Source organism: Candidatus Woesearchaeota archaeon (genome assembly GCA_030651135.1).
In the GTDB taxonomy this organism is placed as follows: Archaea; Nanobdellota; Nanobdellia; order Woesearchaeales; family JACPBO01; genus JACPBO01.
Window position 1 is genome coordinate 56628 of sequence record JAUSCS010000010.1, and the last position, 103757, is coordinate 160384.

At 37.4% G+C, this 103757-nt stretch carries 125 protein-coding genes and 3 tRNA genes (1 of these 128 only partly in view); 63 read left to right on the plus strand and 65 right to left on the minus strand.

The features are described 5' to 3' along the window. Both Q7J54_05750 and Q7J54_05755 read left to right on the plus strand, forming a co-directional pair. Positions 1-1191: the 3' end of a hypothetical protein gene (locus tag Q7J54_05750; GenBank protein MDO8741047.1), read on the plus strand. 2436 nt of this gene lie to the left of the window's left edge; only the last 1191 of its 3627 coding nucleotides appear in the window; its start codon lies beyond the left edge, outside the window; its stop codon occupies positions 1189-1191. 5 nt (positions 1192-1196) lie between these two features. Further along, complete coding sequence (locus Q7J54_05755; GenBank protein ID MDO8741048.1) at positions 1197-1679, plus strand: hypothetical protein; 483 nt, start codon at positions 1197-1199, stop codon at positions 1677-1679. A gap of 70 nt (positions 1680-1749) precedes the next feature. Here the strand turns inward: Q7J54_05755 and Q7J54_05760 are convergent, their stop codons facing one another. The 7 genes from Q7J54_05760 to Q7J54_05790 all read right to left on the minus strand — a co-directional run bounded on the left by Q7J54_05760 (position 1750) and on the right by Q7J54_05790 (position 7282). Next, a complete protein-coding gene (locus Q7J54_05760) occupies positions 1750-2337 on the minus strand; it encodes a hypothetical protein (GenBank protein MDO8741049.1) in 588 nt (195 codons plus the stop codon). Then, positions 2327-3715, minus strand: a complete 1389-nt coding sequence (locus Q7J54_05765) for a hypothetical protein (protein ID MDO8741050.1) — start codon at positions 3713-3715, stop codon at positions 2327-2329. The genes Q7J54_05760 and Q7J54_05765 overlap by 11 nt, the downstream gene beginning before the upstream one ends. Before the next feature lie 43 nt (positions 3716-3758). Further along, positions 3759-3980 carry a hypothetical protein gene (locus tag Q7J54_05770; protein MDO8741051.1) on the minus strand — a complete coding sequence of 74 codons (222 nt, stop codon included), beginning with the start codon at positions 3978-3980 and terminating at the stop codon, positions 3759-3761. Between the two features lie 7 nt (positions 3981-3987). Then, entirely contained in the window at positions 3988-4563 is a 576-nt protein-coding gene (locus Q7J54_05775; protein ID MDO8741052.1) for a hypothetical protein, read from the minus strand. A 91-nt stretch (positions 4564-4654) separates the two neighbouring features. Continuing rightward, positions 4655-5962, minus strand: a complete 1308-nt coding sequence (locus tag Q7J54_05780; GenBank protein ID MDO8741053.1) for a translation initiation factor IF-2 subunit gamma — start codon at positions 5960-5962, stop codon at positions 4655-4657. A 39-nt stretch (positions 5963-6001) separates the two neighbouring features. Continuing rightward, the gene (locus Q7J54_05785; GenBank protein MDO8741054.1) at positions 6002-6496 is read right to left on the minus strand and encodes a S6e family ribosomal protein; all 495 of its coding nucleotides are present in this window, start codon (positions 6494-6496) and stop codon (positions 6002-6004) included. Between the two features lie 72 nt (positions 6497-6568). Beyond that, complete coding sequence (locus Q7J54_05790) at positions 6569-7282, minus strand: hypothetical protein (protein ID MDO8741055.1); 714 nt, start codon at positions 7280-7282, stop codon at positions 6569-6571. Between the two features lie 80 nt (positions 7283-7362). Between Q7J54_05790 and Q7J54_05795 the strand changes: the two genes are divergently transcribed. Next, complete coding sequence (locus Q7J54_05795) at positions 7363-8265, plus strand: FAD-dependent oxidoreductase (protein MDO8741056.1); 903 nt, start codon at positions 7363-7365, stop codon at positions 8263-8265. Positions 8266-8298: 33 nt separating this feature from the next. Here Q7J54_05795 and Q7J54_05800 read toward each other — a convergent pair whose 3' ends face one another. The 3 genes from Q7J54_05800 to Q7J54_05810 form a co-directional block, all read right to left on the minus strand. Further along, a complete protein-coding gene (locus tag Q7J54_05800) occupies positions 8299-8925 on the minus strand; it encodes a hypothetical protein (protein MDO8741057.1) in 627 nt (208 codons plus the stop codon). A 30-nt stretch (positions 8926-8955) separates the two neighbouring features. Further along, positions 8956-9606 (minus strand): hypothetical protein, encoded by a 651-nt coding sequence (locus Q7J54_05805; protein ID MDO8741058.1) that lies wholly within the window; start codon positions 9604-9606, stop codon positions 8956-8958. 72 nt (positions 9607-9678) lie between these two features. After that, positions 9679-10338 carry a helix-turn-helix domain-containing protein gene (locus tag Q7J54_05810; GenBank protein MDO8741059.1) on the minus strand — a complete coding sequence of 220 codons (660 nt, stop codon included), beginning with the start codon at positions 10336-10338 and terminating at the stop codon, positions 9679-9681. Positions 10339-10442: 104 nt separating this feature from the next. On the opposite strand from Q7J54_05810, the gene Q7J54_05815 reads away from it, so the two are divergent. From Q7J54_05815 to Q7J54_05845, 7 genes are all read left to right on the plus strand, one after another. Further along, positions 10443-11000, plus strand: coding sequence for a 2-oxoacid:acceptor oxidoreductase family protein (locus Q7J54_05815; protein ID MDO8741060.1), 558 nt, complete (start codon positions 10443-10445; stop codon positions 10998-11000). Continuing rightward, the gene (locus Q7J54_05820) at positions 10984-11301 is read left to right on the plus strand and encodes a 4Fe-4S binding protein (GenBank protein ID MDO8741061.1); all 318 of its coding nucleotides are present in this window, start codon (positions 10984-10986) and stop codon (positions 11299-11301) included. The genes Q7J54_05815 and Q7J54_05820 overlap by 17 nt, the downstream gene beginning before the upstream one ends. Positions 11302-11303: 2 nt before the next feature. Then, on the plus strand, positions 11304-12476 hold the full coding sequence (gene porA, locus Q7J54_05825) for a pyruvate ferredoxin oxidoreductase (GenBank protein MDO8741062.1): 1173 nt from the start codon (positions 11304-11306) through the stop codon (positions 12474-12476). After that, the gene (locus Q7J54_05830) at positions 12473-13387 is read left to right on the plus strand and encodes a thiamine pyrophosphate-dependent enzyme (protein MDO8741063.1); all 915 of its coding nucleotides are present in this window, start codon (positions 12473-12475) and stop codon (positions 13385-13387) included. The genes porA and Q7J54_05830 overlap by 4 nt, the downstream gene beginning before the upstream one ends. Positions 13388-13482: 95 nt before the next feature. After that, entirely contained in the window at positions 13483-14145 is a 663-nt protein-coding gene (locus tag Q7J54_05835) for a CPBP family intramembrane metalloprotease (GenBank protein MDO8741064.1), read from the plus strand. Between the two features lie 2 nt (positions 14146-14147). After that, positions 14148-15305 carry a hypothetical protein gene (locus tag Q7J54_05840; GenBank protein ID MDO8741065.1) on the plus strand — a complete coding sequence of 386 codons (1158 nt, stop codon included), beginning with the start codon at positions 14148-14150 and terminating at the stop codon, positions 15303-15305. Between the two features lie 121 nt (positions 15306-15426). After that, on the plus strand, positions 15427-15600 hold the full coding sequence (locus tag Q7J54_05845; protein ID MDO8741066.1) for a hypothetical protein: 174 nt from the start codon (positions 15427-15429) through the stop codon (positions 15598-15600). 27 nt (positions 15601-15627) lie between these two features. Here Q7J54_05845 and Q7J54_05850 read toward each other — a convergent pair whose 3' ends face one another. The 10 genes from Q7J54_05850 to Q7J54_05895 all read right to left on the minus strand — a co-directional run bounded on the left by Q7J54_05850 (position 15628) and on the right by Q7J54_05895 (position 25674). Continuing rightward, a complete protein-coding gene (locus tag Q7J54_05850) occupies positions 15628-16689 on the minus strand; it encodes a hypothetical protein (protein MDO8741067.1) in 1062 nt (353 codons plus the stop codon). A gap of 18 nt (positions 16690-16707) precedes the next feature. Further along, positions 16708-20304: a hypothetical protein gene (locus Q7J54_05855; GenBank protein MDO8741068.1), complete on the minus strand. Its 3597-nt coding sequence runs from the start codon at positions 20302-20304 to the stop codon at positions 16708-16710. Positions 20305-20386: 82 nt separating this feature from the next. Further along, positions 20387-21331 carry a hypothetical protein gene (locus tag Q7J54_05860; protein ID MDO8741069.1) on the minus strand — a complete coding sequence of 315 codons (945 nt, stop codon included), beginning with the start codon at positions 21329-21331 and terminating at the stop codon, positions 20387-20389. A gap of 327 nt (positions 21332-21658) precedes the next feature. Next, complete coding sequence (locus tag Q7J54_05865; GenBank protein ID MDO8741070.1) at positions 21659-22591, minus strand: RsmB/NOP family class I SAM-dependent RNA methyltransferase; 933 nt, start codon at positions 22589-22591, stop codon at positions 21659-21661. A gap of 5 nt (positions 22592-22596) precedes the next feature. Further along, positions 22597-22836 (minus strand): hypothetical protein, encoded by a 240-nt coding sequence (locus Q7J54_05870; GenBank protein ID MDO8741071.1) that lies wholly within the window; start codon positions 22834-22836, stop codon positions 22597-22599. Further along, the gene (locus Q7J54_05875) at positions 22823-23155 is read right to left on the minus strand and encodes a Fic family protein (GenBank protein MDO8741072.1); all 333 of its coding nucleotides are present in this window, start codon (positions 23153-23155) and stop codon (positions 22823-22825) included. Before Q7J54_05875 ends, Q7J54_05870 begins: the two co-directional genes overlap by 14 nt. A 99-nt stretch (positions 23156-23254) precedes the next feature. Next, positions 23255-23758 (minus strand): hypothetical protein, encoded by a 504-nt coding sequence (locus Q7J54_05880; GenBank protein ID MDO8741073.1) that lies wholly within the window; start codon positions 23756-23758, stop codon positions 23255-23257. 5 nt (positions 23759-23763) lie between these two features. Then, positions 23764-24306: a hypothetical protein gene (locus tag Q7J54_05885; protein MDO8741074.1), complete on the minus strand. Its 543-nt coding sequence runs from the start codon at positions 24304-24306 to the stop codon at positions 23764-23766. Positions 24307-24347: 41 nt separating this feature from the next. After that, complete coding sequence (locus Q7J54_05890; GenBank protein ID MDO8741075.1) at positions 24348-24962, minus strand: hypothetical protein; 615 nt, start codon at positions 24960-24962, stop codon at positions 24348-24350. Between the two features lie 40 nt (positions 24963-25002). Next, positions 25003-25674 (minus strand): PHP domain-containing protein, encoded by a 672-nt coding sequence (locus Q7J54_05895; GenBank protein ID MDO8741076.1) that lies wholly within the window; start codon positions 25672-25674, stop codon positions 25003-25005. 49 nt (positions 25675-25723) lie between these two features. On the opposite strand from Q7J54_05895, the gene Q7J54_05900 reads away from it, so the two are divergent. Continuing rightward, positions 25724-26926, plus strand: a complete 1203-nt coding sequence (locus Q7J54_05900) for a redox-regulated ATPase YchF (protein ID MDO8741077.1) — start codon at positions 25724-25726, stop codon at positions 26924-26926. A 65-nt stretch (positions 26927-26991) separates the two neighbouring features. On the opposite strand, the gene Q7J54_05905 is transcribed toward Q7J54_05900, so the two are convergent. The 4 genes from Q7J54_05905 to Q7J54_05920 all read right to left on the minus strand — a co-directional run bounded on the left by Q7J54_05905 (position 26992) and on the right by Q7J54_05920 (position 29651). Then, positions 26992-27390, minus strand: a complete 399-nt coding sequence (locus Q7J54_05905) for a Zn-ribbon containing protein (protein ID MDO8741078.1) — start codon at positions 27388-27390, stop codon at positions 26992-26994. 2 nt (positions 27391-27392) lie between these two features. Continuing rightward, on the minus strand, positions 27393-27776 hold the full coding sequence (locus Q7J54_05910; GenBank protein MDO8741079.1) for a DUF2073 domain-containing protein: 384 nt from the start codon (positions 27774-27776) through the stop codon (positions 27393-27395). 12 nt (positions 27777-27788) lie between these two features. Beyond that, a complete protein-coding gene (locus Q7J54_05915) occupies positions 27789-28421 on the minus strand; it encodes an Era-like GTP-binding protein (GenBank protein ID MDO8741080.1) in 633 nt (210 codons plus the stop codon). 69 nt (positions 28422-28490) lie between these two features. Continuing rightward, positions 28491-29651, minus strand: coding sequence for a hypothetical protein (locus Q7J54_05920; GenBank protein MDO8741081.1), 1161 nt, complete (start codon positions 29649-29651; stop codon positions 28491-28493). Between the two features lie 103 nt (positions 29652-29754). On the opposite strand from Q7J54_05920, the gene Q7J54_05925 reads away from it, so the two are divergent. Then, positions 29755-29982 carry a hypothetical protein gene (locus tag Q7J54_05925; GenBank protein ID MDO8741082.1) on the plus strand — a complete coding sequence of 76 codons (228 nt, stop codon included), beginning with the start codon at positions 29755-29757 and terminating at the stop codon, positions 29980-29982. Positions 29983-29985: 3 nt separating this feature from the next. Here Q7J54_05925 and Q7J54_05930 read toward each other — a convergent pair whose 3' ends face one another. The 3 genes from Q7J54_05930 to Q7J54_05940 form a co-directional block, all read right to left on the minus strand. After that, on the minus strand, positions 29986-30387 hold the full coding sequence (locus Q7J54_05930; GenBank protein ID MDO8741083.1) for a putative toxin-antitoxin system toxin component, PIN family: 402 nt from the start codon (positions 30385-30387) through the stop codon (positions 29986-29988). After that, the gene (locus Q7J54_05935; GenBank protein MDO8741084.1) at positions 30384-30644 is read right to left on the minus strand and encodes an AbrB/MazE/SpoVT family DNA-binding domain-containing protein; all 261 of its coding nucleotides are present in this window, start codon (positions 30642-30644) and stop codon (positions 30384-30386) included. Before Q7J54_05935 ends, Q7J54_05930 begins: the two co-directional genes overlap by 4 nt. A 174-nt stretch (positions 30645-30818) precedes the next feature. After that, the gene (locus Q7J54_05940) at positions 30819-31184 is read right to left on the minus strand and encodes a hypothetical protein (protein ID MDO8741085.1); all 366 of its coding nucleotides are present in this window, start codon (positions 31182-31184) and stop codon (positions 30819-30821) included. Positions 31185-31538: 354 nt separating this feature from the next. Between Q7J54_05940 and fba the strand changes: the two genes are divergently transcribed. The 11 genes from fba to Q7J54_05995 all read left to right on the plus strand — a co-directional run bounded on the left by fba (position 31539) and on the right by Q7J54_05995 (position 38747). Next, a complete protein-coding gene (gene fba / locus Q7J54_05945; GenBank protein MDO8741086.1) occupies positions 31539-32435 on the plus strand; it encodes a class II fructose-1,6-bisphosphate aldolase in 897 nt (298 codons plus the stop codon). After that, a complete protein-coding gene (gene rpiB / locus Q7J54_05950) occupies positions 32435-32890 on the plus strand; it encodes a ribose 5-phosphate isomerase B (GenBank protein MDO8741087.1) in 456 nt (151 codons plus the stop codon). The genes fba and rpiB overlap by 1 nt, the downstream gene beginning before the upstream one ends. After that, positions 32883-33485 (plus strand): ribulose-phosphate 3-epimerase, encoded by a 603-nt coding sequence (locus Q7J54_05955; protein MDO8741088.1) that lies wholly within the window; start codon positions 32883-32885, stop codon positions 33483-33485. The genes rpiB and Q7J54_05955 overlap by 8 nt, the downstream gene beginning before the upstream one ends. A gap of 1 nt (position 33486) precedes the next feature. Continuing rightward, positions 33487-34341, plus strand: coding sequence for a DNA damage-inducible protein D (gene dinD / locus Q7J54_05960; GenBank protein MDO8741089.1), 855 nt, complete (start codon positions 33487-33489; stop codon positions 34339-34341). A gap of 84 nt (positions 34342-34425) precedes the next feature. Then, complete coding sequence (locus Q7J54_05965) at positions 34426-35262, plus strand: transketolase (protein ID MDO8741090.1); 837 nt, start codon at positions 34426-34428, stop codon at positions 35260-35262. Further along, positions 35249-35500, plus strand: coding sequence for a hypothetical protein (locus tag Q7J54_05970; GenBank protein MDO8741091.1), 252 nt, complete (start codon positions 35249-35251; stop codon positions 35498-35500). The genes Q7J54_05965 and Q7J54_05970 overlap by 14 nt, the downstream gene beginning before the upstream one ends. 18 nt (positions 35501-35518) lie before the next feature. Next, on the plus strand, positions 35519-36109 hold the full coding sequence (locus tag Q7J54_05975; GenBank protein ID MDO8741092.1) for an HD domain-containing protein: 591 nt from the start codon (positions 35519-35521) through the stop codon (positions 36107-36109). A gap of 9 nt (positions 36110-36118) precedes the next feature. After that, complete coding sequence (locus tag Q7J54_05980; protein ID MDO8741093.1) at positions 36119-36718, plus strand: hypothetical protein; 600 nt, start codon at positions 36119-36121, stop codon at positions 36716-36718. A gap of 1 nt (position 36719) precedes the next feature. Further along, on the plus strand, positions 36720-37682 hold the full coding sequence (locus Q7J54_05985) for a transketolase family protein (GenBank protein ID MDO8741094.1): 963 nt from the start codon (positions 36720-36722) through the stop codon (positions 37680-37682). A gap of 212 nt (positions 37683-37894) precedes the next feature. Next, positions 37895-38131, plus strand: coding sequence for a glutaredoxin domain-containing protein (locus Q7J54_05990; GenBank protein ID MDO8741095.1), 237 nt, complete (start codon positions 37895-37897; stop codon positions 38129-38131). A 10-nt stretch (positions 38132-38141) separates the two neighbouring features. Next, positions 38142-38747, plus strand: a complete 606-nt coding sequence (locus Q7J54_05995) for a Fe-Mn family superoxide dismutase (protein ID MDO8741096.1) — start codon at positions 38142-38144, stop codon at positions 38745-38747. A 42-nt stretch (positions 38748-38789) separates the two neighbouring features. On the opposite strand, the gene Q7J54_06000 is transcribed toward Q7J54_05995, so the two are convergent. Continuing rightward, positions 38790-39209 (minus strand): hypothetical protein, encoded by a 420-nt coding sequence (locus Q7J54_06000; protein MDO8741097.1) that lies wholly within the window; start codon positions 39207-39209, stop codon positions 38790-38792. 215 nt (positions 39210-39424) lie between these two features. Here Q7J54_06000 and Q7J54_06005 point away from each other — a divergent pair, with 215 nt between their 5' ends. From Q7J54_06005 to Q7J54_06015, 3 genes are read left to right on the plus strand one after another with little or no spacing between them, the layout of a single operon-like run. After that, positions 39425-39739, plus strand: coding sequence for an ArsR family transcriptional regulator (locus Q7J54_06005; protein ID MDO8741098.1), 315 nt, complete (start codon positions 39425-39427; stop codon positions 39737-39739). A gap of 11 nt (positions 39740-39750) precedes the next feature. After that, positions 39751-40743 (plus strand): DUF438 domain-containing protein, encoded by a 993-nt coding sequence (locus tag Q7J54_06010; GenBank protein MDO8741099.1) that lies wholly within the window; start codon positions 39751-39753, stop codon positions 40741-40743. A gap of 9 nt (positions 40744-40752) precedes the next feature. After that, positions 40753-41343: a hemerythrin domain-containing protein gene (locus Q7J54_06015; protein ID MDO8741100.1), complete on the plus strand. Its 591-nt coding sequence runs from the start codon at positions 40753-40755 to the stop codon at positions 41341-41343. Positions 41344-41397: 54 nt separating this feature from the next. Here the strand turns inward: Q7J54_06015 and Q7J54_06020 are convergent, their stop codons facing one another. Next, positions 41398-42381 carry a bifunctional phosphoglucose/phosphomannose isomerase gene (locus Q7J54_06020; GenBank protein MDO8741101.1) on the minus strand — a complete coding sequence of 328 codons (984 nt, stop codon included), beginning with the start codon at positions 42379-42381 and terminating at the stop codon, positions 41398-41400. Between the two features lie 327 nt (positions 42382-42708). Then, positions 42709-42864, minus strand: coding sequence for a hypothetical protein (locus Q7J54_06025; protein MDO8741102.1), 156 nt, complete (start codon positions 42862-42864; stop codon positions 42709-42711). A gap of 152 nt (positions 42865-43016) precedes the next feature. On the opposite strand from Q7J54_06025, the gene Q7J54_06030 reads away from it, so the two are divergent. Beyond that, positions 43017-43868, plus strand: coding sequence for a methyltransferase (locus tag Q7J54_06030; protein MDO8741103.1), 852 nt, complete (start codon positions 43017-43019; stop codon positions 43866-43868). Here Q7J54_06030 and Q7J54_06035 read toward each other — a convergent pair whose 3' ends face one another. After that, complete coding sequence (locus tag Q7J54_06035) at positions 43869-45770, minus strand: amino acid permease (GenBank protein ID MDO8741104.1); 1902 nt, start codon at positions 45768-45770, stop codon at positions 43869-43871. A gap of 107 nt (positions 45771-45877) precedes the next feature. On the opposite strand from Q7J54_06035, the gene Q7J54_06040 reads away from it, so the two are divergent. From Q7J54_06040 to Q7J54_06060, 5 genes are all read left to right on the plus strand, one after another. Beyond that, positions 45878-47296: a hypothetical protein gene (locus Q7J54_06040; protein MDO8741105.1), complete on the plus strand. Its 1419-nt coding sequence runs from the start codon at positions 45878-45880 to the stop codon at positions 47294-47296. Between the two features lie 53 nt (positions 47297-47349). Next, positions 47350-47934, plus strand: a complete 585-nt coding sequence (locus Q7J54_06045; GenBank protein MDO8741106.1) for a hypothetical protein — start codon at positions 47350-47352, stop codon at positions 47932-47934. Between the two features lie 143 nt (positions 47935-48077). Then, on the plus strand, positions 48078-48722 hold the full coding sequence (locus Q7J54_06050) for a diphthamide synthesis protein (GenBank protein ID MDO8741107.1): 645 nt from the start codon (positions 48078-48080) through the stop codon (positions 48720-48722). Next, a complete protein-coding gene (locus Q7J54_06055) occupies positions 48719-49423 on the plus strand; it encodes a hypothetical protein (GenBank protein ID MDO8741108.1) in 705 nt (234 codons plus the stop codon). Before Q7J54_06050 ends, Q7J54_06055 begins: the two co-directional genes overlap by 4 nt. Then, positions 49420-50637, plus strand: coding sequence for a peptidase U32 family protein (locus Q7J54_06060; GenBank protein MDO8741109.1), 1218 nt, complete (start codon positions 49420-49422; stop codon positions 50635-50637). The genes Q7J54_06055 and Q7J54_06060 overlap by 4 nt, the downstream gene beginning before the upstream one ends. Here the strand turns inward: Q7J54_06060 and Q7J54_06065 are convergent, their stop codons facing one another. From Q7J54_06065 to Q7J54_06075, 3 genes are read right to left on the minus strand one after another with little or no spacing between them, the layout of a single operon-like run. Further along, a complete protein-coding gene (locus Q7J54_06065) occupies positions 50638-54471 on the minus strand; it encodes a S8 family serine peptidase (protein ID MDO8741110.1) in 3834 nt (1277 codons plus the stop codon). 12 nt (positions 54472-54483) lie between these two features. Next, complete coding sequence (sppA, locus tag Q7J54_06070) at positions 54484-55398, minus strand: signal peptide peptidase SppA (GenBank protein ID MDO8741111.1); 915 nt, start codon at positions 55396-55398, stop codon at positions 54484-54486. Then, positions 55395-55883 (minus strand): RDD family protein, encoded by a 489-nt coding sequence (locus Q7J54_06075; GenBank protein MDO8741112.1) that lies wholly within the window; start codon positions 55881-55883, stop codon positions 55395-55397. Before Q7J54_06075 ends, sppA begins: the two co-directional genes overlap by 4 nt. A gap of 101 nt (positions 55884-55984) precedes the next feature. Here Q7J54_06075 and eif1A point away from each other — a divergent pair, with 101 nt between their 5' ends. The 5 genes from eif1A (at position 55985) to Q7J54_06100 (ending at position 59011) form a co-directional block, all read left to right on the plus strand. Beyond that, positions 55985-56338 (plus strand): translation initiation factor eIF-1A, encoded by a 354-nt coding sequence (gene eif1A / locus Q7J54_06080; protein ID MDO8741113.1) that lies wholly within the window; start codon positions 55985-55987, stop codon positions 56336-56338. Between the two features lie 69 nt (positions 56339-56407). Next, positions 56408-57208, plus strand: a complete 801-nt coding sequence (locus tag Q7J54_06085; protein MDO8741114.1) for a hypothetical protein — start codon at positions 56408-56410, stop codon at positions 57206-57208. A gap of 68 nt (positions 57209-57276) precedes the next feature. Further along, a complete protein-coding gene (locus Q7J54_06090; GenBank protein MDO8741115.1) occupies positions 57277-57849 on the plus strand; it encodes a hypothetical protein in 573 nt (190 codons plus the stop codon). 20 nt (positions 57850-57869) lie between these two features. Then, positions 57870-58292 carry a hypothetical protein gene (locus Q7J54_06095; protein MDO8741116.1) on the plus strand — a complete coding sequence of 141 codons (423 nt, stop codon included), beginning with the start codon at positions 57870-57872 and terminating at the stop codon, positions 58290-58292. Further along, positions 58289-59011 carry an HAD-IA family hydrolase gene (locus tag Q7J54_06100; GenBank protein MDO8741117.1) on the plus strand — a complete coding sequence of 241 codons (723 nt, stop codon included), beginning with the start codon at positions 58289-58291 and terminating at the stop codon, positions 59009-59011. Before Q7J54_06095 ends, Q7J54_06100 begins: the two co-directional genes overlap by 4 nt. Positions 59012-59020: 9 nt before the next feature. On the opposite strand, the gene lspA is transcribed toward Q7J54_06100, so the two are convergent. Beyond that, complete coding sequence (gene lspA / locus Q7J54_06105) at positions 59021-59491, minus strand: signal peptidase II (protein ID MDO8741118.1); 471 nt, start codon at positions 59489-59491, stop codon at positions 59021-59023. A 196-nt stretch (positions 59492-59687) separates the two neighbouring features. On the opposite strand from lspA, the gene Q7J54_06110 reads away from it, so the two are divergent. Continuing rightward, positions 59688-59903 carry a hypothetical protein gene (locus Q7J54_06110; protein ID MDO8741119.1) on the plus strand — a complete coding sequence of 72 codons (216 nt, stop codon included), beginning with the start codon at positions 59688-59690 and terminating at the stop codon, positions 59901-59903. 20 nt (positions 59904-59923) lie between these two features. Here the strand turns inward: Q7J54_06110 and Q7J54_06115 are convergent, their stop codons facing one another. The 6 genes from Q7J54_06115 to Q7J54_06140 form a co-directional block, all read right to left on the minus strand. Further along, positions 59924-60343: a hypothetical protein gene (locus Q7J54_06115; GenBank protein MDO8741120.1), complete on the minus strand. Its 420-nt coding sequence runs from the start codon at positions 60341-60343 to the stop codon at positions 59924-59926. Positions 60344-60381: 38 nt separating this feature from the next. Next, positions 60382-61068 (minus strand): endonuclease, encoded by a 687-nt coding sequence (locus Q7J54_06120; GenBank protein ID MDO8741121.1) that lies wholly within the window; start codon positions 61066-61068, stop codon positions 60382-60384. A gap of 6 nt (positions 61069-61074) precedes the next feature. Beyond that, a complete protein-coding gene (locus tag Q7J54_06125) occupies positions 61075-62373 on the minus strand; it encodes a hypothetical protein (protein ID MDO8741122.1) in 1299 nt (432 codons plus the stop codon). Between the two features lie 98 nt (positions 62374-62471). Beyond that, entirely contained in the window at positions 62472-63494 is a 1023-nt protein-coding gene (locus tag Q7J54_06130) for a hypothetical protein (GenBank protein ID MDO8741123.1), read from the minus strand. A 1-nt stretch (position 63495) separates the two neighbouring features. After that, positions 63496-64086: a hypothetical protein gene (locus Q7J54_06135; protein MDO8741124.1), complete on the minus strand. Its 591-nt coding sequence runs from the start codon at positions 64084-64086 to the stop codon at positions 63496-63498. Positions 64087-64147: 61 nt separating this feature from the next. Next, the gene (locus tag Q7J54_06140) at positions 64148-64528 is read right to left on the minus strand and encodes a 30S ribosomal protein S8e (protein ID MDO8741125.1); all 381 of its coding nucleotides are present in this window, start codon (positions 64526-64528) and stop codon (positions 64148-64150) included. 109 nt (positions 64529-64637) lie between these two features. On the opposite strand from Q7J54_06140, the gene Q7J54_06145 reads away from it, so the two are divergent. Together Q7J54_06145 and Q7J54_06150 are read left to right on the plus strand one after the other, a co-directional pair. Next, positions 64638-64994, plus strand: a complete 357-nt coding sequence (locus Q7J54_06145; GenBank protein MDO8741126.1) for a hypothetical protein — start codon at positions 64638-64640, stop codon at positions 64992-64994. 8 nt (positions 64995-65002) lie between these two features. Continuing rightward, entirely contained in the window at positions 65003-65545 is a 543-nt protein-coding gene (locus Q7J54_06150) for a hypothetical protein (GenBank protein ID MDO8741127.1), read from the plus strand. Here the strand turns inward: Q7J54_06150 and Q7J54_06155 are convergent. Then, positions 65542-66069, minus strand: a complete 528-nt coding sequence (locus Q7J54_06155) for a 50S ribosomal protein L16 (protein ID MDO8741128.1) — start codon at positions 66067-66069, stop codon at positions 65542-65544. The two genes, Q7J54_06150 and Q7J54_06155, sit on opposite strands and share 4 nt — an antisense overlap. Positions 66070-66219: 150 nt before the next feature. Here Q7J54_06155 and Q7J54_06160 point away from each other — a divergent pair, with 150 nt between their 5' ends. From Q7J54_06160 to Q7J54_06175, 4 genes are all read left to right on the plus strand, one after another. After that, complete coding sequence (locus Q7J54_06160) at positions 66220-66795, plus strand: 50S ribosomal protein L15e (protein MDO8741129.1); 576 nt, start codon at positions 66220-66222, stop codon at positions 66793-66795. Positions 66796-67032: 237 nt separating this feature from the next. Then, positions 67033-67215 carry a hypothetical protein gene (locus Q7J54_06165; protein MDO8741130.1) on the plus strand — a complete coding sequence of 61 codons (183 nt, stop codon included), beginning with the start codon at positions 67033-67035 and terminating at the stop codon, positions 67213-67215. A 31-nt stretch (positions 67216-67246) separates the two neighbouring features. Continuing rightward, on the plus strand, positions 67247-67648 hold the full coding sequence (locus Q7J54_06170; protein ID MDO8741131.1) for an NUDIX domain-containing protein: 402 nt from the start codon (positions 67247-67249) through the stop codon (positions 67646-67648). A gap of 38 nt (positions 67649-67686) precedes the next feature. Further along, complete coding sequence (locus Q7J54_06175) at positions 67687-68325, plus strand: HAD family hydrolase (GenBank protein MDO8741132.1); 639 nt, start codon at positions 67687-67689, stop codon at positions 68323-68325. Between the two features lie 3 nt (positions 68326-68328). Here Q7J54_06175 and Q7J54_06180 read toward each other — a convergent pair whose 3' ends face one another. After that, complete coding sequence (locus Q7J54_06180) at positions 68329-68913, minus strand: hypothetical protein (GenBank protein ID MDO8741133.1); 585 nt, start codon at positions 68911-68913, stop codon at positions 68329-68331. A gap of 82 nt (positions 68914-68995) precedes the next feature. Between Q7J54_06180 and Q7J54_06185 the strand changes: the two genes are divergently transcribed. The 7 genes from Q7J54_06185 to Q7J54_06215 all read left to right on the plus strand — a co-directional run bounded on the left by Q7J54_06185 (position 68996) and on the right by Q7J54_06215 (position 75178). Beyond that, positions 68996-69730, plus strand: coding sequence for a glycosyltransferase (locus Q7J54_06185; protein MDO8741134.1), 735 nt, complete (start codon positions 68996-68998; stop codon positions 69728-69730). A gap of 1 nt (position 69731) precedes the next feature. Next, positions 69732-70556 (plus strand): PHP domain-containing protein, encoded by an 825-nt coding sequence (locus Q7J54_06190; GenBank protein MDO8741135.1) that lies wholly within the window; start codon positions 69732-69734, stop codon positions 70554-70556. A gap of 20 nt (positions 70557-70576) precedes the next feature. Further along, complete coding sequence (locus tag Q7J54_06195) at positions 70577-71149, plus strand: non-canonical purine NTP pyrophosphatase (GenBank protein MDO8741136.1); 573 nt, start codon at positions 70577-70579, stop codon at positions 71147-71149. Further along, positions 71130-71552, plus strand: coding sequence for an HIT family protein (locus Q7J54_06200; GenBank protein ID MDO8741137.1), 423 nt, complete (start codon positions 71130-71132; stop codon positions 71550-71552). The genes Q7J54_06195 and Q7J54_06200 overlap by 20 nt, the downstream gene beginning before the upstream one ends. Further along, positions 71549-72298, plus strand: coding sequence for a phospholipase D-like domain-containing protein (locus tag Q7J54_06205; GenBank protein ID MDO8741138.1), 750 nt, complete (start codon positions 71549-71551; stop codon positions 72296-72298). Before Q7J54_06200 ends, Q7J54_06205 begins: the two co-directional genes overlap by 4 nt. Beyond that, positions 72273-74846 carry an AAA domain-containing protein gene (locus tag Q7J54_06210; GenBank protein ID MDO8741139.1) on the plus strand — a complete coding sequence of 858 codons (2574 nt, stop codon included), beginning with the start codon at positions 72273-72275 and terminating at the stop codon, positions 74844-74846. The genes Q7J54_06205 and Q7J54_06210 overlap by 26 nt, the downstream gene beginning before the upstream one ends. Positions 74847-75015: 169 nt before the next feature. Beyond that, positions 75016-75178 (plus strand) — tRNA-Met (locus Q7J54_06215). A 5-nt stretch (positions 75179-75183) separates the two neighbouring features. Here Q7J54_06215 and lysS read toward each other — a convergent pair. The 13 genes from lysS to Q7J54_06280 all read right to left on the minus strand — a co-directional run bounded on the left by lysS (position 75184) and on the right by Q7J54_06280 (position 85511). After that, positions 75184-76758 carry a lysine--tRNA ligase gene (gene lysS, locus Q7J54_06220; GenBank protein MDO8741140.1) on the minus strand — a complete coding sequence of 525 codons (1575 nt, stop codon included), beginning with the start codon at positions 76756-76758 and terminating at the stop codon, positions 75184-75186. A gap of 36 nt (positions 76759-76794) precedes the next feature. Then, on the minus strand, positions 76795-77970 hold the full coding sequence (locus Q7J54_06225; GenBank protein MDO8741141.1) for an aminotransferase class I/II-fold pyridoxal phosphate-dependent enzyme: 1176 nt from the start codon (positions 77968-77970) through the stop codon (positions 76795-76797). Positions 77971-77982: 12 nt separating this feature from the next. Continuing rightward, positions 77983-78189, minus strand: coding sequence for a hypothetical protein (locus Q7J54_06230; GenBank protein MDO8741142.1), 207 nt, complete (start codon positions 78187-78189; stop codon positions 77983-77985). Beyond that, positions 78190-79017, minus strand: a complete 828-nt coding sequence (gene dapF, locus Q7J54_06235; protein MDO8741143.1) for a diaminopimelate epimerase — start codon at positions 79015-79017, stop codon at positions 78190-78192. A 153-nt stretch (positions 79018-79170) separates the two neighbouring features. Next, entirely contained in the window at positions 79171-80412 is a 1242-nt protein-coding gene (gene lysA, locus Q7J54_06240; GenBank protein ID MDO8741144.1) for a diaminopimelate decarboxylase, read from the minus strand. A 47-nt stretch (positions 80413-80459) separates the two neighbouring features. Next, positions 80460-81536 (minus strand): aspartate-semialdehyde dehydrogenase, encoded by a 1077-nt coding sequence (gene asd, locus Q7J54_06245; protein ID MDO8741145.1) that lies wholly within the window; start codon positions 81534-81536, stop codon positions 80460-80462. Positions 81537-81554: 18 nt separating this feature from the next. Continuing rightward, positions 81555-82439: a 4-hydroxy-tetrahydrodipicolinate synthase gene (gene dapA, locus Q7J54_06250; protein MDO8741146.1), complete on the minus strand. Its 885-nt coding sequence runs from the start codon at positions 82437-82439 to the stop codon at positions 81555-81557. A gap of 5 nt (positions 82440-82444) precedes the next feature. After that, positions 82445-82804, minus strand: coding sequence for a hypothetical protein (locus Q7J54_06255; protein MDO8741147.1), 360 nt, complete (start codon positions 82802-82804; stop codon positions 82445-82447). An 8-nt stretch (positions 82805-82812) separates the two neighbouring features. Next, complete coding sequence (gene dapB, locus Q7J54_06260) at positions 82813-83562, minus strand: 4-hydroxy-tetrahydrodipicolinate reductase (GenBank protein ID MDO8741148.1); 750 nt, start codon at positions 83560-83562, stop codon at positions 82813-82815. An 80-nt stretch (positions 83563-83642) separates the two neighbouring features. Continuing rightward, the gene (locus Q7J54_06265; GenBank protein ID MDO8741149.1) at positions 83643-84044 is read right to left on the minus strand and encodes an Lrp/AsnC family transcriptional regulator; all 402 of its coding nucleotides are present in this window, start codon (positions 84042-84044) and stop codon (positions 83643-83645) included. Positions 84045-84147: 103 nt separating this feature from the next. Continuing rightward, positions 84148-84480, minus strand: coding sequence for a type II toxin-antitoxin system PemK/MazF family toxin (locus tag Q7J54_06270; GenBank protein MDO8741150.1), 333 nt, complete (start codon positions 84478-84480; stop codon positions 84148-84150). Continuing rightward, the gene (locus Q7J54_06275) at positions 84465-84722 is read right to left on the minus strand and encodes an AbrB/MazE/SpoVT family DNA-binding domain-containing protein (GenBank protein MDO8741151.1); all 258 of its coding nucleotides are present in this window, start codon (positions 84720-84722) and stop codon (positions 84465-84467) included. Before Q7J54_06275 ends, Q7J54_06270 begins: the two co-directional genes overlap by 16 nt. A 51-nt stretch (positions 84723-84773) precedes the next feature. Next, complete coding sequence (locus tag Q7J54_06280) at positions 84774-85511, minus strand: helix-turn-helix domain-containing protein (GenBank protein ID MDO8741152.1); 738 nt, start codon at positions 85509-85511, stop codon at positions 84774-84776. A 106-nt stretch (positions 85512-85617) separates the two neighbouring features. On the opposite strand from Q7J54_06280, the gene Q7J54_06285 reads away from it, so the two are divergent. The 4 genes from Q7J54_06285 to Q7J54_06300 all read left to right on the plus strand — a co-directional run bounded on the left by Q7J54_06285 (position 85618) and on the right by Q7J54_06300 (position 88368). After that, positions 85618-86130, plus strand: coding sequence for a hypothetical protein (locus Q7J54_06285; GenBank protein MDO8741153.1), 513 nt, complete (start codon positions 85618-85620; stop codon positions 86128-86130). A 48-nt stretch (positions 86131-86178) separates the two neighbouring features. Next, entirely contained in the window at positions 86179-87168 is a 990-nt protein-coding gene (locus Q7J54_06290) for a hypothetical protein (protein MDO8741154.1), read from the plus strand. 19 nt (positions 87169-87187) lie between these two features. Next, positions 87188-87718, plus strand: coding sequence for a response regulator (locus Q7J54_06295; GenBank protein ID MDO8741155.1), 531 nt, complete (start codon positions 87188-87190; stop codon positions 87716-87718). A gap of 143 nt (positions 87719-87861) precedes the next feature. After that, entirely contained in the window at positions 87862-88368 is a 507-nt protein-coding gene (locus Q7J54_06300) for a hypothetical protein (protein MDO8741156.1), read from the plus strand. Positions 88369-88522: 154 nt separating this feature from the next. Here the strand turns inward: Q7J54_06300 and lysC are convergent, their stop codons facing one another. The 8 genes from lysC to Q7J54_06340 form a co-directional block, all read right to left on the minus strand. Next, complete coding sequence (gene lysC, locus Q7J54_06305) at positions 88523-89845, minus strand: lysine-sensitive aspartokinase 3 (protein MDO8741157.1); 1323 nt, start codon at positions 89843-89845, stop codon at positions 88523-88525. 319 nt (positions 89846-90164) lie between these two features. After that, positions 90165-90285: transfer RNA gene (locus Q7J54_06310), tRNA-Lys, on the minus strand. A gap of 48 nt (positions 90286-90333) precedes the next feature. Next, a complete protein-coding gene (locus tag Q7J54_06315) occupies positions 90334-90813 on the minus strand; it encodes a TspO/MBR family protein (protein MDO8741158.1) in 480 nt (159 codons plus the stop codon). A gap of 40 nt (positions 90814-90853) precedes the next feature. Continuing rightward, complete coding sequence (gene gyrB / locus Q7J54_06320) at positions 90854-92752, minus strand: DNA topoisomerase (ATP-hydrolyzing) subunit B (GenBank protein MDO8741159.1); 1899 nt, start codon at positions 92750-92752, stop codon at positions 90854-90856. 2 nt (positions 92753-92754) lie between these two features. Next, entirely contained in the window at positions 92755-93333 is a 579-nt protein-coding gene (locus Q7J54_06325; GenBank protein ID MDO8741160.1) for a hypothetical protein, read from the minus strand. Between the two features lie 185 nt (positions 93334-93518). Next, positions 93519-94136: a nucleotidyltransferase domain-containing protein gene (locus Q7J54_06330; protein MDO8741161.1), complete on the minus strand. Its 618-nt coding sequence runs from the start codon at positions 94134-94136 to the stop codon at positions 93519-93521. A gap of 135 nt (positions 94137-94271) precedes the next feature. Next, positions 94272-94523: a hypothetical protein gene (locus Q7J54_06335; GenBank protein ID MDO8741162.1), complete on the minus strand. Its 252-nt coding sequence runs from the start codon at positions 94521-94523 to the stop codon at positions 94272-94274. A 21-nt stretch (positions 94524-94544) separates the two neighbouring features. Beyond that, positions 94545-94721 carry a hypothetical protein gene (locus Q7J54_06340; GenBank protein MDO8741163.1) on the minus strand — a complete coding sequence of 59 codons (177 nt, stop codon included), beginning with the start codon at positions 94719-94721 and terminating at the stop codon, positions 94545-94547. Positions 94722-94864: 143 nt separating this feature from the next. Between Q7J54_06340 and Q7J54_06345 the strand changes: the two genes are divergently transcribed. From Q7J54_06345 to Q7J54_06375, 7 genes are all read left to right on the plus strand, one after another. Further along, a complete protein-coding gene (locus Q7J54_06345; protein ID MDO8741164.1) occupies positions 94865-95809 on the plus strand; it encodes a PhoU domain-containing protein in 945 nt (314 codons plus the stop codon). Then, a complete protein-coding gene (locus Q7J54_06350) occupies positions 95806-96609 on the plus strand; it encodes a metallophosphoesterase family protein (GenBank protein ID MDO8741165.1) in 804 nt (267 codons plus the stop codon). The genes Q7J54_06345 and Q7J54_06350 overlap by 4 nt, the downstream gene beginning before the upstream one ends. A 99-nt stretch (positions 96610-96708) precedes the next feature. Continuing rightward, on the plus strand, positions 96709-97743 hold the full coding sequence (locus tag Q7J54_06355) for an ATP-grasp domain-containing protein (protein MDO8741166.1): 1035 nt from the start codon (positions 96709-96711) through the stop codon (positions 97741-97743). Further along, positions 97740-98798 carry a D-alanine--D-alanine ligase gene (locus Q7J54_06360; protein MDO8741167.1) on the plus strand — a complete coding sequence of 353 codons (1059 nt, stop codon included), beginning with the start codon at positions 97740-97742 and terminating at the stop codon, positions 98796-98798. The genes Q7J54_06355 and Q7J54_06360 overlap by 4 nt, the downstream gene beginning before the upstream one ends. After that, positions 98795-100129, plus strand: a complete 1335-nt coding sequence (locus tag Q7J54_06365; protein ID MDO8741168.1) for a hypothetical protein — start codon at positions 98795-98797, stop codon at positions 100127-100129. Before Q7J54_06360 ends, Q7J54_06365 begins: the two co-directional genes overlap by 4 nt. Then, the gene (locus Q7J54_06370; GenBank protein MDO8741169.1) at positions 100126-101508 is read left to right on the plus strand and encodes an alanine racemase; all 1383 of its coding nucleotides are present in this window, start codon (positions 100126-100128) and stop codon (positions 101506-101508) included. Before Q7J54_06365 ends, Q7J54_06370 begins: the two co-directional genes overlap by 4 nt. A 290-nt stretch (positions 101509-101798) precedes the next feature. Then, entirely contained in the window at positions 101799-102917 is a 1119-nt protein-coding gene (locus Q7J54_06375) for a KamA family radical SAM protein (GenBank protein ID MDO8741170.1), read from the plus strand. A 213-nt stretch (positions 102918-103130) separates the two neighbouring features. On the opposite strand, the gene Q7J54_06380 is transcribed toward Q7J54_06375, so the two are convergent. Further along, positions 103131-103230 (minus strand) — tRNA-Ser (locus tag Q7J54_06380). A gap of 229 nt (positions 103231-103459) precedes the next feature. Here Q7J54_06380 and Q7J54_06385 point away from each other — a divergent pair. Beyond that, positions 103460-103757 (plus strand): hypothetical protein (locus Q7J54_06385; protein ID MDO8741171.1); only part of this gene is annotated, 298 nt, incomplete at its 3' end.

A 103757-nucleotide genomic window follows, 5' to 3' on the forward strand; every position in this document is an offset into this window, starting at 1 on the left:
GTTAGTATGTCGCGTTCTTATCAGAACACTCCTATATTCTCGGAGTTTTTTGATAAAGCATATTTCGCAAGATGGGTTCTTGACTTATCTTATTATGCTGAACTTTATTCAAATGCTGATAGAGAAATTGGTGTTGTTCCAAATGGGATTCTTAATGGACTAGAAGGATTAAAAGTACCTGGCATAGATCGTGCAGTATTAATTGAAGAGGATTCTCTTGAGTATACAGCTGCACATGAAATTGGTCATACTTATGGTTTTTGTGATGAATATGAAACTGGGAATATATTATTTGGGTGGTTAGGAGAATGTGGTATTGACTGGAATGAGCAAGAATGGCCTTTGGGTTATATTGCTGCAAACGGTTGGGATGTTGTAAATAATATGCCAAAGATTAGCGTTAATCCTGTGGATCATAATGATCTTTCTAATAATTACTATTCTTTTATGGGCGATGGATTCGTATCCCCTTGGATTACCTATAAAAATTATGCTAGATTATTAAGCGCGCTTACAAATATTCCAGAAGATCCAAAGTTGCTTTTGGTAGGTGGAATCATAAGCGAAGAGGGTTTGTTTGAAATGTTGCCCTGGTATGAATTAGGTGATGGCTACCCAGATGAAATAGAGGTGGGAAATTATACCTTAGAATTGTTCTCTGCTGATAATGAAATTTTAGAGCGTATTAGCTTTAACCCCTCATTTGTTGGAGAAGATTCTATTTATTATTTATTCTTATTTTCAATTCCATATCCTGAAGGCGTTGAAAAAGCAAGAATCAAAAATAAAGAGATTACTTTGGTAGAGATAAGTAAAGGACAACCCCCGATTATTAATATTAAGCCAATAAAAAAGAATAATGGAATATATGAAGTGGAATGGGATGTAGCAGATAAAAATACATCCAATTTATACTACAGTCTTGGTTATTCCTGTGATAATGTCAACTGGAAACCATTAGCTATAAATATACAAAATACATCATTTTCATTTAGTAAGTTATTAATACCTCAGAATAGTATGTGTAATTTAAAATTAATTGCAACAGCTGGTTTAAATTCTGTTGCTGTAAATAAAACATTTTCAGGATGTGATGATAATGGAATACATTTAGGAAATGATAAATCAGATTGTCACACAGATCAAGGTCAGTATAAATCAGAAAATAAAGAAAAGATTCAAAACAAATAATGAAAATGGAAAAAAATAAAAAATCAAAATTTAGAAAGATTTACTTAATTCCTCTTATTTTAGCTGGAGTTCTCTATACATATTTGTTATCTACTCCACCACATCATCCACGGGCTCCACCAAGGAATCTATCAAACTACGAAAAGGCAAGGTGGCTATCTAATACAAGGCAAAAAGATAAATATGGCGAGGCAATTGAGCTTTGTAAATCTGCTGTAAAAGACAACAACCCGGCTGATGACATTGCCGCATATAAATTGTGGGTGGGGCTGGCCGGTTACGAACGAATGCATGAATTGGTTAAGGAAAAGAAAAGCCCATTAGAACGGCAGATAGGCGGGTTGGAGGCAGCATTGGGAGTGTATGAAGAGGCCGCTAAAGCATATCCTGAAAATAGCCATTTCAAAGATATGACTGGGTTTTATCAAGAAAGGATAAATTATCTGAAAACTAAAGAAACTGAAAAGGCAACTGAGACATACAAATAAAGGACAAAACTCTCTAACAGACGATGCCTATTCTGAAAGTTAAAAACCCAAAATAGAACCCATCATCACTTCAAGAAACATAAACATAAATCTTGTGGATCTGCTGGTCATAAGCCTGAGTTGGTGCATTTGATGGATCCGCTATGCAATTTCCAACAAGAACCTCTGGTTTGCAGACCATCACATCATAAATATAAGTCCCCGCTTTCGCTCCGCCAGGAATATTGAACGCAACCCCTACAGCATCCCTTTCAAATTTTTTAATTGTTTTAGTAGTTGGATAGATAAACCATTTAGTTGTGCCTTCTGTTGCAGTTGAAATTGTTTCACCTTGTTCATCAATAGCAGCACTCCATTTAACGCTTATGCTGAATGTATCCCCGGAATCCAGAATATTTCTTATGCCAATCCCAACAATATCGCTCTTTCCAGTCCTTATGTTAATGGACTCCGGAATAACAGCAACTTTAGCTCCTGTATCGAGCGCATCTAATATCTGCGCTCTTGTTTGCTGGTCAAGCTCTCTTTGCGTTGTATAAGCCTGCTGCATAAACTTATATGTCAATGTTACTGCAAGCCCGAACACAACAATAGCTAAGATAAGCATCACTATAAAATTTATGCTCAACTCCATTCCTTTCTTGTTTTTAGTTGACATCTGACTTTATCAAGGTTACTTTTTCTTTTAACGCCTGCTCAAATGAATCTGCATAAGCGGTTATTGCTCCATAGCTGGTTTTTCCAAATTCATAGTCTATTTTTATATTGAAGTAAATATCTTTCTGGTAGCCTTCAAATTCATAGCTGCTCACCGGGATCTCAATGCTGTCTGTCTGGCCTACAGTTGAAAAAACCAGCACATCTGTTTTTTGCCCAAGTACAACGGTCTTGTCATTTATCTGGACTTTCTTTATCATCAGCGGCAGAACAGCATTCTTTTCGTCGAATTTGTTCAGTGTGAAATCTATCTTGACTGTATTATTTTTTATATTCAGCGGTTGCTTAAGAAAAACATCAAAGTCTAATGTAAAATAAGATGCAGTTTTTGTGTTAGGATATGTCTTTGACAACTGGCTGCCTTCTTTTACAGCAACTTGGCATTCATCTTCAAAGCAGCCATACTGCATGTAGCTTCCAACATCTCCTTCGCAAGGCCCGCAGTCTGTTGGAGCATTGCATTTTGTCTCGCCAGTTTCGCAGATCCAGTTTCCATTGCAATCAGATAGCATATCATGCCTGCAGAAGTTATTTGTTTGTTCATTGCAATAATCATTTGTGCATCTGTTGCCGTCATCGCACGAATCTGGGCATAATGTTTCAGGCCCTCTGACAAAAGTTACAGGGGTTTTTATCTGCTCGGCATAGCTTCCGCTGCTGCTTATTCCCTTGTCTTTATACTCATAAAATATTCTTAGGGATATCTGCTTATCCGCTTTATCAGCGCCAAAATCATAATCAATCATTATATCATCGCTTATTACATCGCTGATTTTCCACAATGTCCTTTCGAGCGATTTTTCCCCCAACAAGACAGTCGAACTACTGATTGATGATTCAACCATCACCTTGTTTATCTTTACATCAGTTACGCCTGCATCAAGCTGAACAAGCATTATGCCCAATCCGAGAATGGAGCGCCTTGTATCAAATGGCTTATCCAGTGTTGTGCTCAACTGGAGCTTGAATTTCCCAACATCCTTTTCTGAAGAGAATGTTTGCGCAGTTGTTGTTGGAACGCATTCGTCCTTTTCATTGCAGGCGTAAGTTATTCCTTCTTTTGTTTTTGCTGCGCACTGGCCATAATCTGCAGGGCAGCTGCACTCAGTTTCTCCAGCTTCCTTTATCTTGTTTCCGCAGCAGTTCATTTCAGCAATATAGCTGCATTTTCCCTTAACGCAGCTTGAATCATAGCATGTTTTTGCTGCGCAGTCAGAATCAGATTTGCATTTTTCAGCAGTATCTTTTTTTCCGCAAGCGCTTATTAAAAAAACAAGAACAATTATTGATATTAAAAATAAATAATGACTTTTTTTCATTTATTCTCACTTTATGAAAGATTATGAAACTTAAAAAACAAAATCAAACCCTTTTTATTTCATATTCCTTGGCTATTATTATCATGAAGATTACAAGGATCACTGCTCCAATCAAAATAATGTAGATCGGGTTGATTGCCGCTTCCTGGAATAATTGATACAGGCCGAACAGCATAATAATTACGCCAACCCACAAAAACTTGTCAAATGTGATCTTCATAATCTCGAATTCTTCTGCCTGCGTTAAGCGTCTTTTGATTTTCATCTTGGCCTCATGTGACTGTTATGAAAAGATCAATTACAGCTGATTCCCCTGCACCTGTTGTTTGAGGTTCTGCAGCAACCTTAAATATAAAGGTTGTTCTTACAGCATTTGAATCCACTTTTACCAAAACAGGTATAACTGCTACTTCGCCATCTTCTATAAACATGTCTTTAACTGTTTCGATAGAAATAGAATCGCAAGTAGCACTATCATCTATATGCTGACAATCGAGAGTTTGTCCTGTAGGAAGAGTACAGCCAGTAGCAGCTCCATTATCCTCGGTGCATATATCAAACTTTTGGGCGCTATCGTAGTCGTTCTTCACAGCAAGATAAACTGTTTTTTGATCGCTTGTTTTCATATCAAATATGTTGGCATCAACATCTATCTTCTTTCCTGATTCTTTTAACCTCTCAGTCATATCTTTTCTCATCTGATCAGAAACCTCTCCGAACTGTTCTGTAACCCCTCCAAATGTCTTCTTCATGAATCCAAGCCCAAGGCCGAGCATTGTTATTGCAAGGATCAAGATCACGATCGCATTTATAGAAAGCTCCAAAGCGCCCTTTTTTCTCATCCTCATTTTCACACCTCTTTTTAACATATATGAACTAAAATATGCAATACAGCTATATTGAAATAACTAATTTATAAAGCTTTCTATGAATTTAAGCTTATTCTTTTATTATCCCGTAGCCGATAAGCCTAAATCTTGTCTTAATTAATCTGGAAATCGTAACCCTTGACCCTTTTTCAGCGCATACTGGGAGCTTCAGCCTGCACTCTGCCTTGTTTTTGCCTATCTTTGTGACAATGCCGACAGTTGCTGCTGAGTTTACATTGAGCATTAAGGATTCTCCTAATTTTATAGGCTCAACATTCAGCTCGTCTTTAGATCCTACAACCCTTTCAAGCAGATGCGTTTCCAAGTTAAGGTTATACCACACATTAGGCAGCTTTCCCGGAAGTCCAACTATGGCGCCGCCCAAGGAATCTGCTTTTATGATGGCAGGATCCAATAATGTAAGCACTCCAATCGAGCCGCCTGGCTTGACAGCATCTACTTTTTCAGAGCCAGTCATCAATCCTGCAATTTTTGTCTTTAATGGTTTCCATATCTTTTTATTTGCTTCTGTCACTTCATAACCCGGCCTTATTTCTATTTCATCATTTACTTTAAGCATGCCTTGCTTCAATGAGCCGCCCAAAACTCCTCCGATAAGCTTCTCAGGCAGATCACCTGGCTTGTTGATGTCAAATGACCTTGCGACAAACATAATAGGGTCCTTGGTTGAATCTCGCGCAGGAGTTGTTATAATTTTCTGTATTGCCTCTATCAATGCTCCGATATTGACCTTGTGCTGCGCGCTTATCGGGATTATCGGGGCATCTTTGAACTTTGTATTTTCCAAAAACTTCTTTATCTGATTATAATTCTGGAGCGCGCCTTCCCTTGAAACAGCATCCACCTTGTTCTGCACCACAACAACCTTATCGATGCCTATTATTTCCAGCGCCATCAAATGCTCTCTTGTCTGCGGCTGCGGGCATTCCTCATTTGCAGCAACAAGCAGCAAAGCTCCGTCCATTATAGTTGCTCCGGAAAGCATTGTCGCCATCAGGGATTCATGGCCAGGAGCATCAACAAAGCTGACATTTCTCAAAAATTCCGCCTTGCCGCCGCATTTCTTGCAGACCGGCTGCGTTGTATAAGCGTCTGTTCCTTCGCACTTATTGCATTTGTAGAACGATGCATCAGCATAGCCCAATCTTATTGTTATTCCTTTTTTGATCTCTTCAGAATGAGTGTCAGTCCACTTGCCTGTCATGGCCATTGTTAAAGTTGTTTTGCCGTGATCAACATGCCCGACCATCCCTATATTTATTTCCGGCTGTACTTTTTCTTCTTTGCTATTTTTTTTTATTGCAATTTCTTCTTTTTCTTCTATTTTTTCAGATTCTTCTGGTTTCTTCCTTGGCATGTTAAGTTTTTATTTTTTTATTCAGCTTTTTCTTCTTTCTTATGCTCGGCTTTCTTTTATATCTGCTGGCTTTTCTTCTTTTTTAGATTCTTCCTTAGGCTCTTCTTGTTTCTCTTTCTTTGTTTCAGCAGGTTTTTCTTCCTTTGCCGCTTCTTCGCCTTCTTTCTTTTCTTCAGCAAACTTTTCTTTCCCTTCTTTTGTAATCTTTAAATTCACCTGAGAAGTTTTTATTCCGATTGTGTTGCCGGCAACTGTTTTTCTCAGCTTAATGCCCTTTTCCGCAATCCTGATTCCTTTGCTTTTTACAGTGTAGATCTTTCTTTTGGTAATACCTTCAACATCTCTCCTCATCGGAAATCCGCAGTCATCTGAGCCGCCAGTCACCTGGAACTCATAGCCGCTAAAGCCCATATTGTCGCCCTTTACAATGTCGCCGATCTTCTTCCCAATCAGCACCTTAGAATCCTGTCCTTTCAGCTCTCTCTTGTAAGACTTTCCTGTCTTAGAGTCGCTTATTGTTAGTTTTATGTCCATTTTTCCTCCCGAGGACTTAAGCTTTGCAGCAAGCCTCAGCAATAGTGAGAAGTGGGTGTTTGTTTATAAAGATTATGGGAACAATCTCTCCCTCATGCTTGCTGGCTGTGTCGGATGCTGGAAATACGGGTTAGTGGGCATTAAAGGATTCATATTTGGCTTTTCCCTGCCCATCTGCGGCAATTCTTCTTTTTCAAAGCCCTCCATTTTTGCTTCCTCTTTAATTGATTCGGGGTTAGGGGTTATTTTATCTATCAGCTCAATCAAATAATAGAATGCCGGGAAAAATATAAATATTGCAAGAAAAACCTGCCATGTCGGCTTTACTTTATCGTAGAATATCGGCGTGAAAGCAAGCGCAAAATACGTTACAACACGGACCCTTCCGATAAAATGCACCATTTTCTTTGCCTTTATTCCTTCAATTATTATCCAGATTCCGTATGCAAACATGAGCGCTGCCAAAAATAATTTAAGGAAGAAATAAATTCCGAAAAGTATTTTTCCTGATTCAAGCATTACAAAAACAGTTCTTGCCCAGTCTATTCCCACCCATAAAGGTATGATTCCGTTGGAAATAGCATTTCCCAAAGATGTTCCCTTCTTCTCTTGAAAAAATTCTGCAAAAAACCAGCTCAAAAACACAGGGATGCCGATCCAGATCAGGCTGAAGCTTGTGAAATAGCTGCCGAATATGCCGAGCCATACCAGAAAGAAATGCCAGACCCATGTTAAAAAGATCAATGCTGCGTTCAAAACAGGTAAAATGAAGCTGTACCATGCCATATTGAAAATACTAAATAATTGACTTAATAAACATTTCGAATTCCACAACATTTAAAAACTTCAAAATTGTGAGGTGTGTAATGCATGACTTAATAATAATCGGCGCCGGGCCGGCAGGAATGAGTGCTGCTGTCTATGCAGCCCGAAACAAGCTGGATTTTCTTGTTATTTCAAAAGACATTGGAGGCCAGGCGGCATGGTCATCAGATGTTGAAAATTATATTGGCTACCAGTTCATAACAGGAGCAGAGCTTACGCAAAAGTTTGAAGAGCATGTTAAAAAGTATAATGTCAAGATTATTAATGATGAAATTGTTGAGCTAAGAAAGCCAAACAGCATTTTTGAAATTAAAACAAAAAATAACAAAACATACCTGACAAAAACAATAATCATCGCTTCAGGCAAAAAGCCCAAAATGCTCAATATTCCAGGTGAAAAGGAATTCAGGGGGAAAGGCGTAACTTATTGCGCAGTATGCGATGCCCCTTTATTTGCCGGAAAAGATGTTGCTGTCATTGGCGGAGGAAACTCTGCTCTTGATGCGGCATTGCAGCTTACAAAGTATGCAAATAAGATTTATGTGATCAATATAGCCGGCAAGCTTGGCGGAGAGAAAGTATTAATGCAAAAGGTTGAAAAAAATAGAAAAGTAATTGTTTTAAACAACTCAAAAATAGTTGAAATATCGGGAGATAAGTTTGTAACAGGAATCAAGGCAGAGCAGGATAAAAAAATAAAAACTCTGAATGTTCAGGGCATTTTCATTGAAATTGGCCTTGTTCCCGAAACAGATTTTGCGGATATTGCCAAAAAGAATGAATTCGGCGAAATAATAATAGATCAGTCAGCAAGGACAAATATTCCAGGGATCTTTGCAGCAGGCGACGTGACAAATACGCCGGAAAAGCAGATCGTTGTAGCAGCAGGAGAAGGAGCAAAGGCTGCATTGGGAGTTATAAAGTATTTGGGTGGGTTGAAATAGATTTTCTTTTCAAGTTTTTATTTTGATATAAGGTTAGTCTCTTGGGGGAAAATATTCAAAATCGGTAATATGACCTTTCAATTGATTAAATGATTCTTTTAATCCTTTTAATTTATAATATATTTTTTTTAATTGATTGTCAATTGGGAAGAATGTTAATTCTACTAATTCTCCTCCTAAGTTAATTCCTCGTTTTGCCATTACATCCTCTAAGTCTAATTTATAGCGAGGTTTGTAATTAGGTTTCTCTGGGTATAATTTATCGCGCGTATCCTCATCAAAGAGAGCAGTATGCCCAAAATCTTTTATTAATACATCCGACTCTGATTCCTTTGTGCTTATAGACCAACTTAAAAAGTTAAGATCGGCTAATTCAAGATAAATAGATTCAAGTTTTCCATTAACAATCATAAGCCTTTTTTTGTTACCTTTTGGTCTTCTAATATCATGCAGTTCTAATCTAGCATTCCCTATTAGACCAATCCCATCCAAAGCAATATCATAAACAATTCCTCTTAAAGCAAAACAATACCTGACCTCTCCATAATCAAAATGCCCTTGCTCAAAACCTATTTCGTTGACTATATAAGGTATTTCAACCTCTTTTTCAAGATTTTCAATTCTATTTTTTATTTCTTCAAGGTCAACTTTATTTTCCATTTGTTCTCATTATTTATCTCTTACAATTTGTTAATAAATCGAGTTTTCAATTACTAGATTGTCTTTAATTCTATGTGGTTTTATTTCATGTGTTCTTAAGACATAACGCATGCACTCTGAGAATTTCTCATCAATATCTGAAAATTTATCAGAGTGAATAGTTGATGTCCTTCTCAAGAATACAAATTCAAATCTTTCTCTTAAAATGGGATTGTGCTTATCTTTAGCATATATTTTAAGTTGTTCTTTGTATTCTTCCACTTCGACTTTTGAAAAATCAAGAGCGTCTACAAACACGTTAAAAGTCTTTATAATGCCATATAGAGGTGCGCCATCAACTGCCATGTTGCATTTGTGGGTATATACATGTGCATCTCCTCTTCCTTTCCAAATATTATTTTTAACAGGGGATCCGGCATGACAAATATACAGGTTTATCGTATAATCTTGTCCTGGCTTCAATTTAATGAGTTCGCCATGAGGAAGTCCAAGGGCTTTTGAAACTTCAATGTCATGGTTATAAATACTGTCTAATTCCACAATCTCCCCATAAAAGCCCATCTTTACACGATGCGTTTTATTAATTATGCTTTCCAGCTTTTCTAGAGCTGATTCTAGTTCCCCAATTGTTCCATGGAATTTGATTTGATTTAAAACATCATCCATCGTTTCATCTTCCATTTTAATCACCATAAAGTAGAATAACAGATCTTATATTTTTAATTTTACCCTAACCTGTGGGGTAGTTAGAAATCACATGTTTTCTGTCAAAAACGGAAGAATCTTTGATTCTGCCTTAGCTAAATGCTCAAAGAAAGTTTCCTTGGAGATCTTTACCTCTTTTGCTAAATTTCTCAAATCAATTTGTTTAGGAAACTTGTAATATCCACGCTTGATCGCCAACTTTATTGCTTGGAGTTGTTTGTCTGTGATATCCGGGGTTATGTGCGGCAGGAAGATTTTGTCTATTTTAGTCTCTTTTATTTCCAATAAGTCTGAACTTCCAAAATGTTTAGAGGCATTAAAGGCTTTTATCAACGTACTTCTATTCCAAGCAGCCAAACACCAGTATTCAAATCTATCCGGTTTTATCATTATTGGCCTTATATAAAAAAGCTCTTTTGAAAATAAAGAAGAAAAGATTTTATATCGTTTTAAATTTTCTTCTTCTATGGTTATTAAATAATTCTTATACGCCTCTACTTTTTTAACAATTTTATTCTTTCTTAGATCATCAATAAACTTCTCAATTGATTCTTTTGCCCCTTCTAGAATGTGCATATTGGTCCATTGGAATTTATTATGGGTTGAAACAAATCCTAACAAATAAACCAAATCAACAACATTGTGTTTTTTGCACAACGGGCTGAATGCGCAATCCTTATGAAAAACCTTGAATTTAATGACCCACATATGTTAGGCATTAAAAAACCATTACTATTTAAACCTAATGTTTACTTTTAAGTTTTTCGAATTCACAACATTTAAAAACTATAAAACTTCTTTTTTTACCCTGAATGATTGAAATAAGAATTCACTCCAGAGCAGGCCAGGGCGCAAAATCAGCTGCCCAGTTTATAGCAGAGGCTGCAATGGAAAAAGGAAAGTTTGTGCAGGCATTCCCTGAATACGGAGCAGAAAGAATGGGCGCCCCAATGAAAGTATATGTAAGAATATCCGATAAAAAAATAAGAAATTATTCCTCAATAGTTGCGCCTGATGTCGTCATGGTTATAGATCCTTACTTTATCGAGCAGATTGATGTTGCTGAAGGCTTGAAAGAAAGCGGCATTTTAATTGTGAACACAAATAAGGATCCTGCCGAAGTGAAAAAAATAACAAACTTTAACGGAAAAATATTTGCATTGGACGCAACAAAGATAGCTTTTGAAACAATAAAGGCAAACAAGCCAAATACGCCCTTATTGGGTGCGTTGATAAAGGCAACGAATGTGGTTGATTTAGAAGAGATCAACAAAAAAATAAAAGATTATTTTTTAAAAAAGCTTGGCGAAGAAAAAACTAATGCAAACATAAATGCTGTGGCAAGGGGCTTTAATGAAACCAAAAGCTAAATTAATGTCGAGCAAGGAAATGCCAATTGGCGGCGTAATCATAGAGCCAGGCTCAACTTCAAAGGAAGAAACTGGATCCTGGAGGGCAGAAAGGCCTGTTTATGATGCAACTAAATGCAACCAGGATATGATCTGCGTGCAGCACTGCCCTGACATGTGCATAATTGTTGTTAAGGATGAAAAACTAGGGGCAAAGCGCCTCGGCACAGATTTCAGATATTGCAAGGGATGCGGAATATGTGCGCAAGTATGCCCGGTAAAAGCAATCACAATGAAGCCAGAAGGGGAGTTTAAAAAATAAAAATGCCTAAAACAAATAAAAAAACAATTGCGCTAACAGGAGATGAAGCAGCTGCAGAGGCAATGCGGCAGATTGACCCGGATGTAATTCCCTCTTATCCCATAACGCCCCAAACATTCATCATTGAAACCTTTGCTCAGTTTTATGCAGATGGAAAAGTTTCAGGGGAAACAGTTGACGCTGAATCAGAGCACAGTGCAATGAGCATTGCTGTTGGCGCAAGCGCAGCTGGTGCAAGGGTTATGACTGCATCTTCGTCGCAGGGAATCGCATTGATGTTTGAGGTGCTTCCGGTTGCTTCCGGCTTAAGGCTTCCGATTGTCATGAATGTTGTCAACAGGGCATTGTCAGCTCCATTAAATATACATTGCGACCATTCAGATTCAATGGCGTGCAGAGACACAGGATGGATACAGATTTACAGCGAGGATGCGCAGGAAGCTTATGATAACAATTTGATTGCGATTAAACTGGCAGAATCAAAAAATGTTTTATTGCCAGTCATGGTCTGCCAGGATGGCTTTATAACTTCACACTGCGTTGCAAATGTTGAAATTTTAGACGATAATATCGTTAAAAATTTTGTCGGGGAATACAAGGCAAAGTACTCATTGCTTGATGTTGATCATCCAATAACTTATGGCCCGATACAATTGCAAAATTATTATTTTGAAACAAAAAGCCAGCTTGATGATGCGATGCAGAACGCAAAAAATGAATTTTTGAAAATAGGCAGTGAAGTCTCAAAATTAACAGGCAGGGAATATGGCTATTTTGAGGAATATAAATCAAAGGATGCGAAAGCAATTATTGTTGTGCTAAACTCAACTGCAGGAGTTGTGAAAGATGTTGTTGATGAATTAAGAAGCAAAGGAAAGAAAGTGGGATTGTTAAAAATAAGGCTGTTCAGGCCTTTCCCATATGAAGAAATAAAAGAAGCATTAAAGAATGCAGAAAAAATTGCTGTTCTGGACAGGGCAGAATCTTACGGCGCGAATGCCCCGCTTTATTCAGAGATCTTAAATTCATTATTTTCATTAGATAAAAAGCCGGATGTTTCAAGCATAGTATTCGGATTGGGCGGAAGGGAGATTTTCAAGAAAGATATTGAAAATATTTTTGAAAATTTGTTAGAAAATAAAAAACAGGAAAAATATGTTGGACTAAGAAAATGAACCTAAAAGAATTATCGCTGAAAGAGAACAGGTTTGCATCCGGACATAGGGCTTGTGCTGGATGTGGTTTTCCTCAGATAATAAATACTGTGTTAAAAGCAACAGACAATGTTGTTGCATCATGCGCAACTGGCTGCCTTGAAGTAACTTCAACAGTTTATCCTCATACAGCATGGAAAGTTCCCTGGATCCACTCTTTGTTTGAAAACGCTGCTGCAACAATTTCAGGAGTTGAAACAGCATATAATGTTCTGAAGAGAAAAGGCAAGGTAAAAAAAGACATCAAGTTTGTTGCATTCGGCGGAGATGGCGGTACTTATGATATTGGCTTGCAAAGCCTGTCTGGAGCATTGGAAAGAGGCCATAAATTTGTTTATGTTTTATATGATAATGAAGCATATGAAAATACAGGAGTTCAAAGAAGCTCTGCAACTCCATTAGGAGCAGCTACAACAACATCGCCAGAAGGAAAAGTGCATCATGGCAAGGAACAGTTTAAAAAAGACATTACAAAGATCATGGTTGCTCATAATATCCCTTATGTTGCGCAGACAACTGTTGCCCATTGGAATGACCTCTATGCAAAAACAGAGAAAGCGTTTAATGCAAACGGTCCTGCATTTCTGGCTGTTCTGCAGCCCTGCACTCTTGGCTGGAAGTTTCCAGGAAATATGACAATGGAGATCGCAAAGCTTGCAGTTGAAAGCAGGTTCTGGCCATTGTATGAAGTTGAGAATGGAGTTTACAAGCTAAATTATGATCCTGCAAAGCCAATTCCAGTAGCAGACTATTTGAAGACTCAGGGAAGATTTGCGCATTTATTCAAGCCCGAGAACAAGGAAATTCTTGAAAAGATCCAGAAGAATGTTGATGAAGAGTGGGAAAAGCTTTTGAAGCTGTGCGGGAAATAGATTCAAGTCGCCTCGTCTTATCTAAACGCAACATCTACGAGCCCCAAAAAATCTGTCGGAAGATTTATATACTTTTAATTCAAAATTATCTTTGTATGAAAAAAGACTCTACTACTTTACGTAACTGGATTCTATTCTTTGCTCTCATAACATTTATTCTTTCATTTTCTATCGGCTTTAGAGGGTTATTCTTTTTAAGTCTAACAATAGGCTTATTTTTTCTAGCAATATTCATGAAGAAAAGAGAAACTGATAATTGGAGTGATGGTTTTAACTGGTTCATTAATTTTTTTAAAGAAATTTCTGTTTATTTCTTTGGTACTTTTATAATTGCCATAGTAGTTGGATTATTTTTTGAAATGTTGGGTTTAAAATTGTCTGACCTTGAAACAGTTTTCAAATTTTTTCCTCCTACCTACTTGCTGTTTTTTGGACTTCTAGCAGGTCCACTCGAAGAATTAGTTTTTAGATGGGGAATTTTAAATTGGACTAAAAAGATTATCTCTAAGTGGACAGAACACGCTGAAGTAATCTCTTTGGTTTTTTCTTCTCTATTGTTTGGCTTATCCCATCTATATTTTGGAAGCGGACCAGCAATTTATACAATTTTATACCTTATTCCTACATTTATTATTGGCTTAATTTTTGGTAAAATATATTTAAGAAAAGGGTTAATCACGGTAATGTGGCTGCATTCGCTATACAATATGTTCGTTATTTTTTTAAATTATGCTTTGATTCATGGCTGGTGGTTTTGACAATGTTTAATAAATTCAATATTCGAAGATTTGGAACATTCTTCCTAGTGCTTCTTTTAGTCGTGTTCTTATATTGCTATATTTATCTTCAAATAGGATATCCTAAAGCTGTGGCTATTGAAGAATATGACAAGACAAACCCCATAATTAATGAAAAAACCGAAATTTTAGATTATAGAATTTTTAACTATCCCATTCAATATATTCATATCTATTTTACTCACGCCACAAAAGAAGGCTTACCACCAAAAGTTAAGTCTGTATATATTGAAACAAGTCAAGAAAAGTCCGAAATATTTTTCCTCAACAGTATTCGTTTGATACAAAAGGGATGGGATGACGAATTTCTTAAAGTGATGTACCCTTCAGATTATGAGGTTAAGAGTCGTGAAAGATATGAGAGATCTAATAGATTTATTCAACAATTTATGAATAAAAGAGACAAGATATGCTTATACGAGTTTGATAATTATTTAGTTTTTAATAAGACCATTAATTCAAGGTGTTATAGTCTCCAAGATAAAAATATACTGAATTCAATAACAAAAGAACAAAAGAATTTCTTGTATAGTTCATTTCCAACAGACAATTTAACAGAAATTTATAATTATATTACTCCTGAATTTAGGGATAATCTTCTTTCAGATATTGGTGATTTGACACCCATCGCCACTACTTTTTATATGTACTATTCAATCACAGACTATGCCAATCTCAAATTAAAACCAGAGGATAGAATAACTTATACAGTTTACAAAATGCCTTTACAAAAAAACTGGACAGTCTATACTTTGTTTAGCGATAGTAAAATCCCCGTACAAGGAAAAAATTTTTACTATTTTAATCTTAGTACGCATTTAGATGAATCAAAAATTAATGCTGATTTAAGACCCGAAATTAACAATTGGTTCGTTGAAAACAAATATACGCTAGTCATGGATAAAAGAAGATATGATTTTGTTAAAATCAAGGATAAAAATTGCTATCCTTTGATAGATGCAGAAAATGAAAGAATTGAGAGTATATATTGCATCACTGATAAAAATAATACTGTCGAAACAACACTGTTTATTGTGAGTTGTAAAAAGTTTATGTTCTGCGATAGATTAAATAATGACGAGTTAAAACAATCATACTACTCATTTATCGAACAATATTAAATTTTCTGGGGCTCTAACTAAATTTACTAATTCTAACTCGGTGACTTGAACTTTTCGGACGAAATTGCTAATTCCAAATAAAACGAAATCTTTTTATAATCCCCACTTTATTTATTAACATATGGCAAAACAAGTATGTCCGAGATGCGGTAGTAAAAAGATTGTAATTGCAGAAGGTTTCTCAAAACTAGGAAACCCTATATTAACTCAAGGTTTGGTTGGGTGGAAATGTCTTGATTGTGGATATGTTGGAAAAGATTTCTTTATAATTTCAAAAACAAAACCAAAAAAATAATATTTTGGAATTAGCTATTGACCTTTATTATATTGTAAATCTAATCGATTCTACTATTTTATCAAATAGTAATTTATATTCTTCAAAATGCTCTTCGTCTGTCTCCATAACAATTTGTATGGTCTGCTGGTTGTCATAGTATCCTGTTAATATCAAACCAAATCTCTGATATATAGACACATCATTAATTTTTACGATACGATTAGAAATCAACCATTTATGAGTATTTATTACTTTTATTTCCTCATCTAAGATTGTGAATTCTACATCGGGGTCTTCAGGAAACATCTGTAAAAGTTGGGAGTGGAACGTTTCTAAATTTATGATTTTATCATAAATATATACGCCAATATCAAACCCGGCTATTCTGTCTGGTGATGAAAAACTTGCTACCGCTCTATCTTCGCTAACTTCAAAACTCCAATCTTCCGGATAAATAATAGACTTTATGGCTATGTCGGTATTTTTATATTCCTTAAAACCACTTTCAGACTTTTCAATAGACGTATTATAGTTTGATAACTTAAAAGATTCTAGTACTTTAGATATTGTTTTAATAAACATTTTATCTGATGACGTAGCAATAGCAATACTATATATGCGATTATTAACGAGGTATCCTCTTTGCCTAATGCCCCCTCCTTTTACAGCAATAGTTATGTACCTTCCAGGGTTTCCATTGATAGATATTATCTCTTCTTTAACAAGGGTTCCAAAAGAATTTGCAACAGATCCATCACGAGCATTATCTAGTATTTGTTCAGCAGTTAAATTCGCAATTGCTTCTTCAGGATAATCCGTATACATTACAGCATACGCTACTCCATTAGCCTCAACAACATAAATATTTGTAGTTAAATAACCCGCTTCTGTGTTGATGGTTTTAGTTTCAAATTTAGGTTTTCCAGGTAACATAATTGAGAAACCGCCTTCTTCCGATACAAGTTCTTCAAGTTGAGGTGGTTCTTGTGTGGTACACCCGCTAATTAACAACATTACGAATACAAATAAAATTATATGTCTTTTCATAATCTCCTTTCTCGTTATTGAATTTATAATCCTACTATATAAATTTTTGTTCATTTTCATTTAATTCCCTTTAAAGAGTCATAAATTGATGAAAACTAAGCTTTTTAGCTGGTAAAACATGTAAACTCCCAGGCCAGCAACTATTGTGCTTAAGGTAGCTATTAGATTGGTTGTGTTTATTATTTGGTCTATGGGCGCATTGGCTTCTGCAATTGACCCGCTGACAGCTGCCGCAGTTATTCTGTTTACTTCATTATTTAAGTTATCAGGCATTTTAGCCTTTTCAAAGAGATTTACAACTTCTTCTTTTGTTTCTTCTTTTTTCGTTTCCTCTTTAGCTGGAGCAAGTTCTGCATAAGTGCATGATTCTGTTGTTGCGGGTTTAGTTCCAGTGCAGCTGTTTAAGTTCATGCAGCTTCTGCTTCTGGTGCCTTCTTTAGAGCAAGGCACCCAATCAGTACATTGCCAGTTCGGTTTGCATGGTATGACTATAGGAGGAGAGCCTCCGCTATTATCATCTGTGTTGGAGGTCGTTGGCTGCGCAGGCAATGCAATCTGGACTTCTATTGGCGTGCTGTTTAATAATCCAAATTCGCCTATTTTCTGAGTAGGAGGCGCCTCAACATAAATGCTGTAGTTTTTGTAATAGTTTGAATAATTGAACACTAATGTAATATTTATGTATCCTTCGTTTGTGTTTCCTTCATAGATCACGCTGTCGTTTTCATCTCTTATTTCTATTTTTTTGTTATTGACCGGGCTGCCATGTTGATCATATACATAGATTGGGAATACTCTGGTGATATTTGTACGGTCATGGAAATCCGTTATGTCTTTTGCGGTTATATTGATATGCCCCCTTATCGTTACAGTCGAATCTTTTGTATAAACATCAAACTCATTAGTTGTGCTTAGAGGCGCATCAAAATTAATGGTTGAATTCCCTCTTAAAATGATATAGCTGAACGTGGAGTTTTGGATGTAATTTACCGAATTAAGATGTGAGCTGAATTTTATCTCGCTTACATTTGTATTGCTGAAATTTATCTTGAATCGTTCTGTTGAGTTTATGTAATTATTGATCAGGCCGGGTTGCAAGCCATTTATAGTTAAAATTCCATAATATGGCTGGATAAATACAGAACTGATGTTCGAGTCTTCAATTGTGTTGTCTGAGCTGTCAGCCAGATATAGGGAAGAGTCGCCAAGATGGTGCGCTTCAAAATTTCTCAGCCTGTTTGTGCTGTTGCCTTCAAGCAGGGTTACATTTATTCTTGAATTTGTCAAATAATTTGTTGAATTGCCCCTTGCACCAAATCCCAGATAAGCTATATCAACATTGCTGAGATTTATGGCAAAGTTTGTTGTGGTTGATCTTATATCATTCGTTGCAATTCCTGTTTTCAAGCCATCTATTGTCAGGTTGTTTGTCGAGTCGGAATAAATTACTAAATAATCAATATGGCCGCCGTTGATTTTGTTATTTGATTTTTCGCTTATAGACGCTGTAGCATTTATTGTTGTATTCATAAATGTATTATTTGATTCGCCATTGATAATCACATTCCCGCCCATAATTGAATCATCAATGGAGTTTATTGAAGAGCCGTTAAAGCTGGTTTCACTATAGAATATAGTTGATTCGTTTATTCTGTTGTTGCTGTTTCCATCAAAGCTGGTTGTTGAGTAGAATGTTGTTCTGTTTATCTTGTTGGTTGTATTTCCCAAGAATCTGGCATAATCCTTGAATGTTGCATTCTTGATTGTGTTATTCGAGTAATTGTAAAATCTGGCTTCTAAATTAAATGTCGAATTTATTATCGTGTTATTCGAATAATCAAAGAACTCTGCCGTATCGTTAAAAATAGAATCGATTATCTCATTTGCTGAATTTCCAAAGAACTCAGTCTTTCCAAAGAAAGAATTTTCAATTCTGCCTCTTGCATTGAAATAAAATCTTACCGGTTGAGCACCTAATCTTATGAACGTTGCATTCTTTAATGTGGCATTCGCGTTATCCAATACATCAAGGCCTGTTTTATTTATTATAGAATTTTCAATATATATTGAAGAACTGCTAAATAGGTCAATAATCGATAACTCGGTAGCATGAATCTTTGAGCCTATAATTGTGAAATTAGCGCCATTGTAGAGATCTATGTTATTTAGCGTGAAACTTCCATTTAATGTAAGCTCGCTTTTATTCAAGAACAGGGTTGCTTTGTCTCTTATAATTATTTCTCCGCCAAATGTTATATTCTCATTTTCACATTTGACATACATTGTTCCGTTTATTGTCCAGTTTCCAGTAGCAGGCCATGTGCAGTTTATAGAGCCGCCTACACTTCCAGCGGCAACTCCGACAGTTGTAAAATTATAATCCGAGCTGTTTGCGCAATTGCCTGCAGTATCGCAGCTTTCAACCGCATAATGGTATAAAACGTTGCCAGTTGCCAAGCCCGTTAATAAAACAGAGTGGTTTACTGTAAGATTTGTATCATTTTTTGCTTTTGAGCCATATGCTGTTGTAAGACCGTAATAAACAGTGCTGTTTGAATTTTCATTTGTGTTCCAGATGATTGTTACGTTATTAGTTGGCGGTGTTGAATTTCCAACATTTGAGATTGCTGGCGGGGTTGTGTCTATGTATGTATATAGCTTTGCGTAATGAAACCCATCCCTTGTCTTGACAACATATGTGTGTCCAATTACAACAGATGTATTTTGAGAGTTATAACCTGCATCGGGAGCTGTAGTAACGCTATTCAGCAAGACAGCGCCCATATCTATTACGCCCCCATTTCCGTTGTTTGCCCAAAAAGACATTGGATTATCGTTACTATCGCTGAAGTATATATCGGCAACAGGATTTGTTATTGTGCTTGTGTTGAAGATAAAACCCTTTTTGTCATCTATTGCAGAAAATAAGGTCACACTGCCTGTTTGCAAACCACTAGTCAAATTTTTTGAAGCATTTACAGGCTGGTAAGCCCATTCAAAACTTATATTTTTATTCGAATTTAACCATAAATCCCCAAGGGTATATGTCTGTCCAGCTACTATCTCTGGAAGGTTTACCCCGCCATCTGAATATGTTGTTTTATGCGCCCAAGTAAAATAATAATTAGCTGCTGCAGGAGTAACATTATACAATGTGTAAGAGCCGTTAGTTGCTGTTGTTCCATAGTTGCCTGTTGGACCCGCCCCATTTATGCCAAGATCTACAGTTATCCCGCTATGGTCTGTTTGGCCCTCTAAAAATGCATATCCTCTTATTGTTGCTGTTGCATCTGTTATGTTAGCTGTAGCATTGACACTAAATGTATGGTGCACGCCAACATCATTTATGCCGCTGGATGAATTGCATTTATAATAGAAGTTATAAGTATTGCCGCTGGCTACATTCCATGTCAAATTATGCACACTTAAGTTTAGAAGGGTTTCCAATATCCGAGTAGAACTATTTTCGTAACTGAAATTTGCAGTTGTGGTGTTATATCTGCATTCCAATGCTGACTCATTTGTGTAAATCCTTAAATCAACAGATGTTGTTGAATTAGGGAGTATTGTGTTGTTCACCGGGCTAACTATTGTTATAGAGGGGCCTAATGCAAAAGCCAAGCTGATCAAAGCTAAAAGCAGCAAAGGCATTATCAACAGCATTTTTTTATTCATATTTTATCACCTTTGTCAGTATTCAAAGTTAGTGTAAATATCTTACTGCGGGAACAATCGCTTGTTTTTGTCAAAATAGGCATCATATTTCTGCACCTTTCTCATTATTGTTCATAAAATGCTCTCTTAGGCTAACGATGTTTTTTTTGCCGCTTTTTTCTTTATGCACCACTTTTCTGGCTTCTAATTCCGAAAGAAGCTTGCTTAGGCTCGCTTTTGGCATCCCGGTAATAACCCTCAATGTGCCCTGTGTTGTTCTGCCTTCTTTCATTCTTAATATATTGATGATCTGGCTTTCATCCTCCTTGAGATGCTCATCAATGCTGAATTTTTTGCTGAGTTTCCTTTCAAGCTTTTTCATCCTTGTTTTCTTGTAAACTATTAAAAATGTGATTTGGGCCATTATGATTGCAACCAATACAGAAAGCACTATGTTCATTTTTTTGTCAGAAAAGATGCCTGATCTTTCTCCAATATTAAATACGGCCAGGCCAGTCATTTTAGAATTTTTTGAAACATTGAAATTTTCCCAGACAAGCATTGAGCTTTGACCATTGCTTTCAATCCGTGTTGGCTTTGCATTTGCTTCTTCTACTGGATCCATCAAGATAGAGTGCTGCGGCAGCGTTAAAGTGGCCTTGAATAACTTAGAATCAAAAGGAGCGATGAATTCTGTGAAAAAAACAGCCATTGGCGAATTATAGTTCAGCATTTCCCTTGTGTAAAAGCTCAATCTTACTTTTTTTGTAGAAGTTTGCAGGGGTATTGTTGTTTTGTTGTTTGAAGCATTAAGAATTAAATTCACACCATCAATGGTGAGCGAAACGTTCCACGCATCAGGTGGCAAAACAACTGCGAGGTTCTTATTGGAAGAATAATTAAAATTATATTCGATCGCTGATAAAATATAGTATCTGCTATTGATGTCTTTGACTTGCAGGTCTATATTGTAGGCTTCGAGTGTTTCTGCCATTACAATCGAGGGCAGTAAAAACAACAGCAATAACAAGGCTGTTTTATTGTGCATGTTTCACCTGGTTCAGTATTGGATTCAGTATTGTATGGTTCAATTTGCCAGCTAACATATATTTTTTACTGATGGCCGATCTGCTCTTTTTTATCTTTAAAGCTTTATGCTACCTACCTCTTATCTGTAATTGTTCCTAAAGCCCCCTCTTTTTTTAAATGAACTTTTTTATGCTTATTCTGACATTATTGGGTTAATTTAACCTTATTTTAACCAAAACACGATTTTTCAATCTTTTGATTAAAACTACCTTGGTTCTATTTTTATGAAGAAAATGCTTCTCACTATTTAAATATTTCCATTAATTAACCATTTATTAGTAATAACTTATAATTTAGAAATCTTAGCAACAAAGAACCCCTCTGTATCATTATCCTGCGGCCAGATCCTCAGGCATTTTTTGATTTCTTCATTGTATTTTTTATTTTCAAATTTTAAAATCGGCTCGCTTCTTTTGATGTTTAATTCTATTTCTTCCAAATTGGCATTATCGTATTTATTTAATAAGAAATCAACAACCTCTTCATTTTCCTCAGGCTCCAGCGAACAAGTTGAATAAACTAAAGTTCCGCCATCTTTTAAATTATTGAATGCAGTCTCGATCAGGTTCTTCTGCGTTGTTGACAGCCTTTTCACCATGTTCGGATTCCACATCAACAGTGTTTTGAAACTCTTCCGTATTGTTCCTGTTCCTGAGCAGGGGGCATCAACAAGGATCCTGTCAAATTTCATTTCCTTGAGCCACTCTCCGTGCATCCTTGTTATGATGCAGTTTGCTGCCCCGCATCTCTGCATATTTATCTCAAGCGGCACAATCCTCTCTCCCTTGTAATCATTCGCAACCAATATTCCTTTGTTATCCATATACTGCGCTATCTGCGTTGTCTTTGATCCGGGAGAAGCGCACATGTCCAATACAATTTCGCCGGGCTTAGGATCCAAAACTATGGGCGGGATCATTGAAGCAGCTTCCTGAACATAAATATAGCCGAGAAAATGCTCAATCGCATTTCCAATATCCCTTCTTCCCTGCTTATGCTCAACCCAGAATCCTTCCTTGCACCAGGGAACAGAAGTCAATATCCAGTCTTTCTCCATTCTTTTTTTTATTTCTTCAATTGCAGCCTTCAAGGTGTTTATTCTGATTGATCGTCTTAAAAATTTCAGGGAATATTCTTTGAATTCACTGAAATCTGTTAATCCAGAATATCTTTTTATGAATTCAGGCTTGAATTTGATGCTTTCAATGTTTTTTACCATTTTATTCAACCGCCTTTTATTTCTTCAATCATCTTCTTCTCAATAAGCCTGGACATGTTTATGTTCCTTTTTTCACAGTATGATCTGAAATTTCTTAATGTATTTTCATCTATTGTGATGTTGAGCCGTTTTCTCCTATAAAGCTTCGGCAGCTTTTTAGTCCTCTCAAATTCAACTAAGCTCTCAAACACTTCAGGATATTCTGCGATTATCTGCTTCGCCCTTAGCACATTACTTGATTGCATCTTTTATGCACCTCTCAATTTCTGTTAAGCTTGTTATGTTCTTTTTCAGTATTTTAACTACAACTTTTGGGATCTCTTCTGGATTAAACTGGATATCATTCAGATCCATCAAAAGCATTATTGCCGCTGCTGCTGTCCTTTTATTGCCGTCTTCAAAAGCATGATCAATTAAAATTGACCTTGCAAGCAGTGCTGCAGACCGCAGCCAGTTCCTGCTCCTTGCAGTGGTCTTTACTGCATAGTCAAGGCTGCTTTCATTCATCAGCTTGCCTGTTGAAAATCCCTTATTTATCTCGACAACATCCTTTTTGCTTAACATTTTTATACGTATAAATACGTATGATTATTTAAATGTTTCGGTTTACCAATACACATTATATAAAGGAGTGCCTGCAATGTATTTAGTATTAGCTAAGAATCAAGTTCTGTACCTATACAGGTTCAAAAACCCATCTATCTGGTTTCTTATAAGGCTGACATCGCCGAGAAGGTTCTTTTTGAATTCATCAACATACTGCTTTAAAAAAAACTTGTCAAACAATGTCCTTATGAAGAAGAACATGGGCTTCTGCTCCCACCTGTTCTCATAGTCTGTTGTAAGATAGCCGTAGAAAACGATCTTTAAGGATCCTTGGTTTAATTTGACCTTAACTCCGTTCTTCTCAACTTCAACTTCCTTCAGGTTTTCAATTATGATGCGCATCCATATTTCATTCTTTGCATAATCAGTTACTTTCTTCCAGGGCATCATCTCAACTTCAATGAATTTGCCTTCAGGTGTAACCTTTTCAGAATTTTTTATTTCCCTCTTGTCATAGCCTTTTTCCCTGAAAAAAGCGTCAATAAGCCTGTAAAGCTCCTTAACGCTGAACAGCCCTTCATAGCCAACCTTGTTCTCAACCAGCAGTTCTCTTTCAGCCATCTATCTCACCACATATCAGCATAAGTATCGCTTAATGTTTCCATCTCCAAATGCTCTTTTATTTCACTATGCAGCTTCATAGCAACATACATCAGCCTGTCACCCCATACTGAGCTTCCTATCTTGTCCCTTGTCATGAAAAAATATTGGTCCATAAATTTTCTTACATTTTCTAAAAACTTTGAGCCCTGCCATCTCTTCTGCCAATCCCATTCCATCGTGCCCCACACTTCAATATAGACCCTTGCCCGGATCATTTTCTTCTTCTTGCCGTCTTTGATAATCTCCACTTCTTTCATCTCATAGAAATGCATATAAGCCAAAATCCAATATTTCACATAATCATTCATCTTTCTCCAGCCAAACCATTCAAACTCCTCTTCTGCGCCTGCTGGGCTGGGTACTTTATGCTTGTATGTGGGCTCTTCAAAATAATAATTTCTGTCAACATACCACCTGTGCATGAGCCTGTAAAGGCCGTCCAGATCAACGATTCCGACCTTTTTAATTTTATAATGCGGAGTTTCCCATTGCGTATCTTCAGACATATTATAAATCTACAATTCCTTAGTTTATATAATTTATGTTTTTACACATCGCCGAGCCCGCCAGTTGGGAAATACACGCCCATTTCCTCAGGCTCCGGATACCATCTCTTTAATTTAAGATAAGTCTTTACAGCATCCTGCAGCCTATATGCTTCCCTGTAAAGCTCTAATTTCAGCTTATCAGCTTCTTCTTTAAGCAGCCTTCCCCTGAAAATATTTATCCAGTTTTTCAAAAAAGGATGCTTATCCCATTCTCCTTCCGGGTCAAGATACTGGTCTGCCCATATCTTCATCTCAACTTCGCCTGAATTTGTCTTGAATTTCTGGCCTTGGTGCATTACTTCTATGTCTTTCAAAAGAATGATGTGGAAGTCTATTCTTATCCGCCATTCCCAAAATTTACTCTCGCCATGCGGAGCTCTTCCGCGAAAAGGATCTTTCTTGAACCTCCAGAAAATCCATAACTCTGTCCCGCCCTGCGCAGCCTCATTCTGCAGATATGTCTTTTCAGGAAAATCCTCATCTCTCTTTGCCCACTCCTGCTCCACAAGCCACTCATACATCATGATGTAAAGGCTCTTCATATGAAAGACATCTTTGTGCTTTATTCGCCAGTAGGCGGCATTCATTCTCTTGTTTGCTTCCAGAGCAGCCATGAATTTATGATGGCGTATTTAGTTTATTAATCTTTCTTTTTTAAAACGCAGTCCTTATGACAAACCATATCACCCTTAAAAAAACAAGAACAGGCAAAGGCCTTGATTTAACAATGATCTTCCCTTTCTTTATCGCTGCAATAACAGAGTTAATGTCTTTTTTGGAATCAATCATGGAATAAGTGTAATTCATCTGCCACAGCCTGTGAAGATCAGAATTGCCGACTAAAGGCAGCTTAAACTTATGCGCGAATCTTACTGCTCTCTTGTTTGAATTGAAAAACTTAGCGTAAAAATGGCAGAATTCAATGCCGTCAAAACATTTTCTGTTTTTTACAAGCTTTGAAAAGAGCGAGATGAAATGATGGTGCGGCAGGAATGGATGCGGCGCAATCACAAGATTATTTTTTCTTTTTGATCTTTTCAGATCCTCAAACGTTTTTATTTTCCTGATTTCGCTGTCTTTAAAATTATACAGTAAAACCTCTTTTCCTTCAATTAAAATCTCTGCGCCAGGCATCAATAAAATCCCTTTTTTGGCAGCATAATCTGCGATTTCTTTGTTATAATAAAGCTGTCTGTGATGCGTTATAGCTAGAACATCAAATCCGAGTTTAGAAGCATAATCAATCAATTCTTTCGGAGAATATTTTATATAACAGCGGTCAATGGGATCCTTGTTTGTATGAAGATGCAAATCCGCTTTCAGCATTTAGGCAGAAAAAAAGAAAAAGTTATTAAATGTTGGCTTTTTTACATGCATCATGCTAGTCGGGGTAGTTGGAAAGGCCAACGTTGGAAAGAGCACTTTTTTCAAGGCTGCTACTTTGGCAGAGGTTGAAATAGCCAATTATCCTTTTGCAACAATAAAGCCGAACAGCGGAGTCGGCTATGTGAAAATAGACTGCGCAGATAAGTTTTTTAACACACAATGCAATCCAAGAGACGGGTTCTGCATCGAACATAATCGGTTCGTTCCTGTGCAGTTGATTGATGTTGCTGGATTAGTTCCAGGAGCGCATGAAGGCAAAGGCATGGGCAATCAGTTTTTGGATGATTTAAGGCAGGCAGATGTCTTAATACACGTTGTGGATATTGCCGGCACAACAAATGAAAAAGGAGAGCCAATAGAGCCTTTGTCATATGATCCTGCAAAAGACATAAGATTTCTTGAAGAAGAGCTGGATTTCTGGATTTTAAGATTAATAAAAAAAGGATGGGATAAATTTGCAAGGGCAACGCAGCAGACCCATGGAGAGCTTAACAAGGCAATAACAAGCCATCTTTCAGGGCTTAATGTCAAGGAAGAATTGGTTAAGGAAATAGTCAATGAATTTGGGTTAACTGATAAGAAATTAGTGGAATGGGGCGAGGAAGATTTGGTGAGAATCGCTTCTGAAATCAGAAGAAAGACAAAGCCGATGATCATTGCCTGCAACAAGATAGATATTCCTGGCGCAGAGGAGAATTTCAAGAGAATGCAGCAGGAATTCCCGGACAGGATGCTTGTGAGATGCAGCGCAGACTCTGAGCTTGCATTGAGGGAAGCTGCAAAGCATGGCCTGATCAATTACATTCCCGGAGAAAAAAAATTCGAAATGAAAGAAGGCGCAAATCTGTCTGAAAAGCAGAAAGCTGCCCTTAATTTTATAAAATCAAATGTCCTTGATAAATACGGCTCAACAGGAGTGCAGGATGTTCTGGATAAAGCCGTGTTTGATGTTCTGAAATATATCCCGATCTTCCCCGGAGGGATTAATAAGCTCGCAGACCAGAAAGGAAATATCATGCCGGACTGCTTTCTGCTCCCGGGAAATTCAACAGCGCTTGACTTCGCCTACAGGCTGCATACAGATTTCGGAAACAAGTTTATACGAGCAATAGATGTGAAGACAAAGCTGACTGTCGGCAAGGATCACAGGCTCAAGCCAGGAGATGTCATAGAGATTGTGGCGGATAAGTGAATTGGATTCGGTGCAAGATTTAGCCAGGTATACTAAATATACGTAGTATAACGATGCTAAAGACTTTATTTCTTCTTCTCAAACTTGCTTCTCAGTCTTTTAAAGCTTTCCATGACATCAATCATATACTTCCCTTCTTCAAGCTTGAAGATCAAAGGCTCGCCCTTGAACAAATGCACCAGATCCAGCTCGTATTTTCCGGGCTTTACAATCCTTATGCTTTCAAGGTCAAGGACAACAGGTTGGTCCTTGTCAATCTCGCTTCCGACAAGATCAAAGACATCTCTTTCGATCTGCATCTTCTCATCTGTGGACAAATGCACGCTGCTCGTCATCTTTTTAACTTCATCAAGCTTTTCTTTCTTGATGTAAAAGAATAATCTTCCGCCGCATTTGCAGCCTTTCAGGATCTCAGCAGCGCCGTCTTCATAGAATGTGTTGCATCTTACGCATTGATGGGGCATCTTTATCTTTTCTTTTTCTTCAGATCCTGTGTGAACAGCTGTATCTTGTCAGGATCTTTTTTAATCTCTTTTACAATATTCGCCGGGCCTATGACAGTCAATCCCTGCCTGTCGCCAAGCAAAACATTTGCCAGGCCAAGCTTAACCTTATCGAGCATTGCAGCTTTCTTTTCTTCCGGATTGATAACAGCAAGCTCTATTCCCTTGAAATCAGCGTTTATCTCCTCCATTGTGGCTTTGATTAGCTCGGCTTCCTCTTCTTTTTTTAATCTTCCCTGCAGCAGAACAATCTTGTTTTCTTTTGCAATATTCAACAGCTTCCTAATTCTGCCTAGTGAACTTAAGTTTGCTATTTCGCCGTAAGGCACAATTTGTAATGTTAGCATTCAACCTCTTTTTTATCCTGCTATTTTAAACAATGCTTCATAAAACTCATCTAAGTTGTTTCCATATTTTGCAGATATGCCCACAATGCCGTACTGCGGGAATGCCGCCTGTATCTTCTTGACATTTGCTTTCTTCAGATCAATCTTATTGGCAACAAGCAGCACAGGAATATCCCTTGCCTGCAAGTTTCCGATGATTGTGATATTCACTTGGCTGTAAGGGTCTATTGTTGAATCCAGAACAACAATCACAATATCCATTTCATCGAGCCATTTTATGGAGTCTATAACGCCTTTTGTAGCTTCTTTAGCCCTTTGCTTTGCCTCAGTTTCCTTTAACCCTGCTTTCATAAAATCTTCATAATCTATTTTGGTTGCAATTCCCGGCGTGTCAACAAGATTGAAGCTTAACTCCTTGCCTTTTGACTTAATGTTGATCTGCTCCTTTATCTGTATCTCTCTTGTTTCATGGGCGATGTTAGAAACAGTTCCCATATCTTCGCCAAGCCAGTCCTGGCAGATCTTGTTTGCTAAAGTTGTCTTGCCGCTGTTCGGCGGGCCATAAAGCCCAAGCTTTACATGCTTCTTTTTCTTGAACAAGCTATTAAGAACCCTGTTTATGAACCTCTTTATTGCACCTATCATTGAGCACCGCTTTTTATTATGATTTATTTTAATTTATTTGTTTAATTTATATACTTTTCGTTTGTTTTATTATTTTACTTTCAAACTATCAATCAAAATATCTCTCACTTTCTCAAGATCTTCCTCATTGACAGCCCTTCTGAGCTGCATTCTTGCCGATGCCTTTGCAAGCCTCATCAACCCGGCGATCAATCTTGGCGAAACATCCATTACAAAGCTTCTTTCCCGCTCTTTCATATCGCCTGCAAATTCAACAATCTTCTTCTGAAGCTCCATGGGAAATTCAACATCTATCTTCTTGCAATAGCTGATGTATTCCTTTATAAAAGAAATGTCTGATGAGCTTAATTCCTTTGTTTTCTGCTTTACCATTTTTTTAGCAATATCAATGAAGCGCCTTAATGACGGCTTTCTGATGATAAAGACAATATGAAACCTTGTCAGCAGCGCAGCATCAAGAGGAATCTGCTTTCTTAACAGTTCAATATCTGTGCTTGTAAACCTGTCTTTAAGGGGATTTGCAGTTGCCAAAACTTTTACATCAGCATTCAGCTGGATGCTTTTTCCGGCTTTGTCGTAGCTTATGAAGCCTTTTTCCATTGCATTGTAAAGATAGCCAAGATCATCTTTCCTTATAAGATTAAGCTCGTCTATGCAGCAGATGCCGCCATTGGATTTCGGCAATAATCCCATGATCAGTTCATCGCCTTTGAACATCAACCCTAATCCTGCTCCTGAAATGCCTGATCCCAATCCAAAGCTTGCAGCAGGGCTTAATTCTGCAGCTGCTCTTACTATGTCTGTTTTGCCAGTTGCCGGATCGCCTAAAAGAAGAATGTGCACTCTTTCATCAGCAAAGAGCTGCAAAGAAACAGCTTCCTTTATTCTGTGCAATCCGACAATATTTGGGGCAATAAGCTCAATCATCACATCCGGCGCATTCTCTGAAAATTCCTTGAATGCCTTCTTTTTGATCTGGCTGACGATTTTTTCATTTATTTCCTTGATAAATTCATCCTGGGAATCCTGCAGGATTGTAAAATGCCGGCGCTTTAATATCGAGTCAGAAACTCCCAGCGTGAGGCTGGAAAAAGCTGCTTTCTTTAATTTAACCAGTCTTTTCAGTTTCTTGGCCTCATTGGCATAAAGAAATTCTTCAAGCTCTTCTATCTTTTCTTTTTCCTTTTTTGATAAAGGCCTTAATAGTTTGAATAAGTCGATGAACCACATAAAGAGAGCAAACATATTGCTCATTATAAATATTTCTATTCTGGAGTGGCAATAAGTGTTTTTTTGAGAAAGATTTATATATTCAAGCATATAAGACGATAGTATGGACTTCAATAGACTATTGAAAAAGCTGATGTTCTGGAAGAAAGAGCCTGAAAAGATCATAATTCTTAAAGTGCCTGAAAAGCAGAAGCCAAAGCTGATTGATCCGAGAAAACTAAGGATCCATTACATCTGCGCAAGATGCAAGTACAAGTTCAGCAGGAATCCCAACATGGATGTTGATGTCTGCCCGTATTGCGGGAGAAAGGGCACGGTTGAAGAGCAATAAGCATTAAAAGATCAAAACTGCTTCTTCTGGATTTAAAATCCTGATTTTATTGTATTCTTTCAATTTCAGAAGATGTTTATCCTGGCTTACAATAAAATCTGCTTCTCCATAAATAGCTGCTTCTACAAACTTATCATCTTCAGGGTCGTCATTTACCGCTTTTATTGCTGTTGTTGGATCAACCATTACTGAATTTTCTATGATGAGATTTTTCCATTCTTCAATTAACTCTTCATCCATGGAAATCTTGAAGCTTCGGAGAGCTTTTACGAACTCTTCAACAAGTTTAGGGGAACTCACTAATTGAAATCTTCCCTTTCTCCATTTGTCTATGATTTGAGAGCAAAAATTGCCTTCCCAAAATATGCCTGAGATAAAGACATTTGTGTCTAAAACTACTCTCATTTTTTTCTAACTTCTCTTATGGCTTCTTCTACATCTGTTTCTTTTACGCCTTTCTTTTTTGCAAACTCTCTTGTTTTTTTAAGTAGTTTATCTATTCCGTTAAAAGAAGGCATCTCCAGCTTTTTGAGAACAATGGTGTTGTCTTCCCCGATTACTATAAACTTCTCTCCTTCGTGTATCTTAAGCTTATCCCTTAAACTTTGTGGGATGACTACCTGCCCTCTTGAGCTCACACTTGTTATTTCGATATTTTCCATTTTTAACCTCCTATAAGTTTATACTATTGGTAAGATTATCTTATTTATAAGCTTTTCGGTCGTTTTTTGTAGAGATGATAAATAATCTTAAAATCCGCAGATTTTCAGCTATATGTTGCATAAGCAATCAAGCATGCGTCCCCAATTATAGACTATGCAGGCAATTGGATAGAACTAGCTCTTTTCCAGAATAATTATCTTCCCATTATACGCGACATAAATAACTTCATCGCCTTCTGAAAGCTCAAGATCAGACGCAGAATCAAATGTTTCAAAGCTCACAGAGTCCATGATCTGCATTTTATTGTCCTGCTTTGATATTACCTGGGCTCTTTTCCTCGGTATGTCAACTTCCTCAAGATTCTCATGCGAAGCAAAAACAGCAACCTGGCTGTCCTTTTCTATAATGCCTTCCATCTCAACTTTGTTTTTGGTATGGCAGTGGGTGCCTACTGTAACGAGCTCCATTCTCTTGACCTTGTAGGGCTTGTTCCTGTAAAGAATGCACGTTCCAGGCCTTAATTCCTTGACATTGACCATAAAAAGTGGTAATCTTGGTTTGTTTAAAAAGATTTCTGAAAACAAAAATAAGAGTGCAGCAAAAGCGCCATTTGTGGCGGTGCGACGGACAAAATTTCTGTGAAATTTTGTCCTTGCTCGGCATCCCGTAGGGAGCGTCCCCAGCCTCGCCGCACGCCACCATGGCGCTGACGAGCCGGGGGTTGTCCCTTACGGGGTGGCTCGTAGCACAAGCGAACGAAGTGAGCTTGGGCGTCAGCCGCCAAAGTGGTGGCGTGCGAGAAAGAATATTTGACATACTTTAGACTAATCCGAAACATTTAATAACCTCTTATTTTAAAGATAACTTAAAAAGGTGATATTATGCTCGTCTCGATGAAAAGCCTTCTGGATAAGGCAAACAAGGGGAAATACGCAGTCGGAGCCTTCAATATAAACAATCTGGAGATAATACAGGCGATTGTAGCTGCTGCAGTAAAGCTGAATGCCCCGGTTATTCTCCAGACATCAGAATCAGCGATTGCATATGCCGGAGTGGAGAATCTTGTTGCCTTAGTTAGGACTTTTGCAAGCTTAAACAAAATCCCTATTGCATTACACTTAGATCACGGAAAGAATCCGGATGTCATAAAGAAAGCCATCAATTCAGGCTACACTTCTGTTATGATAGACGCTTCTGACAAAGACTTCGATGAAAATATTAAGCTCACAAAGCAGGTTGTAAGCTGGGCAAAGAAGAAAGTTACAGTTGAAGCTGAGCTTGGAACTTTGGGCGGCAAAGAAGACTATGTTTCTGGAAAAGTTCAGTTTACTGATCCTGATAAAGCTTTAGAATTCATAAAGAAAACAAAAATAGATGCGCTGGCAGTCGCAATCGGCACATCGCATGGAGCGTATAAGTTCAAAGGAAATGCAGAGCTTGATATTGCCAGATTAAAGGAAATAAAAAACAAAGTAAAGATTCCCCTTGTCCTTCACGGCGCTTCCGGCGTTCCGCAATGGATCGTTGACAAGGCAAACCAATACGGCGCAAAGATTGAAAATGCAGAAGGCGTTCCTGATGAGCAGATAAGACTTGCCATAAAGAACGGAATAAACAAGATAAACACAGATACTGATATTAGGCTGTCTTTTACAGCCGCGATAAGGGAATTTTTTGCTAAAAATCCCTCTGAATTCGATCCAAGAAAAATCCTTGCGCCTGCAAAGCAATTGATGCAGCAGGTTGTTGAGCAGAGAATAAAAACATTTGGAAGCGGGGGAAAGGCGTAATGCTGTTCATAGGAGCTGATCATGCCGGGTTTAAATTGAAGGAATTCATCAAAAACTATTTTATAAAAGAAGGAATCAGTTTTGCTGATGTTGGTGCTTTAAAAGAAGTTCCTGCTGATGATTATCCGGATTTTGCATTAAAGCTGTCAAAAGCTGTTGCCAAAAATAAGGGCAGCCAAGGTATCCTGATCTGCGGCACCGGAGTCGGGATGTGCATTGCAGCAAACAAAGTTAAGGGAATAAAGGCAGCCAATGTTTATGACGAATATACCGCGAAGTTTTCAAGGCTGCATAACGATGCAAATGTAATATGCTTAAGGGGATGGGAGGTTGATTTTAAAAGATCATTGGAATCATTGAAGATATGGCTGAATACAAAATTTGATGGCGACAAAAGGCTTGTGAGAAGAATAAATAAAATAAAACGAATTGAGAATACAAAACAAAATGGCTGAGATATACGCTTCAATATTGTCGTTAAGGAAACAGGATGTAGAGAGAAAGCTGAAAAAAGTACTTAAAAAAATAAAGGGCGTGCATGTCGATATAATGGACGGCAAGTTTGTTCCCAACACCACTTTATTTAATCCTGCTTTTGTAAATTCATTGCAATTGCCTTTATTCAAGGATGTCCATCTGATGGTAAAAAGCCCTGAAAAGCACATAAAGTATTATATTGCAGCTGGCGCAAATACAATTGACGTGCATGCCGAGTCAACAAGATATATTCTAAGGATAATAAAGGAAATAAAGGGCAGCAATGTCAAGGCAGCGATTGTGCTTAACCCGGAGACAAAGATTGAGAAGATCAAAAAATACATTCCAATGGTTGACGAAGTCCTTGTGATGACTGTGCATCCTGGATTTGCAGGCCAGAAGCTAATAACTTCAGTGATCCCAAAAATAAAGAAACTAAAGCAGATCAGGGAAAAGGAAAAACTGAATTTCAGAATAAAGGTTGACGGCGGCATTAAGAGCACTCATATAAAGATGCTTGAAAAAGCAGGTGCAGACATTCTTGTGATGGGAAGCGCATTGTTTGGGAAATAAAATGAAAAGAGAGATTATCCAAAAACTGCAAAAATCTTTCGAGGATTATGCTCAAAAAGCAGATGGCATCGAATTCTGGTTTGCGCGCGACTTGCAGATGTTGCTGGATTATGATGATTGGAGAAACTTTGTGAATGTGTTGGAAAAGGCAAAAATAGCCTGCAAAAACTCTGGTCAAGAAATCCCAGACCATTTCGTTGAGGTCACCAAAAAGGTCAAGATAGGCTCCGAAGCAGAAAGGGAAATAGACGATATCATGCTCACCAGATATGCCTGCTATCTTATTGCGCAGAACGGTGATCCCAGAAAAGAGCAGATTGCATTTGCGCAAAGCTATTTTGCAGTACAAACCAGAAAGCAGGAATTAATTGAAGAAAGAATCGCATTGGTTGAAAGGTTGACTGCAAGGCAAAAATTAGTCGCATCAGAAACCGAATTGTCAAAATTGATTTATGAAAGAGGAGTGGATGACGATGGTTTTGCAAGGATAAGAAGCAAAGGGGATGAGGCCTTATTTGGAGGGTTTACTACCTCTCAGATGAAAAATAAGCTTAAAATACATCCGAGCAGGCCATTAGCGGATTTCCTCCCCACTATCACTATAACTGCAAAAAATCTTGCTGCAGAGATTACTAATTTTAATGTTAAGAAAGATGACCTGAAAGGAGAAACAGATATAACTGTCGAGCACATAAAGAATAATGCTGATGTAAGGAACCTTCTTGCGAAGAGTGATATCAGTCCCGAAAAACTTCCGCCTGAAGAAGACATCAAAAAGCTAGAAAGGAAAGTTAAAAAAGATGAAAAATTGATTGGGAAATTATCAAAAAGGATGCCGAGAAGGGCAGAATCATAGAATCCAGGCGCTATCTGGAAAAACTAAAACAAAGAGAATTCCAACTCGTGACAATTCGTCATGGTTTGAAATTAGAAGCAAAAAATGCAAAAAACAACAGATATTGAAGAATTAAAAAAAATTTCAAATGAAATAAGAAGCGATGTGATTAAAATGGTCGCCAATGCTGCTTCAGGCCATGCTGGCGGCCCTCTCGGATTGGCAGATATATTTGCTGTTTTATATTTTAATGTTCTCAACCATGATCCAAAAAATCCGATGTGGAAAGACAGAGACAGATTAATCCTTTCAAACGGTCATGTCTGCGCTGTCAGATACGCTGCAATGGCAGAATCAGGTTATTTTAAAAAAGATGAATTGATGACTTTCAGAAAGCTTCATACAAGGCTGCAGGGTCATCCATCAAGGCTAGATTTCCCGGAAATGGAGTCAAGCACAGGCTCGCTCGCTCAAGGACTATCAGTTGCAATAGGAATGGCTTTGGCTGCAAAGCTTGACAAGAAAGAATACAGGATTTATTGCAGCTTAGGAGACGGCGAATGCGAGGAAGGCCAGATATGGGAAGCTGCAATGGCTGCATCGCATTACAAGCTTGACAATCTTATTGCTTTTGTTGACAGGAATTATCTGCAGATAAGCGGCGATACAGAAGATATTATTGGCTTGGATCCTCTGCATGAAAAATTCAAAGCATTTGGCTGGAATGTGCTGAATGCAAACGGCCATGAGCTTGAGCAGATAATGAATGCATTTGAAGAGGCGAAAAAAACAAAAGAAAAGCCAACTGTTATCATTTTCAGAACCATGATGGGCAAAGGCGTTTCTTTCATGGAAAACAAGCATGAATGGCACGGAAAGCCTCCGACAAAAGAGCAGGCTGAAATCGCATTAAAGGAATTGAGCAAAAATGAAAAAATATAAAGCATTTGAAAAAGAACTTGAATTGAAAATATGGAAAAAATTAGTATTTTATTTAGGTTGGGTTAATGTTTTAGGTTTAATTTTTTGGTTGAGTTTAGTCATTACATATTACAGAAATCAAAACGAGCCATTTTTCAATAAAAGAGTCATTTATGTTTGGGGTTGGATTTTCATCGTGATTTTTTTATTGACATTAGTTGGCCAATTTTTAACTGTGCTGAGAGCAATATATAAATAAAAACGAGGATTCAAAAAAATGAAGGACATTACAAAATTTTTCTTTGAATTAGGGCAGCTGAAAAAAGTAAAGAGAAGCGGATGGTGGCTTGCCGGGATCAAAGATCCGGAATCAGTTGCAGAGCATAGCTTTAGAGCAGCAATTATTGCAAGGATTCTGGCAGAAATGGAAAATGCAGATGCAAATAAAGTTACAGCAATGGTTTTGTTCCATGATGTTCCTGAAGCAAGGATCAATGATCTTCACAAAGTCGGCGCAAGGTACATAAACTTCGGAAAAGCAGAAGAAGCAGCATTGAAAGAGCAGGCTGAAAAGCTGCCGAAAAAGATTGCAGATGAAATGCTGAGCTTGTACTATGAAATGGAGCAGCAAAAGACAAAAGAAGCAATCATCGCGAAAGATGCTGATCTGCTTGAATGCGCAATACAGGCAAAAGAATATTTGGAGCAGAACTATAAGGACTGCGAAAACTGGATCCATAATGTTGGAAAACAGCTTAAGACAAGATCAGCTAAAAAAGTATTTGGGCTGATGAAGAAAACAAACGCCAACAGCTGGTGGTATGGGTTAAAGCATATAGGGCCGCTGATCAAGCACAAGCCAAAATAAAGGTGAAAAATGAAATTTAACTTTAAAAAACAAGAGGCGCATCCGCATCACCATCATATCAATCTGCTTTTGGTTATAACTGTTCTGTTATTGGTTGCGCTATTTGTTCTGATCAAGCCAGCATTAAACGGCTATAGTATTGCAAAGCAATTGAAAGATATCGGATTATCGCCGTCAGAGTTTATGAAGAGCATTGACACTGTCAAATCAAAGCTGCTCATTGCAGAAACTAACTTGGAAACATGCAAAAGCGTAAATAATGATTTAATGCTGGGCACAGCATCTGAAAAGAATTCAACCTTCAAATGCCTTCAGGACAAAAGCCTTCTTGAGCTGAAATTCAGCCTGCTGAAAAGCGATTATGATTTTAATCTGAGCAGAGTCAGGGCAGAATATGATCAAAGAAAAAGCGAAGTTGATTCTGAATTAAGCCAAAACAATCTTTTGGTCAATAAAACACTCGCTGATTATAATGATCTTGCCCAAAACTCTGCAAACAACATATGCTGCAAAACAAGGGTTGATGACAAGAGGATTGATTCATACATTATCTCAAACAATGTGATTGTCTGCGCATCTGGCGAGAAAAACAAGATAACCTGCACTTAAGATGAACCTTAACCTGGATTTTGAAAACTGCGAAAAGAAAGCAACAAGAGACGGCTATGGCGCTGGCATAATTGAGCTTGCAGAAAAAAACAAGAATGTTGTTGCACTTACTGCTGATCTCACAGAAAGCGTAAGATTGGAAAAATTCAAGGAAAAGTTTCCAGACAGGTTCTTCCAGATAGGAATTGCAGAGCAGAACATGGTCGGAATTGCAGCAGGTCTTGCTTTGTCAGGCAAGATCCCTTTTGCTTCGACCTTTGCAGTATTCTGCCCAGGAAGAAGCTATGACCAGGTAAGATTGAGTGTTGCTTACAGCAGAGCCAATGTGAAGATAGCATCAACGCATGCCGGCGTTACAGTCGGAGAAGATGGAGCTTCACATCAAATGCTTGAAGATATTGCTTTAACCAGAGTTCTGCCGAACATGACTGTTATTGTGCCCTGCGATGCAGAAGAAGCAAGAAAAGCAGTTCATGAAGCAGCAAAATTAAATGGCCCGGTTTATCTGAGATTTGGAAGGGAAAAATACCCTGTGATCACAACAAATAAAACTCCATTTAAAATAGGAAAAGCTGAAATCTTCAAAGACGGAAAAGATGTTGCAATTATCGCATGCGGTGTCTGTGTTATAGAAGCGATGAAAGCTGCTGTTGAGCTTGAAAAGGAAAAGATAAGCGCAATGGTTGTCAACTGCCACACAATAAAGCCATTGGATAAAAATACAATAATAAATGCCGCCAAAAAAACAAAAGCAGTTGTGACAGTTGAAGAGCATGAAGTTAATGGCGGATTGGGGAGCGCAGTAGCTGAATTATTGAGCCAGGAATGTCCTGTAAAAATGAAGATCATCGGAGTTCAGGACAAATTCGGGGAGAGCGGGAAAGCAGCTGAACTGATGGAATTCCATGGATTGACGAGCAAGAATATAATAAAAGGAGTTAAAGAAATAGTTAGGAAAAAATAAAACCAAAAATCCATAAACTTTATATAGTTTAAAGTTCTCTGTAAAATATCGGGGTGATTGGAATGTATAAATGCGGGAACTGCGGGAATACGTCTGAAGAGCCCAATATGTGCTGCGGCGATGAGATGATTGAAGGAGAATAACAAAAAGTTATTCTGTTTGTTATTAGTTTTATTATGGTTAAATATATGTTCAAACAAAGGTAATGAATAATGGCAACTGTAAAAGTTTATAGCACAAAGATGTGCCCCTGGTGCATTAAGGCAAAGCAATTTTTAGCTGAAAATAAGATCAAGTACGCAGACATTGATGTTTCTGGCGATCAAAAATCAGCTCAGGAGATGATCAACAAAAGCGGCCAGATGGGAGTTCCGGTTCTTGATATTGATGGGCAAATAATAGTGGGTTTTGATATTCAGGCAATAAAGAAGGCTTTGAAGCTGAAGTAATGAGGTCTAAATGGAAGTAAAACCGTTAAAATACAAGCAGCTGAATGGGATTTCAGAAAAGCAGTTATCTGAGCACCATGATGTTTTGTACGCAGGCTATGTAAAGAAAATTCAGGAAATAAGGCAGAAGCTTGAATCTGCTGACAAAGAAAGCGCAAATGCAACATTCTCTGATTTCAGGGCATTGAAAATTGAGGAAAGCTTTGCATTGAACGGCGTAAGGCTGCACGAATTGTATTTTGACAATTTAGGGGGAGACGGAAAAGCCAAAGGCGATATTTTGAAGCTGATAGAAGCAGATTTTGGAAGCTTTGAAAGCTGGCAGAAAGAATTTGCTGCATGCGGAATGTCAGCAAGAGGTTGGGTTGTCCTGACTTATGACTGGGAAGAAAGAAAGCTCAGGAATTATGTATGTGATCTCCACAACCAGGGCGGAATATGGGGAGCTTCTCCCTTGCTTGTTTTGGACATGTATGAGCATGCTTACTTTATTGACTTTGCAACTGCCAAGAAGAAATACATTGAAGCATTCATGAATAATGTTGACTGGGATGAAGTTGATAATAAGATCAAGCAGCATAGAATGATGGAGCATAGAAACAGAACGTCACCCTAGCCGTGTATTTTAATCATCCTATTTTTCTCTTTTAAGCGCTGTTTAAAGGTCAAATGGCAATTCAGGGTTTTGATAAATTAAATTGCCTTCTTTGTCATTAATTAATTTTACAGCATGTAGTTTTCCATTAGTATCTTTCATATGCCAGTAAGCTTTCCACTGACTTCCTTTCCCATCTCCCAGACCAAAAGAATATTCAGTTATATGATGCCTGGGCTTGAGAAATACTTTAGGAGTTCCACCAAATCCATACACTCTCTTCTCGCCACGACACAAATAACAAATCTGAATTTCTTTGTCTTTTTCTTCATCAGCATAAGCTCTTAGGGCATCTACAGGATATTCGCCATTGCCAGAACTCTCTTCTAAAACTTTATCAACAGAGATACTGCTCCCAGCCCTGTCTCTTTTATTTCTAATCAGATTAATAACTGAATTTACAACTGAAATGCCATTTGCCATATTGCCCCCAAATAGGCCATTATCTATGCCAATATATAAAATTATTGAAAAGTGTCATGATTTAATGCCTAGGGCTTTAGTCCGACAATTTTTAATCCCGAAAATCGCACGATTAAATACATCAGACTTTAGTCCGGGGATTAGTGCGATTTTCGTTATCTGTGCTTTTCAAAATTCACAATCTTTATATATAACATGTGAATTACAATTCACATATGACTGGCACTGCAATAAGCAAAAGCAAATGCTATCTGTTCTTTGAAACACTTGGAACAAAGTTGAAGCTGGATATAATTGAAAAGCTAAGAGACAGTCCGTTAAGCGTGAATGGCCTGTCAAAACAGCTTGCTCAGGAAAGGAGCAAAGTGTCCCACGCATTGCTATCTTTGTATGAATGCGGCTTTGTGGATGTGAAGAAAGAAGGCAAAAGCAGGATTTATTCTCTGAACAAGGAAACAATTCTTCCTCTTTTGAGTTTGATTGAAAAGCATGTTAAAAAATACTGCAAAGTCTGCAGGAAACTAAAATGAGTGGGGGTAAAATGAAAGAAACTATTAAAAATCTGGATCTGAGAAACATGCCGCCTTTTGAAAGGCATGAAAAGATATTTGAGATGTGGGATGCATTAAAAGAAGGCGAAACTCTTAAGATAACCAATGACCATGACCCTAAGCCGCTGCATTACCAGTTTGAAGCGGAATTCAATGGAAAATATGAATGGCAGTATGAAAAGCAGGGCCCAAAAGACTGGATTGTTAAGATTAAAAAAACAGAAAAGATCAGAAAAGAAAATTCAAAGAAAGATGAAATAAAAGCGCTATTAAAACAGCTTCATTCCGGAGCTGATCTCAAAACCTTGAGGAAAAAGGGAAAAGACATTTTCAAAAACATTTCTCCGACAGACCTTGCATTGATAGAGCAGGAGATAATTAAGGAAGGCACAACAAGAGATGAGATGAGAAAGCTCTGCGATGTCCATCTTGAAATAATGAAAGATGACCTTGAAAAAACCAATATGAAGCTGAAGCCAGGCCATCCAATACATACATTGACAGAAGAGCATAAAATAATCCTCGAATTCATCGATAAATTGGAGCACACAGTTGATTCTTTGAGTTCAGCAAAAGATTTCAGCAAGGTAAAAGAAGAGCTTGAAATGCTTAAGCACATTGCAGAGCATCTTGTTGAGGCTGACAAGCACCATCAGCGGGAGGAAGATGTTCTCTTTCCAATGCTTGAAAAATACGGCGTTACAGAGCCGCCTGCAATAATGAGAGAAGAGCATGTTGATCTGAAGGCAAGGAAAAAGGCATTGAATGAAATTGCAAAAAAGCACAAGATGCCATATTCTGATTTTGTAAAAAAGGTAAAAGAGCTTGCAGCTTTTATAACTGAAAACCTTCCAAATCACATATACAAAGAAGACAACATACTCTATCCGATGGCAATTAAGGTTATTCCTGAAAGCAAATGGCCAAAGATAAAGCAAGGGTGCGACAGAATAGGCTACTGCTGCTTTACGCCGGAGCATTAGGAGGAACATATGACAAACAAAAGCCCAACAGACATGTCAAAAACCACCCATCACAAAGGGTTGGCATGTCGCTATTGTCCGCCGCATCAGGTGGTTTTTGAGCACACCAAAATTCCACATATTGATGTGGTTTACAGAGTAAACCGCCATTCACAGAATGGTGGAATTTTCAGTGTTTTAAGAGCAGAGCATGATGTAGTTTTAGGCCTGCTGGACAAATTAGAGGAAAACTTTGGGAAGAAAGATTTAAAATCTTCTGAAAAGAACATTGCAATATTGGAAAAAGAGTTCAACAAGCACTCTTTAAACAAAGAGGAAAAGGCACTATTCCCTGAAATCGAGAAATTCATGCCAAGGGAAGGCGGGCCTACTGGGATGATGGTCATTGAGCATGAAGACCTGGTCAAGTCTATAAAAAACTGCAAAGATGCAGTAAAAGCCGGGGATTTTAATAAATTAGATTACAACGGAAGCCATATTATCAATCTTCTGCGGCAGCACATAGACAAGGAGAACAATATGCTCTTTATGATGGCCGACATGCATCTTGATGAAAAGCAGAAAAAGGCAATATCTGAGAAATTCAAGAAGTTTGATTAAATGTGCAGTATTCCTATAATAAAATTCTGAACACAAAACTATTTTTATGGTTGCCTATTCCCCTAATCTCTGCTTTAAATCTTGTATGACATTCACCGGAGTTGGATCAATCCCATATTCCAGAGCAAGATAATAAGAAGCCCAGTCTCCGATAATGACAGCAGTAAACATCTTGAGCAGCAGATTGTTGCCTTTCATGACCATCTCTGTTATGCCGACTTTCTTGCTTTTTATAAGCTCTTTTGTGATTCTTATCCTGTCCTTCACCCTTTTGTAGTCATCTTCATCCTCTATTATCACAACGTAATATTCTCCTTTAAGGTTTGCAAAGCCGACAAGCTCGTTATGGTCTAATTCAGGAAAAACATTTGCAAACGCATGAACTTTTGAGTTTTCATTGAAGTCCTGCTTCCATCTTATGCCTATTGCCCTGTATCTTTCAGAGCTGTAAATCAAGGGGATCTTGTCTTTTAGCTTTAATGCCAGTTCCTCGCCTTTTTCTTTCAATGCAGCCATGTTTATAGAATTGACGAGCTCTTGCACTTCTGAAAATCTGTTTGGTATCAGTTTTGAATTAGTCAATATAGTTAGCATTGCAAAGAAGCTGTAAGGCATTGCATTCCTTGGCTGCATCTTAGCCGGGATCTTTACAAAAGGAATGTTGCTTGTCCTGCATAATGTTTCGAGCTTTCCGCCGGATGTTATTGCAACGATCTTTGAGCCGATTCTCAATGCATTCCTGAATGCGCTTATTGTTTCTTCTGTGTTGCCTGAATAAGAAGAGGCAATAACCAAAGTCTTGTTGTTTGCGCTTGGCGGCAGAGAATAATCCCGGTTTACATTTATATTGACTTTTGTGTCAGCAAGATAACACTTCAATATGTCGCCTGCAATAGCAGAGCCGCCCATGCCGCATACTATAATATGATCAACCTCACCAACAACTCTTACATTACTGGCTAATCTGATGGCCTCTTTAACCTGCGCTACAAAGTCTTCTATCACACTCTTCATATCCTCTTTATCAATATCTTCCATAGAAAGCCAGAAAGAGAGCTATTATATAAATTTTATTAATATGTATACTCACGGACAAAATCTATTGAGTAATAGTTGTCCGTTCGTAATAAGTAAAAGGCATATTTATTGCTCAAATTTTTGTGCCTTTTACTATAATCACGTAAATCTTAGTGTTTGAGAAGTTCCCTTGCGAGTATTGGAGTGAACCACCCCCTCCAATATAACGATATAAAATTCCTATTGCCTTGTCTGAACTGTTTTCATTTATAAGCCTTTCTAAGTTTTTTGTAGTAAAACGTATACTGGATTTAGGGCATTAAAGTTAATGAAGAAAAAGCAAAACCCCTATTTTTCAATATCCTCCCAGTCTTCTTTTTTGTCAATCTCATCTGGCTTTTCGTCATCATCGTCATAGCCTTCCAAGTCCTGCGTATCAACCTCTTCATCAGAATCCTCTTCGTTATCTTCATCTAAAAACTTGGGTTTCTCTTTTTTCGCCATCGAATCACCTCTCAGAAACTAACTTGATTTTTTCTTTAGGCCAAAACTTATAAATATATTGCTGATTTAATATATATTTTGGAATAATATCTTTTTATTATATATGTCAAATAATATATAAATTTTAATATAAAAATCCGAATTTTTAATCTATGATAGTTTTATCGCATTACCAGGCAGCAGAGCTATTGAATGCATTAAATAAAGAATTAAGCGAAATTGATGTCTCTCTTGATTTAGGTATAACCGAAAGCAAGGTTAAAATTGACAAAAACAGTTTTATTTTAATTAAAAATGACGAAACAGAAAAAATAACTATTGATGATGTTAAAAAAATAATCAAGGACAACAAGGTCTGTTTTTTAATAAAAGAGAATAAAATCATAAAAATACAGTTCTTTTCAGAAAAAACCAATAGATTTTACAAGTTATTTCCGACCGGCATCGATATTCCGCCCACTGTTGAGATTTCTGGGATAAGGATGCATGTTACAAAGGAATATGATCCGTATAAAGACGCTATCAAGAAGATCGAAAACATAATGCCGACCAAGGGAAAAGTCCTTGATACATGCACCGGGCTAGGTTATACTGCGATAATGGCTGCAAAAAATGGAGCGGACTTAGTTGTCAGCTGTGAAAAGGATAAAAACATCCTTGAAATACAGAAATACAATCCATGGTCTAGCGAGTTATTTAGCTTGAAAAATATAAAAATTATAAATAATGACATGATGAAGCAAATTAAGAAGTTTTCAGAGCAGGAATTTGACAGGATTGTCCATGATCCGCCCAGCCTGAAGATTGCTGGAGAGCTTTATTCCTTGGAATTTTATAAAGAGCTTTACAGAGTGCTGAAGAACAGAGGAATTATTTATCATTATACAGGATCGCCAGGAGAAAAGAAAGGCATAGATGTTGTTTCCGGGGTTATGAAGAGAATGAAAGAAGCAGGGTTTAGAGAATTGAAAAGAGTGCATTACGGGGTTGCTGGAAAAAAATAGTCAGCTGACAACATTCCTCTCCTTCACGCCATAAATATAAACATATTCCCAGAACAATCCTCCCTTCCTGATCACAGCGACATTAAATCCGGAATCCCTGAAGACTTCTTTTATTTTCACATTATTCCTGATCCATTCCTTTGTCGGGATTATATAGAAGAACTTGTCATATTCTACAAAGCAGATTTTATCGCCTTTTTTCATCCTCTTGTTGAGCTGCATTAAGACGTTTTTCACTTTCTGGACATAAGAGAGCATGCCGACTGAAACAACAACATCAACTTTTGGAACATTTGGATGCACTCTTTCCGCATGATGCGGGTCATGAATCAATGTAACGTGCTTATGGCCTTTTTTTCTCAATCTGTTTCCTGTAATCCTCAGATCCCTTTCTGAGATGTCTGTTGCATAGATCCTTCCATCTTTTCCAACTTCTTCTGCAAGGTGCATTGTCAATGTTCCGACATTGCAGCCGAATTCAAGCATTGTTTTTCCTTTTGTGCTGCCAATAATGCTTATTATTTGTTTTCTTGCGCTGAGAGGAAGGGAAAGTTTTTCCGTCCATAATGTCAGATAAGCAAATGCATCTTCTATTTTTCTTATCATGCCTGGATCATAATAAAGCTCCAGAAGGAAGTAAAGCGGAATGCCTAGAGCAAGAAGCGACAATGCAGTGAACAAGGAATTCCAGGCGTCTTTTGATGAAAAGAGCCAGCTTAAAATAATCGCCAGGAAGAACAGGCTTATAATGGCCGTGCCTATTTTAGCAAATGGAACTTTAAATGTTCTCCTGAGATTGGCTTTTTTTATCCTTAATATCGGGATTGCCAGGATAATGAGTATATACATCAGGATAACAAGCGGGACAAGCAGCGAGAGTATCTTTTCGTACAAGCCGATTGCCAGAAAAACAACTATTATCGAAACAACTGTCTGGAATATGACTGCCTTGTACGGAGTTTTGTATTTCTCATGTATTTTTGCAAACCCCGAAGGAAAAAGCTTGTCTCGGGCAAGCGCAAGTATCAGCCTTGGGCCGGCTATTATGCCTGATGCTGCTGATCCGATAAGTATGAGATAAACCCCAATCCCGCTTATGTAATCCCCGAATCTGCCGAAAAGCAGAAGCGAGAGGTTGTTTATAGGAGCAGGGAATGTTGAAAGCTTTTCAGCTGAAAAAACACCGAGCAATGCAAATGCCGTCAATACGCCGACCACACCCATTATTGCAGTTGACCAGAGCAATGCCCTGGGAATTGCCTTTTCAGGGTTTTTTGTTTCTTCTGCCAGATAAGTTGCTGCTTCCCAGCCAAAGAATGTTTCTGCAATGAAAAATATTGTTATTAATATTGAAACTGGCGGCTTTGTAAAGAAAGGCGAGAAATTTCCAATGTTCAGATGGAAGAAAGACAATATGACAAATAATGAAACAAGGCCGACAGTTATCGCGGCAAAGAAGATCATTGTTGCAGAGCTTGCTTCCAGGCCGAGATAGGCTATTATGTTCAGGATGATTATGAAGATCAGGCTGATTATGATCTTGTAAATCAAAGGAAATTGCGTTGGCGTGAGATAATTTATTGCAGTAACAATAAGCAGTGTTGTTGTTATGTTCTCAGTGAGCCATGCTGTCCATCCGACCAGAAAAGAGGTAAATCTTCCATAAGTCTGTTTTGCAAATTCATAGACTCCGCCAGCTTTTGGGAATAATGAGACAAGCTCAGAGAAGCAGAGTGCAATATAGATCGAAACAACAGACATTATGATCCATGCAATCAAAGAGGCATTCCCTGCATAATAGGCTCCTAAAGCCGGACCGATAAACAAGCCAGTGCCCACCATGGAGCTGATCGATAAGGCCAGGATTGTGATGAATCCAAGGGATCGCTTTAATTCTGCCATGGCACTAGTTTAAATATTGCTATTTATAAAGTATTATGGTAAAATAATAATCATTATTTAGTAGTAAAAATAGAAAGATTTATAAATAAAATCAGCATTATCCCTATATGATGGATAGAAAAAGTCGAACAAGCGTAATAAAAAACAATATAGCAGATATAGTTAAGAATCCTGAAAAAATCTGGCTAGGCGCAAAAAAACTTTTTTGGCAAACACCTGCAGAAATACTTGTCGGAGCAAGTTTAATATGCGCTCTTTCTGGCGGCATAACATATATGTTTTGCAGCAGCAAAACACCCCTGGCATTTTCTGAAATAACGCAGATCAAAAGAGATGCGCAGTATGCAGGCATAGAAGTTCCAGCTGCTACTTCATACCTTGCCGGTCTTAATGACATAAATATGAAAATCTTTGAACGCTCAAATTTAGCAAATAGCGGCGGAAAATTATCCCTTAGAAAGTTTGCATTTGAGCTAGAGGTTGAGATGGATCCGGCATTAACGCACCACCACCATCCGCTTTATTTATTACTAAAAACAGTTCCAGAGGATGCAAAAAAATTCAAGGATGAGCTTAAAGAATTTGATGAAGCAAGAAATGAGATTCAACCAGTGGCTCAGACTTTTGAAAAATCATGGAAAGTAAAAAGGCAGGATTACGACAAGCCTGTTGTGAAAACACGAACTTATACTGATTCTGATGGCAACACCCATACAGAAACATATGTTGAATATGAATATGACTATTCCATTTACTTTCATACATACTTTAATGATATCGGAGAGAGAGCATCAAAAAACCTAGATGAGTTTTTAAAAAAGCATCCAGAGCTAAAATACGGCAAAGTCATAAGAACAGCATCTCAAACCAATGCAGAGGGTGAATGGGCAGCTGAAGTAAGCAGAGACAAAAATGCGAGACTTGATAAAATTACTCTGGAAAGGATTGCATCTACTTGGAAAATCGGCTCAACATTTAATGGAAATTTGTCGGTAATTGGCCAATATTTGAGGGAACTCAAAAAGGATGCCAATGTCTGGAGGCAGACTAAAGATAAAGTTAAGCCCCAATACAAAACAAGAAAAGAAACAACAAGCTGGCCAGGCCCGCCAGAATATCTTATGTGCCAGCAAGCTAAAGATGACGGGCTTGAAATGCAAAAATCAATCAATGAAATATTCGCAGGAATAGGCTTGGCAGAAAACCAGCTGCCATTGCTTGAAGCTGACACCAGAGAGATAATTGCTGTTGAGCTTGACCGCAAAAAAGGCAATTCTAAACAAATATACAACAGAATGATGGACAGGTGCAAGAAGGTTTATGCAGCTAACTTCAAGAAAGGCTTTGATGTAAGTGACAAAAAAACATATATTGTTGGGCTTATGCTTGTATTAGGGGCATTTGCCGGTGGATTATTGGGGTTGGGCGTTGATAGGGCTGCAGAAAAATATGGCTGGTGGGATCCGGAAACACATACTGCTGAAAATGCTTTTAGCAGATATCGGAAATATAAACAGCATTACTAAATTCGTAGCACATCATAAAAACATTTATATAATGAAATTTTATTCTATTGCTGATGGATTACTTTGACTTGAAGTTTAAAGAAAGCGGAAACATCGAATCTCTTTTTTCTGACTGCTTTGGAAGGGCGTGCAGGCTGTTGGGATTCAATCTCAATGAAGAATATAACTCTCACAGGGAAGACAAAGGCAATTTTATGAAATTTGAGGACGATGCTGTGATTTACATTATAAAGCTGTGCAGCTCTTTTGTAAATCCCTCTGCAAGAGCAAGGTTCAGCAGGTATGTAAACGACAAGCAGGAGATTATAAATATTGTTGAGAAAAAAGACAGCAGGCTGAAATTTATATTTTACAAAACAAATGCCGATTTTCTGCTGCTGAGCTTCGGAATTGTTTCTGATGATCAAATTAATCATGAAAGCTCAATTGAAATGGGCAAGTACTGCTACAGATTTGCATCCGCCTACAGGCAGGAGCTAAGATTCGGTGATGATGATCTGGGCAGCGTACTGATGAAGATGGCAGCCAACTTTGAGAAATATGCTGATATCCTTGCATGTATGAAAAGAAACCAGTTCAGCCCCTATAAGATGTACAATGATGATGAATTCTCTGCTTTGGTGGATAAAATTCATTGATACCCACAGGTCATGGAAGGAAACCGGGGCGGGAAAGGAAAAATTAGAAAGCCTGAAAGAAAAGATAAATGACAGAGAGCCGGGCCGTATAACTAAAGTTTTTTGAGTAAAGCTTAAAAATAACAACGCTTCTTTCATCATTAATGAAAACTCTTTTTATCGCAGCAAAATACAAAGGCGAGGTAAAGATTGATCCAAAGGCATTTGAAAAGCTGCCTGACAGGGTTGGCTTGGTCAGCTCAGTGCAGTTTCTTGACAGATTAAAGGATATTAAAAAAGATTTTGAAAAATACGGGAAAAAAGCAATTATCGGCGGCCAGATACTTGGCTGCGATGCTTCTGCTGCAAAAAACATTGAAAAAAAAGTTGATGCTTTTCTGTATATTGGAGATGGCGCTTTCCATCCTATAGGCATTGCATTGAAAACAAAGAAGGCTGTATTTACTTATGATCCTGCAGACAATGTTTTTGACAAGATAAGCGATGATGAAATCTTAAAATATAAAAACAGGCAGAAAGGCGCGTTTCTGAAATATCTGAGTTCAACAAATATCGGAATAATAGTTTCAACAAAGCCAGGGCAGGAAAAGTTAAAGGCAGCGTTAAAGCTAAAAGATCATTTGGAAAGGAAAGGAAAAAATGCATACATCTTCACCGCAGATAATATTGATCTTAACGAGCTTGAGGACTTTCCATTTATAGAGTGCTGGGTGAATACAGCATGCCCAAGATTAAGGGACGATTTCGAAAATACAGCAAAGACAATAATAAATTTAGAGGAAATATGACTCTATGCTTTGCAACTGGCTCGATTTACAGGATGTACAAGTCTCTCGATAAACAAATTGAGCGCATTAAAAGATTTAATTTTGATGGAATTGAATTAACCTTGGGCAAAGTAAAGCAGCTTAGAAAGTTTAAATTGAAACAATCAGCAATAAAATATCTAAGAACCCTCAAATATAACAGCGTGCATGCTCCTTTTGGGCATAATTTTAAGAATACAACAAGATCCCGAAACCTGCTTAAAAAGATTGAGGAAATCGCTTCTTTAATAAATGCAAAGCACATAAATTTTCATCCCCACAAAATAAAGCATTATGATGATATTTTGAACATGAGATTTAAAGCGACAATCGAGAACATGGAAAAAGGCGCAGGTGTGAAAAGCGCTGCATTGAAAAAAATATTCAGGAAACACCCTAAGCTGGGCTATGTGCTGGACACAACTCATCCGACAATGTATTCGGTCAATAAAATAGGGAAGCTTTACAGATTATTTAAAAACAAATTAACTGCAGTTCATCTGAGCGGCGCAATAAAGGGCAAGCTTCACCAGCCATTGAGCTTATGCAGCAAAGCGCTTATTGAAGAATTAAAATTTATAAAAAAACTGAAAGTGCCGATAATAATTGAGGAAAATTTTGGGCCTGGAGAAAAAGGAATATTGGAAAAGGAGATAAAATTCATAAGAGAAATGCTAGAATGAAAACACCTGAACTTCTTGCGCCTGCTGGAAACTGGATAATGCTGAGGGCAGCAATAAATGCAAAAGCAGATTCAATATATTTTGGATTGAAGCAGCTGAATATGCGGATGACTGCAGGCAATTTTGAACTGAATGAATTAAAGAATATTGCTGCAGAATGCCGCAAGAATAAGATTAAGGCATATTTATGCCTGAACACGATTATTTATGACAGGGAGATAAAAGAATTAAAAAACATTTTAAGAAAAGCCAGGGAAGCAAAAATAGATGCGATAATCTGCTGGGATTTTTCTGTTGTGAATGAATGTGAAAAATTAAATCTGCCAGTTCATCTGTCAACACAGGCGTCAATGAGCAATTTTGAGGCAGTAAAGGCATTGAAAAGCAAGTTTAAAAATATAACCAGAATAAATCTTGCAAGGGAATTGAGCCTGGAGCAGGTAAAAGATATAATTAAAAAGATAAAACAAAATAAACTAAATGTTGAAATAGAGTGCTTCATCCACGGCGCAATGTGTGTCAGCATTTCCGGAAGATGCTTTTTAAGCCAGCATTTATTCGGCAAATCAGCGAATAGAGGCGAATGCCTGCAGCCATGCAGAAGGGAGTATGTTGTTTATGATCCTGAAGACAAATACAAATTAAAATTGGGAAGTAGCTATGTAATGAGTCCGAAAGATCTGTGCGCTTTGCCTTTTATTGACAAACTGATCGAAGCAGGAATCAATGCTTTCAAGATAGAGGGAAGAAACAGAAGCCCGGAGTATGTAAAAACGGCAGTAGAATGCTACAAAGAAGCAATAAGCAATTATAAAAAACTAAACGAAATAAAAAACAAGCTGCTGAAAAAGCTTAAAACAGCCTATAACCGCGGCTTTTCATCCGGGTTTTACCTCGGTATGCCGACTGCAAAGGACTTCGCAGATGCGTATGGCAGCAAAGCGACATCAAAGAAAGAGTATGTTGGCAAAGTTTTAAATTTTTATAAAAAAAGCAACGTTGCATTAATAAAAGTCGAAAGGCTTGGCTTTGGCATTAACAGCGAGCTTATGTTTCAGGGTAATAAAACAGGCGTTGTGAATGAAAAAGCTGAAACGATCCTGAATGACAGGAATGAAAAAACAAATAAAGCTAAAAAAGGCAGCATTGTGACAATAAAATTAAAAAATGCTGTAAGGGAGAATGATAAGGTTTATTTGATCAAACATTTCTGACTAAAGATTTTTCTTTTTCTGCCATAGAACCAGAACAACATCAAAAACAACAACAGCAGCAAGAAATAAAATAAGCAGAGGCATTAAAAATCTATTTGCTGTTTTTTCTTTTGCTTTTTTAGCTGTGATGTTTTCTTCAGAAGCCATATTCGTGATCGTTATGTTATCAATAGAAACATTCGTAATATTCGCAACTGCTGCGGCTGTTATTTTCTCCGCCTTCTCACTCTTCTTGGCTGTTATCGCAAAATAGCTGAAGCCAGGCGAATTTGCGTCATAGTACACATATTTGTCGCTTTCACTTGCCTTTTTTGTTGTTAATTCGTTCCATTTATCTGTGTATCTCACCAAAACAACATCAGAATCTTTTATTCCCTTTTCACTCAGCCATGATTTTTCAACTACAAACTGTATCTTTGCAGAGCTTATTGCTGCATCCTGGATGTTTGATTTTGTAACCTGCACATATTGGTATGTTGTTCCTAACGGAACATCTATTCCTATTGGCGGAACTTCCTTTAGATTTTCAAACTTTATGTTTGCATTTTCAACATTTGCTGAAACTGCAAGCTGAACGCTTGCGAATGCTATTTTTTCTTTTGGAAGCGACATGGTCTTTATTTCCCCTGCTGTTAAAGAGAATATGAATGTTTGGGAGCTTGATGCTGCTGCGCTTGCACTGCCGCCTCCGCCACCACCTCCGCCTCCTCCGCTACTGCTGCTTCCGCCGCTGCTGCCGCCGCAAGTGTAGCTTCCTCCTGAGCATGCGCAGCTTGAGCTATAAGTTGAGCCGGAATAGCAGCTTATTGTACAGGAAGCGCCGGGATAGACTGCTGAATTGCTGTCATCGCAGTCTGTTCCGCTGAAAGAGGTTGAGACAATGCCATCTCCGTCTAAGTCAGTTGTTATATTGAGTATTATTGTATTGCTTAATGCAGAGAGATTATTTGAAGCATTAAATGCAATTGATGTATTTCCAGTCCAGTTTTCAGCAGGTGTTAATGTAGCAATTGAGCCGTTTATTGAAACTGTCACATTTACCGGAGCAGTTGTATTTGTGAAATTCATTGGCTCGCCGTCAGGATCAGCAAAATAAAGGCTGAGATTGATTGTCTTGTTTGCGTTTTTATACCATGTCTGATTTGGGATTGTAACATTCAATATGGGTGCTCTGTCAGAATTATTCACAGTAAGATTCCAGTAATTTGTCCTGTCAAGAGATCCGTCTGAAACAACAAGCGTCACATTGTAGCTGCCTGCTGAGCTGAAATTTGATGTGTAATTCCAGTTCTGCGATGTGACTTGAATAAGGCCCTCCCGCCTCCATAAGTATGTCATATTATCGCCGTCTGGATCAGAAGATGTGTGGTTGAATGACGCTGTCTCATTCTCGTTTATAGAGAATGCAGCTGTATTCGGCGCGAAAGAGTCTATTGACGGCGCCCTGTTTGTGTTATTGACAGTTATTGTTATTGTTTCCGATAAATTCACAACCCCATCTGTAACATTAAAGACAGCAGAATAATTTCCAGCTTGAGTAAAGTTAGGAGTCCACTCAAATGTGCCATTTGATATGTTAAGAGTACCGTAACTGAAATTTGTGCCATAAGTTAATGCCTCATTATCAAGATCAGTCCCATTTATTTGTATGATTAATGTTGAATTCTCTGCTACTGATTTATTGCCGATTGATGCCAGAACAGGTGCTGAATTTTGTATCGTGATGTTTGAGGAGTTTAATGCTGTTCCATAAGCTGTTCCATCTTTGGGAGTTACTTCGCAGCGCCATGTCTGGTTTTTTATGAGATGAGTGGAATTTATTGTTGTTGAATTTTCAAATGTTACATTTACTGAATTATTTAAAAACCATCTTATCTTTGTGCCGCTTTCTGCATCGCTGTCTGGGTCTGAATAATTATAGCCGCATGTTATATTGTTGGCTTTTGTTGCATTTTGAGGAGTAATGTTCAGATTTGAAATAGAAGGAACCCTGTTTGTATTGTTTATTGTGAGATTCCAATACAGGTATACTGTCACGTCGCCATCTGAAACATAAGCTGTAAGATTATGATTGCCTGCTGAAGTGAAATTGGCGTAAAATGTAAAGTTCTGGGTTGTTGCATTTTCAGCTGCGTCAAACTTCCATGAGAATGTCAATGTATCATTATCGGCATCAGAAACAGATATGTTGAACTGCAATGTAGAATTCTCCAGCATTGAATAGTTTGATATTGGCGAGAAAGAATCTATTGACGGCGCTGCTGAACTGTTTCTTTGTATACTCCTTGTCTGGGAATAGCCTGTATTGCTGAACGAGTCTATGCCAATAACCCTGTAAGAGAATGTTCCATTTGTTATTGTCTTGTTAAAAAAGAAATTTGTTCCAGTGCCGTTCATTGTTGTATTTGTGTTGTTCCATTCCAGCAATGCAGAAGTCAGGATCTCATTTGTTGTTACATTTATGTAAACTGTGCTGTTCTTTGTTATTGTGCTGTTCGGCGGAGTGGGCCCGACAAAGGTTATTATCGGAGCATTTGTATCAATAGATGCCAATGCAGGCCATAAGTCAATTCTTGTAAAATTAAGGTTTGAGCCAGAGCTGTCTGTTATATTTTTGCCTATCTTTAATGCGTTTTCAACTTGCAGGGATGTCAGCGATGCTCCTGTTTCAAGTTTCCTGTACTGCCTCAGCAATGCTGCTGCTCCTGCTGCATGCGGAGTTGACATTGAAGTTCCGCTAAAAGTTGCATAACCGCTTGTTGTATAAGTTGAAGTTATGCTCACGCCCGGAGCCAGCACATCTGTTATGTTGTTTCTGTTGTAAGAAATTGCATCATTGCTGTTGACGGCTCCTACTGATGTTGTATTCTGTATGCATGCCGGAGATACAATTGCTGTTTTATTGCCGTTATTTCCTGTTGCTGCGAAAACAGAAATATTTGCTGCGATTGCAGAATTTATTGAAGATGCCATTGATGCATAAGAATCATCGCAGTAGCTGGTGTACAAAGCAGAAGTGCCAAGGCTCATGCTGATTACTGTTATATTGTACCTTGATGCGTTATTGACGCACCAGTCAATGCCTGCTATGATGTTGGCCGTTGTTCCAGTTCCAGCTGAATTAAGTACTTTGACTGCTATAATGCTTGCATTATTCGCAACTCCCTTATATGTATCATTCATCGAAGCTACAATGCCTGCCACATGAGTTCCATGGCCATTGTCATCATCAGGATCCCAGTCTGTGTTGACATAATCATATCCGCCAAGAACCTTTGTGCAGTTTCCCCCAAGAAATGTTGTGTTTGTGCAGTTTCCCAAAGCAGGATGGGTGTATTGGATGCCTGTATCTAAAATGCACACTGTCTGCCCTAATCCGGTAAGATTTGTCCCATTGTAAGTCAGCCCCCATAACTTGGTTGCATTTATCTGCGGAGCGCTTGCTGAAAGGGCAATCTGCATCGGATGGTCGTATTCGATTGCCTCAACATCGGGGTTGTTTTTCAGCTTGTTAAATGCAGAGCGCTTTATTTTTGCGGAAAAAGAGTTTACAATGGAATATCTATGATTCGCTTTCAGCTCATTCTCTGAGAATTCTGAAATAACGCTTTCCTGATTGTTTTTTCTTTTTTCTTTTTTCTCGTTAATATTGAAATTATCCAAATTCAGGTCATCTTTTAATTTTATTATTACATCAACTTCGCTGTTTGTTTTGAATTTCTCATCGACTTCATCATCGATTTTCAGGGCGTGCGCTATACTCGCAGATAAAACCAATGTAAAGATTGTTAAAATCAGAAATACAGCGATATTTGGATTCACGTCTTTTTTCATTCTCTATATCATTTATGTTTGAATGTCAATTTTGTTTATTATTCCTGTTCTATCAAAGACCGCAGATCCTATCCCTTTTCCGACGAAAAAAGACTGCTGCGAAAATGCTTCTGCGAGCAGGTCAATAAAGCTCTTCTTTTCAGTATAGCCGAATGCAGAGATTGTTATATTCAGCGTATTTGCAAGGTATTGCTTTGCAGAGTCTATATCGCCAAGCTCATCAACCAAGCCAAGATCCAAGGCCTCTATTCCCAAAAAGAAAACACCTGTTGATATTTCATCAATTTCTTCATCTGTCAGCAGCCTGTTTTGGGCAACTTCGTCAATAAAGATCTGGTGTATCTTATCCAGCTTTTCCTGCATTATTCCTCTTTCTTCAGCTGTTAAGTTTTTCAGCGGGCTTCCAATGTCTTTTTCACTGCCTGCAACCAGTCTTTGGTAAGTTATGTTGTACCTGTCCAAAAATCCAGAGATGTCAAGATAGGATCCAATAACTCCAACAGAGCCTGTGATCGACATCCTGTTTGCGATTATATAGTCTGTCGCAGATGCTATCCAGTAAGCTCCTGATGCGCCTTCCTCCCTGATTACAGCAACAGTTGTTTTGTTGAGCTTGCTTATTCTTGCTGCAATCTCATCCGATGCAACTGCTGAGCCGCCAGGAGAATTTATATCAAAGATTATGGCTTTCACATTGGGATTGTTATCTGCCTTGTCTATGTTTTCAATGACCTTTGTCGAGGATGCAACTATATTGCCGAATGAGCTGTATGATTCATCAGCCATTATAATGCCTTTTATTGGAATGACTGCAGCATTTCCGGATTCAACTGGCGCTGAAGCAAGCAGTGCTGCAATGCCTGCAAAGATCATGCTGAAAAAACCCAGAACAGCAAGAACAATTATGACAACAACCCATTTGTTCATTTTACCACCTCATAAGCTTGGACCACTTTTGTACTCGACAGCTTTTCTGTAAATCTTTGGCCTTCCCTGTTGAATAATATATGAACAGGATCCAGCACCCATAATAAGAAGAACGGAAATATCGGGATTATAAAAAGGTTTCTAACTAGAGCCTGCCAGAGCTTGATTTCCTTAGGTTCAATGTGTAAGTTAAGAAGCATCATGCCGGCTGTCTGGCCTAATTTATACTGCAAAATAACAAAGTAAAGCATTGCAAGAAGCGATATCATCAGTGTAATGAAAAATAATGCTGCGTTTGAATTTTGATTTGACAGCAGATAGGAATATGCTTCATTAAAAGACCCGCCCGGCATTAATTTCAATAATACATTCCGGAATGGCTTCAATATTATGAAATTTATAATTAGCAGGTCTGCAAGAAATGCAAGGATCCTTCTTAACAGAGGAGCATTTACAGCAATCAATTTCTTTTTTGGGAGTTTCATATTCGGTTTGAAGAAGAGATTATATTTAAATGTGTTGATATTACTGTAAGATTCCAAAATATCGCAATCTTTATAAGACAATCCTCATTTCTTCAATCCAAATGCAAGAACGATCACGCGCGCCTCGCGCGCCGCCAACACCGGAAGAGATTGAGGAAGAGATCAGAAGAGTCAAACTTCCGCGAGGCAAGCAGTGCATCGGAATTCTTGATCAAAGATTGGGCGCTTCCAGAAATAGGGTAAGATGCTTTGACGGCAAAACAAGGATATGCAGGATTCCTGGAAGAATGAAGAGAAAGCTGTGGGTCAGAGAGGGCGATGTTGTCCTGATTGAGCCGTGGGAGCTCGGCGGAGATGACAAAGGAGATGTTGTTTTCAAGTACAGGCCTTCTCAAGTCCAGTGGCTGAAGAAGAACGGCTATCTGAAGAACTTGGCAGAGTTTGAAGCGTTTTAATATGATCTGAGTTTTTATAGTGAATAAAGGGGTGAATAAGCCTCTAAGTTTTCTTAGAGCGGATTTAAAATGCTGGAAAAAAAGCTGATACAACGGGCAGATGTCATGGTATTCCCAATTTGGATGGGTGGCGGTGTAGGGTATATAGACAGAGAACACCCTTTGACGGGCAAGAAAATTACTTTTGGACATTGGGCTTCTGAAGCAATGAAAAGGAAGTGGGAGAACAGGCTAAATGATATGGTTAATGATGAAAATTCTATTTTAGTGGTGGTTTCTGACTGCGGCACAAGCAAGTGGTACGCAAAGAATAATAATGAAAGTTACAGGTACAACAAAAAAATGAAAAAAATGCTTGGAAAAAGGTGCATTATAGTAGAAGAACATACCGTAGATTCCCATGAGTTTTTTCATAAAGAAAAATTCAGGAAAAGTATCTTAAAACGCCTGTTGAATGCAAGAAGATATTGTATGTATGAAGATACGCAGGTTTATGGATATGGCCATCACTGGGGCGATTGTGTGCCCAACATAGGCAGAGAAGCTACAAAAAGCTCGGAATTGCCGATTGATAACTTCCATGCATTACACGATTTATCTGTCTTGTGCCATAAAGGCATACTAGAACGCACTGTACACAAATATAATGAAGCTCTCTATAATGAAATTGTCAGACATCCGGATGTTGTGGTAAACAGGGATATTTTTAATTATTTTTTTAACAACAAATCCCCTCTGGAGGTCAAGCACATAGTCAAGAAAACAGGTAATTTAAAAGAATTGCTTATGGCTCTGGGAGAATCATTCTATAAGTATTGCAAGATTCGCGCTGAACATAGAAATCAGCTTTTAAAGGCATATAATAAATAGAACCCCTTTCTCCTTTATACCACTCCAAAATAGAAATCTTTAAATATTCTTTATTGTTTTGATTGATTATGATGGGTGGCAGATTGCATTTTGCAATATTGATCGTGATGTTTCTTGATATAGTGGGCCTGATAAAAGCGACATTCGGCATAGAGGGAATTTTCATATGGCAGCTATTCCTGACTGTCATTTTTCTGATATCCGGAATTTCAATAATGTACCTTCTGCTTAAAGAAGAAGATGTATGGGCATGGCCTTATGTTTATTTTTCTGCTGTGCTGGTTGATGTCATTTACCTTTATTTCCTGACAGGCGGGTCTTTCATGTTATTTTTACTTGCTCTGTTTACAATAATAGGCATGCTTGCTTCTCTGAATATTGTTAAAAAAAAGGAAGCTAAGGATAAAGATTTTTATGATGCTAAAGACATTGTTAAAGATATTGAACTGGAGCCTTCTGAATCAAAGTATTCTGTTGAAACTTATGAGCCAGGCAAGTATGTTGCAAGCAAAAACGCCAGCTATTACCACGCGCCAAAATGCGACTGGGCAGAGAAGATCAATGCAAGAAACAGGGTTTGGCTGAACAGCGACGAAGAAGCCAAGAAGAAAGGGTATAAGAAGCATGGCTGCTTGAAATAAAAATCTTAGTGGTGATCAAAATGCAAGAATCTACAACTAAAAGCAAAAGAAATTCTGATAGCGATATAGGAAGTCTTGTAAGCAATGTGTTCAGCTTAAACGGCATAGGCGATATAGGGCTAAGAGCTCCAATAAAAATGTGGACGTTTATGTGCAAGTCAGACAGGCATTTAAGTCCCAATCGGGATCTTTTAATAAAATATTTCGGAGAACCCAAGGTATATAGAAAAGACAGGCTTTCCAAAGATATGAAAAAGGCAATAGCAATTCTTGATCGTTATTGTATTTTTGCTTTACATGGACAAGAAGTTTTTGGAAAAAAAATTGAAGAAAAAGTCATGGACGTTGTCGTTATATGCAATCATGGCCAAAATCCAAGCATCAACGGATATGCTGCTACATACTGCATTGCCAGAATTGAAGATTTTAATAAATACAAATGACAAAACATTACAAAGCAATCTTCTTTGACGCCGCCAGGACGCTTATTGAGCCGTTTCCTTCAGCAGGCCATATATACTCTGAAGTTGCTGAAAGTTATTCTGTTTATGCTGTTCCTGAAAAGATAGGCATTGCATTCAAGGAGGAATTTTCAATCAGAAAGCAATCCTTCTACAAAAACAATTTCAAGACATCAGAAGAGATAGAAAAGAATTGGTGGCATGATCTTGTCTATGCTGTTTTCAAAAGGTTTGATCAGGACTTTGTTGACCGCAGTCATTTTGAAGGATTCTTTAACGAGCTCTTCAACACATTTGCTGAGCCTAAACGCTGGAAGCTCTATGATGATGTTAAGCCAACTCTGACTGAACTTAAGAAGAAAGGCAAAATATTGGGGATAGTTTCAAATTTTGACTCAAGGCTATTGGCATTATATCATGGCAAAGGCCTGAACAAATACTTTGATTTTGTAACAATATCCGCTAAAATCGGGGTGTACAAGCCAGGAAGGGGGATATTCAGGAATGCAATAAAAAAATCCGGAGTCCATACTAACTCAATCCTGCATATAGGCGACAGCCTTAAAGATGACGGGGAAGGCGCCAGAAATGCAGGAATAGATTTTCGACTCTTAGTCCGACCATCTGATGACGGCGCAATAACTGTGTCTCATGACGGCGTGCAGACTATTTCATCATTAAACGATATTTTAGAGATATAAATGGCATAATTATTTTTTCTTTAAAAAATAAATTATTAAGATAATGACACCTATTGTAACAGCAGAATCCGCAACATTAAAGGCAGGCCAGAATCTGAAGTCAATGAAATCAACAACATAGCCCAAAAATATCCTGTCAATTAAGTTGCCGGCTGCGCCGCCTAAAACCAGTGCAAATGCTGTTGTGGTTATTTTGTTTTTTATAATTTCACCATAATAATACAGAATAATGCCGATTATAATTACAGAGACCCAGATCAAAACAGAATTAAAACTTCTGAACAGCCCGAACCCTGCGCCGGTGTTTTGGATATAAGTGAAATAGACGGTGTTTTTGATCAAAGGAAAAGACTGGCCTAATGCCAAATAATTTTTAATCAAGAATTTTGTGAATTGGTCAAAAAGAATAATTAAAACAGGTATTAAAAAAAATATCAGAGGGTTTATGGATTTTTTGTTTTCTTTCAGGATTTTTTTCATTATTTGTTTTATTTTGAATACACTATAAAAAACTTTCTCTAAATTAAGGCATTAAAAATCTTGAGCTATAAATTCTAGTGGAAATCTGAAAGATTGCAGAGGTTTGATAATTGAAATTATATATTCTTCTCAACACTTACAGCACCAAATACAATACACAAAAAGATTTAAAAAGAAGCATTCTTACTAGCATATAATGGCCTCTAAAACCCATACTGGCGGAAACTTTGAATTTGTTGATGACGGAAAGAAATTGAGTCATACTGAAAGTACAGAAGACTTCACTGAGAGTTATAAAAAATGGGTAAATAGGCCCTATTACAAGAGGGAGTGGTTCTGGAAAACTATAATTGTTCTTATGATTTTAGTAATCATCATCTATTTTTTATTTTACTATATTGGTAAGACTTAATAATAACTCTGAGAGCTCAATTACCATCCTTTCTTAAACTTATACCCTTCATCGCCCTGCATCAATCTTTCAACTGTCTTGAGCCTTTGATCAATTGCGTCTAATGTCGCTTTTATAGCATCTAACTTGCTCGCTAATAAGTCTATGTCGCGGTTTGTGCCTGTTGGCTGCTGCTGATATGGCTGGGAAGATCCAAACTGCCTCTGTGTTGTTGATGAAGGCATAGATGGAAAAGACTGCCCCGTGGATTGCTGCGGATAAGGTGAAAACGTCTCGGGAGCTGCAGAATTCTGGCCGTAATTGGTTGGCAGTCCAAGCTCATCAGTTGGAGGTTGGCCATATTGAGGCTGGTCAAATCTTCCAAAGCCAGCTTCGCTTCCTAATTCTGGACCTAGATCAAACTCCTCTTTTTTCTTCCTTCCGAACCACAAAAAAGCCATAATACACCTCTTTTTAGGGATAGGAGTATTGCAGGTTTTTAAAGCTTTTTATTTTTGCACGTTTCGTTAAGCGGGCATTTGATGCAGACTGGAGATTTTCTGCAGTAATTCTTGCCCAATTCAACCAATAAGGCATGGTATTCATTAAAGATCTTATGCTTTTTTTCCAAATTATCCATGAATAATTTCTGCAATTGCGCGTATGTTTTTTCTTTAAATCCTAATCTTTCAAAAATCCTTTTTGTATATGCATCAATGACAAAGATCGGCTTCTGGAATGCATACAGAATGACGGAATCTGCTGTTTCCGGGCCGATGCCTTTGATGCTCAGCAATGTTTTTCTTAGTTCTTCAATTGGTAGTTTTTTTAGTTTCTCTACAGAATTTTTCAATAAAAAATCCGCCATAATCTTCAATCTTTCAGCCTTTTGGTTGTAATAGCCTGAAGGCCTGATTAAATCTGCAAGCTTTTTTTGATTTATTTTTTTCAGTTTTTCAAGATTAATTAAATTGTTTTTGCTTAAGTTATAAAGCGCTTTCTCAACATTCTTCCAGCTCGTGTTTTGGGCGAGTATTGCGCCGATTATGATCTCAAGCCTGTGCTTGTCATTTCTGGGATCTCCTGAATGATGCATTGTTTTATAGCCGGAAACAGTCAAAGGCCACCATCCTTGAGGGCCGAAGTTTTTGAATAGTTGTTGGTATATATGCAGCAGTTTGTTCATTCTATTTTATGGCTCAAAGCCTTTTCTATGCCATTGGCGTTCAAGCTCTTTTTCCAATTTTGAAAAAGCATACTCCGAGTATTTGCCGTCTCTCATGTATACCTTACTCCAGTCGCGGAACAGGAAAACAATCCATTTTATCTTTTTTTCATCTGCTCTTGCAGCACGCCCTTGATTCTGCTCATGCAGCATAACTGCTTCTATCATTATTTTGTCAGATCCTGCTGCTTTTTTGACTTCTGCTTTCCAATGGACTTCTTCTCCCTGATTTTTCCTGGCTTTAAGATCGCCAACAATTAATTCACATATTTCAAAGTATATGTTCTCAGCATCCTTTTGGTTTATTGAATACTCATGGCGGACTTGGCTTATAAGCCACTCCTGCTTGAGAGCATCGTATTCGGGCAGCATTCCTCTTTTAATCATTTCTCTTATAATCTGCAGCGGAATTGAATTATCGTACTGCATGTAGCCTGATTGCTTTAGCAGAATGTTGTATGCTGCCTCAAATGTTTTCTTTAAATATAAGTCGGCAATGCGGTTATTGGCTGCAAACAGGATAATCTCATGAAAGATTTTCCTGACAATGCTTAGCGTCTCTTCTGGCTGCTGTTCATCAGCTAATGATTTTTTCATTTCTTCTTTAAGACTGTAGTCGAGCTGATATTTCGATCTTAGATCTGAAAGCTTGACTTTTGCATCCAGATCCTCTCTTAAAAGATGCGCAATAATGTATCTTTTTCTCCAGTCTTTGCGATTTTCTAAAAAAACAAAGAATGCAGGAAAAGCCCTATGATCTGAAGGTTTAATTGTTGGATCTTGCTCATAAACAATATCGAACATGCCTGCTCTTGCCGGATAATTTTCTTCAAGTATTTTGCGAATCTCTGCGATTATGTTTTTAATTCGGTTTATGCGCGCAGCTGCCTTTTTTCCATACCACTCATTTTCTCCCTCGAAATGCTTTTCTATCTCTGCGATAAGCCTGTTTACAGCCTCTGCTTCGCTTGCCCGCATGCTGTCTGTCAGGTTTTCCTGCTTCAGCATTATCTGAAGATCCCTGCGAAGCGTGTATAACGGCGTGATTAAAAACTCGAAGTCCTCATAATAGCCTGTTTTAATCTTTTTTTCTTGGATTTTTGCGTGCATATCAATCAGGTCTTGGATCAGCTTTTCATCAACAAGCTCCAATTTCTCTATCTGGTCTTTGTGCCATTTCCACTTATTTGGAAGTATGCCTAATTTTTTTAATTCTTCAATATGCTGCAGAAGCCTTGCATTGATGTTTCTGTGGAATAATGGCATGTGATGGCATTATCTGTCAAATATATAAATATGTTTATTTAAAAAAACAACAAGAACCAGCAAATATCTGCGATTGAAAGGTGCAGATTTCTGTTTCTTTAGATTTCACTGCGCCTTTTCAATTCAAATATATCCTTAAGCCGCCTGAGCCTGTCAAGTATTCTTGCATATTCCGGGCTGCCGCCTTCCAGCTTAAGTTTTTCTTGTATAGTTGCAAGCTTTCCTGCTTCATTCGTTATTTCATCCAAATTCATTGTTAGCGGATCCCTGAATTCTGAATGACGATGGGAAACTACATTTTTTCCAAGTTCCTGCTCTTCAGGTAGCAAACCCTTTAGCACATACTTTTTTGCTTTCAATTCCTTTATGTGTTTGCATTCTACCCTTGCAGGACATGTGCAGTTGTAATTGCCTTTGACATCCCACGTAAAATATAAATTGCCTTTTCTGCCCTCTGATTCGCTTCTTGTCTTCATTCTTCTGCCGACTTTGCCGCCTCCTAATTTCCATAAGTATTCCTTGCTTGTTTTAGTTGCGTATAATTCATAAACGAGATTTTCTATATAGGATAGTTTATCCTTATTCATCGCTTCTTCATAAATGGGTTTTTTAACATCCTTGTAATATCTTGTTTTTCTTGCTTCCCTTAACGAATGCATGAATTCCTTCTTTACATTTTCATTTTTTATAAACAAATAAAGCATCCTTTGTTTTATTTCTTCTTTTGGGACTCCTCTTTTCAGCATTTTATTTTTAATTTTTATTATTGCATTATACTTGTATCCATAACCAACCAGCCTTGAAACAATTATGTGAGGTGGATTTTCCTTCAGCAGCATTTCGTATTCAATTTCTTGACCCTTATAGCTTATCGCACCTTTTGTTATTAATCTCCCAAGCCCTGTATAATAAGACAGTATATTTGCTGGATTCATATGCTGCAGCATTTCCAATGGCACGCCAAGATTAGATCTAGGCACTTCAAACAGCTCAATGCCATCTATTGCATGGCTTAATGCTTCATAGTTTTGCCCAGGGTTTGCCTTAGGCCTTGATCTAAAGCTGAACAGCTCGTCAAGCGTTATCCCGAAATTAGGCAGGTTGTTTAGAATTTTAAGCATTTTAATATTCAAACACAATTTGTTTTTCTTTGCATCTAGTTTCTTTCTTTTCCCTAATACGATAGTTTTGTGAGCCTGGAATTTTCAATATGGTTTCGTATTCACCTTTCGCTCTTTTTATAGCATGCGTTCTGTGCAGATAATCATAGCCCCTTTTAACAAATGAATGGACAATCTCCGGCAATGATTTGTCCCTTACATCATCTACGCTTCTCTTGCTGTAAGTCCCTGCAGCAAAACAGAGTTTTTCCCAGTCTGTCAAGCTATTGTATATATCTGAGGGTATTTCAGGTATGCTTAATATACCATAAACAACTTTTTTCATTACATCTTTGTTCAAAGCAGTATAAAGGTTTGTGGCAAATTCATCAGATAAAGGCGCATCAATTTCGCTGAAATAATTGATTATTTTATCGCTCCACGCGTATTTCCAAGAACGTACATTGCCTCTTTGGCCGCCGCTTTCCTTCGGCAATAAATTCCAATTGCTTCTATCAGCAAAATTTATTCTTTCTTTTTCCAATTCAGACAGTAATGCTGGCCTTAAATAGTCAAAGCCTTCTAGTCTTTCTTCCAGTGCAGGTATCATCATAATTACATAAAATCAGCCACTATTTAAACCTTTCTATTTTTTAACCACTCTAAAGTAACACTTAAGAAATCAGCACAGCATCAACTGATCCACTCTGCCCTGGCCTTGATGTGATCCTTGCCTTGCCTGCTTCTGTGTCTATGATCGTTCCTTTTGTCATTATATTTCTTCTGACATAGTGCCTGTTGGCAGGGTTCTCCGTTATAGTTTTTATCTTTGCTTTAACGTATTTTTTTGTTTTCGGATCATACACATTGGCGACGTCTGTCGAAAGAAGCCTTTGCTTTATCATTCCACCCATAGCTCTGACTAGTCTTTTCCTTAATTCACCTAATTTCGTCAAAGAAGGCTCTCTAGCTAGCTCATTCAGCTTTTTCTTTCTGTAATCCTTGATTCTTCCGCCGCTCGCTTTTGTATTCGATCTGGATTGTGTCAATGCCATAAGCTGAGAAAAAGCGCCTTATTTATAAAGTTTTGGATTTATTTTTTGATTACTTTTGACAAGTTACAGATTGGAAAATTTTAAAAAGCCAACAGTATTTCTGTGTCTGATGAACGATATGTACAACTGCATCAGGCTCGTGTATAAAGCAAAGGATTTTGAAGATACTATGACTTTTCACAGAGAAGCAAAAGAGCATTTGGTTAAAGAAGGCAAACAAGCCAGTAAGGGCTTTGTTGGCAAGGGGCGTAAGTCAGAAATAATGTTCAGGCCATTGAATGATGCTTATTGCTATCATAATGCCACTGTGACTTTAAGTGAAGTCAGGTATGATAAAAAAATCTGCCCTTCTCTCGAATTTATAGCCAAAGAAGGCTTTCAGAATGCACTAATGCCTACAGTTGAACATTTTATAGATGTGATGGATAAAAAGAAAGGCAAATATTATATAAAAAGAGTCAGCTAACTAATTCTATGATCAAAGCATTAGTAACGCTCGGACATCATTATGGCGAACTGGATTGGGGCAGATTTGTTATGGACGAGTACATTAAAAGAAACCTCAAGGGCAATAGGAGCATAGATTTCTACGAGATTCAGAACAGCAATGTCAAAACAGGAATATGGTGCAATAAGTCTTGGCGTGAAGTTAAAAGAAAAGTCAAAGAAGAGGAGTTGTTGATAGACATTCATTGCGGTTTCATTGATCACACTAGCGATAAACTAAGTCATTTATCCAAGGAGTATCACGGTGTGGAGGATCATCTTGTTGAAAGAGTAAAATGTTCGGATCATGTCGAGGCCAGTAAATGGAATCCTAAAGATGGGAGGAACATTGGCATTCCTTATACCTTAATCGATGCTTTTTTCTTTAAAAATGGGTTGTATATGGGCAGAGGCCTGAACAATACAGATTATTCAGAGCTAATAAAAATAGTTTCAGAAGAAGATCGTCAGAAATTATTGGGAGAAACTTTGACTTTGATCAATAAGATATATGACACGCATCAGAATTAATTTTTATTCTCTATAACTTCAATCAGGCATCTGCATGGCAGCTTTCTCTTCGCCCTTGACAGTGCCTCTTTCCCCAATTTAAGATTCTGCTTGTCTGTTTTCAGAGTAAATAAGATCTTCCCTTTCTTAACCTGCGCAGCTATGCCGATGGGCTTTCCAAATGGCCTTGCCATTCCCTGGCTCATCCTGTCTGCTCCTGCTCCTGATGCAAGAGGATTTTCCCTTAAAATATGGTGAGGATACATCCTTATCTGGTAGAAATAGCCGCTTTTTCCCAGAGCTTCTTCAAGGATCTTGTTTGAAGATGCCCTTGCGCTTTCAATTGCATTATGCCTTATCTGGAGAGCATCCTTTGTGATTAAGTTCATTGTAAGCTGGAATTTCTTGCTTACATCACCCATATTATATTTTACAACCTTGCTTGTAGGTGCGGATCTGACATAAGACAGCTTCCTATATTTGCTCTTTCTTGTGTAAGGCCTTTCCAAAAACCTGTATGATACGCCTTTTCTTAGCTTTGCCATAATAAAAGAGATTTGGGAGTTGTTTTTAAATGTTTTGGATTTGAGTCCGATTTTCAGATAATTTTATAAACAGGCTGTTATTTTCTCCTTATTGAGAAATGTGAGGAGTTGCTTCCTTGAATCTCTTAAACAAAAATAATGGAGGCTTAAATGGGAACTTACAAATATCTGAGGCAGTTGTGGAAAAAACCAACTGACGAATTAAAAATAATTCTAAGGCAAAGGCTTAATCAGTTCAGGGATGAGCCAGTTACAATCAGGATTGAGCATCCTACAAGGCTTGACAGGGCAAGATCTCTCGGATATAAAGCAAAGCCGGGATTTATAATTGTAAGGCAGAGTGTTATGCGGCATAAAAGGCAAATGCCAAAGACAAGGCATCCAAGAAGGCCAAAGCATTCTTCGGTAAGAAAAGATTTGGCAATGTCTTACCAATGGGTTGCAGAGCAGCGAGCAGTCAAGAAATATCCTAATTGCGAAGTTCTTAATTCATACTTTGTAGCGAAAGACGGCATGCATTATTGGTATGAAGTTATTTTGGTTGACAGGGCTCATCCGCAGATAGCGGCTGATGACAGAATTAAGTGGATCATTAACCAGCGAGGCAGGGTTTTCCGCGGACTTACAGCATCTGGCAAGAGAAGCAGGGGCTTATTAACCAATAAAGGCAAGGGCGCTGAAAAGATGAGGCCTAGCTTGAGAGCGCATGACAGAAGGGCGCATTAAAAATGTCAGAATTTTCCATCCAGTCTTTGACTGGTGGCAGAAAGCCAACCTTTTTTGTATGTGGAAAATTCTGAGCATGCTCAAATGTCAAAAATGTTTGCATTTTTGAGCAAATTGGAAATGTGAACATTTCCAATTAACCACATGATGCGGTGGAACGTAGCAACATGCCGCCTATTTATGATTAGTGGTTTTTGACAGAAAAATTTAAATATTTGAATAACAAAAGAAATGACTATGGTAAGCCTATATTGCAAAAAGTGCGGATACAGAATGGACAAGGAAAAGGTTCCAGAGAGATGCCCTTATTGCGGTAAATTAGGAACAATGGCAAGGGTCAGGTCTGCGCAGGATCTTCTCAATGAGGCAGTAGATGAAGGAGAATTCTTTGAGATGGAAAGGCAGCAAAGAAAAATATAAGTTTATATAGCAGTTCTTTCTTTTTTTGGCTATGAAGCACGGCGTTGATTTCATTGGCGTTGGAGTTGGCGTGATCATTGTTAAAAACAACAATGTCCTTCTTATGCTCAGAAAAACGCCAAGCGAGTGGAGCATTCCCGGCGGAAAAGTGGAATTGAACGAGAAGTCAGAAGATACAGCAATCAGGGAAATAAAAGAGGAGCTCGGAATTGATATAAAAATCAAAAAATTCCTTACACTTACTGAAACTTTCAGCAACAAAATGCACTGGATCTCAATAGTTTACATTGCAGACATTGCAAAAGGCGATCCAAGAATAATGGAGCCAGAAGAGCATTTGGCTGTCAAGTGGTTTTCATTGGATGATCTTCCTAAAAATCATTTTCTTCCTTCAAAACTGGCAATAGAGTTTTATAAAAAGAACAGAAAATAAACGAAAACTTTATAACCCATTCCATTTTCCCTCTTTTCATGGGGATCAAAGCAGTAATATTCGACTTTTGGGGAACTTTGGTTGAGAACGGAGTAGAGCCAAGCCCGATAAGGCAGGCAAAGTTCATTCTCTGGCTCAAGATGCCGTTTCAGGACTTTGTAGAGAAGTTTGAAAGGGTTTTCATGACTAAGAAATATGAGTCTTTGATGCAGGCATTTGAGGCAGTATGCAGTGAATTCCAGATTCCGGCAAAGGATTACCAGATTGAGAACTGCGTTGGAATGTGGAACAAGAACAGATTATTGGCAAAGCCTTTTGAGGAAACGATTCAGGTTCTTGAGGAATTAAAGAAAAAGCACAAATTAGTTTTATTATGCAATACAGACGGCTTTTCAGTTGAGCCTATTCTTGAAAAGTTTGATATGAAGAAATATTTTGATATAATCTCTTTGTCTTATGAAACAGGATTATTGAAGACAGATGTGCAGTCATTTGAGGCAATACTTGAAAAATTAAAGCTGGAAAAAGAAGAAGTTGTAATGGTGGGCGACAGCATGGAATCTGATATTCTGGCAGCTCAGAAAGCAGGTATAAAGGGTATCCTTGTTGACAGAAGGGGCATGAGAGAATACGCGGATAAGATAAAGAATTTAACTGAATTAAAAGATAAGATATGATGCCTATTTCTTCTTTTTCTTAAAAACCTTGTTTATCTCGTCTTTCATTGCAAATCCTATTGCTATGCCGAATGATATTGCTATTGTAAGACCAATTGTATAAAGCAGAACCCTGAATATCTCAAAAAAGGCAGTTGTTTTTATCTCAACATACTCTAAAACAGTAAGTATTGTTGCAATGATTATTATCGCCTGCACAAAGAACGAAGCCAGGTATGAATAATTGTAATTGAAATTTTCTATTGCCTTTCCAATTATCCTGGCCAAAATAATGCCTGTCAAAAATATGAGGGTTATTGCAAATAGTTTTGGCAGAAGATAGATCATATAGCCAGATAAAGACAATATAAATGAATTCTCTTTAATCTGCCCTAATCCGTAAGATAAAAAAACCAAAAATACAAAAACCATGAGCACCATCTTGAGCAGATTTAAGAAATCACCCAGATTTTTTGCTGCAAAAGAGATGCGGTTTTTTGACCATTTGTAAAACTTTTTCTTCACATATTTCTCCATGAACACCTTTATCAGATAGGCCAAGGCTGTTCCTAATACGATCAAGGCAATCGAATAAAGTATTTCATACATATTGTTCACCTATAAATTGTAATTTTGGGGCGTATATAAATTTTGCGTTAAATTTATATAATCTTAGCTTTTCTTATTCATTGTGAAAGGAAAAAACATTTTTGGGGTGGTCAATGAAATCCTGCAAAGCTTGTACAGCGTATTCCATAAAGATTTTGTTAGTGTAATTATCCCTGCTTACAATGAAGAAAAGACCATTCGTAAAGTCATCGAAACAGTCAAAAAATCCAAAGTCAATGAAATAATCATAGTTGATGATGGAAGCAAGGACAAAACCTATGAAAAAGCAAAGCTTAGCGGAGTTAAGGTAATCAAGCATAAAAGGAATGTGGGTAAAGGCATGGCAATGCGTACCGGAGTTGAAAATGCAAAAGGAAACATAATTGTTTTTGTTGATGCTGATATTGAATCATTGACTCCTCAAAAAGTAAATATGCTGATAGATCCTATCCTGAAAAATGAAGCAGATTTCGTAAAATCATATTTTTCCCAGTATAAGTCAAAGACCGGCACAAGCATTTTCCTTTACAAGCCCCTGCTCAAGCATCTTTTCTCGGCAACCGGCTTTACACATCCTGTAAGCGGCCAGATAGCTGCCAGAAAAAGATTTTTCGGGCGCATAGAATTCAGAAACGATTACGGCATCGATATAAGCATACTGGTGGATGCAGTAAAGCGAAACTTAAGGATAAAAGAAGTTTGCCTTGGAGAATTAAAGCACAGAAAAAGAACTGTGCATGATGTGGAGAAAATAGCAGATACAGTAATAGCTACGATCCTTGAAAAAGCAGGCGTTATAAGGGAGAAAGGCGGCTGAAATGAAAAATGCCGATTTACATACCCATTCAATCTACTCTGACGGAATTTTTACTCCAAAAGAACTAGCCAAAAAAGCAAAAGAAAAAGGCATTAAATATCTGGCTTTAACAGACCACAACTCTGTTGAAGGTGTGAGAGAAGCTGTTATGTATGGGAAAGAATTAGGCATAGAAATAATTCCTGGCGTCGAGGTATTATCTGATTGGGGAGAGGTTATTGGCTATTTCATAGACATAAATAACGAGGGATTGCTGAATATTTTAGAACATAATAAAAAGGAGGTAAATAATGGAACTAGATTCTGTATTCAAGAACTTAGGAAATTAGGAGTAGATATCTCTTATGAAGAGGTAAAAAAGGAGTTCCCTAAATATCCGATGATGTACTTTTTTGTAGCTCAGATTTTGGTTAAAAAAGATCTGTTAAAATCAACTGACGAATTATGCGGAAAGTATATCGGTAAATTATTTACAATCAAGTACAACCTTCTAAAAACTGAGGAAGTTATATCTGCAATTAGGCATGCAGGAGGAGTAGCGGTTTTATCACACCCTTTTGTAGGAGCAAATTACAAAAAAGAATTCAAATATATGCATAATTTAGTTAGTGCAGGATTGGCAGGCATTGAAATTGAAAATGGGTATTATAAAAATTACAAAAAAGAAATAAAAAATAAAATTTTAAAATTAGCAAAAAAGTATAATCTTATATTAACATCAGGTTCTGATTTTCATGGAGGCATAGTTAAAAGTAACTTAGGAGATTGTATGTGTGATGAGAATGTTGTAAAAAACATGAAAGTCAGGAAAGCTGATGAATATTAAAGCAATATGAGGATCATAAAATGAAACTGTTCTTTGTAACCAACAACAAGCATAAATTTGCAGAAGTCAAGGAGGTTTTTGATAAATTTAAGATTGAAATAGAGCAGATACAGGAAGACAAGCCCGAAGACAAGTCAGATGAAATTGCTGAAGTTGCCAAAAAGGCAGCGGAATTCCTGGCTAATAAGCATAAAAAGCCAATAATTGTTGACGATACCGGAGTTTATTTCAATGCTTACAAAAACTTTCCAGGAGCCCATCCCAAGTTTATTTTCCAGAGCATTGGCTATGAAGGCATTTTCAAGTTATTGGAAGGCAAGGACAGGTCAGCATACTTCAAAACAGCAGCAGCATACTGCGAGCCAGGAAAAAAACCAATAGTTTTTGAAGCAAAATGCGAAGGGAAAATATCTGATAAAGTTTATAATGTTGGCGACGATATAATGCCTTATGAAAGAATATTTACACCGGAAGGATATAATGAAGTATGGGCAAAGATACACAATATCAAAAGAGAGATATCGCACAGGGTAAAAGCATTTACAAAATTAGCAGAATGGCTGATGAACAAAGGTGATCGAACTGGAAAATAACTGCATTTTCTGCAAAATCGTCAAAGGAGAAATCCCGTCAAGCAAAATATATGAAGACGAGGATGTTTTGGCTTTCCTGGATCTTTTTCCAGTGCATAAAGGCCATACCCTGGTTATTCCAAAAGAGCATCATGAAACATTATTGGATGTGCCGGATGAGTTATTGAAAAAACTAATAGTTGCTGTAAAGAAAATGGTATCTGCTGTAAAGAAAGGCGTCAATGCAGACGGAATTTCATTATCAATGTCCAATTACAAGGCAGCAGGCCAGGTTGTTCCGCATGCCCACTTCCACATTATGCCCCGCTATGAAAATGACGGCCTGAAACTATGGCCCCAGGGAAAGTATGAAGAAGGCGAGATGGAAGAGATAAAGGAAAAAATTGCGAAAGAGATAATATGATGGTATCACAAGAAATCATAGAATTAGCTGAAAAAATCAAAAATTATAGAACTGATATGAAATTAGTAGAGGAACTTAAAATTAAAAAAGAAGCATTAGAAAATCAAGTGGCAGAATTAGAAAAAAGCATAAAAATTTTAAAATTGAATACGATGGAACAAAACAAACTTCTTGAACAGCTTAAGGAATTAGAGACAGATAAAAAGAAATTAAAATTGGATTTAGAGAAATCCAAAGAAGCATACACTTTTGTTGTGACAACGCCGAGTGAAGCGTCAAATACAGTTTATGGTGAAATTAGTAGGGAATTATCAAAAGCACAACAAGAAATATTGATTTCTTCTCCATGGATAACACATATCATTGATGAACTTTCAAGTTTTAAAAAGAAAGATGACAAAAACAAGGTCAATATTAAAGTCATTACCCGCCTTATACGTGAGGATATTGAAAAAGGTGTCACAGATCTAGATAAACTTAGAGCTTTAAAAGATACATTTGATGCAGAGATAAGATATAACAATGATTTACATGCGAAAATGGTTATAATTGATAATTCAGTCGCTATAATTTCTTCTGCTAATTTAACTAAAAAAGGTTTATCTGTCAATTATGAAGCAGGAATATGTTTAAGAGACAAAAATATGGTAAATAAAATTGCCCAGTTCTTCAATGATATATGGAAAGAAAGTAAGCCTCTAACACCACAAGCTATTGAAAATGTTTTATCCAACCAAAAAGGATGATGTGAAAGAGGTTCCTGTCAATACCGAGAAATACTCTAAGATTACATTAGAAATAGAAAGGTTTATTGAAGAAAGAAAGAAAAAACCAACAACATTTAAAGGAATTGTAGAAAAAGTAGACCTGAATAATAATGTTATAACAATTAAGTTACAATCGCCTAAACAGCCAAATTTATCAAGAGGGTCATTAATTCTGATTAGAGAAGATAGTCCGTCAAGTAGCGATATAAGAGCGACTACAAAAGGTTTTTACAATTCTAACCTTAAATTAGAGATTAAAACTAATCCATCGCAGTTTGAAAATAAGACTGTTGTTATAGACATAGAGAAAACAAACGTAATATTAGAAAGACTAAAAAATATAGTTGAGAATATAAAAAAGGGAAAAATTAATTTAGATAATGTAAAAATTTTGGATTTTATGATTGGGGAGAACAAACCACATCATAGCCAGGAAAGAATTTCTTTTATCTCAAAAAAGCTTAATAAAGATCAGGAAGAGGGAGTAATGAATTCTATTAAGACCCGAGATTTTCATTTAATAATAGGCCCTCCAGGAACAGGAAAAACTTATGTCATTGAGGAATTAATCAGGCAGTTCACAAAAAGAAACCAAAAGCTTTTGGTAACTGCATGGACAAATTTGGCTGTAGATAACATAATAAAAAGATTATCTAGAAAAGAAACAAAAAATATTGTAAGAATCGGCCCAATTAATGAAATTGATCTGGAAGTTAGAAAATTTTCTATATTTGAGAAGATGAAAGAACACGAGGATTGGAAAGAGGTTGAGAAATATCATAAAATGAGAGATGGTTTATTCAAGATTATTCCAAGAATAAAAGATGAAATAAGTTGGGTGCAGGGGAATATTAATCAAAGCATGGACAAAACAAAAGTGCTTGAAGGGGAACTTAATAGACTTCTTACTGAAAAACAAAGATATGAAGAGATAATTTCGATGCCTATTGCTAAGAAAAGTCCCGTTAATATTTTTCCTGTAAATAACGAAATATATCTAATTAACAAAGAATCAGAAGCATATTTATCCTTGAGTAAAAATATCTTTCAACTGAATGGGTTACAATCACAAATACCGGGAGCGAAAAGTATTAAGGACTTAAAAAAACTAACAAGAAGTATGAAATTTTCTATTATGAGCAAAAAGGTTTCTTCTTTTTTCTCTAAAACAAATATCAAAGAACTAGAAAAATTAAAACAAGAATATGAAAGAAATAGGAAATATCTGGATGAAGTTTCAGAACTTCAGAAAAAATATGATCATTTAAAGATAATATGTGAGAAAGAGTTCGACAGAATTTATTCTAGTGGGGATGGGTCTCCCGATAAAGATGCATTAAATTTGGAGTTTAGGGCTTATGAAATATTAGAAGATAAGTATCTCCCAATTTTGAAAGAACAGGAAATGTCCAATATGACAAAAAGGACATCTGAAGTGAATCAAGAAGTTTACGGTATTTATGTAGATTCATTAAACAAAAAAATTGATTTACTCAATGTAAAAATAAAGAGTCTAAATACAGAGCTCTATATTCAGATTAATCATAAAAAAGATTTACATAGACAATATGCAAACTTATCATCTTCGCTGGATTTTTATAAGAAAAATGCTGATAAGATAATGAAAGCCATAATATCGGATATTATCAATAAAGCTGATTTAATAGCGGCTACTGCTATATCGTCCTGCCATCCTTTTTTAGATGATACAGGTTTTGATGTAATGATCATGGATGAATCAACCCAAGTTGCTAGTTTTATGTCCTTATTACCTCTTTTAAAATGTAAAAAATTTATTTTAGTCGGAGACAATAAGCAATTACAACCTATAGAGGAAGAGAATATATCTAAAGAGATGAACTTGTCTATATTTAACAGACTTTTTGAAATGTATCCTGAAGCATCAACTTTTCTCTCAACTCAATACAGGATGCATAAAAGTATAGCTCAGATTGCAAATGAAATCTTTTATGAGGGGAAACTAAAAACGTCTGAGAAAATTGCAGAACGGATACTTAATTTAAAGATTGGCGGACATCAATTTTTAAATCCAAAAATACCCGTTATGTTTATAGATACATCAAAGGCAGAATATTATGAAGATGAAGTTGGTTCTGGATGTTCAAATACAAAAGAAGCTAAGTATGTAGCTTATATTGTTTCGTTATTTATTAAAAAAGGAATAAAAACAGCAGATATCGGAGTTGTTACACCCTATGTTAAACAAAAATTTTTGATAGAAGATTTTCTTAAGGACATTAAACTCGAAGGTGTAGAAGCCAATACTGTTCACAAATTTCAAGGTAGAGAAAAAGACATAATTATAATGAGTTTTGCAAGAAGTAAAAAATATTCATTTCCGCAATATAAACTGAATTTTATTGAGAATGAAACGTTAGTTAATGTTGCTATAACGAGAGCTAGAAAGAAATTAATTTTAGTTGGAAATTCTGGAACGCTGTGCCAAAGTAAGTTATTAAACAAGGTGATTAACAAAATAGGTGATGAAAATAGTATAATTTTATAAATAGTAGATACCGCCTTACTGAATAATCTTCTTTCCTATGCAAGAAATTCTTAAATTTTGGATAAAACTTCTTTATCACCCCCATTGGACTTAAGGATCATCACTTGTTATTGCAACAGAGAGAAAAAAACAAATCTTTATAAAACCAATAAAAAACCTTGCTCTTGATGCCGCTGTAGCATAGCCTGGCCTATTGCGCCGGACTCATATGCTCTGCATAATGAGTATGGAGCCGAAAGGCGATGACAGCTAAGAAATCCGGAGGTCGCGCGTTCAAATATCCCAGAGGGAGACCACGAATCCCTCAGGATTTGGGAGTCCCGCCAGCGGCAGATTTTTATATTTTCTTTAGTAAACTAATGACTTTTTCTTTCCCTAAAGTCAGGATAAAATTAGCCAGCTTTGGCCCTCTTTCTTTGTTAACCAAAACCTTGTATGCTGCTTTAAAGAATTCTTTATTGTCAATGTTCACTTCTTTGCAGACATTATAAAATTCTTCAAATAATGTCTGATCGTCATATTTATTTTTCTCCAATCTGTCTTTCAGCAGCAATAATGCTTCCTTCTCTTTTTCATTCAGCTTAGCATTCACATCATTCTGCACTTTAAACTTAAATTCTTCAGGAGCATATTTTTGCAGCCAGTTCCAGACGCAATCGCATCTGTTTTTTAATTTTTTCAGATCGTAATCATCCTTAATTTTTTCCCTGTAAATCTCTTTTATTTTATCAAAATCATTGTCATAAATCTGCAATAATGTAGTCAAATGCCTGAATTGAGCCTGCAGCGGCAGCTTCTTAGGCAATTCTGTAACGCTTAATTCATAAATTCTTTTTTGTTTCTTTGCTTCTTTTTGGTCTTTAACCTTTTCTGTATCAAAATAAATCCTTTCAACTCTGTCAAAGTCCTCATAAAGCTTCAGAACATCCAAGTCAAAGCTTATTGCAAACTCTGCATCAGGCCTTGTCCCGGCAAAAAGCCATCTTACAATATTAGGCTCATAAACTTCCAGCGTATCCTTTAAAGAAACAACATTGCCCAATGATTTGGAAATCTTTCCGCCAGTACCTTTTATTGTTATAAAGTCATACTTCAGATAAACAGGGGCTTTTTCCTTATAGAGTAACTCGTAAATCTCGTTTCCGGTTGTCCTCGATCCACCAGGCGTTGAATGCTCCTTGCCTCCCGGCTCGAAATCCACTTTTTCATAATGCCATCTCATTGGCCAGTCTATTCTCCAGGGCAGCTTCGCAATGCCTTTCTTCCTGAAATCGAATGTTTCTTTATGCCCGCAGTCGCATTCATAAGTTAATGAATAATTTTCATCCCAATCTATAATTCTTGTTGTGTCTTTTTTGCATTTGTCGCAGAAAACAGAAACAGGCCACCAGTTTTCGCTTTTCTCTTCTGCCCTGTATTTGTCAAGGATTTTTTTAATTTCTGCCTTGTTTTCCAGAACATATTTTATCTGCTCTGCATAGTCGCATTTCCTGTATTTTTTAGCTTGGTAGATGAATTCAGGATGAATATTGACGAAAGGCAGTGTTTCTTCAACTTCTTTTTCATTATGCTCTGCATATGACTTATGGCTGCCGTCATAAGTATCTGGAACTTCTGTGATCTGATATCTTAAATATTTATCAAGAAGTTCTTTTTTTGGTGCATCTGCTGGAACTTTCCTGAAAGCATCAAAATCATCCCATGAGTAGATAAAGCGCACATTCCTGCCGAGATTCTTTAATGCTCTTGAAACAAGATCAACAGTTATGATCTCCCTGAAATTGCCTATATGTATCGTGCCGCTTGGAGTGATGCCTGCAGCGCATGTATATAGCTTTTTCTCACCTTTCTCTCTTATGATGTTTTCCGCTGCCTGATCAGCCCAGTGCTTTGGCTCTGTTTCTTTTTGCATATTAGTACGATTAAAGTCAGAATTATATAAAGATTTCTAAAAACTCAGCTTTTTAATTCTCTCCGCCGCCTTCTTGCAGTCTTCTATAGAAGGCACCAATGCGAACCTCACATAGCCTTCTCCAGGATTTAAGTTATTGAAATTCTCGCTTATCCATGATCCGGGTGTTGTGACAACAGCAATTTCTTTTCTCAGTAATGCTTTTGCAAAATCCAGGCTTTTCATCCCTTTCGGAGCTTTCTGCCACATATATAAAGTTGCTTCCGGCATGCATTTTTCCAGTCCGATCGAGTTAAATGCATCAATCATAATATCTCTTTTTATCTTATAGTCTTTTCTCATCTCTTCAACATGCTTCTCATCGCTTAAGGCAGCAATTGCAGCATCCTGGATAAAAGTAGCTGCTCCTGAATCATAATTCGGCTTTAATTTTTTAAATTGCGCAATAATGTTTTCATCTCCGGCAAGCCATCCTATTCTGTAGCATGTCATTGCGCTTCTTTTTGACAGGCTTTGAAAAACAGCTACACCCTCTCTGCCCAATTCCAATATTGACATTGGCTTCTGATCAAAATATATCTCAGAGTAGCATTCATCTGATGCAATTATTATATTATTGTCATGCCCGAAATCAATCAGCTTTTTATAAAAATCCCTGCCAGCAAGAGCTGTTGTTGGATTATTCGGGTAATTGACCCATATTATCTTTGATTTTTTAACGATTTCAGAAGGAATTGCGTCCAGATCAGGCAAAAATCTGTTCTCTTTCAGTAAAGGCATGAAATAGCTTTTTCCACCTGCGAATAATGTTCCCTTTTGATAAGGAGGATAGCCCGGGTTGGGGATCAAGACATAATCTCCTGGGTTAATAAAGCAGAAAGGGAAATGAAACACTGCCTCTTTTGCCCCAATGTTTGCAGAAATCTCCTTTGCAGGATCTAAGCTTGCGTTAAACCTTTTTTTAGTCCACTTTGCAATAGCTTCCCTGTATTCAGCAGAGCCTTCCTCAAGAGGATAACCAGCGCCTTTTCTGAAATCAACTGCTTTTTTGCAAGCTTCTCTTGCAATCTCAGGTGCAGGGTTTTTAGGATCACCAACTCCAAAATCAATTACAGAAACGCCTTCTTTCTTCAGCTTTGCAACTTCATTCTTTACATCAACAAACGCGTAAGTTCCTATTGATGCCAGTTTATCGCTTGGTTTGAATTGCATTTTAATGTTTTATTAATTTAAGCCAATTTTGTAATAATTATAAACATAAAAAAATACTTTCCCGTCATCTCTTAAATTTTCATGCATGTCATTATAAACTTCTCTTTCAATCTTGAATGTTGAATCTGATTCTTTTTTATTTCTTATCAAATATCCCAAATAAATATTCTTGGATTCTTCTTCAGTTATATCTGTATCAAGAACATTCATATCAATCATCTACTTATAGTTATACTCGCCTTCATACACTTCTTCTGCAGGCCCAGTCATATAAACATTGTTGTCTTTTTCATTCCATTCTATGTTCAGGTCTCCGCCAAGAAGGTGGACTGTTACTTTTCTGTCAGTCTTGCCGTTAAGCACAGAAGCCACCACAGCAGCTGATGCGCCTGTTCCGCAAGCCAGTGTAACGCCCGCTCCCCTTTCCCAAACCTGCATTGCTATTTCCCTTTTGTTTATTATCTGTATAAATTCAACATTGGTTTTTTTAGGGAATGCTTTGTGATGCTCGATCTCATATCCGATTTTTTCAACAGGCATTCCGAATGTTTCAACAAAAACAATGCAGTGGGGATTGCCCATTGAAACGCACGTTACCTTCAATACTGTGCCGTCTTTCAGCTTCAGGTCTTCATTTATCACTTTTTGCTTATCGCAGATCATCGGAATCTTTTTGCTGTCCAGAACCGGCTCGCCCATATTGACTGTAATCATTCCGTCAATTATTTTAGGCTTTATTATGCCTGCCAATGTCTCAACTGTTATTTCCTTATTTTTTGTCAGGCCATGCTCATAAACGTATTTTGCAAATCCTCTTATGCCGTTGCCGCACATCTCTGCTTCTGAGCCGTCAGAATTGAATATTCTCATCTTGAAATCTGCCTTATTGGATGGCAAAATAAGTATTATGCCGTCAGATCCAATCCCAAAATGCCTGTTGCTCATCTTTCTTGCTAAATCATCGAACTTAATGCCGCTTAAATTCTCCTTCAGAGCATTAATCAAAACATAATCATTTCCAAGCCCGTGTATCTTAGCAAATTTTATTTTCTTTATAGCCATTGCTTAATCCCCCTAACTACAAACTTTTTGATTTCCTTTTTAAACCTTTTGGTTTTTCGTTCTGAATGCCGATGTATAGGAAATAACATTTAGTGGATGGTTTTATTACGAATATTAAATTGATTTACTATAATTACCTTAACTCTGACCTTTCAACAAATCTTTTAACAATTCCCTATCCCTTATTATACTTGCTTTTCCATCTTTAACCAGGATTTCAGCAGGCTTCAGCCTAGAATTATAATTTGATGACATTGAAAAGCCATAAGCCCCGGCATTTAATATTGCAATAATATCGCCTTCCTTTATTACAGGCAGCTCCCTGTCAACAAGGCCTTCCTCATTCTTTGTAAAAACATCGCCTGATTCACATATATTTCCGCAGATAATAACATCCTCTTTATCTTTTGATTCGGCATTATTCGCAACAATTATCGGATGATAGCTGCCGTACGCCATGACCCTGATTAAATGATTGAAACCAGTGTCAACTCCAACGAATTTATGTTTTGTCGTTTCTTTTATTGTATTTACAGTTGCCAATAAAATTCCAGACTCACATACAAAATATCTTCCTGGCTCTAAAGCTAATGTCAGTTCTTTTCCATATTCAGTGCAGAAATCCGAGAATAACTGCGAAATTTGCGCTCCAAATGTTTTAAGATCCAGCGGTTTTTCATCCGGTTTGTAAGGAACTCCAATGCCTCCGCCAAAATCAACAAACTCCAGGCCATCAAAATGCCTTGCTGTCATCAGCAGCACTTTCATCGCTTCCAAAAATTTTTCAGTTTCGAGTATGCCTGAGCCTATATGCTGGTGCACCCCGATAATTTTCAGGTCATATTTCTTTGCAATATTTTTTATCTCATTTACCTTGTCATAATAAATACCGAATTTTGAATCTGGCCCGCCTGTTATGACATGGTTATGATGGCCTGCGCCTATATTTGGATTGATTCTTACGCATACTTTTGAATTTGGGTTTAATCTTCCGTATCTTTCAAGCTGCGACAATGAGTCTGCATTGACTAAAATGCCGTGCTTTATTGCAAATTTTATGTCGTCGTCAGTTGAATTGTTGCCAGTAAACATTATCTGCTTTTTATCGTAGCCTGCTTCCAGTGCAAGGAACATCTCGCCGGGGGAAACAGCGTCAATAAATGCGCCTTCCTCTCTCAGAATCTTCATTATTGCAATATTTGTATTTGCCTTGCACGCATAATACAGCCTGATATTCGGGTAAGTTATATTACCTTTCAGATCCCTGAACCTCTGCCTTATGGTGTCTTCTTCATAAGCATAAAGCGGGCTTTTGAATTTTAAAATAAGGTCTTCTGCTGAAATTCCCCCTATGTGGAGTTTGTTGTTTATTATTTGCATTTTATTCTATTTTTCTGAGTTTGTTTTTATACTTAACGCTTTTATTGTTAATCGAGATATCCTTTTACTTTCATCAGCTCTGCTACTAGTATAGCCCCACCAGCGGCTCCCCTTATCGTATTGTGGGATAAAGCAACAAACCTGTAGTCGAGCACAAGGCACTCCCTTAACCTGCCTATTGTGATTGCCATTCCGTTTCCTGCATCTCTGTCTAGTTTGGTTTGCGGCCTATTTTCTTCTTCATTATATATCAATACGGGGTCAGGAGCGCTAGGCAATTTCAGCTGCTGCGGCTCTGGCCTGTAATTCTTCCATGCTTCCAAAATTTCTTCTTTTGTAGGCTTTTTATCAAACTTTACTGAAACAGTTGCCATATGGCCGTCAGAAACTGGAACCCTGCTGCAATGAGCAGATATTTTAATCCCATTATAATTTACAAATTCATTATTTTTTATGCTGCCTAGTATCTTTAATGGCTCCTGCTCTGATTTTTCTTCTTCCCCACCAATAAAAGGGATTACATTATCAATTATTTCAGGGAATGTTTCAAATGTTTTTCCTGCTCCAGAGATGGCCTGCATTGTGCTTACGATCATTTCCTTAGGACAGTATTTCATCAATGGAGCAATGGCTGGCAGATAGCTCTGCAATGAGCAGTTTGGCTTTACAACTACAAAACCTTTTTTCCAGCCATGATTTTTTTGCTGTATCTTGATCATATCAATATGATGCGGGTTAATCTCAGGCATAATCATCGGGACATCCTTTGTCCAGCGATGCGCTGAATTATTAGATACTACAGGGATGTCATTTTCTGCGTATTTGTCTTCAAAAGCTTTAATTTCATCCTTGGATGCCTCTATAGCTGAGAATACAAAATCAACCTTATTTTTGATTCCTTCAATATCTGCAACGTCAGAGACTATTAAGTTTTTGGCATTAGCAGGAATTTCTTTTTTAGAGAACCACCTGCCTTCAACTGCTTCTGAGTATTTCCTGCCAGCGGACCTTGGCGAAGCTGCGACTGCAGCTACTTCAAACCATGGATGGTTCTCAAGCAATTCAATAAATCTTTGCCCGACTGCTCCTGTTGCCCCTAAAATCCCGACTTTTATTTTCTGCATTTTGTTTTCCATAGCTTTTTAGCTTTTTATAATTTCGTATTGAATTAAAATTTCTTTCGCCTTTTCGCGATGCTCAGCACTTAGCTCGCACATCGGCAATCTGTAAACTTCCCTGCACATTCCTTTCATTGCAAGCATTGCCTTTATCGGAATAGGGTTTGTTTCTATGAATATTGCGCTGAAAAAAGGCATTAGCTCGTTATTTAGCTTTTCAGCTTCTTCAAAATTGCCTTTTAATGCAAGATCTGCCATCTTCACAACCCTGTCAGGGATTATGTTTGATGCAACTGAAATCACGCCGTCTCCACCTGCTTTTATCACTTCAAAAGTCAGGTTGTCATCTCCTGATAAAACTGAAAATCCTTCCGGCCTTTTTGCAATTACATCTTTTATTTGGTTGATATCTCCAGAAGCTTCCTTTACTCCGGCAATGTTTTTGCAGTCATTTGTCAATCTAATTAAAGTTGCTGTTTCTAAATTAACTCCTGTTCTTCCTTTTATATTGTAAACAATGCACGGAAACTTTACAGAGTCTGCAATTGCCTTGAAGTGCCTATACAATCCTTCCTGCGTAGGCTTGTTGTAATACGGATTAACTAATAAGCAGGCATCTGCTCCAGCTTCTTCAGCATGCTTTGTTAATCTTATCGCTTCTTTTGTTGAATTGCTTCCTGTTCCTGCTATTACAGTAACTCTTTTATTGGCATACTTCACAGCAAGCTCAATAACCTTATCATGCTCTTTATGATCCAGCGTAGGGCTTTCGCCTGTTGTTCCGCATGGCACAATTCCCGCAACTCCTTTCTCAATGTTGAAATTTATCAGCCTTTTAAATGCAATGACATCTACACTTTCATCCTCCTTGAACGGAGTGATTATCGCAGTATAAACTCCTTTAAACATTTTCATCATCCTCCTGTTTGTTGTAGTTCTTTTTTATCAAATTCATTGCCTCTGCTATATCCGATTCTTCTCGCAAGTTTTATCAGCATAGGCTCTTTTCCAAGAGTTGGAATAATTATGCCATCCAATGTAGCCAATTCTTTGATTTCATTCAAATTAAATGGTTCGGCAATTGCCATCTTATCTTCACCTAAAAGGCATAACATCATATGCTTTGGCAGATGCATTAATGCCAGCCTGGTTGTATCTCCTTCCAATATTATCTGCTCAATCCTGTAATAGCTATTGAAGATTCTACCTCGCCTGTATACCAAATCTCCTTTTTCAACTTCCAAATTCTCAGACATTAAAGTTTGATAGTGCATTTTTACACCTATTTCATTATGTTTTTCATCAAATCATCAATCCCATAAACCCCTTTTTTTCCTTTGATGAACTCTGCAGCCATTACTGCCCCTAAAGCAAATCCTTCCCTGTTTCTTGCAGTATGCGTTAATTCAATTGTGTCTGCTGCGCTGTCAAATCCTATTACATGAGTTCCGGGTATTGTTCCTCCTCTAACGCTTGCAAAATGTATCTCATCCTGGCTGATTTTTCTGTCCAGCCTTTCTGTTGCAATCTTATTCTTTCTTTCAATGTTTTTTATCAAAATGTCGCCGATCATCTTCGCTGTTCCGCTCGGCGAATCTGCTTTCTGGTTATGATGCAGTTCGTATGCAAAAATATCATATTCAGGTGCGTTGTTTATCAGCTTTGCAGCATTCTCTATTATTTTTAAAAAGATATTCACGCCTATTGAAAAGTTGCCGCTGTATATCAGGCCAACATTTGATTTTTTAACGGCATTCTTCACATCATCTAGCTGATCATACCATCCTGTTGTGCCTACAACAATATTCTTGCCAAGCTTTGCAGCCTTTTCGATGTTTTCTATGACAACAGAAGGATGTGTGAAATCAAGGCATACATCAATATCCTTTAAGGCAGCTTCTGTTATCTCGCTGTGCACGCCGTTGCCTTTTATATTGGGATCAATAATAGCCTTAATAGTGTGCCCTCTGGCTCTGGCAATTCTTTCAATTATATTGCCCATTTTTCCGTATCCTATAAGCGCAATGTTCATTTTAACCCCCAAAATAAAGCGGATGCTTTTGTTGTTTTTATTCTTTATGTTTTTTGTTGTTTTATTTATTCTTATTCTAGTTAATCTTCTTTTAAAACTGGAAACGTTTCTGTCTGTATCACTCCTGGCAATGCCCTTATTGCTTCAACAACATTATTTACCTCATTAAGATTAGTTCTTTTAACTGTTACAAATATCGAATAGCGGCCTGCAACTTCATATATTTCATCAACATTCATTTTTCTGATTTGCCTTGCAATCTGCTGCGTCGGCCTTCCTGAATGCGTTGAAACTTCAATGATCACAGTGGCTTCTCCTGCCAAGACAGCTGTGAATTTCTTTATAACGCCTTCATTGATCATCTTTGCAACCCTTTTCCTTATTGTGCCTTCGCTTACCTTGAGCTTTTTGGCTATCTGCAGAAAAGGCATTCTTGCATCTTCTTTCAGCATCTGTATTGTTTTATGATCCACCACATCCATAAGGATCGGGAATACGAAATTATATATAAATGTTTCGATTTTAGTACGAAATTCGTAAGAAAAGCGAGAATTTTCATTTATTAAGTGCTATTTTGTGGTCGCCTTATCTTGTAAAAATCTCGCAGAATTTCTTTTCAATTATTTTTACTTTCTCTTGTTTCAATCTTCCAGCTTTGTAATCAATTCTTGATTGGTGAACACTAAACAAAATTGTAGGTCTTATAAAACTGTCATGCTTTAATCCGCCTTGCTGAAAATCTTTTTGAGCTATGGGGACTATATCTGGATCAGGTCTTTCTTGGCTTGTAATCTGGCACAGAATTAGATTTTCGTCTGTAGTGTTAGCTGCAACTAAAGCAGGTCTTTTCTTTGATTCATCAGCATCTGAGAAAGGAAATTGAAAAACCACAATATCCCCCTTTACAAGTCTTTCCATGCTTCATCCTCTTTTTTTGTGTTCCATTCTTTAGCCAAAACTTCTTCTGAAACTAATGCAGGAAATAGTTTTTCGCTTACTTGTTTCATAGGCCTTAATTCGACTCTATCAGAATAAACTAAAACACTTACTTTTGAACCTTCCCTAAATCCGTTTATGGTTCTAGCTATATGCGGTATGCAAATCTGGCCCTTGCTTGTAATGGTTGCTGTTTTGATTTCTTTTATTTCATTTGCCAACATATTCTCACCTTACAAGTAAGAGAAGTAAGAATGACTATATAAATCTTTCTGTTATTCAGAATAATTCCACAGCAATTCAAACCATTTTCTGTAGGAATCTGCAATGTCTTTGTTTATTATCATAAAGCATAATGGATTATTCCCTTTCCATAAGACATTAACAACCCTGTCCGCATAAATATTGATTACAGCAGGGCTTGAATATTCTTTTGGCAAAAACTTTGTTTCCATCAATTCCAGTTTTGTGATTGGTTTTCCTTTGGCTTCAGAATCATAAAGAACTTTCATCTTGATTTTCGACTTAATCCTTAATTTGTCAAAATTAGGAAAGAAATATTGAAGCTCTTTGTCCTCTTTTCCAACAGCACCAATTAAATAAAGGGTTTGTTTCTGCTTCAGAACATCTTTTCTTACTGTTTTAAACCCTTCCTTTCCTACAAAAACATGGGCTTCTGCATGGGGCATTAAAGGAGAAATCTGCTTTTTTAGCTCAGGGATTATTTCCTTAATTGATTTTTCTTTTTCATTCAGCTTTTCTCTTTGCTCTTCAACATATGTTAATAGTCTTTCTGGATCAGATGCTTCAAAATATTTTATGTTTTCTTTGATAACATAAGAAACCAGCCCTTTTTCGGTTAATCTGTTTATCGCTTCATAAACCCTGCTCCTATGCAGAGATAGCTGTTTCATCAGATCCCCGACTTTAATAGAGCCTGATTTAAGCAAAGCCGAGTATACAATAATTTCGCTGTTTGCTAAGCCTATTTCCTGAAGTATTTTTGAGTCCATACGATTAGATTTATCTTGGATTATATAAACTTTTCTATTGTAGTCTCTTTAAAGGAGGACAAAGATTTATTAATAGGGTATCTATTCTAACTCTGGAGTGGTTAAAATGAAAAAAGAAAAACCTGAAGTTATGGTTGTAGATGACGAGGGAGATTGGCTGGTCACAATGGACGATCTCTTAAGCCCTTTAGGGTATAGAATAGCTACTGCTTCAAACTCTTATGATGCCATAGACCAAATAGCAATTAGGATTCATAAAAAGGAAGATTTACCAGATATTTATTTGTGTGATATGTTAGATAAAAATAATGTAATTGCCAAAAGAATCATACGTTCTTATCCAAAAGAATTTGATGACATATACGCTACAATAGCTTTCAATCTGTATAATTATTTAAGATTTAAAGGAGCCAAACCTAACTTTTTTGTTGCAAATACAAGCTCTGTCTCTGCAGAAGATATCGAAGTTGCAGAAAGTTTAGCAATTCCATTAATAACCCGGGTAGGTAAAGGATGGGATGATTTCTTTCCAGATATAACTGGATTGACTAGAGAAGATGCTCTAAAAAAATATGCTGAGAATTATTCTCAGATGTTAAAAAGGTATAAAAGAGAATAAAATGTCAGACATTGGCGAAGTTTTAAAAGAAATAAGGAGGAATAAAAAATGACAGATTCAGGCCTATTCGTAAAAATACTTGAAGTTCGGAGAAAAAGACTGCCTAAAGATGTATCCCTGCCATGCATAACAGGCCCTTACTCAGAGGACTATTCTTTTGGGCTCTATGGAAGCCCTAATGGTAAAATAGCCCCATCACAGGTTATTGATTTATTAAAAGACAAACAAGAAGGCACAGTTGATTTTCAAGGAGCAACATGGAAAAAATATCCTAATAAGGGTATAAGCAAACTTAAACTTCTAACTGTACGAGATAGATACCCTATCACAGTAGTAGGGACGAGTAGTCAGCCCACTAGTCTCGAAGCATTAGCACAATACTTACGGGAATCAAATAACCCATTCATTGTTCTCTTAAAGAATGAAAACGATATTTGCTGTTATATTGACGGAAAAATAACATCTGCATCCACAATTATGCCGGATAAATCGCTTTACCAGGATCTTTCTAAATTTGTAAATGACTTTGGTGGCGTGGTTACTGCATATTTAACTCAGGATACTCATTTCTATGAGAAGACTATAGAGACAAGAGATGAAGTTGAAAAATTCTTAGATGATCACTTCGCAAAATTGTCACATCATGCTAGGTTTAAAAACATTTCTTTTATTGGAGATTTGTTGCCCGTACTATTGAGTATGGACAATTATGATGGAGCTAAATATAAGTATGATGAAGCTAAATGTAAGAAGGAAATAAAATATCTTCAAAAGTGCGCAAGTGAAAAAAATATCGAAAATGTAAATACGAGCATAGTGGTTGAGCAAGACACCGATGGTGCTTTCTTAGTTCCTTTTGAGATACCTGAAACTGATTGCAAGTTATCTTATGAAGTACTCACTCAGAGAAGTGCTGGTCGTAGGACTCTTAATATGCTTCTTGAATGTTCCCATTACACCTATGAGGATGGTGCTTCAGAAAGGCCAGAGTCCACTCTTTTTCCTCTAGGGACTGTGAAATGTCAAAGGATAGGCTGATGATGCATCTGAAGGCTTCATGAATGAAAAAATGTCAAAAGAAAAACTCGAAGTTTTAGTAGTTGATGATGAGCCAGATTGGCTTGCAACTACGACAGATTTCCTTGAAGATATGGGGTATCATGTCGCAACAGCCTCAGACTCTTATAAAGCAATAGACCAACTGGCGGTAAGATTATATAGAAAAGAATCGATGCCAGATATCTATTTATGCGATATGCAGGATAGAAGATATATCATATCAGTTATAGGTGTCAGTGAAAATCCTCATAATGAAGTAAATCCAGAGGATATAAAAGACGTTCACCCTTCTATGGCTTTTAATCTTCACAACTATCTCTCCTCTAAAGGAAATAAGCCAGAATTTCTTATTGGTTTCACAAATTTTATATGCGCAGAAGATAAAATAACTGCATCAAGGCTTAAAATTCCTTTAGTAGGTAAGGAAGAAAGGGATAATTTCAGTTCTATTTTTCCAGATATTAATGGTTTAACAAGAGAAGACGCATTAAAAAAGTTTAGGGATAACTATTCTAAATATAAACAATAAAAAGGCAATGTATATGCTCTTATGGAGATAGTTACTTTGCTGATTTTAATCACCCAAAAAACTCCTTATGCAGCAATCTCACAGTATCCTCATTTCATAATTTTAGCAAAGTTTATTAGTTAGGTATTTCACTCTAATCACCAATGTTAAGAGTAATATTTGATACTAATATTTATGGCTTATTAATTAAAGAGAAGGAAATAGCTATAATAAGAGAGAAGATCGAAAAAGATCAGGCTTTTATCGTATATGGTTTTCAGCCAATAAGAAAAGAATTAAGAGATACGCCGAAGAGTGAGAAGTTAGGTAAATTAAAGAAAAGGAACCTTCTCTTAAGTTTGTATGATGAAATAACGAAAGGAAGATACCTAAAGGATTCAATTCAGATTAACAGGCTGGCTTTAAAATTCTACAATGCCTATAGAAAATTTGGAGGAATAAGGAGCTGGAAAGAAACAAACATTGATGTTGATTTTACTATTGTTGCTTGTGCTAGTTTCTACAAATTAGATGTTGTAGTTTCTGATGATTCAACAACTATGTTAAGTAAGCCGGCCATGAAAGCCTATAGACACATAACGCTGAAAGAAGGATCATGGCACCCTAACTTCTGGAAATACTCAGATTTAAGAGTAAAATACGAATTTTAACTAGTTGTAACTTTAATAAATTTGTTTATTTCTTTAATAAACTGCGGGTCTTTTTGAGCTTCCTTTATAGCTTTAATTAATTCTTCTCCTTTTAACCTATTCGTTGTTTTTTGCATATTCTATTAGAATACCCACATGTATTTAAATCTTTCTTTTATCCAAAAAACTCCTTATGCAATGCCCTGACAGCATTCTCCGCGTCTTCTGCCTTCACAACAAATCCTATGTTGATCTCAGACGCTCCCTGCGAGATCATCTCAATGTTTATATTATTCCTCCCCAAAACGCTGAATAATGGCCCGACAACATTTGGAATGTGATGCAGCCCTTCTCCCACAACGCAGACAATCGACTTGTTTTCTTCAATATTTACAGTTGCAAATCTGTTTAACTCCACTATCGCCTTGTCTAGATTGTCTTTTTTATCAACTGTTACTGAAACGCTTACCTCGCTTGTTGAGACCATGTCAACAACAACGTGGTACTTTCTGAAGATGTCAAATATCTTTGCAAGAAAACCGTAAGCATCAATCATCCTTGTCGAATTTATTGTTATGACTGTAATATTTCTCTTTACAGCAATTGCCTTTGCTATTTTTTCAGATCTTGACGGCTCATTGACAATCAAAGTTCCCTCATTTGATGGCTCATAAGTGTTTAGCACTCTTACCGGAATATTTTTCCTCATTGCAGGCAGTATTGTTTTTGGATGCAGGACTTTTGCTCCGAAATATGCAAGCTCTGCTGCTTCATTAAAGCTCACTTTGTCTATTGTTTTCGCTTCCTTTACAATTTTAGGGTCAGTTGTCATTATGCCATTCACATCAGTCCATATCTGTATTTCTTCTACATTCAATGCTGCCCCGACAATTGCAGCGCTGTAATCCGAGCCGCCCCTTCCAAGCGTGGTTATTGCTCCACCAGAAGTTTTTCCTATGAATCCAGTTATGATCGGAATTGCTTTTTTATCTGACAAATGCATTCGCATCTGCTCTTCTGATTCTGGCAATGGCTCTGCGCCGCCAAAATTATCATTTGTAACTAATCCAACATCATAAGCATCATGCGCTTCTGCTTCCATGCCATGCTTTGTCATGTATGCAGCAACAATTCTCGCAGACATCCTCTCGCCGAAAGACTGCACTAGATCCATGGTTTCTGTTGTGACTTCCCTATATTTCGCAATCCTTCCGATTAACTGCTCAAATTCATCCAGCTTGTCCTGAACTAAAGAATTGCCAAGCCCCAGCTCTTTTATTATTGTGTAATGCTTTTCCTTGATTTCATTCAAGATAGCAGAATAATCGCCGCCTTGGAATGCAAGATTTGCTGTATTGATCAATTTGTCTGTAATGCCGCCGACAGCGCTGACAACAACGATCGGATCTCTATCTAGCCTGCTTTTTACAATATCATGCACTATTTTGATCCTCTCAGCGCTTCCAACTGATGTGCCCCCGAACTTCATGACGATCATTCTGAGAACAGTAATTCTGCCATATTTAAAAAATTAACTGAAAAAGTTACGAAGTTCGTAGAAAAGATAATCGTGAAGATAAATCATTTACAGCGCCATTTGTGGCGGTGCGACGGTCAAAATTTTTAACAAAATTTTGCCCTACTCGGCAGCCCGAAGGGCGCAACCCCAGCCTCGCCGCACGCCACCATGGCGCTGACGAGCCGGGGGTTGTCCCTTACGGGGTGGCTCGTAGCACAAGCGAACGGAGTGAGCTTGTGCGTCAGCCGCCGTTGTGGTGGCGTGCAGAAAACAGAAATTCACATTAAACTTTCAATAGCGGGCCCAACGAGATTCGAACTCGCGACCTACTGATTACTTCAGGAACGGAGTTCATGAAGGATTGGAAACTCCGTTTCCAATAAGAGTCAGTCGCTCTAACCAGGCTGAGCTATAGGCCCATAAAAGGAGAAAAATCTGCTTTATTTATAAACGTTTTTGATTATACGTTACAGATTGACAAGAACTATTGAAATATTAAGCACCACTGCAAAACTAACCCATAATATGTAAGGAACAAGAAGATAAGCTGCTGGCTTTGAGATGTTGTAAAACTTTATGATTGTGAACAGGATTGCCAGCCACAAGATTATTATTTCTATTGAAGCATACAAGGGAGACCTTAACCCGAAGAAAATAATTGACCACAACATATTAAGCAAAAGCTGGATTCCAAAAAATATTAATGCTGTCTTGACTCCTTTTGCTTTGATCCCTTTTTCCCATACCAAATACAGCGAAATTCCCATTAAAAGAAATAATGCAACCCATACAGGCCCGAAGATCCAGTTTGGCGGATTAAAGCTCGGCTTCTGCAGTGCAGCATACCATGTGCCAATAGATGACGCTGTAAAGAATGATCCGATCAATCCAGCCAATTGGCAGATTATGATTGAAAATATCAGCTTATAAGTATTTTTTATTTTCATTTATGATTCTTAATAGAAACTCATATATAAATTATGGCTATCAAACATCCAAATTAACAACTTCTCTTGCATGATCTTCTATAAATCTTCTTCTCGGCTCCACTTCCTCACCCATTAAGATCGAGAATATCCTGTCAGCTTCAACTGCATCTTCTATTGCGATCTGCTTGAGTATTCTGACATCAGGATCCATTGTTGTTTCCCAGAGCTGCTTTGGATTCATCTCACCCAGGCCTTTATATCTTTGTATGGCAACTCCTTCTTTTCCAATTTCATTAAGCAGAGTGTTCATCCTCTCGTCATTGTAAACCCAGTTGACCTGCTTTCCCTTCTGCACCCTGTACAAAGGCGGCTGCGCAACATAAACATAGCCTGCTTCGATCAAAGGCTGCATATACCTGTAAAAGAAAGTCAATAGCAATGTCCTGATATGAGCGCCGTCAACATCCGCATCAGTCATTATGATTATTTTATGATATCTTGTTTTTGAAATGTCAAACTCATCCCCTATTCCGCAGCCGATTGCGCTTATGATTGTAATGATCTCATTATTCATAAGCATCTTGTCCATTCTCGCTTTCTCAACATTAAGGATTTTTCCTCTTAAAGGAAGTATTGCCTGGAATTCCCTGCTTCTAGCCATTTTGCAACTTCCCCCGGCTGAATCTCCTTCCACAATATACATTTCGCATTGAGCAGGATCCCTGTTAGAGCAATCAGCCAGTTTGCCTGGCAATGATCCTGAATCAAGCGCGCTTTTTCTTCTTGCCAATTCCCTTGCTTTTCTTGCAGCCTCTCTTGCATGCGCAGCTAAAACAGATTTTTCAATTATGGATTTTGCAACTGTAGGATTTTCTTCAAGATAATTGCCAAGCGATGTTGTAACTAAAGAATCAACTATTCCTTTAACTTCAGAATTGCCAAGCTTTGTCTTTGTCTGGCCTTCAAACTGCGGCTCTGCTATTTTTAATGCTATAACTGCGGCCAATCCTTCTCGAGCATCCTCGCTTTCCAATTTTGTGTCTTTCAACAGCCTGAATTTTTCTCCAAAATGATTCATCACTCTTGTCAATGCTGTTTTGAATCCAATCAAATGAGTTCCGCCTTCGTGCGTATTGATGTCGTTGACAAAAGAGAATACCTGCTCATTATAGCTGTTGTTGTACTGCATTGCTATCTCGAGCTTTGTGCCGTTTTTTTCGCCGCTGAAATAGATAACATCATGCAGCGCAGCCTTGTTTTGGTTGATGTATTTGACAAATTCTATAATGCCGCCTTCATAGCAGAATATCTCTTGCTTATCCGCTCTTTCATCGCTGAAAATAATTTTCAGCCCTTTATTCAGGAAAGCCAGTTCTCTCAATCTTGTTGCAACAACATCATAATCATATATCGTGTCTGTGAAAATCTCCTTATCAGCCAAAAAGGTTATCTTTGTTCCCCTTTCTGCTGTATCGCCAATAACATGCACTTCATTTGTTTCCTTTCCTCTGTTGTAAGTCTGGGTGTATATCTTGCCATCCCTGTAAACCTCAACTATAAGCTCTTCAGAAAGCGCATTTACAACAGAAACTCCTACACCATGCAGGCCGCCAGAAACTTTATAAGCGCCTTTTTCAAACTTTCCGCCCGCATGCAGCTTTGTCATGACAATCTGCAGCGCGCTGACATTAAACTTCGGATGGATGTCAACAGGAATGCCTCTGCCATTGTCAACAACACTTACTCTGTTATCAGCATGGATCGTAACCTTTATCAAAGTGCAGTGGCCGACAAGGGCCTCATCAACAGAATTATCCACAACTTCATTGATCAGATGATGCAATCCGCGGCTTGATGTAGAGCCAATGTACATGCTGGGCCTTTTCCTGACTGCTTCAACATTGCCCAGTACAGTTATGTCCTTGGCTTCGTAGCTTTCTTCTTGGTTTTCTGGCATTTTTATCCTATAATTATGTGGTTCATTGCTAGTCCTTTTGTTTTTAAAAAATAATCAATAGTTTTGGATCTTTCATATTTGGATATTCTAGTTTTATAGCTTTTATAAAAAAGCGAAATGAACATTGTAACTTCTTCTATTATGAACTCCTTGCATAATTCTTTTTTTTGTTCATAGCTTTCTTTAGTTTTATTTAGCTGTGAAAGTACAGTTCCTGTGAATTCATCTTCGATTAGTTTTGAAAATTCTGAACTCCTTCGCTCTAGATTTTTAACTTCAATTTTACTTTTTTTGTACTCATCATCCTCTAGTTCAGACCAATAAGAACCCTTTACTTTTTCGAAAGGTTTAGAGATTTTTGTTAAAAAATTTTTCAAATCCGTGCCTTCTTTCAATGCTTCTTTTGGAGGTATATCCTTGAATGCCTGTAAAGATAGCCTGTATGGGTTATCCACAACAAAGATAAGAAATTCGTCAAAACCATCCGCTAATTTAATTGCCTTTAGTATGTTCTCCTCCTTTGAATAAAAGGGGTTTCTTATACTCACTCCCATAAATGCTTTTCTCCTATTTTCAGCCATTTTCTCGTCCTTAAATTTGTTAAGAATCTTATAAAAAAGAAATCACCTTAGCTTATAAATCTATCGTTTGTAGAATGGCGAGATAAGGCTTAAAACGTCAGAATTTGAAGGTTTTAGAAGATTTTAATTACTTATTATTGGCATTTTCATTTTCACCTTGCTTAGTTTCTTGTTTTTTGTGATTATCATGCTTTGATTTCATCATAATACCTCCAAAGGATATCCACAAATAGTTCTGCATTTTGCAATAGAATATGATTTTTTAGAATTTCCATGATAAGAGGATCTTTTCTTCTGACTGCATCTTCGAAATTCTTGATTGTTGATTTTTTGGCATTGATTATTTTTCCATAAATCTTTCCAATATTCCTTATCTCTCCAATTTGAGATTCAGTTATGTTCCCGATATATAATAAGTCTATGTCGCTGTCTTTTGTGAATGCCCTTTTTGCATAAGAGCCAAAAACAAGCAGAGTTCCGCCTAAATTCAGCTCGAATATGTCGGAAAAAATCTTCTTGATCACAAATACTTGTTCAATGAATGTTGCTGTTTCGATTAGTTCTGCAACCACGATGTAATTTCTTACAGCAACATTTTCCATGTTCAGCGAATAAACCTTGTTTTTACCTGCTTTTTTTGACACCATGACTTTATCTTTTTCTAGAGTTTTGAGATGCGGAAGCAGCGTTACATGGCTTTTCTTTATTAATTGCGCGAGTTGACGAACATGATATTGCGCTAAATAGTTTGAAAGGTATTGCTTTAAAATCATCAGTTTGATATTGGTTATTTTATCTACCATATGGTATAAATAATTACCATTAATATTTAAATCTTTTGTTTTTTCTGATTGAGGTAACTTATTAGCTGTTTATCATTTCTAAAGCGCGAGATAAGGCTTAAAACAGCAAAATTTATGGGTTTTGGACAAAGAAAACTAAGCCACTTTCAATAATTTTTCATCTATTGTTTTTTTGTTTTTAATAGCTTTAATTATTTTAACAACCTTTGCCTGTTCTGCTGCTTCCGTTTCTTTATTGTAATCACCCTCAAGAACGCTTCCTATGCCCACGGGTGCCCCTACATTATCACTGCGAGTCCACCATTTACCATTTTCATCTCTATAATAATCAACCCCATCTTTTCCTCTTAGCACTGGGCACCCTTGTCCATAACCATATTCCCTCATTCAAACCCCTCATCTTGCTTCTTAATTAACTTTCATAGCTTCTTTCCATCCCTTTATAAATGCAGCTTCCCATGAGCTGATCTCATCATTCTCAACTAATTCTTCTCTTTCGTCATCAGAGTAAACTAATTCGTCTTCATCTTCCAAATCCTTATCTTCAGGCTCTTTCATAGCTTCGCCTCCTAAGTCAAACATCATATGTTTACAACCCCTTTTTACAATCTATATACTCCAAAACAATTAAATATATATACTTATTCTATATACCATATATAGCATATAACGAGCATATAGGGTTCTGTAAACTTTACGGTAAAAAAAAGAGGGGGGGCGTGTAAACCATGGATTTCAGGAAGTTAATCGGATTCGGAAAGAACTCGTTTGTAATTTCACTGCCAAAAGCATGGGTGCAGAAGAACAAGCTTAAGAAAGGTGATCCTATTTATATTGAGGAAAATGATGGCGATATAAGACTGTTTCCCGGCCTTAAGGAGGATGACGGCAATAAGGAGATCACACTGGATGTTGATGGGAAATCAATTAAAGAAATAAAAAGAGAGCTTGTCCCCGCGTATATAAATAATTTCACAACCATAATATTAACAGGCAAAGAGCTGAAAAAAAGGGCAAAGCAGATAAGGGATTTGATCCATGATCTGGTGGCGCTTGAAATAATAGAGCAGACTTCAGATAAGGTCATTACAAAATCATTTCTGAATGTAAAAGAGCTTTCCGTTAAAGACCTCATAAGGAAAATGGAGACAATGACAAGGGCCATGATTGCTGATTCGAAATCAGTGATCGGCGAAGGCAGCTATGAAAATATCAGGCATCGCGATGATGATGTCAACCGGCTTTATTATCTTTTGCTCAGAATTCTGAAATATGCCTTGAATAACCCGTCGCTGGCATCTAATTACTTCAAAATGTCATCGGCGGATATACTGGATACATGGAGAATGGCTTACGTGATTGAAGAAATTGCTGATGAAGCAAAAAGGGTTGCAAGGTACCTTAGGCTTGTTAAATTAAATAAAGCAGATAAAAAAAAGCTAATAGATTTGCTCTCTTTGATTGAAGACACATATCTCAATACGATGAAGGCATATTATACTGATGACAAAGACCTTATTTACAAGATGGCGCGCAGAAAATCCGAGATAATAAAGCAGTGCGATGAATTATACGGGCATATGTGGAATAAAAAATATGTTCCCACTGTAATTGAGAAATTCAAGTTCATGGCCGCTGCAACCCATAATATCGGGAGAATAATTTACACATGATGCAGGACAATGCAACTGCGGTGATATCAGATGTGCACTCGAATCTGGAAGCTCTGGAAGCTGTATTGGGAGATATAAGAAAGCAAAATATAAAAAATATCATTTCCCTTGGCGACATAGTTGGCTACGGCGCATCGCCAAATGAAGTTATTAAATTGTTCATAAAACAGAATATAGAATCTGTCAGGGGAAATCATGATGCTGCCATATTTTTTTGTGAAGAAGAGCATAAAGAATTTAATAATCACGCTCATGATGCAATTGAAAGGACAAAGTGCATGCTTTCAGAAGAATCAAAAAAATATTTGAAAAGCCTTAAAGATTTTCTTGTTATTGGCGGAGTTCGCTTTGTTCATGGCTGTCCTCCAGACTCATATAAGGATTATGTTCCGGATTATGTGAACGAACGTAACGCATTTAGAATGTTTGAAGAAGACTTGTGCTTTATTGGGCATACCCATAGGGCAATTGCATATTTTAGCAAGAAAATTGAAGAAGGCGCAACTTTGAGATCAGAAGATTTTGATGTAGATCGCGTTGCTGTTGAGCCAAATTCCTCTCTGGCAGTTAGAAAAGATGAAAGAGCCATATTCAATCCAGGCAGCGTGGGCCAGCCAAGAGAGAAGCGGTTAATTTATGCAAAATATTTCATACTTTACAACGATAACAACAATGAAAAAGAAATAGAATTCAGGCACATTCCATATGATATTGAAAAATCTGCAGATAAAATAAGAAAAATAATGAAAGATGATTCTCTTGCTGAAATGCTTTATGGAAGTGCTAGTTTTTCTGTTTAAGTTTAATCAAATAACTAAATTTATATACAAGTTCTGCCATAATTCTAATCGTCGGAATAAATTTCAAAATATTTTTTATTTTGATGGGGATAATTTTAAATGAATCGTGAAAAAAACAAGAAATTAACAATCGCCTTAACATACAACAAAAAAAGAAGCCCAAAAGAAGGTGAGCTTGAAGATCTTTATGCAGAGTTTGATACAGATCAGACAATCAATGCAGTTAAAAATGCAATTGAAAGCAAAGGCAGCGATGTAATTCTTATTGAAGCTGATGAAGATGCATTCTTGAAATTAAAGGCTCTGAAAAATAAAATAGATCTTGTCTTCAATATTGCTGAAGGAATAAGGGGAGATGCCAGAGAATCTCACATTCCTGCATTCTGTGAGATGCTTAATATTCCGCACACCGCTTCTAGTGCTTTGACGCTTGCAATAACGCTGGACAAGGCAAGGACAAAAGAAATTCTTTCTTACAGCAATATAGCAACGCCGAAATTCCAGGTTTTCAATAATGAAAACGAGAAGTTAAATGCGGATTTAAATTTTCCATTGATCGTAAAGCCATTAAGGGAAGGCTCGAGCAAGGGGATAAGAAACAATAATATTGTAGCTTCAGAAAAAGAGCTGAGATCAAAAATAAAAGAGCTGATTGAAAATTACAGGCAGCCCGCAATTGCCGAGGAGTTCATTGAAGGAAGGGAATTTACAGCAGCTGTAATTGAGAACGGAAGCCAAAAAGTCCTTCCTCTTGTCGAAATTACTTTTGATTATCTGCCAAAGCACATAAAGAAAATCGATTCTTACGAAGTGAAATGGATTTATGACAATCCAAACAGCAAAATTGATCCTCTGGTATGCCCTGCAAAGCTCGATAAGGAAACAGAAGACAAAATTAAAAAAATCTCACTGGATGCTTTCAACGCGCTTGGCTGCAAAGACTGGTGCAGGATAGACATAAGGCTCGATAAAAAGGGAATTCCGAAAGTTTTGGAAGTGAATGCATTGCCCGGCATCATGCCGGATCCAAAAGAAAATTCAAGATTGCCCAAGGCAGCATATGCCGCAGGTATGAGCTATGATCAATTGATAAATATTATAGTTGATAATGCAATAGAGAGGCACAACATATGAATATTGCCCTGACATACAACATGATAAGGAAAAAAATACTGAAAAACAGGCCTGTAGATGCAATAGCTGAGCTTGACAGCAAAGAAACAATTGATGCCTTAAAAGACGCTATTGAAAAAAATGGCCATGATGTTGTCTTGGTTGAAGCAGATGAAGAAGCATATTTGAAATTAAAAAATCTGAAAAATAAAATAGATCTTGTCTTTAACATTGCTGAAGGGATTTCCGGCGAATCAAGGGAAAGCTACATCCCCTTTATGTGCGAAATGCTCGGCATTCCTTATACAGGCTCTTCTCCTTCTGCATTGGCAATCTGCCTGAACAAAGCAAGGACAAAGGAGATTTTAATGCATTACAATATAGCGACGCCGAAATTCCAGATTTTCAATGGTGAGAATGAAAAGTTAAATGAAAATATAACATATCCCCTTATTCTGAAATTAAAAGACGAGGGCTCAAAAATGGGACTCACAAAAAGCTCTGTTGTTAGGAATGATGCTGAGCTTAAAAAACAATTAACTTATCTTTTTGAAACTTATAACAAGCCAGTGATGGCTGAGGAATTCCTGATAGGAAGAGAATTTACAGTCGGCGTAATAGGGAATGATGATCCGATAACATTCCCGCCAGTGGAGGTAAAATTCAGCGAGCAATTGAAAGAAACTGAAAGGGTTGTTCTTTTCCAAGCTGACGACCCTGTTGTTTCCATGATCAAATCTGTTGACAAAAATTTTTCAAACAGCGAAAAATATGTCGATTACGCTTCAGTCTGCCCTGCTGGAATTTCAAAAGAGCTCGAATCAAGATTAAAGGAAACTGCGCTTAAGGCTTATAGGACATTGAGATGCAGGGACTGGTGCAGGATAGACATGCGGCTTGATAAAAATGGAAAGGTAAATGTTCTGGAATTAAATCCTATTGCAGGGATAGACCCAAGCTACTGGTTTCCAAGGGCTGCAAAAGCAGCTGGCATGGAATATCATCAGTTAATCGGGAAAATCATAGATTATGCATCTGAAAGATATAAAATAAAAAGAGCGGTTATGGCAGAATGAATATAAACAGCGCGATATTAAAAGATGGAATTGCAATAAATGTGAATAAAGAATACAATGTCATATACCCGAAAAGCATTTGGCCTGGGCTGAAATTAAAAACAAAGCAAAGCATAGTAGACAATCTTGCTTATGCAAAATTGGCTTCTTATTCAGCTTTTTTAAAGGATGAATTCATCTTCAACAGCGCTCTGCCTCACTTAAAAAGCTTTTTTGACGAATGCGCAGTAAAGGATTTTCCCAGATTCGCCCATGAGGATAATTTATCAGTCGGGGAGATGATTCAAAATTTCAAGAATGCAAAATTCAGATTCAATTCAAATGAAGCTTCAATGCCTGATGAGGAAGCAAATACAGAAGATGGAGCAGTGCTCGGCATATCATTCGGAAAGGACAGCCTTCTCACATACGCAGTTGCAAAAGAGATAAAGCTGCCGATAAAGCTTGTTTTTGTCAAGGACTGCGGAAAGGTTGAATTAAAGCATAAACTAAGCATAATGCGCGAATTCAAAAAAAAATTCAATGAAGAAATCTTCATACTTAAAGACAATACAGACCATATTGCATCTGATAAGGCAATAAACACAATTAATTCAGAAGGCATTTACGGCTCTAATGCAATGAACGGCTATACGCTTATGCTTCTGCCATTCGCCTATCATTTCAAAACAAATAACATATTGTTTGGGAATGAGCACAATCTTAATGATTATTTCATAGACGAGCAGGGTTTCAAATGCCACCCATCATACGAGCAGAGCAGCGAATGCATTGAAGGCCAGAATAATGCCATTATGCAGTTCACCGGAAAAAAAATCGGCGTAGCAAGCCTGATCAACCCGCTATATTGCTTGTCTGAATACAAAATTCTTTATAAAAGATACCCCCGCTTGGCAGAATTTCAGATGTCTTGCCCGCACGACCCTTATGAGAACCAGGAAAACAAGTGGTGCTATCAATGCTCGACATGCGCAAGAGCTTTTCTTTATACCAATGCGGTTGGAGGCGATATAAAAAGCATATCATTCAACAAAAATTTCTTTGACAAAGAATATGAGCGCTTATATGTCCTGTTTGACAGCGCCATTAGAAGAATATATGAAAAGCCAAAAGCAGTGAGGGATGAACAGTTGTTTGCTTTCTACCTCGCATCAAGAAACGGCAATAAGTCCTACCTTGTTGAAAAGTTCAAAAAAGAATTTCTGGACGAAGCAAAAGAAAGGGAAGATGAGCTCTATAACAAATTTTTTGGCGTGCACCCTTCGCCGGCAATTCCAACTAAGTTCAAATCCGAAATCACCTCAATATATAAAGAAGAACTGAGTCGATGATGGTTGATGCATTCAATAATATAAAAAAGATCCTTGAAGAGAAAATCAAATTTGATAACGGCAGTTTTTTTCATAACGATGTCAAAGAAGCTGTCAATAAAAAAAACTTCCTTCTTGAGAGCGCTGAAAAGTTCGGCACTCCCCAGTATTTCCTCGATGAAGCCAAATTAAAACAAAGGGCGTTGTTCTTCATGAACACATTTAAAAAATATATTTCAAACTCTGAATTCTTTTACGCGTTTAAGTGCAATGATCTGCCATTTCTGATAAAAACCCTGAAAAATATCAGCTATAATGCAGATGTTGCAAGCCTGTTTGAACTGAAGCTTGCCTTAAAGCTCGGCTTTGACAAGATAATTTTTACAGGGCCGGGAAAAGAAAATGAAGAATTGGAATTGGCGATAAAGAATAATGATAAAGTTATTTTAAATATAGACAATTTTGATGAGTTGGAAAGATTGGCTGAAATATTGGAGAAAGACAAACAAAATAAAAAAATCAATGTCTGTATCAGGCTGAACCCGCATGATTCCGTCATGGAAGAATGGTCTAAATTCGGAATTGAGCTGAAAGAGCTGGACAACACAATTAAAAAAATAAAAGAGCATCCGCAATTGAAGCTGAGAGGATTTCATTTTCACTGCAGCTGGAACTGCACGCCGGACAAATATGTGGAGAATATAGGAATAATCGGAAAACACCTGAAAGATAATTTCTCAGCCAAAGACATCTCGGAGCTTGAATTTATTGATGTTGGAGGGGGCTTTTATCCTGAAGGGAATGCGCTTTTGTTTAAGGATACAGATAAAGGTAAAATATTAAGCCTGCTTAATAACAACGAAATTGACCCTCACAGCATCGTCATTGAAAATGCCGAGCCGCTGGATAATTTCGGCAGAGAAATATCCGCTGCTCTTGAAAAACATATTTTTCCCTTAAGCCCTAGCATAAAGATTTATTTCGAGCCAGGAAGATTTATTTCAATGCATTCCACCACGATTTTAACAAAAGTCATTTCAATAAAAAATAACGGCGCCATAGTTGACGGCGGCGCAAATATGGTCGGCGATTTTAGGTTTTCAGAATATTCTTTCGCTCCGCTGGTTAATTTAAATGATCCATCCCCACTTCTTAACAAAAAAACAATCTATGGGCCTTTGTGCCACCCTTCAGATCTGTGGGGTTATTCTTTTTTTGGAAAAAATATCAAGAAGGGAGATGTTATTGCAGTGCTGAACCAGGGAGACTATGTATTTTCATATGCATCGCGATTCATAAAGCCGGCGGCGCCATATATAGCTCTGACTGAAGAAAATAAATTTGTTGTTGTGAAAGAGAAGGAAAAATTCGAAGAAAGGTATTTTGGCTGCAAATTTTAGAATTTTCTAAATTTTTTTCTCGTCGAGAGATTTTCTTTGGATTTTTTCAAATAATTTTTCGAGGAAAAAATCATAAAAATCAAAAAATTCTTTCGTCTTAAAATTTAAAAAATAAATACATTTAAATATAAGTTCTTTCACAATATATTTTAAGAAAAATATTGTTTTCAAGGAGGAAAACTGACATAACAATGAAATTCGGATCTTTTATTTTCAGAAAAAAAGACATAAAATTTTTAATTTCTATGTGAGGTGAACTTAGTCTAATTAATTAATCAAAAAAGAGGAAGATGGCAAGGTCGTTGATAAGGCAGGAACTAATTTTAGTGAAGGAGCAGGAAACTGAAGGGTTTTCTTTGTGGAAAGAGATAATGAAGAACAGCATTAACTCTGCTGATCAGCTGGCTGCAATATGCAAATGCCCGATAAATGCTCAGGAATTGAACGAAGTCATTAAAAAATACCCGATGAGGGTGAATTCTTATTTCTTAAGCCTGATAAAATCGAAAGATGACCCGATTTGGAAGCAGTGCATACCTGACAAGAACGAATTAATCAACAGCGAAGTTATGACTGAGGATCCTCTCTGCGAGGAAAGGGACAGCCCGGTTCCTGGCTTGACGCACCGCTATCCTGACAGGGTTTTGCTTCTTGTTTCAAACCAATGCGCAACTTACTGCAGGTTTTGCACAAGAAAAAGAAAAGTCGGCGATCCTTTCAAAAGAATAACAAAAGAGCAGATTATGAAAGGCATTGAGTATATCAAAGAGCACAAAGAAATAAGGGATGTTCTATTATCGGGCGGCGATCCTTTGCTGCTTTCAGACAGCTATTTGGAATGGATTTTGAAGGAAGTCAGGGCAATTTCTCATGTTGAAATTATAAGAATCGGTACAAGAGTGCCTTGCACATTGCCTCAGAGAATAACCCCTGAGCTTTGCAAAATGCTGAAGAAATATCATCCGTTTTACATTAACACACATTTCAATCATCCTTCTGAAATTACTGAAGAAGCCAAAGCAGCATGCGAGATGCTTGCTGATACAGGGATTCCGCTTGGAAACCAAAGCGTTCTGCTAAAAGGCATTAATGATGATCCTGCTGTGATGAAAGAGCTGATGCACAAGCTTTTGATGATGAGAGTGAAGCCGTATTATATATATCAGGCAGACCTGGTCAAGGGAACAGAGCATTTCAGGACAAAGATCAAGGCAGGGCTTGACGTAATAAAGGCATTGCGAGGCCACACATCCGGATTGGCGGTTCCGCAGTACATAATAGATGCGCCTGGCGGAGGCGGAAAGATACCTTTACTGCCAGAATATGTTGTTTCTTACGCTGACGGAAAGATCGTCCTGAGGAATTACGCGGATAAAGAGTACGTCTATACTGAGCCGAATGGATGCTGAATAGGTTTAAGATTTTTCTTAAATGTTAATTTGTAATTTTTAATCATACACCAACAAAAATCCAGCCATGGTGCCGACGAGGCGGGGGCTGTCCCTTACGGGGTGCCGAGTAGGACAAAACTTGTTTTGTCCGTAGGCACCATGGTTGGCTGGATTTTGTAGAATAACATAAATTAAAGTGCATATTTTTATTTGCGTACATTAAATTAAATACGCCGCGACCCGGATTTGAACCGGGAAGGCCTTGCGGCCAGCAGTTCTCTTGCATTGATCAGTTCGAGACTGCCGCAGTACCGAGTTGTGCCATCGCGGCATAATAAGAAAGATATTGGTTTTTATTTTTAATGGTTTCTAAAAAAAATACCCCCAACGGGCATTTAGTCTTCAACTAAGACTCCCCAGCTTCATCTCTCATTTTTCTTTTTAGTTAGATGTGCTTATATAAATATCTTTCGTCTGCAAATGTCCACTGCTATTAAACATTTTCCCGAACAATTTGTTGGCAATGAATATAAATCGCAAGAAATGAGATTTCTTAAAATATGACCTTTTTCATAGGAAATAATAGAACTATTGAGCAACTTGACATAGATAGACCTAATACCATAACTGACTACTGGAGAATAAACGCAATGATTCAAGAAATTAAGATGGGCCAAATAAGGCTAAGGAGGCTTCTTTATCATTTTGACATGATGGAGAAGGGCTATGAAATGCATTCTATTCCTCATTGTTTTCGCTCAATTCTGATACAGCACATTAACAGAGAAGCAACTAACCTGATTATTAACTGGGAACTGTTAAAAGAAACAGTCGCTCATCTTTTTCCTGAAAATTCTA

Coding starts and splice junctions, on each gene's coding strand:
- Q7J54_05880 (MDO8741073.1), bottom strand. CDS start 23,758: ATGGCTGAAAGAGAACTGCTGGTTGAGAACAAGGTTGGCTATGAAGGG.
- Q7J54_06325 (MDO8741160.1), bottom strand. CDS start 93,333: ATGGCTGAAAATAGGAGAAAAGCATTTATGGGAGTGAGTATAAGAAAC.
- eif1A (MDO8741113.1), top strand. CDS start 55,985: ATGCAAGAACGATCACGCGCGCCTCGCGCGCCGCCAACACCGGAAGAG.
- Q7J54_06030 (MDO8741103.1), top strand. CDS start 43,017: ATGATAGTTTTATCGCATTACCAGGCAGCAGAGCTATTGAATGCATTA.
- Q7J54_05835 (MDO8741064.1), top strand. CDS start 13,483: ATGAAAAAAGACTCTACTACTTTACGTAACTGGATTCTATTCTTTGCT.
- sppA (MDO8741111.1), bottom strand. CDS start 55,398: ATGAACAAATGGGTTGTTGTCATAATTGTTCTTGCTGTTCTGGGTTTT.
- Q7J54_06025 (MDO8741102.1), bottom strand. CDS start 42,864: ATGGCGAAAAAAGAGAAACCCAAGTTTTTAGATGAAGATAACGAAGAG.
- Q7J54_05940 (MDO8741085.1), bottom strand. CDS start 31,184: ATGGTCAATGTCAAGGAATTAAGGCCTGGAACGTGCATTCTTTACAGG.
- Q7J54_06335 (MDO8741162.1), bottom strand. CDS start 94,523: ATGAGGGAATATGGTTATGGACAAGGGTGCCCAGTGCTAAGAGGAAAA.
- Q7J54_05850 (MDO8741067.1), bottom strand. CDS start 16,689: ATGAAAATGAACAAAAATTTATATAGTAGGATTATAAATTCAATAACG.
- Q7J54_05765 (MDO8741050.1), bottom strand. CDS start 3,715: ATGAAAAAAAGTCATTATTTATTTTTAATATCAATAATTGTTCTTGTT.
- Q7J54_06345 (MDO8741164.1), top strand. CDS start 94,865: ATGGATTTCAGGAAGTTAATCGGATTCGGAAAGAACTCGTTTGTAATT.
- Q7J54_06195 (MDO8741136.1), top strand. CDS start 70,577: ATGAAACTGTTCTTTGTAACCAACAACAAGCATAAATTTGCAGAAGTC.
- Q7J54_06110 (MDO8741119.1), top strand. CDS start 59,688: ATGGCCTCTAAAACCCATACTGGCGGAAACTTTGAATTTGTTGATGAC.
- lspA (MDO8741118.1), bottom strand. CDS start 59,491: ATGAAAAAAATCCTGAAAGAAAACAAAAAATCCATAAACCCTCTGATA.
- Q7J54_05805 (MDO8741058.1), bottom strand. CDS start 9,606: ATGGAAGATGAAACGATGGATGATGTTTTAAATCAAATCAAATTCCAT.
- lysA (MDO8741144.1), bottom strand. CDS start 80,412: ATGCAAATAATAAACAACAAACTCCACATAGGGGGAATTTCAGCAGAA.
- Q7J54_05860 (MDO8741069.1), bottom strand. CDS start 21,331: ATGCACAATAAAACAGCCTTGTTATTGCTGTTGTTTTTACTGCCCTCG.
- Q7J54_05810 (MDO8741059.1), bottom strand. CDS start 10,338: ATGTGGGTCATTAAATTCAAGGTTTTTCATAAGGATTGCGCATTCAGC.
- Q7J54_06205 (MDO8741138.1), top strand. CDS start 71,549: ATGATGGTATCACAAGAAATCATAGAATTAGCTGAAAAAATCAAAAAT.
- gyrB (MDO8741159.1), bottom strand. CDS start 92,752: ATGCCAGAAAACCAAGAAGAAAGCTACGAAGCCAAGGACATAACTGTA.
- Q7J54_06270 (MDO8741150.1), bottom strand. CDS start 84,480: ATGGAAAGACTTGTAAAGGGGGATATTGTGGTTTTTCAATTTCCTTTC.
- Q7J54_06180 (MDO8741133.1), bottom strand. CDS start 68,913: ATGTATGAAATACTTTATTCGATTGCCTTGATCGTATTAGGAACAGCC.
- Q7J54_06365 (MDO8741168.1), top strand. CDS start 98,795: ATGAATATAAACAGCGCGATATTAAAAGATGGAATTGCAATAAATGTG.
- Q7J54_06275 (MDO8741151.1), bottom strand. CDS start 84,722: ATGTTGGCAAATGAAATAAAAGAAATCAAAACAGCAACCATTACAAGC.
- dapB (MDO8741148.1), bottom strand. CDS start 83,562: ATGAACATTGCGCTTATAGGATACGGAAAAATGGGCAATATAATTGAA.
- Q7J54_05910 (MDO8741079.1), bottom strand. CDS start 27,776: ATGCTAACATTACAAATTGTGCCTTACGGCGAAATAGCAAACTTAAGT.
- Q7J54_06005 (MDO8741098.1), top strand. CDS start 39,425: ATGACTGGCACTGCAATAAGCAAAAGCAAATGCTATCTGTTCTTTGAA.
- Q7J54_06155 (MDO8741128.1), bottom strand. CDS start 66,069: ATGGCAAAGCTAAGAAAAGGCGTATCATACAGGTTTTTGGAAAGGCCT.
- Q7J54_06285 (MDO8741153.1), top strand. CDS start 85,618: ATGAAAAAAGAAAAACCTGAAGTTATGGTTGTAGATGACGAGGGAGAT.
- asd (MDO8741145.1), bottom strand. CDS start 81,536: ATGCAGAAAATAAAAGTCGGGATTTTAGGGGCAACAGGAGCAGTCGGG.
- Q7J54_05795 (MDO8741056.1), top strand. CDS start 7,363: ATGCATGACTTAATAATAATCGGCGCCGGGCCGGCAGGAATGAGTGCT.
- Q7J54_06010 (MDO8741099.1), top strand. CDS start 39,751: ATGAAAGAAACTATTAAAAATCTGGATCTGAGAAACATGCCGCCTTTT.
- Q7J54_06130 (MDO8741123.1), bottom strand. CDS start 63,494: ATGCTTAAAATTCTAAACAACCTGCCTAATTTCGGGATAACGCTTGAC.
- Q7J54_05970 (MDO8741091.1), top strand. CDS start 35,249: ATGAAAAAATATAAAGCATTTGAAAAAGAACTTGAATTGAAAATATGG.
- Q7J54_06115 (MDO8741120.1), bottom strand. CDS start 60,343: ATGGCTTTTTTGTGGTTCGGAAGGAAGAAAAAAGAGGAGTTTGATCTA.
- Q7J54_05965 (MDO8741090.1), top strand. CDS start 34,426: ATGCAAAAAACAACAGATATTGAAGAATTAAAAAAAATTTCAAATGAA.
- Q7J54_06100 (MDO8741117.1), top strand. CDS start 58,289: ATGACAAAACATTACAAAGCAATCTTCTTTGACGCCGCCAGGACGCTT.
- Q7J54_06135 (MDO8741124.1), bottom strand. CDS start 64,086: ATGATGATACCTGCACTGGAAGAAAGACTAGAAGGCTTTGACTATTTA.
- Q7J54_06295 (MDO8741155.1), top strand. CDS start 87,188: ATGAATGAAAAAATGTCAAAAGAAAAACTCGAAGTTTTAGTAGTTGAT.
- Q7J54_06060 (MDO8741109.1), top strand. CDS start 49,420: ATGAAAACACCTGAACTTCTTGCGCCTGCTGGAAACTGGATAATGCTG.
- dapA (MDO8741146.1), bottom strand. CDS start 82,439: ATGTTTAAAGGAGTTTATACTGCGATAATCACTCCGTTCAAGGAGGAT.
- Q7J54_06120 (MDO8741121.1), bottom strand. CDS start 61,068: ATGAACAAACTGCTGCATATATACCAACAACTATTCAAAAACTTCGGC.
- Q7J54_05845 (MDO8741066.1), top strand. CDS start 15,427: ATGGCAAAACAAGTATGTCCGAGATGCGGTAGTAAAAAGATTGTAATT.
- Q7J54_06280 (MDO8741152.1), bottom strand. CDS start 85,511: ATGGACTCAAAAATACTTCAGGAAATAGGCTTAGCAAACAGCGAAATT.
- Q7J54_06050 (MDO8741107.1), top strand. CDS start 48,078: ATGAAAACTCTTTTTATCGCAGCAAAATACAAAGGCGAGGTAAAGATT.
- lysC (MDO8741157.1), bottom strand. CDS start 89,845: ATGATCGTCATGAAGTTCGGGGGCACATCAGTTGGAAGCGCTGAGAGG.
- Q7J54_06355 (MDO8741166.1), top strand. CDS start 96,709: ATGAATCGTGAAAAAAACAAGAAATTAACAATCGCCTTAACATACAAC.
- Q7J54_05755 (MDO8741048.1), top strand. CDS start 1,197: ATGGAAAAAAATAAAAAATCAAAATTTAGAAAGATTTACTTAATTCCT.
- Q7J54_06055 (MDO8741108.1), top strand. CDS start 48,719: ATGACTCTATGCTTTGCAACTGGCTCGATTTACAGGATGTACAAGTCT.
- Q7J54_06065 (MDO8741110.1), bottom strand. CDS start 54,471: ATGAAAAAAGACGTGAATCCAAATATCGCTGTATTTCTGATTTTAACA.
- Q7J54_06040 (MDO8741105.1), top strand. CDS start 45,878: ATGATGGATAGAAAAAGTCGAACAAGCGTAATAAAAAACAATATAGCA.
- Q7J54_05760 (MDO8741049.1), bottom strand. CDS start 2,337: ATGTCAACTAAAAACAAGAAAGGAATGGAGTTGAGCATAAATTTTATA.
- Q7J54_06085 (MDO8741114.1), top strand. CDS start 56,408: ATGCTGGAAAAAAAGCTGATACAACGGGCAGATGTCATGGTATTCCCA.
- Q7J54_05990 (MDO8741095.1), top strand. CDS start 37,895: ATGGCAACTGTAAAAGTTTATAGCACAAAGATGTGCCCCTGGTGCATT.
- Q7J54_05840 (MDO8741065.1), top strand. CDS start 14,148: ATGTTTAATAAATTCAATATTCGAAGATTTGGAACATTCTTCCTAGTG.
- Q7J54_05800 (MDO8741057.1), bottom strand. CDS start 8,925: ATGGAAAATAAAGTTGACCTTGAAGAAATAAAAAATAGAATTGAAAAT.
- Q7J54_05775 (MDO8741052.1), bottom strand. CDS start 4,563: ATGAGGATGAGAAAAAAGGGCGCTTTGGAGCTTTCTATAAATGCGATC.
- Q7J54_05790 (MDO8741055.1), bottom strand. CDS start 7,282: ATGGCATGGTACAGCTTCATTTTACCTGTTTTGAACGCAGCATTGATC.
- Q7J54_06175 (MDO8741132.1), top strand. CDS start 67,687: ATGGGGATCAAAGCAGTAATATTCGACTTTTGGGGAACTTTGGTTGAG.
- Q7J54_05955 (MDO8741088.1), top strand. CDS start 32,883: ATGGCTGAGATATACGCTTCAATATTGTCGTTAAGGAAACAGGATGTA.
- Q7J54_06360 (MDO8741167.1), top strand. CDS start 97,740: ATGAATATTGCCCTGACATACAACATGATAAGGAAAAAAATACTGAAA.
- rpiB (MDO8741087.1), top strand. CDS start 32,435: ATGCTGTTCATAGGAGCTGATCATGCCGGGTTTAAATTGAAGGAATTC.
- Q7J54_05830 (MDO8741063.1), top strand. CDS start 12,473: ATGAACCTAAAAGAATTATCGCTGAAAGAGAACAGGTTTGCATCCGGA.
- Q7J54_06140 (MDO8741125.1), bottom strand. CDS start 64,528: ATGGCATTGACACAATCCAGATCGAATACAAAAGCGAGCGGCGGAAGA.
- Q7J54_06075 (MDO8741112.1), bottom strand. CDS start 55,883: ATGAAACTCCCAAAAAAGAAATTGATTGCTGTAAATGCTCCTCTGTTA.
- Q7J54_06125 (MDO8741122.1), bottom strand. CDS start 62,373: ATGCCATTATTCCACAGAAACATCAATGCAAGGCTTCTGCAGCATATT.
- Q7J54_05930 (MDO8741083.1), bottom strand. CDS start 30,387: ATGAGAGTAGTTTTAGACACAAATGTCTTTATCTCAGGCATATTTTGG.
- Q7J54_05820 (MDO8741061.1), top strand. CDS start 10,984: ATGAAACCAAAAGCTAAATTAATGTCGAGCAAGGAAATGCCAATTGGC.
- Q7J54_06370 (MDO8741169.1), top strand. CDS start 100,126: ATGATGGTTGATGCATTCAATAATATAAAAAAGATCCTTGAAGAGAAA.
- Q7J54_05915 (MDO8741080.1), bottom strand. CDS start 28,421: ATGATAGGTGCAATAAAGAGGTTCATAAACAGGGTTCTTAATAGCTTG.
- Q7J54_05980 (MDO8741093.1), top strand. CDS start 36,119: ATGAAATTTAACTTTAAAAAACAAGAGGCGCATCCGCATCACCATCAT.
- Q7J54_06210 (MDO8741139.1), top strand. CDS start 72,273: ATGTTTTATCCAACCAAAAAGGATGATGTGAAAGAGGTTCCTGTCAAT.
- Q7J54_06255 (MDO8741147.1), bottom strand. CDS start 82,804: ATGCACTATCAAACTTTAATGTCTGAGAATTTGGAAGTTGAAAAAGGA.
- Q7J54_05785 (MDO8741054.1), bottom strand. CDS start 6,496: ATGGACATAAAACTAACAATAAGCGACTCTAAGACAGGAAAGTCTTAC.
- Q7J54_05780 (MDO8741053.1), bottom strand. CDS start 5,962: ATGCCAAGGAAGAAACCAGAAGAATCTGAAAAAATAGAAGAAAAAGAA.
- Q7J54_05975 (MDO8741092.1), top strand. CDS start 35,519: ATGAAGGACATTACAAAATTTTTCTTTGAATTAGGGCAGCTGAAAAAA.
- Q7J54_06350 (MDO8741165.1), top strand. CDS start 95,806: ATGATGCAGGACAATGCAACTGCGGTGATATCAGATGTGCACTCGAAT.
- porA (MDO8741062.1), top strand. CDS start 11,304: ATGCCTAAAACAAATAAAAAAACAATTGCGCTAACAGGAGATGAAGCA.
- Q7J54_06315 (MDO8741158.1), bottom strand. CDS start 90,813: ATGAAAATAAAAAATACTTATAAGCTGATATTTTCAATCATAATCTGC.
- Q7J54_06160 (MDO8741129.1), top strand. CDS start 66,220: ATGGGAACTTACAAATATCTGAGGCAGTTGTGGAAAAAACCAACTGAC.
- Q7J54_06190 (MDO8741135.1), top strand. CDS start 69,732: ATGAAAAATGCCGATTTACATACCCATTCAATCTACTCTGACGGAATT.
- Q7J54_05865 (MDO8741070.1), bottom strand. CDS start 22,591: ATGGTAAAAAACATTGAAAGCATCAAATTCAAGCCTGAATTCATAAAA.
- Q7J54_06150 (MDO8741127.1), top strand. CDS start 65,003: ATGATCAAAGCATTAGTAACGCTCGGACATCATTATGGCGAACTGGAT.
- Q7J54_06290 (MDO8741154.1), top strand. CDS start 86,179: ATGACAGATTCAGGCCTATTCGTAAAAATACTTGAAGTTCGGAGAAAA.
- Q7J54_05985 (MDO8741094.1), top strand. CDS start 36,720: ATGAACCTTAACCTGGATTTTGAAAACTGCGAAAAGAAAGCAACAAGA.
- Q7J54_06165 (MDO8741130.1), top strand. CDS start 67,033: ATGGTAAGCCTATATTGCAAAAAGTGCGGATACAGAATGGACAAGGAA.
- Q7J54_06170 (MDO8741131.1), top strand. CDS start 67,247: ATGAAGCACGGCGTTGATTTCATTGGCGTTGGAGTTGGCGTGATCATT.
- Q7J54_06300 (MDO8741156.1), top strand. CDS start 87,862: ATGTTAAGAGTAATATTTGATACTAATATTTATGGCTTATTAATTAAA.
- Q7J54_06145 (MDO8741126.1), top strand. CDS start 64,638: ATGAACGATATGTACAACTGCATCAGGCTCGTGTATAAAGCAAAGGAT.
- Q7J54_06045 (MDO8741106.1), top strand. CDS start 47,350: ATGGATTACTTTGACTTGAAGTTTAAAGAAAGCGGAAACATCGAATCT.
- Q7J54_05905 (MDO8741078.1), bottom strand. CDS start 27,390: ATGCCCCATCAATGCGTAAGATGCAACACATTCTATGAAGACGGCGCT.
- Q7J54_06230 (MDO8741142.1), bottom strand. CDS start 78,189: ATGATTGATATGAATGTTCTTGATACAGATATAACTGAAGAAGAATCC.
- Q7J54_05890 (MDO8741075.1), bottom strand. CDS start 24,962: ATGGCTGCTCTGGAAGCAAACAAGAGAATGAATGCCGCCTACTGGCGA.
- Q7J54_05770 (MDO8741051.1), bottom strand. CDS start 3,980: ATGAAAATCAAAAGACGCTTAACGCAGGCAGAAGAATTCGAGATTATG.
- Q7J54_05870 (MDO8741071.1), bottom strand. CDS start 22,836: ATGCAATCAAGTAATGTGCTAAGGGCGAAGCAGATAATCGCAGAATAT.
- Q7J54_06375 (MDO8741170.1), top strand. CDS start 101,799: ATGGCAAGGTCGTTGATAAGGCAGGAACTAATTTTAGTGAAGGAGCAG.
- Q7J54_06020 (MDO8741101.1), bottom strand. CDS start 42,381: ATGGAAGATATTGATAAAGAGGATATGAAGAGTGTGATAGAAGACTTT.
- Q7J54_05895 (MDO8741076.1), bottom strand. CDS start 25,674: ATGCTGAAAGCGGATTTGCATCTTCATACAAACAAGGATCCCATTGAC.
- Q7J54_05815 (MDO8741060.1), top strand. CDS start 10,443: ATGATTGAAATAAGAATTCACTCCAGAGCAGGCCAGGGCGCAAAATCA.
- lysS (MDO8741140.1), bottom strand. CDS start 76,758: ATGCAAAAAGAAACAGAGCCAAAGCACTGGGCTGATCAGGCAGCGGAA.
- Q7J54_06000 (MDO8741097.1), bottom strand. CDS start 39,209: ATGGCAAATGGCATTTCAGTTGTAAATTCAGTTATTAATCTGATTAGA.
- Q7J54_06225 (MDO8741141.1), bottom strand. CDS start 77,970: ATGCAATTCAAACCAAGCGATAAACTGGCATCAATAGGAACTTACGCG.
- Q7J54_06090 (MDO8741115.1), top strand. CDS start 57,277: ATGATGGGTGGCAGATTGCATTTTGCAATATTGATCGTGATGTTTCTT.
- dinD (MDO8741089.1), top strand. CDS start 33,487: ATGAAAAGAGAGATTATCCAAAAACTGCAAAAATCTTTCGAGGATTAT.
- Q7J54_05855 (MDO8741068.1), bottom strand. CDS start 20,304: ATGAATAAAAAAATGCTGTTGATAATGCCTTTGCTGCTTTTAGCTTTG.
- Q7J54_05875 (MDO8741072.1), bottom strand. CDS start 23,155: ATGTTAAGCAAAAAGGATGTTGTCGAGATAAATAAGGGATTTTCAACA.
- Q7J54_05935 (MDO8741084.1), bottom strand. CDS start 30,644: ATGGAAAATATCGAAATAACAAGTGTGAGCTCAAGAGGGCAGGTAGTC.
- Q7J54_06330 (MDO8741161.1), bottom strand. CDS start 94,136: ATGGTAGATAAAATAACCAATATCAAACTGATGATTTTAAAGCAATAC.
- Q7J54_05995 (MDO8741096.1), top strand. CDS start 38,142: ATGGAAGTAAAACCGTTAAAATACAAGCAGCTGAATGGGATTTCAGAA.
- Q7J54_06265 (MDO8741149.1), bottom strand. CDS start 84,044: ATGGATGTGGTGGATCATAAAACAATACAGATGCTGAAAGAAGATGCA.
- Q7J54_06035 (MDO8741104.1), bottom strand. CDS start 45,770: ATGGCAGAATTAAAGCGATCCCTTGGATTCATCACAATCCTGGCCTTA.
- Q7J54_06095 (MDO8741116.1), top strand. CDS start 57,870: ATGCAAGAATCTACAACTAAAAGCAAAAGAAATTCTGATAGCGATATA.
- Q7J54_06340 (MDO8741163.1), bottom strand. CDS start 94,721: ATGATGTTTGACTTAGGAGGCGAAGCTATGAAAGAGCCTGAAGATAAG.
- Q7J54_05925 (MDO8741082.1), top strand. CDS start 29,755: ATGGACTTCAATAGACTATTGAAAAAGCTGATGTTCTGGAAGAAAGAG.
- fba (MDO8741086.1), top strand. CDS start 31,539: ATGAAAAGCCTTCTGGATAAGGCAAACAAGGGGAAATACGCAGTCGGA.
- Q7J54_05885 (MDO8741074.1), bottom strand. CDS start 24,306: ATGTCTGAAGATACGCAATGGGAAACTCCGCATTATAAAATTAAAAAG.
- Q7J54_05920 (MDO8741081.1), bottom strand. CDS start 29,651: ATGTGGTTCATCGACTTATTCAAACTATTAAGGCCTTTATCAAAAAAG.
- Q7J54_06015 (MDO8741100.1), top strand. CDS start 40,753: ATGACAAACAAAAGCCCAACAGACATGTCAAAAACCACCCATCACAAA.